This window comes from Pseudomonas aestuarii (genome assembly GCF_027988105.1).
In the GTDB taxonomy this organism is placed as follows: Bacteria; Pseudomonadota; Gammaproteobacteria; order Pseudomonadales; family Pseudomonadaceae; genus Aquipseudomonas; species Aquipseudomonas aestuarii.
Genome location: NZ_JAQJZJ010000011.1, coordinates 1 through 114,803 on the forward strand (window position 1 = coordinate 1; position 114,803 = coordinate 114,803).

Consider the following 114,803-nt stretch of genomic DNA (forward strand, 5'->3'; position numbering starts at 1 on the left):
ATTAGCGTTGTAGTCGTAATCGTAAATCGTGTCGTAGCCGGCGCCCTTGGTCAGCAGGTAGGTGTCGCTGCCGTAACCGCCATTTAGGTAATCGTTGCCAGTGCCGCCATCGAGCAGGTCGGCGCCGTCATTACCACTTAGGGTGTCGCTTCCGACACCGCCAAGAAATACATCACTACCACTAGTACCGTTAATAGTATCGTTGCCACTCTCACCCAATAGAAGATTGCTAATGAAGTTATTGTTTGAGCCATCGCCGAACGTAAACTTATTCCCACCACCAAGTTTTAGCCTTAATTCATCTATCTGCTCGGTAGTTAATTGCGGCATCCAGATACTCAAGTGCGCGGACGCAGCATCACTCCAGCCAGTCGGACCTGATATTGCCGCGCCGAACTCAAGCAGATCGATTGTCGCCCCAATTGGATCACTGCCATGTGCTTGTTCAAGCAAAGCGAACGTTTCGGCAAAATCCAGGCTTACACCTTCTTCGGCGAGAGTAAGGCCGATGCTATCAACATAAGGTTTCAAGCGTGTCTGTAGCAGCAGACCGTTATATACGGATTGGACCAGAGCATCGTACGCCTGGTTGAGCAACCCGGCCTGGCCAGCGTTGATCAGAATGTCTTCTTCAGTCAGTATCACTTCCCTTACGCCAAACCCCAATGATTTGGTGCCTGAGGTTGTTCCCGATGACAGGGTGAAGCTGCTAATGGCGTCGGCATCTGCGTCGGTTGACGTGGTATTTTGCGAAAAATTGAAGAAGTTCTGGCCGTTGAAAATCTCCAGGATCTTGATGCGTTCCAGTACCTGCTTCTGTGCGAGTTGCGCGGCGGTTGGTCCACTATCTTCGGCGGGCATGCCAAGCTCGCCGCTACTGCTGCCGGAGCCAAAGCCTATGCCATCTGTCGCCGGGAGTTCCCACGAGTAGGCGAAGCTGACCTCCATTGTGTCGCTGCCGAGGTTGCCGATGCGCTGATCCCAGGTCTGGTAACCTGAACTCGACGCCCACTCGACCAACAACTGATCGAGCAGTGCCATTTGCTGCTCGCGAGTTTGCGCCTGACTGTATTGGCTGAGCACGCTTTTCAGACCAGCGTCGAGCATGGCCGCCTCGCGCAGGTCACGCACGGCTCCGGACCCCTGCATGTCCGGCAAGGCCTTGGCCGCATCGTCCAGTTCGACGCTATCGGTATACTCGCGATAGAAAGGGTTGGCGGCCAGGTCGAGGTTGGCGGCCAGGCTCTGGTTGGCGTTGACCTCACCTTCAGTACCGTCATCACGGACGAAGCTGCCGACGGCACTGATCAGGTTGCCATTGGAGTTCTGGCTGGTCTGGGTCGAGCCCAGGTTGATGGCCGTGATGTTGTGCTCGGCCAGGCTCTTCAGCTCGCCTGCCTGGGCCACGCCGTCCTGATTCAGGTCTTGCCAGACGCGCACATTGGCGAACTGCGCATCCTGTGCATCGAATACGCCGTCGGCATTGCCATCCAGGTCACGCAGGGCATCGAAGCCGTCTGTGGCCAACTGGCCATTGGCCTTGACGGTATCGACCCCGAACAATTCGGCGCCGGTATCTATGCTGCCGTTGCCATTGCGATCCAGCACCAACAAGCCGTCGTCGCCCTTGACCCAGCCGGTGCCGGTTTTTAGGCCATCGCCATCAAAGTCGAAGGTGATTCCGGAATTGGCGGAAACGGTTTCGATACCGTCACCATCGAGGTCCAGAGCAAGGGGATCGCGGCGCTGGACGAAATTGAGAGCAGTTTTAAAATCCGAGTTGACGCGATTATTGATCCTATCGACTTCAGAATTTATGTATTCAGACCAATTGGGGGCACATATTTGCGCCAAGCTCGCATCCCCCTTTAGGGCATCATACACATCTCTAAGTTTATCTAGATATTCCCCCCCAAGGTCCATCTTTTCCCTAAGATCCGACTCCAACAAGTCCTCAGGCTTATAGTAATCACCATCCGGATAGGGAATGGGTTCTCTTTCTGGAACCGGATAGCCTTCAGGATAACCATCTGGGCGCTTATATTCTGGCAAAATATAATTATTCGCAGAGTTCGCCAAATCAATAGCATACCGAAGAAATGTATTCTGATATTTCTTTGCCTCGTCGCTATTACCAGCATACATTGTTGCAGTTAGCATAGCTTGAAGCACGCCCCCAGGAATCCCACCAACAGCATCAGCAATAAGCCCCATTGATTCTTGGATCTGCTGCTCTGCATCAGGTCCCGAGGCTGAGGTCATCGCATCAATTTGACTCTCAATATACCCAGCAGTGCTCTGCCCATTCTCAATGGCATCCCGTACATCCTTAATAGTACTTAGCACGTCACTCATAATCCCTCCCGACTATCTCTCCAAAGAATCTATATATGCAGCAGAATATGCATTCCGCCCACCGGAAAAAACCAGCAACTTTGCAATCAACAATGCATAGGTAGTGAAATATTCAGGACTTTTTGACACCAACTCCCGACAAGCATCTCCACGAATATCAGAAAGAACACCCCCACGAGCTTTTATTTTTCTCAATAGAGCACCAGCCCTACTCTCCACATTGATTGAACGCACTGAGGAAAGCTCTCTCAAATGATATGAAAGAATCGTGGTCTCCAAAATTATTGAGCACCCACCGCGGGTGCGCTCATATGCCTCAACGGCACCACGAAGCCCCACCTTAACTTGGCCATCATCCAGCATGAGATTAGACGCCGCCGTCATAATCACAGAGCAACGCCACGAAGAGTCGTAGCATTTATTGCCAACAACATAATCAATTAAACCTTGATCCTTGCTCGCCCCAGCACCCAAACTCCGATGATAAATAAACTCAAAGTCTTGATTAGACTCGGATCGCAGACCAAAATATCTTACGCCCCACATATCCAAAAGCCACGACGCGCCCTCAGAACCCGTCAAACGCACATAATTTCCATACCCCCAAAACGCGGCAACAGCAACAAAGAAAAAGACCAGAACCACAAGAGCTTTCTTCATATCGGGACTCTTTAAATATCCATTTAAAAGCCAGAACAAAAAGACACACTAGATCGCCAACTCAAAACACAATAAACAAAAGCGCTAAAGGAAATTCTGAAAACCCCCGATTTCTTGAGCCTACCGACCTACAGCCTGCGTAGTTGCCAGGCATCATCTTCCGAGATCAGTCTTTTCCCATTCCTAAAACTTATTAACGCTCCATTAGGCTCTCGCCTTTATACTCCTTGAGCGGACTCAAGAAGTAATCGATAACCTTCCTCTTATCCGTCTTCACTTCCGCCCTTACCGCCATACCCGGCGACAGAGCGATCTTATTGGCGCCTACCTGAATGCTGTCGGTCTTCAGATGAATCCGCGCGCTGTAGACCAATCCGAGTTTCTCGTCTTCGATGGCGTCGCTGGAGATGCTCACTACCGTGCCTTCGACCACACCGTATTTGGTGAAGGTGAAGGTCTCGACCTTGATCTCGACTTCCTGGCCTGGGCGGACGAAGCCGATGTCCTTGTTCTCCAGCATGGCCTCTACTTCCACCGGCTGGTCGCTGGGCACTATGACCATCAGCGGTTGCGCTTCGGTGACCACGCCGCCGTTGGTGTGGATGGCCAGCTGTTGCACGGTGCCGTCCACCGGGGCGGTGAGTTGCATCAGGTGGTTGCGTTGTTCGGCCTTGTTCAGTTCCTGGCTTAAGGCGGCGGCGCGCTGATCGGCTTCGTGTTGCAGATCGAGCATGGCCCGGCGGGTTTGTGCGAGCACGCTGTTTTGCTGGCTTTGTGCGGCGCGCTTGGCTGCGCGCAATTCGCTTAAGCGTGCTTGCTGCATGGCCAGCTCACGCTCTTGGGCGAGCAGGTTCTGCTGTTTTTCCAGGTAGGCGTGCTTGGCCACGAACTGCTTGTCGAGCAGGCGTTTGTAGTCGGCCGCCAGCTCTCGACTGATCGGCAGGGTTTTATTCAGCGCATCGATGCTGGTGTTGACCGATTGCAGCTCGGCGCTGCGCTGCTCGATTTCGGCGGCGGTTTGCTCAAGCGTGCTGCGCAGTTCCAGGTATTGGCCCTGCACCCAGTCTTGCGCGGCACGTTGCTCGGTGGCATCGGCCTGGGGGATAAGTGCCGCCAGACTGGGCGGCTCTTCGTCCTGGGCGATGGCCTGCAGCAGCACCTGGGCGCGGGCGCTGTCGACTTGGGCGGCGAGCAGGTCGCTGTGCAAACGCTCGACATCGGCGCTGGTAATCCGCGCATCCAGTTCCACCAGCACTTCGCCGGCTTTGACCCGCTGGCCGTCCTGCACGTGGATGGCCTTGACAACCGCCACTTCGCTGGGCTGGATGACCTTGCTCTTGCCGCTGGGGACTATCTTGCCGCTGGCCGTGGCGACCACGTCGATCTCACCGACGCAGGCCCAGAGCAGGGTCAGGGCAGCGAAGGCCATGATCAGCCACTGGATGTAGCGCGGGGCCGGGTGTACCGGTTGCTCCTGCAGGGCCAGGGCAGCGGGCAGGAATTGCAATTCATGGCTCAGCCGTGGCGGTGCGTCCATGGCCTGGCGGTTTTTCCAGGAATGACGCCAGGCTTGGCGGTAGCGGTTAAGGAGGTCGCGTTTGGCCGAAGGCGAAGTCATGACAAGAACCCGAGCGTCGAAACGCAGTAGAAGACGCGATGTGCCTGTGTCGTTGTTTCGCGGGCATGGCCCGCCCCTACAGGTCGGTGCGACTCACGCGATCCCTTCGGCTTTTCCCCTGCGGGGCGAGGGGACTGATCGTACGGACCTGATACTTTTTTGGGGCTCATGCCGCACCGCCATGCTGCAGGCGATGCAGGCGCGAGTAGTGGCCGGCCTGGTGGGCCAGCAGTTCGGCGTGGCTGCCCTGTTCGACGATCTGCCCGCGGTCCATCACCAGGATGCGGTTGGCGTCGCGCACGGCGGACAGGCGATGGGCGATGATGATCACGGTGCGGCCTTTGCAGATGGCCTGCATGTTCTGCTGGATGACCCGTTCGGACTCATAGTCTAGGGCGCTGGTGGCTTCGTCGAAGATCAGGATGCGTGGGTTGCCGATCAACGCGCGGGCGATGGCCACGCGTTGGCGCTGGCCACCGGACAACGAGGCGCCGTGTTCGCCGACCACGGTGTCGTAGCCTTCCGGCAGTTCCAGGATAAATTCATGGGCGCCGGCCAGCTTGGCCACCTGCATCACTCGCTCGATCGGCGTGCCAGGGTCGCTCAGGGCGATGTTCTCGCGGATGCTGCGAGCGAACAGCATGTTGTCCTGCAGTACCACGCCGATCTGCCGGCGCAAGGATGAGACATCGGCCAGGGCCAGGTCCATGCCATCGACCAGCACCCGGCCGCGTTCGGGGGTGTAGAGGCGTTGCAGCAGGCGGGTCAGGGTGCTCTTGCCGGAACCGGAGCGCCCGACCACGCCGATCACCTCGCCGGCCTGGATGCTCAGGCTGATGCCGCGCAGCACCTCGGAGCCATCCGGGCGGTAACGGAACTGCACCTGGTCGAACTCGATCGCCCCCTTGAGCGGTGGCAGCGCGCTGCGCGAGTCCTGCGACAGTTCGGTACGGCTGTTGAGGATGTCGCCAAGACGTTGCACCGACACGCCAGTCTGCTGGAAGTTGGTCCACAATTGGGCCAGGCGCATGATCGGCTGCGACACCCGGCCGGCGAGCATGTTGAAGGCGATCAACTGGCCTACGCTGAGGTCGCCGTCGATCACCAGCCGTGCGCCCATCCACAGGGTTGCCACGGTGACCAGCTTGCCGATCAGGCCGACGCTTTCGTTGGCAATGGCCGAGAGACTTTGGGTCTTGAAACCCGCAGCCACGTAGCCGGCCAGCTGGTTGTCCCATTTGCGAGTGATCTGCGGTTCCACTGCCATCGACTTGAGGGTGTCGATGCCGTTGATCGTCTCCACCAGAAAGGCCTGGTTCTCCGCGCCGCGGCTAAAGCTCTCGTTCAGCCGCGCGCGCAGCACCGGGGTGATCAGCAGGGAAACGACGAAATACAGTGGCAGGGACAGCAGCACGATCAGGGTCAGCCAGCCGCTGTAGACGAACATCACGGCGATAAACACCACCGAGAACAGCACGTCCAGCACCAGGGTGATGGAGTTGCCGGTGAGGAAGCTGCGGATGTTCTCCAGCTCGCGCACCCGCGCCACCGAGTCGCCGACCCGGCGGGCCTGGAAGTAGGCGAGCGGCAGGGTCACCAGATGACGGAACAGCCGCGAACCCAGCTCGACGTCGATGCGGCTAGCGGTGTGGGCGAACACATAGGTGCGCAGGCCGCTCAACGCGGTCTCGAACAGCATGATGCCGAGCAGGCCGACAGCGATCACATCCAGGGTGGACAGGCCACGGTGGACCAGCACCTTGTCCATCACCACCTGGAAGAACAGCGGCGTCAGCAGCGCGAAAACATTGAGTACGAAGGACACCAGCAACACTTCGCCGAGCAGCTTGCGGTACTTGACGATGGCCGGGATAAACCAGCTGAAGTCGAACTTGCTCAGCTCGCCCGCCAGCGATGCCTCGGAGCGGACCAGGATCAGCTCGCCGCTCCAGCGCGCCTGCAATTCCTCGAAGCTGAGCACCTCGGGGCGTTGCGTTTGCGGATCGTGGATCAGCGCCTTGCCTTCATCCAGGCGCGCGATTATAAAGAAGCGGCCGTCCTTGGCCACGGCTAACGCCGGCAGCGGTATGAGCGCCAGGCGCTCCAGCTTGCTGCGCGCCGCCTTGGCCTTGAGCCCGAGTTTCCTGGCGGCCATCAGCAGCTCGCCACGGCCGAACTGGCGGCCATCTTCGGCAAACTCATGGGCCAGTTGTTCGGGAGAAGCGGCGACGTTATGAAAGCGCGCGAGCATGACCAGGCAGGCCAACCCGGTATCGAGCGGCTGGTCGCCGGTATTGGGCGGTGTATCGGACATTAGCTTCCCTGCTGTACTGCTACTTCCCAGGCACTGTAGATCGTCTCCTGATACAGACAGGAAGCAGATAACGGTGCACAAGACATTGGGAGAATCGTTCAGGCAGGGACGAGCGCTAAATCCAGGCCATCCCTTGCCTATGAGTGTTGCTTACAAACTGGACGATCTTATATGTCATGGCACTATGCCATTTCAAGAGCAGGTTCACGAAAGGTGATGCACCTCGCACATTGCTGCGATCGGCAGCCGAGTGCAGGTGGCAGTACCTGATACGCCCCGCGCCATCAGACCGGCGAACGCTAGAGGACGATCTGCCCCTGAACCGTACGCATCAAGCCAAAGATCTGTTCCAGGCAGGCGCAGGCGCAGGCTCTGCAGGCGGCATTCTCTGCGCCGGGGTCGACGGCATCGGCGTGACCAAGGTACTGGCCTGGTGCGGAACATGTCGGGTCTCAATGAGGGCCGAGAGGTAGGGTGCCGGAGTGAAGCATCATCCATCCTGCGGCATGCGCAGACAGCAGACCGTGGTGCGCCCCGAGCCATGGGGCCGTCGATCTGGGTCGGCGTAGCTCTCGATCTCGACGAAACCGGCCTTGCGCATCATCCCTGCCGAGGCGGCGTTTTCCTCGTGACGCTCGATATAGATGTCGTGCAGGCCCTGCTCGGCCAGCAGGCTGACCACCTGGCGCAACAAGTGTGAGCCCAGCCCCTGCCCTGCCATGTCGCGATGAGTCACCGCCTCGCAGATATAGGCATGCACCTGAGCGCGACGTGGCGCGGGCTGGTATCGCGCGAAGTCGCGCGACTGCCGGTAGCTGACGAAACCCAGCAACTCTCCCTCACGCTCGGCCAGAAGCGCCTGCACCGCGCCAGCGGCGATGCCCTGCAGATGGGCAGCCACTTCGTCTTGAGGCAGGTGGTTCCAGGGGTTCGGCCCGTGCTCGAAAATCAGCGCACAGAGGTTATCGATATCCCGATCCTGTGCCTGGCGTATTTCGAAGTCGCTCATCCATCCTCCCTGTTTCATGAAGCCATAGATCCTATGGCGCGCTGCAAAGATTGCAAAAACGTGGCCCGGCGCGGTGCGCCATAATGGGTTACGCCGCATATAAAATGGGTGACTTGCCTGAACACCCCGCTAGCGGCTAACCCATCCACGGGACTGTGGGTACCGGCTAGAGGCCTGCCGTCGACAAATCACCCGGCAATGGCTCGCCGCGTTCGGCGCAGGCCGCCACCGCCTCGATCAGCGGCGCCAGCTGGAAACCCTGGGCCTGCAGCCAGTTCTCGTCGTAATAGGTGGTGGCATAGCGTTCGCCGCCATCGCAGAGAATCGCCACCAGCGAGCCCGACTCGCCGGCCGCGACCATGCGCTGGGCGACCAGCAGTGCGCCGACCAGGTTGGTGCCACTGGAGCCGCCGACATGCCGGCCCAGGCGCCGCGCCAGGTAGTGCATGGCCGCCAGCGACAGGGCGTCGGGCACCTTGCACATGGCGTCGATCACCGAGGGCAGGAAGGATGCCTCGACCCGCGGCCGGCCGATGCCTTCGATGCGCGAGCCGCAGTCCAGGGTCAGGCTGGCATCGCCGCTGCGGTAATAGTCGAAGAACACCGAGCGCTCGGCATCGGCGCACAGCACCCGAGTGGCGTGACGGCGGTAGCGCACATAACGGCCGAGGGTGGCCAGGGTGCCGCCGGTGCCGGGGCTGGACACCAGCCAGCTCGGCTCGGGAAAGCGTTCGCTGCGCAACTGCTGGAAAATCGATTCGGCGATGTTGTTGTTGGCGCGCCAGTCGGTGGCGCGCTCGGCGTAGGTGAACTGGTCCATGAAGTGACCGCCCGTCTCGCGGGCCAGGCGTTCGGACTCGGCGTAGATCTGCCGCGGATCCTCGACCAGATGACTCTGGCCACCATAGAAGGCGATCTGCGCGATCTTCTCCGGCGAGGTAGTCGCCGGCATCACGGCGATAAAGGGCAGGCCCAGCAGGCCAGCGAAATAGGCCTCGGAAACGGCCGTGGAACCGCTGGAGGCTTCGATCACCGGCGCGCCGGGCTTGAGCCAGCCATTGCACAGGGCATACAGGAACAGCGAACGGGCCAGGCGGTGCTTGAGGCTGCCGGTGGGATGGCTGGACTCGTCCTTGAAGTACAGCTCGATGCCCGGCAAGCCAGGCAGCGCCAGGGGGATCAGGTGGGTATCGGCGCTGCGCTGGAAATCCGCCTCGATGATGCGGATTGCCTCGCGCGCCCAGGGTCTGCAATCGCTCATCAGTATCTCCTCAATCCAGCACGCCAACCGGTACGGCTGGCGCATTGCGCCATTGGCTCAAAGCCACCCCGCCGAACACCAGCGCAGCGGCGAGCAGTTGCAGGGTATTCAGGCGTTCACCGAGCAGCAGCATGGCAAACACCAGGGTGAACAGCGGTATCAGGTTGGTAAAGCCCGACGCCTGACTGGCCGGCAACTGGCTGACACCATAGTTATACAAGCCATAGGCGCCAACCGTTACCACCACCCCCAGGTAGGCCACGGCCAGCATGCCCTGCGGCGAGATGCTCGCGGGCAGGGGCGCGCTGAGCAGCGCCAGCGGCAGGAAGAACAGGCTGCCGATAAACGCCTGCATGGCCGTCAGGATAAAGGCCGAATAGCGCGCGGACAGGTGCTTGAGCAGCAGGGTGTAGCCCATGGCGCAGAGCATGGCGAGCAGTTCGTAGAAGTTGCCGAGCAGTGGCTTCGGCGCATGGGCATCAGCCTGGCCGGCCAGACTCAGCCAAACCGCCCCCACCAGCGCCAGGAGAAAGCCGGCCAGGGTGGTGCGGCTGATACGTTCGTGCAGGAAGACAAAGGCGCCCATGGCCACCAGCAACGGCAACAGCGCGGTGATCATCCCCGCCTGCGCGGCACTGGTGTTCTGCAGCGCCAGGGCCTCGAAGATGAAGTACAGGCAGGGCTCGCACGCGGCCAGGCCGAGCAGGTAACGCCAGTCGCCGGCGCGGTAGCAGATGCACCCGCGCCAGCGCCAGGCGAGCAGAAAAACCAGGCTGCCGAGGGCCATGCGGGCGAAGATCACCCACAGCGGCGGCAGTTCGGCGAAGGCCCATTTCAGGGCGATGAAGGAGCTACCCCACAGCGCCATGGCCACAACCAGGCAGACCACTGCCACTCCCCTGCCCTGCCCGCTCATGTGCCACTCCCCGCAAAAGCCCGAGTGTAGCCAGGCCAGTGCGGTGCGAACAGATACAGTCAGGCGCACGAACTGTGCGCCTGGCGATGGTTGAGCGGGTGACGGGGGCGTGATTCGCAGGCCAGAGGCCGTGCAGGACCGCAAGCCCTACGATCTGGAGCAATCCGCGATCCGTAGGGCGCTACTCGCCGCAGGCAGTACGCCATGTATTCACCGGCGCGGCACAAAGCCGGCGGGTTGTCGCTACGCTCCGAAGCCGCCCTACCCGCAGGCAGTGCACATTGGATTCACCGGCGCAGCACAAAGCCGGCGGGTTGCCGCTACGCTGCGAAGCCGCCCTACCTCCCAACGGAACGCCGCCCCAATCGCCCTACTGCTCCCAGGGCCTACCGCGGGTCTTGTCGCTCAGGCGCAGTTTCTGCTGCAGGGCGGCCTTGGCCAGCATATGGGCGCTGACCGGTGCGGTGATGAACAGGAACAGGGTGATCAGCAGCTCGTGCAGGCTGATGCCGTCGCCCCGGCTGCCGAAGTAGATCAGCGAGGCGATGACCATGCCGCCCACGCCCAGGGTGGTCGACTTGGTCGGCCCGTGCAGGCGCATGAAGAAGTCCGGCAGGCGGTACAGGCCAATGGCGCCGACCAGGGCAAACAGGCTGCCAAGCAATAGAAACAGGGCGACCAGGGCTTCGATCCAGTTATGCATGACAACTCCTTACTCGATGATGTCGCCGCGCAGCAGGTATTTCGCAACCGCCACCGTGCCGATAAAGCCCATCACGGCGATCAGCAGCGCCGCTTCGAAATACAGATCAGAGCCCAGCCAGATGCCGAACAGCACCAGCAAGGCGATGGCATTGATGTACAGGGTGTCCAGGGCCAGGATCCGGTCCGGCATATCGGGTCCCTTGATCAGGCGCGCCAGGGTCAGCATCAGGGCCAGGCCCATGATCGCCAGGCATAGCGGAATCACGTAGGCGAGCATGCGAATACCTCCAGCAGCGGTGCTTCGTAGCGGCGCTTGATCTGATCGACCAAGGCGGCCTCGTCGTCCACATCCAGACCATGCACCAACAGGGTTTTGCGGTCGTCGCTCAAATCGGCGGACACCGTCCCCGGGGTCAGGGAAATGATGCTGGCGAGCATGGTCAGGGCCAGTTCGTCCTCCAGCAGCATGGGAATCTCGACAAAGGCCGGACGCAACCTGGCGCTCGGCCCCAGGATCAGCTTGGCCACCTGCAGGTTGGCGATGATGATATCGCCCAGCACCTGGAGGAAGAACAAGCACAGCTTCAGCGGTTTGCGAATGCGCGGCGGGTTGATCCAGAACACCTGGGTCACCAGCGGAATCAGCCAGCCAAGCAGCGTACCAAGCAACCAGTGGCCCACGCTCATCTCATTGACCAGCAGCAGCCAGACCAGCAGCAAGGTCAGGCTCAACAGCGGATGGGGCAGCCAGCGACGGGCTTTCATGACGCACCTCCCGGCAGGACGATCTGGCGATACAACTGCAGGTCCAGCAACTGCTTGGCCGTGGCGTCGACATAGGCCAACAGCGGCGCGGCCAGGCCCACCAGCAGCAGGCTGAGCAGCAGCAGTCCGATGCAGGCCAGTAAGCGTCCGGCGTCCAGTTCGGCACTGTCCAGCTGGCTCAGCCCGACCCGCCAGAACAAGGTACTGCCGGCGCGACTGAGCGCAACCAAGGTGGCCAGGCCTGCGCCCAGTAGCACCGGCCAGAGGAACAGCGCCTGCAGGCCCGGCTCGACCGCCTGTAACAGCAGCAGCTTGCCGATGAAGCCGGACAGCGGCGGCAAGCCGGCCACACTGATGGCGCCAGCGAAGAACAGGGTGCCCAGCAGATGCGGATGTTGCAATGCCGGCCCCTGGATCAGCTGGCCGGCTTTCACCCCGCGCTGGCGCGCGATCAGGTCGGCCAGGAGGAACAGGCCACCGGCAATCCAGGTGCTGTGCAGCAGGTAGAACAAGGCGGCAGCCAGGGCTTGCGGCGTACCCTGGGAAATCCCCGCCAGCACGGTGCCGACCGAGACTACCACCAGGTAGGCGAGCAAGCCGTGCAGGCTGCTGGCCGCCAACGCGCCGATGACGCCCAGGCCGATGGTCAGCAGCGCTGCTGGCCAGAGCCATTCCTGGGCCATGTTGGCCAGCATGCCGGCATCATCGCCGAAGATCAGCGTATACACGCGCAGGATCGAGTACAGGCCGACCTTGGTCATGATCGCGAACAGGGCCGCCACCGGCGCCGTGGCCGAGGCGTATGCCCTGGGCAGCCAGAAATACAGCGGCAGGAATGCCGCCTTCAAGCCGAAAACCACCAGCAGCAGCAAGCCGGCCGCCCCCAACAGAGGCGCCTGATCGGCTGTGGCGGCGGCGACCCGCATGGCCATGTCGGCCATGTTCAGGGTGCCGGTGATGCCATAGAGCACACCGACTGCCAGCAGGAACAAGGCCGAACCGACCAGATTGAGGATCACGTAGTGCAAGCCGGCGCGCACCCGCTCCGCGCCGCCGCCATGCAGCAACAGCGAATAGGAGGCGATCAAGAGGATCTCGAAGAACACGAACAGGTTGAACAGGTCGCCGGTGAGGAAGGCGCCGTTGATGCCCATCAACTGGAACTGGAACAGCGCATGGAAATTGCGCCCGCGCTCGTCATCGCCGCGCGTCGCATAGAGCAGGGCAAAGAAAGCCAGCACCGCGGTGGCGACCAGCAGCAGCGCACTCAGCCGATCGAGCAGCAGGATGATGCCGAACGGTGCTTGCCAGTTGCCCAGGGCATAGACCTGCAGTACACCCTGGTCGGCTTGCCACATAAGCCAGAAGCTCAGGGGCACCAGCACGGTGGCAGAGGTCAACGACAGGGTGCGCTTGACCGGCATGCTCAGCCGAGCACCGAACAGCAGCAGGCAACCGATGAACATCGGTAGCAATACCGGCAGGATCAACCCGTGATTCATCGGGTGGACTCCCGGCCATCGACGTGGTCGGTTTGCATTTCGCCGACACTGCGCAGCGCCAGCACCACCACGAAGGCGGTCATGGCGAAGCCAATCACGATGGCGGTCAGCACCAATGCCTGCGGCAGCGGATCGGCATAGTCGGCGTTGGCGCCGATCACGGTGGTCACCCCGGTCTGCAGGCGACCCATGGCGAACAGGAACAGGTTGACCGCATAGGAGATCAGCGTCAGGCCCATCACCACCGGAAAGGTGCGCGCCCGCAGCAGCAGGTAAACACCGCTGGCGGTGAGAATGCCGAGGGCTCCGGCAAACAAAGCTTCCATCTCAAAGTACCTCTTGTCCGGCCTGTTCCTGGGTCAGCTTGCCCAGGTTGGCGAGAATCAGCAGGGTCGCACCGACCACGGTCAGGTACACCCCCAGGTCAAACAGCATGGCAGTGGCCAGTTCGATCTCGCCGATCAACGGGATCTCGAAATGACCGAATGCCGAAGTCAGGAACGGCCGGTCGAACAGCCAACTGCCGAGCCCGGTAAGCCCGGCAATCAGTACCCCGGCCCCGGCCATGCGGTGATAGTTGAGCGGCAGCCGCGACTGGGTCCACTGCACGCCGCTGGCGACGTATTGCAGGATCAGCGCCACGGCGGTGACCAGACCGGCGATGAAACCACCACCCGGCAGGTTGTGACCACGCAGGAAGATGAACACCGAAATCAACAGGGCCATCGGCAACAACACCCGCGACAGAGTGACCAGGATCAACGGATGCCGATCACGCGCCCAGTTGCGGCCATGCGCATCGGCGCGGGGCTGGAACAGGCGCAGGCCATCGAGCATGGCGTAGATGCCGACACCGGCAATCGCCAGCACGCTGATTTCACCCAGGGTATCGAAGCCGCGGAAGTCCACCAGGATCACGTTGACCACATTGTGGCCACCGCCGCCGGCAAGGCTGTTCTCCAGGAAGAAACTGGAAATGCTGTCATAGGGCCGGGTCAGGACGGCAAACACCAGAATCGCCACCATCAGGCCGAAGCCCACCGCCAGAATGAAATCGCGCAGACCACGGATGCTGCTCGACTCGCTACGCGTCTGCGCCGGCAGGAAGAACAGCGCCAGCATCAGCAGGACGATAGTCACCACCTCCACCGAGAGCTGGGTCAGGGCCAGATCCGGCGCCGAATAGCGGGCAAAGGCCAGTGCCACCATCAGGCCGACCACGCTGAGCATCAGCAGCGACACCAGGCGTTGCCGATGAAATACCACCGTTGCCAGCGCGGCCAGCGCCAGGATGCCCAGCCCCAATGCGGTGATGCCATCGATCGGGGTCATTGCCAGCGGGCCGGTAACTTGCGGCAAGGTGCTGAGCGCGAAGGTCACCACCAGCAACGCAACGCCCAGCAGCAACCCCAGGTAATGCTGCAATGAACCGTTTTCCAGGCGTTTGGTGATCGCTACGCAAACCCGCACCAGCAGCAGCATGGCCTGCTCGAACAACAAGCGGGCATCCATGCTCGGCAGGCCGGCATACCAGCGAAATAGCGGTTGGCGAAATAGATACACGAGAATTCCGCCAAACAGGGCGATAAAGCTCATCAGCAGCGCCAGGTTGAAGCCATGCCAGATCGCCAGGCTGTATTCGGGCAGGTCCCCGCCCAGGGTCGAGGTCGCCGCCGCGGCGAGCAGCGGCGCAACCGTGTAGGCCGGCACTATGCCAACCAGCAGACAGAGAAATACCAGGACTTCCACCGGCAGCTTCATGTAGCGCGGCGGTTCATGGGGCGGGTATTTCGGCAGATTGATCGGCTCGCCGTTGAAGAACACGTCATGGATGAAGCGCAGTGAATAGGCCACCGAAAATACCCCGGCCAGGGTCGCCGTCGCCGGGATCACCCAGTTGAAGCTGCCGAGCAGGTGCTGATTGAGGGTCTCGCTGAAGAACATCTCCTTGCTCAGGAAGCCATTGAGCAAGGGCACCCCGGCCATCGCCGAGGCCGCGACCATCGCCAACATGGCGGTATGCGGCATGTATTTCCACATGCCGTTGATTCGGCGCATATCGCGACTGCCGGTCTCGTGGTCGATGATGCCCGCGGCCATGAACAGCGACGCCTTGAAGGTTGCGTGATTGATGATATGGAACACCGCAGCCACCGTCGCCAGGCGGGTATCCAGACCAAACAGCAGGGTAATCAGGCCCAGGTGGCTGATGGTCGAGTAGGCCAGCAAGCCCTTGAGGTCGTGCTGAAACAGGGCCATGCAGGCGCCGACCAACAACGTCACCAGGCCGGTAATGCTGACCAGGTAGAACCACCATTCGGTGCCGGCCAACGCCGGGTACAGCCGCGCGAGCAGAAACACCCCGGCCTTGACCATGGTCGCCGAGTGCAGATAGGCCGAAACCGGCGTCGGCGCGGCCATCGCATGGGGCAACCAGAAGTGAAAGGGAAATTGCGCCGACTTGGTGAAGACGCCGAGCAGCACCAGCACCAGGGCCAAGGGGTAGAGGTCATGGGCACGGATTGCATCACCGGCGCTGAGCACCTGCGACAGCTCGAAGCTGCCGACGATATGGCCTATCAGCAAAATCCCCGCGAGCAGGGCCAGGCCGCCGCCACCGGTAATCGCCAGAGCCATGCGCGCACCAGTGCGAGCATCCGAACGACCACTCCAGAAGCCGATCAAGAGGAACGACGAGAGGCTGGTCAGCTCCCAGAACATCAGCATCAGCAGCAGGTTTTCCGACAACACCACGCCGAGCATCGACCCCATGAACAGCAGCAGGAACGCGTAGAAACGCCCCATCGGTTCCTGTTTCGTCAGGTAGTAACGGGCGTAGAGAATCACCAGCAGGCCAATGCCGAGAATCAGCAGGGCGAACAGAAAGCCCAGGCCATCCAGACGCAGGCTCAGGCTCAGCCCCAGCGCCGGCAACCAGTTCAGCTGAACCTTGACCAACTCACCGGCAAACACCGACGATTGTTGCGACAGGAGCAGGAGCAAAGCCGCCAACGGCGCCAGTCCCGCCGCCACCGAGCAGGCTGAACGCCCCAATCGATCAGCCAACAGTGGCAGGATCATCCCCAAGAATGGCAAGGCGACAATTAGCGCAAGCGCCATACACAAAACCCCTTTTTTGCATGCCCGCCAGCCAGATCGTGGCCGACGGTTAGCGTCCAAACTGCTACGCCAGCCCCATAATGCGGATTCACCGTCATGGGGCTGGCGCGCCTTAATGTATCGGCAGGTCTACGCCTGCTGCATGACTTGAAAGGCCCGCGTTCATTCCCAGGAGCCCTTGAATGACTCAAGGGCCACTTGCCAACTCCCGTCAGAGCCAGCTAAGCCTTTGTCGGCGCAGGATTATTCCACGATTACCCACGCCTATCGATACAGCGTTATGAATAGAAGTATTACTAAAATCGCAACCCGCGGGATTGTCTGACTGTAGCGCTCGCCAGGCAACAGGATAAAAACCATTAAATGACGCGCACGAAAAAGCCGGATCAGCTGACGCCGATCCGGCTTGGACACGGGTTACGGGGCGACGCGGCTGGTGCCGTTGGCGGTCATGATCCGTACACGCTGACCAACCCGGAAGACCTGATTCTCTTCGACGGCCTGGACATAGGCACGCATGGTGCCGTCATCTTCTCGCACGGTGATTTCCACGCCCTGGGTACGGGTGAAGCCCTCTTCCGTGGCGGCACCGATCAAGCCGCCGGCGACCGCACCGATCACTGCCGCGACAGCACTGCCGCGACCGCCACCAACACCGCTACCAGCCACGCCCCCGACCACCGCACCGGCACCGGCACCGATCGGCGTCTTGGTGCCTTCGATCTTCACCGGCCGCAGCGATTCGATAGTCCCCATGCGCACGGTTTGCACCGTGCGGGCTTCATCGCGCGAATAGGTGTCGCCCGTGAGACTGGACGCACAGCCACCCAGGATCAGAGCCAATGCAGTAAAAACTGTAACCAACGCAACAGGCTTATGCATGAGAACCGCCTCCGTTTGCAATATTGGGCTCATTAGACCGGCAAAGTTCGCGGCTGTCATCCTGCCCTCGGAAAAACCCTGCGCGACAACCCGCCTGCTTCAGTCAGCTTAGGCTATCGGTTAGGCTTCGCCGCAGGAGGGAACATCCATGGATTATTTCATCATCGTCAGCCTGACCTGCGCCGGGCTCTACTTTCACTGGTGGCTGTATGTGCGCATCAAGCGCTGGGCCGACCGCGACCTGGCCTTATCGATGGCAGGCAAGGACGCCGCGAAGAAGAATTACATGCTCCAGCGCCTGGCCGAAGCCCAGGCCGGCAAGGTCAAACGTCGTGAACTGCACGCCTGGCTGGAACGCGCGGCCGCCGATTACCGCGCGCCCTGAGCGCTTGCGAGAACATCGAGTGCTGTAGTGAGGACGCCAGACGTCCGCGGCAGCGTGCCGCGTTCCGTTCGAAGCGCACCGCGCCGATGAACCCCTGGCGCACGGCCTGCGGCGAGTGATACCGATCGCGGCCTGCTCGAGGTAACTGCTCGGGGCAGCGTGATCGAGGCTTTTGTAGGGTTGGCGCCGTACAGTTTTTTGTAGGATGTGGCGGCCGGGCGGCCTCGGCGTAATCAGGGGGCCAGCCGCTCGCGGCTCCAGACATCGTTGTGCAGGCGATAGTCGAGGCGGTCATGCAGGCGACTGGAACGGCCCTGCCAGAACTCGACCCGCTCGGCCAACAGGCGATAACCGCCCCAATGTGGCGGACAGTGGGGCGCCTGGTCGAGAAAGCGTTCTTCGACTTGCGCCAGCAGGCGCTCAAGCTCGGCGCGATCCTTGATCACCTGACTCTGGGGCGAAGCCCAGGCGCCCAGGCGACTACCCAGCGGACGCACCTGAAAATAGGCATCGGACTCGGCCGCAGTGACGCGCTCGACCCGACCCTCGATGCGCACCTGACGCTCCAGGGTTGGCCAGAAAAAGGTCATGGCCGCATAGGGCCTGACGGCCATTTGCTCGCCTTTGGCACTGTCGTAGTTGCTGAAGAAGGTGAACCCGCGCTCGTCTAATCCCTTGAGCAGCAGCACCCGGCAATGCGGGCGACCCTCGGCATCTACGGTGGCCAGGGTCATGGTATTGGGCTCGACCGGCGGTTGCTCGGTCTTCAGCGCCTCGGCAAACCATTGCTTGAACAAGCTGTAGGGCTCGCCAGGCGCCTGCGTCTCGCACAAGCCATCACGGGTGTAGTCGCGGCGCATATCGGCCAGGGTCTGGGTCATGACAAAGCCCTCTAGAACGGAGGCTGCCTAGCTTACCCGGACACGCCGGACTTGGCTTGATCCAAAGCAAGTAACTACTTGCCGGTAACCGAGTTGGCACTGTCTTGCTGCTTGCTGCGGACTGCGACCAGCGCCGGCGCAGCCGGCTGACTGTACTTGGCGACCAGCCCCTTCATGGTGCCCTTCGAGGTCAGCATGATCTCCACCCGCCGATTCAGTGCGCGACCCTCGACACTGTCATTGGCTGCACGCGGCATGTCCGAGCCCATGCCTTTGACCATCAAGCGATTCTGCTTCAACCCGCTCAAGCGGAAAATCGCGGTAAAGGCCCGCGCCCGCTCGTGACTGAGTTCGCGGTTGGCCGTAGCGACGCCACTGCTGTCGGCATGGCCGAGCACGAGCACGGCAACGCTCTGGTCTTTTTCCGCAAGTTTGGCAACCCGACTGATCGGCCCAAGGGTCACCGGCAGCAGCATCATGGGACGGTCCGGGTTGAAGCTGCCCAGCACCGGAGCGGTTACCACCAGCAAGTTCTCGCGCCGTTCGAGCACGAAGTGGCTGCCCTTGATCGCCTCACGCACGCGCGGTTCGTAATCGTCCAGCCAGGCCTGGGTGACTTCCGGATCGGGCATGGCAACCGCCAGTGGCTGCTTGATCTTCTCAGAGCCGACACAACCGGCGAGGAGCAGACACAGGGCGAAGGCGAGAGATTTGTTGGTGAGCATGGGATATCCACATACGAAACAGTCAAGAGAAACCGACAACGAGCCGGCATGAACACTTAAAACAACCACACTGTGCCCGGAGTTTAGCCGAGCTTTCTACAAACAATCTGCCAATACACGCGCAAGTTTCTGCGCGCGAGGGTCCATCAAGACGAACGGTCCTAGATTGTTGACCACGAAGCCAAACGCCACATCACGCTCCGGATCGGCAAAGCCGCTGGAACCACCCGCACCCGGGTGCCCGAACGCTTGCGCGCCCATGCCATAGGTGGCATTGGCCACCTCGGGTTGATCGAGCATGCAGCCCAGACCGAAGCGCGTGCGGGTCAGCAGGGTCTTGTCATCACCGACAGCATGCTCACGGGTCAGCTCATCGAGCAACTCACCTTCCAGCAAGCGACCATCGAGCAAACCGCTGTAAAAACCGGCAAGACTGCGCGCATTACCGTGACCGTTGGCCGCTGGCTGCTGCATTCGACGCCACTGCGGCTTATTTGTGCTGGTCATGATCGACGGCGGGTTGCTGAAGGCCCGCGTAGTCATGGCGCTCGAGTCGCTCATCATGACCTTGAGCAGGCGCTGGGCGGCGGCATCCCCCATGCCGCCCTTGCCGCGGGAGATATGCGCCACGCGGTCGAATTCTTCATCGGCCAGACCGACATGAAAGTCCAGGCCAAGCGGCTTGGCAATGCGCGCGACTATCGACTCACCCGGGCCGCGGCCTTCGACGCGCCGCAACAGTTCGCCAACCAGCCAGCCATAGGTGATGGGCGCATAACCATGCCCCTCGCCGAGTGGCCACCAGGCTTCTTCGGCCGCCAGGGTGCTGGTCATCGCCGGCCAGTCGTACAAGGCCTCGGCCGGCAGCATCTGCCGCAACGCCGGCAACCCGGCCTGGTGACAGAGCAAATGACGCAGGGTGATCCTGGCTTTGCCAGCGGCGGCGAACTCTGGCCAATAACGGGAAACCGGGGCGTCCAGTTCGAGCTTGCCCTCGCCGACCAGTTGCAAGGCAGTCACGGCGGTAAAGGTCTTGGTGCAGGAAAACAGGTTGAGAATGGTGTCGCTGTGCCAGGCCTGCTGACCATCCTTATCGGCCACCCCGGCCCAGACATCCAGCACCGTTTCGCCGCCGATCTGCACGCAGAGTGCGGCACCACGCTCCTGTGGATCGTCGAACAGGGCGGCGAAGGCGTCCTTGAGCGCCTCGAACTTGAGGTCGAAATAGCCCTGTATCTGCACAAGCGGCTCCTTGGTTTGGGGAATGGATGATCAGCCGCGCATTGTTCCAGCCCGGCATGCACTTGGAAACCCAGGCAGCCGGCTAACTGATCTCCCGCCGAAAAGGCGGTAGTGCATTGAGAATTGCCTTGCCATAACGCTGGGTCACCACTCGCCGGTCGAGCAAGGTAATGGTGCCGCGGTCGGCTTCGGTACGCAGCAAGCGCCCGCAGGCCTGGACCAGGCGCAGCGAGGCATCGGGCACGGCGATTTCCATGAAGGGGTTGCCACCACGCGCTTCGATCCACTCGGCCAGCGCCGCCTCCACCGGGTCATCCGGTACCGCGAAGGGGATTTTGGCGATCACCACATGCTCGCAATAGGCGCCGGGCAGGTCGACGCCTTCGGCGAAACTGGCCAGGCCGAACAACACGCTGTCCTCGCCGCTGTCGACCCGCGCCTTGTGCTTGTTGAGGGTTTCCTGCTTGGACAGGTTGCCCTGGATAAATACCCGCTTGCGCCAATCGCGCTCCAGCCCCTCGAACACGTCCTGCATCTGCTTGCGCGAGGAGAACAACACCAGGGTGCCACGCGAGCCTTCCACCAACGCTGGCAAATCGCGAATGATCGCCGCCGTGTGCGCCACCGCATCACGCGGATCGGCATGCAGGTTCGGCACCCGCAGAACGCCGGCATCGGCATGATGGAAGGGACTCGGCACCACGGAGGTCACCGCCACCTTGGGCAGGCCGGCACGCATCCGATAGCGATCGAAGGTGCCCAGCGCGGTCAGGGTTGCCGAGGTCACCAGGGCGCCATAGGCCACATTCCACAGGTTGCGACGCAGGGTTTCGGCCGCCAGGATCGGGCTGGCGTTGACCTCGATGTCGAACAGCGCACCGCTGTCGGCCAGGGTCAGCCAGCGTGCCATCGGCGGACTGTCTTCGGGGTCTTCGGCGGTGAAGGCCAGCCACAGCTCCCAACTGCCATGGGCCCGCGCCAGCAGGCTGCCAAACAGCGGGTACCACTCTTCGGCCTGATGACTGGCAATGCCGATGGTGGCCTCGCCATCCATGGCTTCCTTGAGTTTTTCGGTCACCCCGGTGAACAGCTCGGACAGCTTGGAAAAGCCTTTCTTCAACTCCGTACCCAGCTCACGCAGGTGCTCCGGCACCTGGCCGCCAACGAAACGGTGACGCGGCCGTTCGCGGCCCTGCATGTCTTCGCCGGGCTTGAACTCGGCCACCTGCTCGCAGGCGCTGAACATGAACTGCTGCTGGGTCTTGATCTCCCGCGCCAGCTCCGGGACCTGCTCGATCAAGCGCCCCAGATCACCCGGCAACGGGTGCTGGGCCAGCAGCTTGCTGAGGTTCTTCGCGGTCTGTTCCAGCCAATCGGCGGTCGAGCGCAAGCGGGTGAAATGGGCGAAGTGACCGATGGCCTTGTCCGGCAGGTGGTGACCTTCGTCGAACACATAGAGGGTTTCACGCGGGTCGGGCAGCACCGCGCCACCGCCCAGCGCCAGGTCGGCCAGGACCATGTCGTGGTTGGTGACGATCACATCGACCTTGCCCATGCCCTCGCGGGCCTTGTAGAAGGCGCACTGCTGGAAGTTCGGGCAATGCCGGCTGGTGCACTGACTGTGGTCGGTGGTCAGCTGCGACCAGCGCGTGTCCTCCAGCTCCTCGGGCCAGTTGTCGCGATCTCCGTCCCATTTGTTGCCGGCGAGCTTTTCCATCATGACCACGAACAGTTTCTGGCTCTGCTCGTCGACGTCGATACGGAAGCCTTCTTCCTCGAACAACTGGGCCGTGGCGCTTTGCGCTTGGCCTTCCTGCAACAGCATGTCGAGCTTCGACAGGCACAGGTAGCGGCCCCGGCCCTTGGCCAGGGCGAAGCTGAAGCTCAGGCCGCTATTGCGCATCAGGTCGGGCAGATCCTTGTGCACGATCTGCTCCTGCAGGGCGACCGTCGCGGTGGCGATCACCAGACGCTTGCCGGCGGCCTTGGCCACGGGAATCGCCGCCAGGCAGTAGGCCACCGTCTTGCCGGTGCCAGTACCGGCCTCTACCGCCACCACGGCCGGCTCGCCCTCACGCCGACCCTCCCCGTCGACCTTGATCGCCCCCAGCACCTTGGCGATGTCGGCGATCATCAGCCGTTGGCCATAGCGAGGCTTGAGCGACTTGGCTTCGAGAAAACGCGTGTAGGCGCCCTGGATCTGGGACTTGAGTTCGGTACTGAGCATGGGATCTGGACGTGGGGTCTGGGCGCGAAAAGGCTGGATAAATTTTCAGTGTCTTGCAACGGCCGCTATCATAGCGCGCTAATCGATAATGCGCAGAACCCGGACTGGAGTTTTACATGACACCTTACGCTGTGACCTACGCCCTGCATCTGCTTGCCGCACTCGTATGGGTCGGTGGCATGTTCTTCGCCTGGATGATCCTGCGCCCCGCCGCGGTCAGCGCACTAGAGGCGCCGGCGCGCTTGAAACTGTGGCTCGAAGTATTTCAGCGCTTCTTCTACTGGGTCTGGGCGGCCGTGATAGTGCTGCCAATCACCGGCGTGGGCATGCTCAACCTGCGCTTTTCCGGTTTCGAGGTCGCGCCGCGCTATGTGCACATCATGATCGGCCTGTATATCGCCATGCTCGCGCTGTTTCTCCGTGTACAGGCGCTGCAACTGCCTGAACTGCGCCGCGCGGTGGCCGCCGAAGACTGGCCGAGCGGCGGTGCCGCGCTCGGGCGAATTCGCCGCCTGGTGGGAATCAACCTGATACTGGGTCTGGGCCTGATCAGCATCGCTGCCACCCGCCCAGGCTTTTGAGGACGAGCCAGGAGCGCATGGCGCTCCTGGCCTTGAGCCGCTGAGTTAGAAGCGCACTACATCCAGATTGCCTGCCGCCCCGGCACTGCCTGATTGGCCGGACTGACCGGAGCGCCCATCACGGGCATGCGACGTGCTGTACAGCCAGCAGCCCTTGCTCGCACCACCGGCCCCAGGATTTCCGCCATTGCCGGCAGAGCCACCGGCGCCGCCATCGAGACGCACCTGCAACCGTTCCAGAGGAAAGCCCAGCGGCACCTCCAGGCGCACCTGCCCGCCCCTGGCGCCGGCCTGGCCATCGCCGCCGCGCAAGCCATCATAGCCGCGACTGGCCTGGCCCCAGGTACAGCCGCCCGGCTTGCCATCCGCGCCATCCAGACCCGAGTAACCTGGCGCACCCATGCCACCTCGGGCATCGACCAGGAGGGCCTCGGTCGCCACAGCTACCAGACGAAGGCTCAGTGTACGACCCGGCAATGCCGGTTGCAGGAACGACCCCGGGGCACCACGCACGCTGATCTGCGCGCCAGCAGCGACCTCGCCGCTCTCCACGTCGAGACGAAACGGCTGCTCGCCAGGTGCAATGGCAATCCGTGCGTTACGCCCTAGGCGCAGCTCCGCGACATGCATGTCAGTCAGCCCGGATGGAATCAGCAAGGTGCCATGATCTGCAATGTGCAAGCGCTCCACCTGCAACACATGGGTTGTTGCGGGTAATCGCAGCATGGCATGCGGCTGCACCTCGATCAGGTTCTGCGCCAGTGCCAGCGGACTGCAGAGCGCGGCCAACAACAACGGGCTACGCATGCTCGACCTCCACCTGCGCCAGGGCCGCACTCACCGGCTGCGCCGGCGCCAACGACAAGCCCTGCAAGTGGAAAATGCCGAACAGCAATACCTGTACGCGCTCAAGCCCCAGCCGAGCACGCCCGTTCATGCGTTCATTGAATAGCCACAACTCCAACCCGTGGACCAATACAAGCAAAGCGCCCGCCATATTCAGCAACAGTGCAAAAGGTTGCGCGAACGGATTGATCAGATTGGCCAAGACCACGCCCCAGAATAATGCGGTCAGTACTTTTCCCAATCCCAACAAGATCTTCATGTTCGCCCCTGGCAGCTTTTTGTTCTGCGGCACCTTAACTGCTTTGCGCCAGGCTAGCAAAAAGTGCGGCGATCTCCCGCCGGGCCAGATGCATGGCCGATCAACGACCGGCCCACATCAGGCAAGATCGGCTACGGCAGCGCTTCGACCGCAGCTTCGACCCGTCGATTGATCGCACGTCCAGACTCGGTGTCGTTATCGGCAACCGGGCGTGACTCGCCGTAACCCACAGCCGAGACCCGGTCAGCTTCGATACCATTCTGCTCGACTAGCACGTCGCGCACGGCATTGGCACGCCGTTCGGACAAGCCTTGGTTATAGGCATCGGAGCCAATGGCATCGGTGTGCCCTTCGACAATCGTGGTGGTCTGCGGATACTGCTTCATGAAGTCAGCGAGACTTTTGATATCAGCGTAACTGCCTTCCTTGACGACCGACTTGTCGAAGTCGAACTTGACGTCCAGCTCGACGCGAATCGGCACTGCAGGCTCATCAGGCTCCATCGCTTGCGCTGTACTCGCATATTCGCTGTAAGGGCAGCCATTGTGGCGCACCGAAGTATTGGGCGGTGTACCGGGACAACGGTCGCGACGATCAAACACGCCGTCGCCGTCCTCATCACCGTCCTGGGCATAGCAAATAAGGCTGCCAATGACCGCTCCGGCCACGGCACCGCCTGCTGCCCAAGCCGAACTTTCGATTGCGCCTAGGCCGCCACCGGCCAGGCCTCCAATCGCAGTGCACAAGGGCCAGTTCCCTTGGTTGAGTACTGCGTCTCCCGTACTGGAAGTCGTGACGCAACCAGAAAGAATACTACTGGCCAAGAGAAGGGGAAAAGCAACTCTGCAGAGCCTGGTTCTCATGGTGAATCTCCTGTATTACCAGCAGCACGCCGGTAACACAGGAGTTAAGCGCACCCTCTGGATAGTACAAGTGCGCCCTCGGTGAGGGCGCACATGGCATAGTTAAGGCCGCGCCTCGACTTCAGCCTCAACTCGACGGTTGATTGCCCGACCTTCCGCTGTCGAATTGTCAGCGACCGGACGGGTTTCGCCATAGCCTACTGAGTTGACGCGACTACCTGACACACCATACTGGTTGACCAGCACGTCGCGAACAGCGTTGGCACGACGCTCGGACAGGCCCTGGTTGTAAGCGTCGGTACCGATGGAGTCGGTATGCCCTTCAACCACGGTTGTGGTTTGCGGGTATTGCGCCATGAAGTCTGCAAGGTTTTTGATGTCGGCAAAACTGTCTTCTTTCACTTGAGCCTTGTCGAAGTCGAACTTCACATCCAGTTCGACTCGAACAGCTTCTGCGACGGGCTCAGGCATGACAGGCTCCTCGACCATCACCTCCTCGACCATCGCCATTTCTTCCATCTCTCCGGCGCCATGGACCCAGCAATAAGCCGCCGCCATGCCGGCACCGACCAAGGCACCGCCACCCGCCCAAGTCGAACTTTCAATGGCGCCCAGTGCCGCGCCGCCCACACCACCAACCGCCGCACACATCGGCCAATCGGTTTTTTGCAAACCGGCGCAACCCGTCAAGAAACTTGTCGTCAATATCAGGGGTACCGCTTTCCTTATGATGCTCATATGCATATCTCCAGTAGGGATCGGACAAAAACCGACACTTAAGGATTAAAGACCTCTGCTTTAGAATTCGCCAGACATCATTTACATACTTCAAGAATCATCGGCTCTAGGCCTTCACGCAGCCGCGCGTTAGTCTTTTCAGAACCGATCGAGGATTATCGATGACCGCGAGCATTACTACCCGCACGCCACAACAAGCGCTAGCCGCTCTACTGGAGCGTTACGCACCCAGCCGCCTGCTCTTGATAGGTGCCAGCGAACTGCCGGCACTGGACGCTTTCAAGGCCGCACACGCCGATTGCCAAGTCGCCCATGCCGCCGCAGGCACCTTGCCGGCCGAACTGGCCGCTCAACGATTCGACCTGGCGCTGGTCGTCGACTGCCTCGAACACCTGCCCAAACGTACCGGGCTGGAGCTGCTCGGAGGCATCCGCAACCTGAATGCCAGTCGCCTGGCAGTGCTGGTCGACCTGCAGGCCTGCGCCTGGCAGGACACCGATTTCTTCGCCCTGGCCCTGCAGGCCAGCGAGCGCTTTCAGCGAGGTGAACAGACCCTGAGCCTGTTCACCTACGACCTGCTGGACTACAAACAGGTACCCGCCTGGCTGAATGCCAAGTTCTGGGCCAACCCGGAAAACTTTGGCAAATACTGGTGGTGAAGCACATGCAGACAGTCAACGCCGCTCCGCCAAGCTGCCCTTGCGGCAGTGGCGACTCACTCAGCGAGTGCTGTGGTCGCTACCATGCCGGGCTGCCGGCGCCGAGCGCCGAAATACTCATGCGCTCACGCTACAGTGCCTATGTACTGGGACTGGTTGATTACCTCCTGGCGACCACCCTGGCGACACAACAACCGGGCCTGGATCGCGCCGCTATCAGTGCCTGGAGCCTGCACAGCACCTGGCTTGGCCTCGACGTCGAAAGCACTGAAGTACTGGGCGGACAGCCGGAACATGCGTTCGTGACCTTTACCGCCCGCTGGCACGATGACAGCGGCGAACATGCCCACCGCGAACGCTCCGCCTTCGTCCAACACCAGGGCCACTGGTACTTTATCGACCCTACGGTCGCGCTACAGGTCGGCCGCAATGATCCCTGCCCTTGCGGCAGTGGGCAGAAATTCAAGAAATGCTGCGCCGGTTTTGTCTGAATCAAAACCCCGCGGGCCGATTCGCGCGGGCACAACAGCGATGCCGTTGCACTCAGTGATTGGCTCACTCGCTTGGCGCACACAAGGCGCTCGGCGCCTGGCGCGGAAACATAGCGATGGTGCTGCAGCAGGCTGCAGAGCCACGCGCCTTTCAACCGTGCGCAGCAACGCCGGTACTCGCTCTCGGTGAAACTGGGTGCCGCGACCAAGTCGGGAGCAATCCCGACTTCGAGCTATTCCTGTAATTTCAGATGGGAAATATCCGGGGGTGGCGCCGCCGGTGCGGGCTTTATCTCACCCATGTCGCTACCGGCAGGTGCCAGACTGAATTGCGACAGATCAACAGGCGGTGCTTGCGGCGCAGGCTTGTCATCCTGCAAGTCCTCACCCAGCGGAGCGATGCCAAAATCCGGCGCATCGACCTCGGAGAAGGCCGCCATGTACTCATCCCGCGGCAGCACTTTCAGCCGCTTGCCGGCAGGCGCATCCGCCGCTGCAGCAGGCACATCCCCAGGCGCGGCGGCTGGCGGCGCTGCCAACTCGATCTCCTCGACCTCCTCCGCCATGTCCCTCACTTCGACCAGAGCACCGGCGCGCAGTAAGGTGCTGCGATATTTTTCCGCGCCAGCCGCATCCAGGTTGTTCTTGATCACAATGCGCCGACCGGAAAATAACAAGGCGATACGCTGAGCATCGGCCTGGAACAACTTGGCCAGATTGGCTTGCACCGACTCCAGTTGCGCCCCCGGCACTAACTGGCCTGTGAAGGCGATCTCATAACGAACCATGGTCACTCTCCTGTCTTCATCGGCGCCCAGTATGGCGCAGGCTGGTACCCGCAAAGGTTGTAAATCCATTAAACGCCGTGGCGGGGCCGCCTTTAGGCGCCCTCGGCAACACGCTTGGGGATGGCACAGTAGGCGGGCGTTGTTTCACAATCGCTCACAACACGTTGCAGCCAGGCACGTGCTTGTTACACTGACGCGTCCTTTGGAGTATGAAATGTTTTCCCAGGCGCTAACTATAAGAATTCTCAGCCTATTGATTTTGTTCGGCCTGTTTTCCAGCATCGGTGGGTGTTCCACCTGGACCAGCGGGGGATTCAAGGATCCGGATGTCAGCTTGGTCAAAGTCGAAGTCATCAGGGCCAAGTTGTTGGAGCAGCGGTTCGTCCTGCGTTTCCGTATCGACAACCCCAACAGCATGAGCCTGCCGGTGCGCGGCCTGGATTATCGGGTGCACCTCAACGAGGTGAAACTGGCAGAAGGCGAAACCAATACCTGGTTCACGGTTCCAGCCCATGGCCACCATGTGTTCGATGTCCCCGTGCGCACCAATCTCTGGCGACACCTTCGACAAATCGTCAAATTGCTTGAGCGACCCGAAGAGCCTATCCGCTATCGCCTCGAAGGCCAGGTAAAAACTGGCCTGTTGTTCGGGCGCAGCGTGCACATGTCGCGTAATGGCGAGATAATCCCCGGCGATTTCATTCCTGAGTAAGTGCACATGAACCAACAAGCCCACGTACACGGTCCCGACTGCAACCACGCCGAACCTGATCATGACCACGGTCACGTGCATGGCCCGGACTGCAACCATGCTCACCAGGAGCCGGTGCGCAACACCCTGAAAGATGTCGGCCGCAACGACCCCTGCCCGTGCGGTAGCCAGAAGAAGTTCAAGAAATGTCACGGTGCTTGATGTACCCATGAGCACCTTGACTCTGCTGCTTCTGCTGGCCGGCACCCTGCTGGTGACGGCCCTTGCGCTGTATGCCTTGCTGCTGTGGCGCCGAGTCTGGGCGCAACGTCGCAACTTGGCGCAGGCAGAAAGCCAGCGCCGTGAACGTCTGGCTGGCGACTTGCAGGTGCTCGCCAGCAGCCTGCTCGATAGCCAGCTGCCATTGATCGAAGGCGCTATTCGGATCAAGGTGCTGCTGGACAACTACGACACGGCGCTGAGCCAGGACAGCCGCTGCCAGGTGTTTCATTTGCTGTTCGAAGCCACCGCCCAGGTGCCGACCCATGCGAACTGGAAGGCACTGGACCCCGGCGAGCGGCGCCAGCATGAAAAACGCTTCAATGAACTGGAACTGCAGCACAAGGCTGCCGCTCGCACAGCCGCGCGCTGGCTGCTCGACGAAGGCCTGAAGCACCCCGGCAACTGACCCTGGCCAGCTGCCAGGGCTGGCCGGCACTATCATCCACCGCTCTTTCCTGTCCTGCGTTCTGCAAGGAGCTCGTCGCATGCTATCGCGCGCATTCCGTCCCATGGCCCAGCTGGGCCTCGCCGCCACTCTTGCTAGCGGCGTGGCGTTAAGCGGCTGCCAGTCGATTCTCGACAGCCGTTACAGCGATAGCCTGCAGCCGGACCAGGGCAGCGTGCGCATTCAGGGCCTGGCACAAACCGTTGTGGTTCGACGCAATGCCCTGGGCATGCCGCTGATCGAAACCAACAGCTTCCACGACGCGCTGTTCGCCCTGGGCTATGTGCATGCCAGCGACCGCCTCAGCCAGATGGTCGGCCTGCGCCTGATGGCCGAAGGCCGATTGGCGGAGATGGCCGGGCCCGGCGTACTGGAAATCGATCGCCTGATGCGCGCGGTCAACCTGAAAAAAAGTGCCGCGGTGCTCTATGACAGCGCCTCGCCACGAATGAAGAAGTTCTTCGAAGTGTACGCCCGCGGCGTCAATGCCTATCTGTTCCGCTATCGCGACAAGCTGCCGATGGACCTGGCCCAATCCGGCTATCGGCCGCCCTACTGGAAAGCCGAAGATTCGGTGCTGGTGTTCTGCCTGCTGAATTTCGGTCTGGCGGTCAACCTGCAGGAAGAAATCGCCGCCCTGGTGCTGGCGCAGAAAGTCGGCAGCGACCAACTCGCCTGGCTGCTACCCACCTACCCGAACGAACCGCTACCGTTCGATGAGGCGGAAAAGCTCAAGGGTTTGACCCTGAGCGGACAAATACCCGGCCTGGCCGCCGTCAACAATGCCGCCAGCCAACTCGCCAGCGCTCACATGCTGGGCGTCGCCGCGTCGAACAACTGGGCCATCGCCCCACAGAACAGCCGTAGCGGCAAGAGCCTGCTGGCCAACGACACTCACCTGCCACTGTCGATGCCATCGGCGTGGAACTTCGTGCAGATCCGCTCACCGAAATTCCAGGCCGCCGGCGTGTCGATTGCCGGCGTGCCCGCCATCGTCGCCGGGTTCAACGGCAAGCTCGGCTGGGGCATGACCATGGTCATGGGCGACAACCAAGACCTGTTCCTGGAGAAAATCCGGCGCCAAGGCAACCGCCTCTATTATCAGGCCGAGGGCAAATGGCTGCCCGCCCGGGAGCGCCAGGAAACCTTCTTCATCAAGGGTCAGCGACCGATCCGCGAAACCATCTACGAGACCCGCCACGGCTCGCTGCTCAACTCGGTGCTGGGCGAACGCAAACACCCCTTGCAACCCCTGCAACTGGAAAGCGGCTATGGCCTGGCCCTGCAAACCACCCAATTCGAGGCGGACCAGAGCCTCGATGCCCTGTTCGACCTGTCCCGCGCGCAGTCGGTGGAGCAAGCCTTCGAAGCCACCCGCGAAGTGCGCGCCATGCCATTGAACATCGTCTTCGCCGACGCCCAGCACATCGGCTGGCAAGTCACCGGGCGCTTCCCCAATCGCCGCGAAGGCCTTGGCCTGATGCCCTCGCCTGGCTGGGACGGCCGCTACGACTGGGATGGCTTCGCCGACCCCATGCTGCATCCCTACGACCAGGATCCGCAGCAAGGCTGGCTGGGCACCGCCAACCAGCGCACCGTGCCACGCGGTTATGGCATGCAATTGTCCAGCTCCTGGTTTTACCCGGAGCGCTACGAGCGCCTTGCCCAACTGGCGGGCAGCGGCAAGCACGACACCCGCAGCATGATTGCCATGCAGTACGACCAGACCAGCCCCTTCGTCAGCAAGCTGCAGAGCATGTTCGCAGCACCCGGCATGGCCAAGCCGCTGCAAAAGGCCATCGATGCCCTGCCCGCGCAGGAACGCGGCAAAGCGCGCGAAGCATACCGCCGGCTGATGGCGTTCGACGGCAAACTCAGCGCAAGTTCGGCGGATGCCGCACTCTATGGCGCCTTCCTGCACGAAAGCGCGCGGCAGATCTTCCTCGATGAACTGGGCCCCGAGACCAGTGCGGCCTGGCTGGCCCTGGTGGAAACCGCCAAGCAATCCTATTCGGCGCAGGCCGACCACCTGCTGGGCCGCGACGACAGTCCATTCTGGAACGATATCGGCAGCGCCGAGCAAGAAGACAAGCCTGCCATTCTCGCCCGCAGCCTGGCCGCCGCCGTGACCTTCGCCGAAACCAAGCTCGGCAGTGAGCGCAGTACCTGGCAATGGGGCAAATTGCACAGCTACACCTGGACCAACGAAACCAGCAAACTGGCGCCCTACATGAACACCAGCCAGCGCGCCGCAATCAACGCACTGAAGGGCTATCTCGACCGCGGCCCCTACCCGGCCGGCGGCGATCACAGCACCCTCAATGTATCGGCCTACAGCTGGGGACAGGACTTCGACACCTGGCTGATTCCGGCCATGCGCATCGTGGTCGACTTCGGCCGCGAAGAGCCATTGATCGGCCTGAACAGTTCCGGCCAATCCGGCAACCCGGCGAGCGAGCATTACGCCGACGGCATCGAGGCCTGGCGCAAGGGCCAGTACATGAGCTTCCCGTTTCAGCCACAGAACCTCGAGAAGGTCTACGGCACTAAACGACTGATCCTGACACCCGGGAAATAGTTACCGCTGGTCGGCGACGACTGAACCAAGCGGGCAGGTCTGCACTCTGAATTGACGGACTTACTCCATAGATCATCATTTCAGGGCGCCTTTGGGCGCCCTTTTTTTGTGCATGATTTAGCCGCGCGCAGGCCCGCCCCGAGCCTGCCGGTCGACCCTGATCAGTCGCGAGTAATCCCGGTGATGGTGATGCCATAACGTTCAGCCAAACGCACGGCAGGAGTCTGGATTTCATTGGGCAGGTCTGTAGGCTCTTCGGGCTCGTAAACCTTTTCGGCCATCTTGAGCAACTGGATTGCCACCTGCTCCATGCTCGGCTTGCTGGCGGACTGAAGCTCGAACACCTCGGTGCGCTCATCTTTACTGTATGTGATCTTCCAGGTCGTCATACCCGATTCCTCCGACTCGATCTTCCGCATGCTGACGGACATCTGCTTAAAAGCACCTTATCAAAGCCGCCTGCTCACTGTGGTCGATAGCCCGCTAGACAGCTTTTCCAGATGTTTCAGCGCCGATAACTCGCCACGGCTGCAATGCTGTTAATTTAAGCCAAGTGAGCAGCATTTTTGTAGCCGGGTAAATGGATGCAAGCGCCGCACGTACAGCAGCAGGATTAGCGCCCCCTCAAGTGAACAGCACTACCGCCAAGCCTGCACCTCAGGTGCCGGCATGCCTCAACGCAGAGGCATCGATTGAGTCGCCGGGCGCCCATGGCGCCCATGGCGCCTATTGTTTGCCAGCATTTGCGCCTCATACGCGACCATTGACGATTAACGCAAGGCCACAGTTGGCTTATGATCCTGCTGCGCCTGCGCCACGCCATGCCAACTGGCCGCAATACCCAACGAGCAGGCCTCACTTTCCAACCACCATCACCTGCGCAACCGACTTGCACTAAGGAACCACCATGAGCAGCCGCCAAGCCGAGATCGCCACCGCCCTGAACGTGGTGCCCCCCTTTGCCGACGAAACCGCCCTGTTGGCAGAGATCGAGCGGCGCAAAACCTTTATCAAGAATTGCCTGCGTAACGCGGGCCTGAAAGTACTGGTACTGGGCATCAGCGGCGGGGTCGATTCGCTGACCGCTGGACGCCTCGCGCAACTGAGCGTGGAAGAACTGCGCAACGAGACGCACGACGCCGCATATCGCTTCATTGCCGTGCGCCTGCCCCACGGCACCCAGCACGACGAGCACGACGCCCAGGCATCGCTGCAATTCATCCGCGCGGACGAAGAAGACACGGTGAACATCGCCGACAGCGTGTATGCACTCGGCGAGCAGGTCAGCCACCTGCAGAAGCTCAGCGAGGCACGCCGCGACTTCGTCGTCGGCAACATCAAGGCGCGCATGCGCATGGTCGCCCAGTTCGCCATTGCCAACGCCAATAACGGTCTGGTCATCGGCACCGACCATGCTGCCGAGGCCGTAATGGGCTTTTTCACCAAGTTCGGGGACGGCGCTTGCGACCTGGCACCGCTCAGCGGCCTGGTCAAGGGCCAGGTGCGCGCCATCGCCAAGCAGCTTGGCGCACCGGAAGGCCTGGTGTTCAAGGTGCCCACCGCCGACCTGGAGGAGTTGCGTCCGGGCAAGCCGGACGAAGAAGCGCACGGCGTCAGTTACGCCGAGATCGATGCCTTCCTGCATGGCCAGCCGGTTCGCGACGAGGCTTACGCCATCATCACCCGCACCTACGACAACAGCCGGCACAAGCGCGAGCTGCCACTGGCGCCCTGATCACGAAATTGCAGGCAAGAAAAAGCCGGTTCCCACAGTGCGCGGAAACCGGCTTTTTCGTGGCCCAGCAGAACGGTCAGGCTTTCGGCAAGGTCACGCCGAGTTGCCCCTGGTACTTGCCGCCGCGATCCTTATAGGACACTTCGCACTCCTCGTCGGACTCGAAAAAGAGCATCTGGGCCACGCCTTCGTTGGCGTAGATCTTCGCCGGCAAGGTGGTGGTATTGGAGAACTCCAGCGTCACATGGCCCTCCCACTCGGGTTCCAGCGGGGTGACGTTGACGATGATGCCGCAGCGCGCGTAGGTGCTCTTGCCCAGGCAGATGGTTAGTACATTGCGCGGGATACGGAAGAATTCGACGGTACGGGCCAGGGCGAAGGAGTTCGGCGGAATGATGCAGACATCGCTTTTTACGTCGACGAAGCTCTTTTCATCGAAATTCTTCGGATCCACGGTGGCCGAGTTGATGTTGGTAAACACCTTGAACTCATCGGCGCAGCGCACATCGTAGCCATAGCTGGACACACCGTAGGAGATCAGCGCCTGACTGCCTTCGGTGCGCACCTGGCGCTCGACGAAAGGCTCGATCATGCCGTGTTCTTGCGCCATGCGGCGAATCCATTTATCCGATTTGATGCTCATGGCGGGCGTCCTGAATAAGCGGGTGATGAAAAAGTGAGCGCATCTTACCGGGGCCGGCGGCAGGGTTCAAAGGCTGTCGACCAACGTCATCACGCAAGCCTGCGCTGTGCTTCGTCCGTCGCCAAATAACAGAAAGGTGTACAGAGCGTTCGCGCTTAGCGTTAAAAACGCGTACAGTAGCGCCACTGTGCTGCATGTGTCACCGCGAATCGCTACTTGATGCCTAGATTTCGATCCAAACATCGTCCGACTCCTAGTACTCGTTGCACTCAGTCCCGGCCTGGGCTTTTCCAGGGCTGTTATTAAAAATTGTTAGGAGACATAACATGTCGAATCGTCAGAATGGTACCGTCAAGTGGTTTAACGATGAGAAAGGCTACGGCTTTATCACTCCGCAATCCGGTGACGACCTGTTCGTACACTTCAAAGCTATCCAGAGCGATGGCTTCAAGAGCCTGAAAGAAGGCCAAGCAGTGACTTTCGTGGCCACCCGTGGTCAGAAAGGCATGCAAGCTGAGGAAGTTCAGGTTGCATAACCTGATCTAACCTCGCTTGAGAAAAAGCCCCGCCATGTGCGGGGCTTTTTTGTGGCCGCTGATCCGTCGCCGACACCGCGCGCACTAGGCGCACGGCGCTGACTCACTCAGTCTTCGCTGACCACGATGCTCGGCATGGCTTGCGCCTGCCGCCCGCCCTGGGCGATACGCGCGCCGACATTGCGGGCGATCTCCTGATAGATCATGGCGATCTGGCTTTCCGGGTCCGCCACGGTGGTTGGCTTGCCGCCGTCGGACTGCATGCGGATGGCCATCGACAGCGGCAAGGACGCCAGCAGGTCGACACCGAACTGCGCCGCCAACTTCTCGCCACCGCCCTCACCGAACAGGTGCTCGGCGTGACCGCAGTTCGAGCAGATGTGCACCGCCATGTTTTCCACCACGCCGAGCACCGGAATATTCACCTTGCGGAACATCTCCACGCCCTTCTTGGCATCCAGCAGCGCCAGATCCTGCGGCGTGGTGACGATCACCGCACCGGACACCGGCACCTTCTGCGCCAGGGTCAGCTGGATGTCGCCGGTGCCTGGGGGCATGTCGACCACCAGATAGTCCAGATCGCCCCAGGCGGTTTGGCTGATCAACTGGATCAGCGCACCGGAGACCATTGGCCCGCGCCATACCACCGGGGTGTTTTCGTCGGTCAGGAAGGCCATCGACATGACCTCAACGCCATGGGCCTCAAGCGGCACGAACCATTTCTGCTCCTTGATCTCGGGTCGCGTGCCCTCTGGGAGGCCAAACATGATGCCCTGGCTCGGCCCATAGATATCCGCATCGAGAATGCCGACCTTGGCCCCTTCGCGCATCAGCGCCAACGCCAGATTGGCGGCGGTGGTCGATTTGCCCACCCCGCCCTTGCCCGAAGCCACCGCGATCACGTTCTTCACGTTGGCCAGGGCCGGTACTTGATCCTGCGCCTTGTGCGCCTCGATCACGCAGTCGACCTGGACCTGCGCACTGTCGACGCCCTCAAGGCTCTCCAGAGCCATCTGCAGCATCTGCGCCCAGCCGCTTTTGAACAGACCAGCGGCGTAACCCAACTGCAGACGCACGCTGACCTTGGCGCCCTGGATATCCACTTCACGCAGACAGCCGGCGCTGACAGGATCCTGCTCAAGGTGGGGATCGATGTATTGGGACAGTGCAGCTTCGATCGCTGCGCGGGTGACGGACATAGAAGACTCCCAGGGAAAGACCGAGTAAAACAGGCGGGCATATTACCCCGTAGGCTGCGCCGTGCGCACCGCCTCTGTGGGCCAGAGTTGCCCTGGCCGATGCAGCGCCACCTGCCCAGACGATCCAGCGGATGAAAAAAATCCGCGCCGGCTATATAGTTGCCGACTTCTTTCGTTATACCAGTGCAGCCGATTCCCATGAGCGAAGCCCGCAAGATTCTCGTTACCAGCGCCCTGCCCTATGCCAATGGCTCGATTCACCTTGGCCATATGCTCGAGTACATCCAGACCGATATGTGGGTGCGTTTCCAGAAGCTGCGCGGCAACCAGGCCATCTATGTGTGCGCCGACGACGCCCATGGCTCAGCGATCATGCTGCGTGCCGAGAAAGAAGGCATCACCCCGGAACAGCTGATTGCCAACGTCAAGGCCGAGCACAGCGCAGACTTTGCTGCTTTTCTGGTGAACTTCGACAACTACCATTCGACCCACTCCGAAGAGAACCGCGAGCTGTCGGCGGACATCTACCTGAAACTGCGCGAGGCCGGGCATATCGCCACCCGCTCGGTGACTCAGTACTTCGACCCGGAAAAGGGCATGTTCCTCGCCGACCGCTTTATCAAGGGCACCTGCCCAAAGTGCGCGGCCGAAGACCAGTACGGCGACAACTGCGAGAAATGTGGCGCCACCTACGAGCCGACCGAGCTGAAGAACCCGCGCTCGGCGATTTCCGGCGCCGTTCCGGAGCTCAGGGACTCCAAGCACTTCTTCTTCAAGCTGCCCGAATTCGAGGCCATGCTGAAACGCTGGACCCGTGGCGGCGCCCTGCAGGAAGCGGTGGCCAACAAGATCGCCGAATGGCTGGACTCCGGCCTGAAGGAATGGGACATCAGTCGCGATGCACCCTACTTCGGCTTCGAGATCCCCGACGAACCCGGCAAGTACTTCTATGTCTGGCTGGACGCTCCCGTTGGCTACATGGCCAGCTTCAAGAATCTCTGCGCGCGCACTCCCGAGCTGGATTTCGACGCGTTCTGGGGCAAGGACTCGACGGCCGAGCTATACCATTTCATCGGCAAGGACATCGTCAACTTCCACGCCCTGTTCTGGCCGGCCATGCTTGAAGGCGCCGGTTTCCGCACGCCGACTGCGGTCAACGTGCATGGCTACCTGACCGTCAACGGCCAGAAGATGTCCAAGTCGCGCGGCACCTTCATCAAGGCGCGCACCTACCTGGATCACCTCAACCCGGAATACCTGCGCTATTACTACGCGGCGAAACTTGGCCGCGGAATTGAAGACCTCGACCTCAACCTCGAAGACTTCGTGCAGAAGGTCAATTCGGACCTGGTCGGCAAGGTGGTCAACATCGCCAGCCGCTGCGCCGGCTTTATCCACAAGGGCAATGCTGGCGTGCTGGTCGCCGGCAACGCCGCACCCGAGCTGACCGAGGCCTTCCAGGCCGCCGCGCCGAGCATCGCCGAGGCCTACGAGGCGCGCGACTTTGCCCGCGCCATGCGCGAGATCATGGGCCTGGCCGACCGCGCCAATGCCTGGATCGCCGACAAGGCGCCCTGGTCCCTGGCCAAACAGGACGGCAAGCAGGACGAGGTGCAGGCCATCTGCGCCCTGGGCATCAACCTGTTCCGTCAGCTGCTGATCTTCCTCAAACCGGTACTGCCGAAACTGGCCGCCGATGCCGAAGCCTTCCTCAATGTTGCGCCGCTGACCTGGAACGACCACCAGAACCTGCTGGCCAACCACCAACTGAATCCGTTCAGCGCCCTGCTGACCCGTATCGAGCCTGCGAAAATCGACGCCATGATCGAAGCCTCCAAAGAAGACCTCGCCGCCAGCCAGACCGACAGCGCGCCACAAGGCAATGGCGAATTGACCAAGGAGCCGCTGGCTGCGGAAATCGCCTTCGACGCCTTTGCCGCGGTCGACCTGCGTATCGCCCTGATCGAGAAGGCCGAGTTTGTCGCAGGCGCCGACAAGCTGCTGCGCCTGAGCCTGGATATCGGCGATGGCAAGCGCAACGTGTTTTCCGGGATCAAGAGCGCCTACCCGGATCCGAGTCAGCTGGAGGGCCGCCTGACCCTCTACGTGGCCAACCTGGCCGCACGCAAGATGAAGTTCGGCGTGTCCGAAGGCATGGTCCTGGCCGCCGGCCCCGGTGGCGAGGAAATCTACCTGCTCAGCCCGGACAGCGGCGCCAAACCGGGCCAGCGGGTCAAGTAACGCCACTGCGGCGTATGGGCGCAGCGTGCCCCAAAACGCTGCGCCAGCCTTATGCAGGCCACTCAGGAACAGTGATCCGGCTTGTATGGCCGGGCAGGCTTCCCGATAATAGACACCCCTTTGCCTACGGCCTTGCCTGTCCACCAACGGAACCCGCAATGACCGAACTCGCCTTGATCATGGTCAGCGCCATACTGGTCAACAACTTCGTGCTGGTGCAATTCCTCGGCCTGTGCCCGTTCATGGGTGTGTCGAAGAAGATCGAGACGGCCATCGGCCTGTCCCTCGCCACCACCTTCGTCCTGACCCTGGCGGCCATGTGCAGCTACCTGATCCAGCATTATGTGCTCGAGCCGCTGGACATCGAATTCCTGCGCACCATCAGTTTCATCCTGGTGATCGCCGTGGTGGTGCAGTTCACCGAAATGGTGGTGAACAAGACCAGTCCGCTGCTGTACCGCGTGCTCGGTATCTTCCTGCCGCTGATCACCACCAACTGCATCGTCCTCGGCGTGGCCCTGCTCAATGCCAACAAGGCCGAGTTCACCTTTATCACCGCCACCGCCAATGGTTTCGCCGCCGGCCTCGGCTTTTCCCTGGTGCTGGTGCTGTTCGCCGCCATGCGTGAGCGCATCGCGATCGCCGACGTGCCGAAAACCTTCCAGGGTGCCGCCATCGGCATGGTCACGGCCGGCCTGATGTCGCTGGCGTTCATGGGCTTTACCGGGCTGATCAAGCTATGAGCCTGTTGCTCAGCGCGGTGCTTGCCCTGCTGGCGCTGTGCCTGGTGGCCGGCGCCATCCTCGGTTTCGCCGCGGTGCGGTTCAAGGTCGAAGGCAACCCGATCGCCGAACAGATCAACGGCCTGCTGCCGCAGACCCAGTGCGGCCAGTGCGGCTATCCAGGCTGCAAGCCCTATGCCGAGGCGATTGCCGGCGGCGACAAGATCAACAAATGCCCACCGGGCGGCGAAGCAACCATCCAGGCCCTGGCCGACCTGCTGGATGTCGAAGCCGAACCGCTGGACGCGGTGGAAGGCGAAAAACCGCAGATGGTCGCCTACATTCGCGAGGCCGAGTGCATCGGCTGCACCAAGTGCATCCAGGCCTGTCCGGTGGACGCCATTGTCGGTGCGGCCAAGCAGATGCACACGGTGATCGTCTCCGAATGCACCGGCTGCGACCTGTGCGTCGAACCCTGCCCGGTGGACTGCATCGACATGATCCAGTTGGGCAGCAGCGTGCAAAGCTGGAAGTGGAGCAAACCCCTGGCACCTGGCCTGTTGATCGCCACCGACCGGGAGCAGGCAGCATGACGGTGATACAACCCCTGGTTTGGGATATCCCCGGCGGCATCCATCCGCCGGAGCGCAAAGAACTCTCCAACCGCACGCCGATCCAGCCCGCGCCGCTGCCCAAGCGCCTGGTGTTGCCGCTCAACCAGCACATCGGCGCCGCCGCCGAGCCGGTGGTGAGCCTCGGCCAACGGGTACTCAAGGGTCAGTTGATCGCCGCCGCCAGCGGTTTCGTCAGCGTGCCGCTGCATGCACCGACCTCCGGCACTGTCAGTTTTATCGGCCCGCAGCCTTATCCACATGTTTCCGGCATGCTCGCCCCGGCCATCGTCATCGACAGCGACGGCCTCGATCAGTGGTGCCCACTGACGCCCTGCCCGGACTACCGCCACCTGGACAACAGCAGCCTGCTGGAGATGATTCGCCAGGCCGGGATCAGCGGCCTGGGCGGCGCCGGTTTCCCCACGGCGGTCAAGCTCAACGCGCGACCGACCCAGAAAATCCATACGCTGGTGATCAACGGCACCGAGTGCGAGCCCTACATCACGGCCGACGATCTGTTGATGCGCGAACGCACCCTGCAGCTGATCTCCGGCATCGACATCATCGCGCAACTGATCCAGCCCGATCAGGTGCTGATCGGCGTCGAAGACAACAAGCCTGAAGCCATCGCCGCACTGCGCGCGGCCTTGAGCGAGCGCAGTTATCAACTGCGGGTCTTCCCGACCAAATACCCCTCGGGCGGCGAGAAGCAACTGATCCAGATTCTCACCGGCGTCGAAGTGCCCAGCGGCGGCCTCCCGGCGGATATCGGCATCCTCTGCCAGAACGTCGGCACCTGCAAAGCCATCCACGATGCCGTGGTGCTCGGCCAACCGCTGATCTCGCGTATCACCACCCTGACCGGCGAGGCTCTGGCGCGCCCCATGAACGTCGAGGTGTTGCTCGGCACCCCGGTCGGCGAACTGCTGGAGTTTGCTGGCCTCGATCGCAGCAAGCTCAACCGCCTGATCATGGGCGGGCCGATGATGGGTTTTACCCTGCCCGACGTCGACGTGCCCCTGGTCAAAACCACCAACTGCCTGCTCGCTGCGACCAGCACCGAATTGCCAGCACCGCCACCGGCCCTGCCCTGCATTCGCTGTGGTGAATGTGCAGAGGTCTGTCCGGCCAGCCTGCTGCCGCAGCAGCTGCACTTCTTTGCCATCGGCCAGGAACACGAGCAGCTCAAGGCGCACAACCTGTTCGACTGCATCGAATGTGGCGCCTGCGCCTATGTCTGCCCGTCGAGCATTCCCTTGGTGCAGTACTACCGTGCGGCCAAGGGCGAAATCCGCGACCTCGAACAAAAGCAGCTCAAGGCCGAGCAGTCCAAGCAGCGCTTCGAGCTGCGTCAGGAGCGCCTGCGCCGCGCCGACGAACAGAAAGAAGCCGAGCGCAAGGCCCGCGCCGAGAAAGCCGCCCGCGCCAAAGCCGCCCAAGCCACAGCGCCAGCGGGCACTGACGATGGCGTGCACACAACCAAGCCGGCCGGCCTCAGCGACGAGCTGAAGAAACTCAAGATCGAAGCCAGCATGGCTCAGGTCGCACTGAAGAAGGCCGAGAAACAACTGGCGACCCACGCCACGCCCGAAATGCAGACCCAGGTCGACCAGCTGCGCCGTGCCGCAACCACCGCACAGCAGGCTCTGGATAACGCCATGGTGGCCAGCCCACCTGCCGCAGCAGCGCCGGCGGCGGACGACGGCGCCCTGAAGAAAGCCAAGATCGACGCGGCCATGCTCCGCGCCCAGCTACGCAAACTGGAAAAACTCGAAGCCCCGGATGACGACCAGCTGGCCGAACTGGCTCGCTTGCGCCAGCAGCTCGAAGAGGCCGAACAGGCCCTCAGCAGCCTGCACAGCCAGGCCGCCCCGCCCGCCCAGCCGGTCGACGACGGCGCCCTGAAGAAAGCCAAGATCGACGCGGCCATGCTCCGCGCCCAGCTACGCAAGCTGGAAAAACTCGAAGCCCCGGATGACGACCAGCTGGCCGAACTGGCTCGCTTGCGCCAGCAGCTCGAAGAGGCCGAACAGGCCCTCAGCAGCCTGCACAGCCAGGCCGCCCCGCCCATCCAGCCGGTCGACGACGGCGCCCTGAAGAAAGCCAAGATCGAACTGGCGATGAAACGCGCCGAGCTGAAAAAAGCCGAGAAAGCCGGCAGCGATGACGTCGAGCTGGGTAATCTGCGCGATGCACTGGCCCAGGCCGAACAGACTCTCCACGCTGCCGAAGCGACGGCCAGCAAGCCTGCGCCAACGCTGCTACGCACGGATAAACAACCGATCGATGAGACCACCCGCGCCCTGAAAACCGAAGTGGCCTTCGCTCGCGCCGACCTGCGCAAACTGGAACGTGACGAGAGCAGCGCTGCCGATGCCCTGATGTCAGCCCGTCAACGCCTGGTTGAAGCCGAACAGAAATTACAGGAACACGCAGGCTAACCGACCCCCGTGGCCCGGAATGCATCCGGGCTGCGATTCTGAACAGCTGTTAAGGCCGCGCACCGCGTGGCCTGCGCAAGACACTAACCGGAGTGCCAATGGCCCTGCCCCGCATCACATCGCCCCACGCCACGGGCAGCAACCGTACCCAGCAGGTGATGCTGCAGGTACTGCTGGCCACCGTGCCGGGGATCCTGGCACTGACCTGGCTGTTCGGCTTCGGCACCCTGACCAACCTGCTCTGGGCCAGCGCTTGCGCCCTGGGCTTCGAGGCAGCGATCCTGAGCCTGCGCCAACGCCCCCTGGGCTTCTTTCTCAAGGACTACAGCGCCCTGGTCACCGCGGTGCTGCTGGCCCTGGCCCTGCCGGCCTATTCACCCTGGTGGCTGACCCTGATCGCCACCGGCTTCGCCATCGTCTTCGGCAAGCAACTGTACGGCGGCCTCGGGCAGAACCCGTTCAACCCGGCGATGCTCGGTTATGTGGTGGTGCTGATCTCCTTCCCGGTGGAAATGACCAGCTGGCCGGCGCCGCACTCGGTCGGCCTGATCGAAGGCCTGCAGCACATTTTCGGCTGGGCCGCCCTGCCCGATGGCTGGACCCAGGCCACCGCGCTGGATGTCATTAAGATCAACAAGAGCCTGACCATGGACGAACTCTGGGCACAACACCCGGCGTTTGGGCACTTCGGCGGCGCCGCGGCTGAAGCGGTCAATCTGGCCTTTCTCGCTGGCGGCCTCTACCTGCTCTACAAGCGGCTGTTCACCTGGCATGCGCCCGTGGGCATGCTCGCCAGCCTGGCCCTCATGAGCCTGCTGTTCTGGCATGGCTCGGGCTCGGACTCCAATGGCTCGCCGCTGTTTCACCTGCTCACCGGCGCGACCATGCTCGGCGCCTTCTTCATTGTCACCGACCCGGTATCCGGCGCCACCAGCAATCGTGGTCGGCTGCTTTTCGGTGCCGGCGTCGGCGTGCTGGTCTACGTGATCCGCGCCTGGGGCGGCTATCCGGATGCCGTGGCCTTCGCCGTGCTGCTGATGAACCTGGCCGCGCCGACCATCGACTATTACACGCGACCGCGCACCTACGGTCACCGCAAGCCTACGCGCGGCTTCAATCTGGGAGAGTGACCATGAATTTCCCGGAAATCAGCCGCTCGATGCTGAAGAACAGCCTGGTCCTCGGATTGTTCGCCGTGGCCACGGTCGGCGGGGTGACGCTGGTGCAACTCGCCACCGCCAAGCAGATCGAAGTGGCCCAGCAACAGGCGCAGATGCGCACCCTGGCCGAAATCCTCCCGACGGACAGCTACGACAATAATCTGCTGGACAACCGCATCGAGGTACTCGACCCCTTGCTGCTCGGCAGCAAGCTGCCGCAATCCGCCTATATCGCCCTGAAGGACCACCAGGCCAGCGCGGTGATCCTTCAGACCACTGCCCCGGACGGTTACAGCGGCAAAATCCGCTTGCTGGTTGGCATTCGCGCCGATGGCCAGTTGGCCGGCGTACGCGCGCTCAGTCACCGCGAAACCCCGGGCCTGGGCGACCGGGTCGAGCTGACGAAAAGCAACTGGATCCTGGGTTTCAACGGCAAATCGCTGAGTGATCCAGGTGAGGCCGGCTGGGCGGTGAAGAAGGATCGCGGCGAATTCGATCAGTTCGCCGGCGCCACCATCACGCCGCGCGCAGTGGTCAAAGCGGTGCATAACGCACTGCTGTATTTCGATCGGCACCGCGCCGAACTGCTGGCCGCCAGCAATACGGACGCGGCCCGCGATACCGCCTTGCGGCACGAGACTGAAGCCAACCCCGAGGTCACCCATTCGCCCGCCGACAGTGCCGCTGGCAGCGCGGGCGACAGCAGCGCCCCTGTTGATCGAGGAACCGCGCCATGAGCAGCCCCAGCTACCGCGACATCACCCTTAACGGCCTGTGGAAGAACAACCCGGCACTGGTTCAGCTGCTCGGTCTCTGTCCGCTGCTCGGGGTCAGCAACTCCACGGTCAACGCCCTGGGCCTGGCCCTGGCCAGTGCGGTGGTACTGATCTGTTCCAACACCGCGGTGTCCCTGGTGCGCGGCGTGGTCAACACCGCCGTGCGTCTGCCGGCCTTCGTGATGATCATCGCCGCCCTGACCACCTGCATCGAGCTATTGATGCAGGCCTACACCTATGAGCTGTACCAGATCCTCGGCATCTTCATCCCGCTGATCACCACCAACTGCGTGATTCTCGGCCGCGCCGACGGTTTTGCGGCGAAGAACGATCCGGGGCGAGCGGCCTATGATGGCCTGGTAATGGGTATCGGTTTCGGTGGGGTGCTGGTCATGATCGGCGCCGTTCGCGAACTGCTCGGCACCGGCTCGCTGTTCGCCAATATGCACCTGCTGTTCGGCCCCGGCGCCGCCGATTGGCAACTGACCCTGATCGCCGACTACAAAGGCTTCCTCCTGGCGATTCTGCCACCAGGCGCCTTCATCGTTCTGGGCCTGCTGATCGCCGGAAAAAACCGCATCGATCAGGTGCTGGCCGAACGAGCCAAGGCACAACAGGTTGATGTGCCGGCGCCAAGCCGACGCGTGCGGGTCACCGGAGTGATCGAGTGAATGCCGCCAAGCGCTACGAAATCTTCCGCCGCCTGCACGAAGACAATCCAGAACCAAGAACCGAGCTGGCCTACAGCTCGCCTTTCGAACTGCTGATCGCCGTCATCCTCTCGGCCCAGGCCACCGACGTCGGGGTGAACAAGGCCACCGCCAAACTGTTTCCCGTCGCCAACACTCCAGAGGCGATCTATGCCCTGGGCGTGGACGGCCTGTCCGAGTACATCAAGACCATTGGTCTATACAACGGCAAGGCGAAGAACGTCATAGAGACCTGCCGCCTGCTGATCGAACGCCACGGCAGCCAAGTGCCGCAGACGCGCGAAGCCCTTGAAGCGCTGCCAGGGGTCGGCCGCAAGACCGCCAACGTGGTGCTCAACACGGCCTTTCGCCAGCTGACCATGGCGGTGGACACGCATATTTTCCGGGTCAGCAACCGCACCGGGATTGCCCCCGGCAAGAATGTGCTCGAGGTGGAAAAGAAGCTGATGAAGTTCGTGCCCAAGGAATTTCTCCTCGATTCGCACCACTGGCTGATCCTCCATGGTCGCTATGTTTGCCTGGCGCGCAAGCCGCGCTGCGGCAGTTGCCGCATCGAAGACCTGTGCGAATACAAGCACAAAACCTCGGACGATTGAGCTTTCAACAGTTCCACGCCTGACCGATAGAAAAAATCTTTTTTACCCGCCCCGCTTTTGCGGCTATAAGGTGCGCAAATGGCCCTTGTAGCCGGGAGTGAAAAACATGAGCACTGGTAAAGAAGACCTCGAGCTCGACGAAGATTTTGTCGCAGAAGATGCCGACGATGGCGATGCCGATGCCCCTGTTGAGGTTGCCAAAACCAACCTGACCAAACGGCGCGTCATCGACAATTTCCTCGAAGAGCGGCGCTTGCACAAACAACTGGCCGAATACGACTTCGACCTTTAGTTCTCACACTCATATGCAAAAGCCCCGCAACGATGCGGGGCTTTTTCGTGGTCGACCGGCCAACTACGCGGCCGGGGCGCGCCAGTAACCGTCAGTCCGCACGCGACGGCGACAGCAACTCGATCTTGTAGCCATCCGGGTCCTCGACGAAGGCCAGGATGCTGCTGCCGTGCTTCATCGGCCCCGGCTCGCGGGTGATCTTGCCGCCACGGGCACGGATGTCGTCACAGGCCTTGTACACGTCCGCCACTTCCAGGGCGATATGGCCGTAGCCTGTACCCTGTTCGTAGCTGTCGACGCCCCAGTTATAGGTCAGCTCGATCACGCTGTTATGCGCCTCGTCACCGTAGCCGACGAAGGCCAGGGTGAACTGGCCGTCCGGGTAATCCTTGCGCCGCAGCAGGGTCATGCCCAGGACGTCGGTGTAGAAGGCGATGGATTTATCCAGATCGCCAACGCGCAGCATGGTGTGCAGTAGCCTCATCGGGTTTCTCCTTGTCCGCGGCCCGCGCTCACGGGCCTGAAATGCAAACCCCGGCTCTAGGCCGGGGTTTGCGGGGGCTTAGGCGCTCAGTCTATCAGAGCAGCTTGCGACCCTTGTTAGCCGCGATGCGCATGCGCAGTGCATTGAGCTTGATGAAGCCGGCCGCATCCTGCTGATCATAGGCGCCGGCATCGTCCTCGAAGGTGGCGATATTGGCATCGAACAGCGAGTCATCGGACTTGCGCCCGGTGATGATCACGTTGCCCTTGTACAGCTTCATGCGCACCACGCCGTTCACGTTGGCCTGGGAAGCGTCGATCATCTGTTGCAGCATCAGACGCTCAGGGCTCCACCAGAAACCGTTGTAGATCAGGCTGGCGTACTTGGGCATCAACTCGTCTTTCAGGTGCGCGACTTCGCGGTCCAGGGTGATCGACTCGATGGCGCGGTGGCCCTTGAGCATGATGGTGCCGCCGGGGGTCTCGTAGCAGCCGCGCGACTTCATGCCGACGAAGCGGTTCTCGACGATATCCAGACGACCGATGCCGTTTTCGCCGCCGATGCGGTTCAGTTCGGCTAGCACGGTGGCCGGGGTCATGGCCTTGCCGTCGATGGCGACGATGTCGCCGGCGCGGTAGGTTAGCTCGATGTAGGTCGCCTTGTCCGGCGCCGCTTCAGGGGACACCGTCCACTTCCACATGTCTTCTTCATGCTCGGTCCAGGTGTCTTCCAGCACGCCGCCTTCATAGGAGATGTGCAGCAGGTTGGCATCCATGGAGTACGGCGACTTCTTCTTGCCGTGACGCTCGATCGGAATTTCGTGCTTGGCGGCATAATCCATCAGTTTTTCGCGCGACAGCAGGTCCCACTCGCGCCAAGGAGCAATCACCTTCACCCCAGGCTTGAGCGCATAGGCGCCCAGCTCGAAACGCACCTGATCGTTGCCCTTGCCGGTGGCGCCATGGGAGATGGCGTCGGCCCCGGTTTCGTTGGCGATTTCGATCAGGCGCTTGGCGATCAGCGGACGGGCGATGGAGGTACCCAGCAGGTACTCGCCTTCGTAGACGGTGTTGGCGCGGAACATCGGGTAGACGAAGTCGCGGACGAATTCTTCGCGCAGGTCGTCGATGTAGACTTCCTTGACGCCCATGGCCTTGGCCTTGGCGCGGGCCGGCTCGACTTCCTCGCCCTGGCCGAGGTCGGCGGTGAAGGTCACCACCTCGCAGTTATAGGTGTCTTGCAGCCACTTGAGGATCACGGAAGTGTCCAGGCCACCGGAATATGCCAGGACTACCTTGTTTACGTCGGCCATGCCAATCAACTCCACGGGGTTGTTCGGGAAAACCCGTGATTCTACTGGTCACGCAGGATGATTTACAGCACTGCGACAGTCTGTGACGACGAAGCGGCAAAGACGGGTATCGGCCCACCCCACTCGTAGCGATTCCGCCCTCCTCTGCAGGCAGCGCTACTGCGGGGTTTCAGACGTTTCATCCGCGCCGGCAACCCGGGCCAACGCGACGCTGACCCGGCGATTTTTCGCGCGATTGACTTCACTGTTATTCGGCACCAGCGGGTAACGCTCGCCATGAAAGCGCAAGGTGATCTGCTCGGCAGGCACGCCATTGGCTTGCAGGTACTCCATCACCGCCAGGGCACGGCGCCGCGACAGGTCACGGTTGGTCAGGCGATTACCGCTGTTATCGGCATGGCCATCGAGCTGGATACGATTGACGCTGGGGTCGGCCTTGAGATAGCTCAGAATGACGTCCAGCTCGGCCTTGGCCTGCGGCGCCAGGTCCACGCCGCCGCCCGGAAAACCGACACGGGATTGGCGGATCTGTTCGAAATTGACCGGCAACAGCTTGGCCGTACAGGCCAGGTAATCGTTGTAGGCCTTGCGAAACCTGACCGGCAGCAAGCGCACTTCAAGGCTATCGCCCGCATGCCGGCTGCGATGGCGGATCAATGGGCTACGCCCCTCCAGCAAACCGCTGAGCAGACGACCGGCCTGTTCCTGAGTACTACTGAAAGGCATCTCCCCGTCGCCAACCCTGACCGAACCCAGGTTGATATCGCCACGTCCCGGCTGCCAGGGGGCGGCGGCCGCCAGCAGCGTTGCCGAACCTGCGCCCAGCCAGCGCTCAGGCACCTGCAGATTGAAGGTCGCCTGCTCGCCGGCCCGGCGCACGAAGACTCCTGCACCGAAATCGGTGATCGGCTGACTCAGGCGGCACTCGAACTGGTCGCCGGCAACCGCCCACTCGACCTTTTCCAGGCGGGTCTGGAAGGTGATGGCTAGTGCTGGCTGACTGGCCAGCAGGCATAACAGGGCGAGGACGGACGATCGCACGGAAGACTCCAGGAAATACCACGTACCCCCTGACTATCGGTGCCATCGGGCAAAACTTGAGCAGCCGATTGCGCCGGCAGGCGCAAGCAAACAACTGCGCACGCCTCGATTCACGGTTGAGCGGTTACTGCGCCTGACTTTAACCCCCCACAGACCATTGCACAGGAACCGCTTTCGGCGTGCCCTGACAGGGCTTTTCCGGTAGCATTCCCTGCACGTTTTGCCCGCCTGGAAACATCCATGACCGACCGCCTCACTTTGCTGCGTCCCGACGACTGGCATATTCACCTGCGCGATGGCGCCGTGCTGGCGCACACTGTCGCCGACGCCGCCCGGACCTTCGCCCGCGCCATCATCATGCCTAATCTGGTGCCGCCGGTACGCAATGCCAGCGAGGCCGATGCCTACCGCCAGCGGATTCTTGCCGCACGCCCGGCAGGCAGTCGTTTCGAACCCCTGATGGTGCTCTATCTCACCGACCTGAGCAGCCCGGCCGATGTGCGCGCCGCCAAGGCCTCGGGCTTTGTGCATGCGGCCAAACTCTACCCGGCCGGTGCCACCACCAACTCCGATTCCGGCGTAACCAGTATCGACAAGATCTTCCCGACCCTCGAAGCCATGGCCGAAATCGGCCTGCCGCTGCTGGTACACGGTGAAGTGACGCGCAGCGAAATCGATGTCTTCGACCGCGAAAAGTTCTTTATCGACGAACAACTGAGCCGGGTGGTCGAGCGTTTCCCGACCCTCAAGGTGGTGTTCGAGCACATCACCACCCGCGATGCGGTCGAGTTCGTCAATGCGGCCTCGGCCAACGTCGGGGCCACCATCACCGCCCACCACCTGCTGTACAACCGCAACCACATGCTGGTTGGCGGAATCCGCCCGCACTTCTACTGCCTGCCGATCCTCAAGCGCAACGTGCACCAGGAAGCCCTCCTCGACGCCGCCACCAGCGGCAGCGCCAAGTTCTTCCTCGGCACCGACTCGGCGCCCCATGCCCGGCACGCCAAGGAAGCCGCCTGCGGTTGCGCCGGCTGCTACAGCGCCTATGCCGCCATCGAGCTGTATGCCGAAGCGTTCGAGCAGCGCAATGCCCTGGACAAGCTCGAAGCCTTCGCCAGCCAGCATGGCCCCGACTTCTACGGCCTGCCGCGCAACAGCGACAGCATCACCCTGGTTCGTCAGGACTGGGTCGTACCTGGCGAATTGCCGCTGGGCGAACAAACCGTAATCCCGCTGCGCGCTGGTGAAAAACTGCGCTGGCGCCTGCTGGAGGACAACGCGTGAACGGCGAACATTTCGACACCGAACTGGATCACCCGAATACAGGCAGCAGCTCACGTCATCCGATGGCGGAACGCTTTCGCGGCTATCTGCCGGTCGTGGTGGACGTGGAGACCGGCGGCTTCAATTGCGCCACCGATGCCCTGCTGGAAATCGCCGCCACCACCATTGGCATGGATGAAGGCGGCTTCCTCTACCCCGAGCACACCCTGTTTTTTCGCGTCGAACCCTTCGCCGGCGCCAATATCGAGCAGGCAGCCCTGGACTTCACCGGGATCAAGCTCGATCACCCGCTGCGCATGGCCGTCAGCGAAGAACACGCGCTGACCGAGATCTTCCGCAGCCTGCGCAAGTCGCTGAAAGCCAACGGCTGCAAACGAGCGATCCTGGTGGGGCATAACAGCAGCTTCGACCTCGGCTTCCTCAATGCTGCCGTCGCGCGCTGCGACATGAAGCGCAACCCCTTCCACCCCTTCTCCAGCTTCGACACCGCCACCCTCGCCGGCCTCGCCTACGGCCAGACCGTACTGGCCAAGGCCTGCCAGGCTGCCGATATCGACTTCGATGGCCGCGAAGCCCACTCGGCACGCTACGACACCGAAAAAACCGCCGAACTGTTCTGCGGCATCGTTAACCGCTGGAAGGAAATGGGCGGCTGGCACGACTTCGACAACTGACGCCTGCTTGCATCCGCGGGACCACCGCCAGCTGGTGCCTAAAGATTGCACCCACAAAAAAACCGGCGCGAGCCGGTTTTTTTGTGCGCCGCAGCATGCCTTACAGGCTGGCGGCGTTCTCGGTCAGGTACTTGGCCACGCCTTCCGGCGAGGCGACCATGCCTTTGTCGCCTTTGATCCAGTTGGCCGGGCACACTTCGCCATGCTCTTCGGTGAACTGCAGGGCATCGACCAGACGCAACAGCTCGTCCATGTTGCGGCCCAGCGGCAGGTCGTTGACGATCTGCGACCGCACAACGCCATTCAAGTCGATCAGGAACGCGCCCCGGAAGGCCACGCCGTCTTCGGACTCGACGTCGTAGGCCTTGCAGATGTCGTGATTGATGTCGGCCGCCAGGGTGTACTTGACCGGGCCAATGCCGCCTTTTTCTACCGGGGTGTTGCGCCAGGCATTGTGGGTGAAGTGCGAGTCGATCGACACGCCAATCACTTCGACGTTACGTTCCTGGAACTCGGGAATGCGGCGATCCAGAGCGATCAGCTCGGATGGGCAAACGAAGGTGAAATCCAGCGGATAGAAGAACACCAGGCCGTATTTACCCTTGATCGCCGAGGACAGGCTGAAACTATCGACGATTTCGCCATTGCCGAGTACAGCAGCAACATCAAAATCAGGGGCTTTCTTACCTACGAGTACGCTCATTGAATTTCTCCTTGAGTCATGGATCAGGTGCGAGCCGCTTTAACCTTGAGGCGGCCTGACGACCGTATGATGACAACGCCCGCACCCGCTGGGCCGGCCATCATACACGTCGATTTTCAGCCTCGCCCAGCGCTTTTCTGAGCGCAGGCCCAGGCCGTTTCCCAGCCCCACCACCACCGCGGGCCTGCTGCAGCCGGCATCGATCGCCAGCCTCGGGCAAGAGTTTTGACAAGCATTCTCATTAGCATTAGTATCGAGCGCAACCAACCACTGCCCTGCGACGAGTCTTATCCCATGTATGTCTGTCTCTGCGAAGGTGTCACCGACCATCAAATCCGCGATGCAATCTTTGAAGGTTGCTGCAGCTACCGTGATGTGCGCACGACCCTCGGCGTCGCCAGTCAATGCGGCAAATGTGCCTGCCTGGCCAAGCAAGTGGTTCGCGAAACCCTCAGCGAAGTGCAGAGCAGTCAGGCCGCCTTGGCCCGTCCAGCGAATTTCGTCGCGGCCTAGGCACTCGATGTAAAAAACCGGGCCACGCGCCCGGTTTTTTTATACTCGAAATTCAAGAGCTTAGGTCTTTGGCAGGGAGGGAATAGTTCTGATTGATAGTTATTTATGTCTAGATTTCAGACACTTAGATTTGACAGACGCTATTACCCGGCCCAAGATTTCCTATCAACTTTCCCAGCAAGGCAGCTCAGACCATGAAAGGCGACAAGAAAGTCATCCAGCATCTGAACAAGGTCCTCGGTAACGAGTTGGTCGCCATCAACCAATACTTCCTGCATGCGCGCATGTACGAAGACTGGGGCCTGAAGAAACTCGGCGAACACGAGTACCACGAGTCCATCGACGAGATGAAGCATGCGGACAAGCTGATCAAGCGCGTCCTCTTCCTCGAAGGCCTGCCGAACGTGCAGGATCTCGGCAAGCTGCTGATCGGTGAAAACACCAAGGAAATGCTCGAGTGCGACCTGAAGATCGAGCACAAGGCGCATATCGATCTGAAGGCGGCGATTGCCTATTGCGAAAGCATCGGCGACTACGCCAGTCGCGATCTGCTGAAAGAGATCCTCTGCTCGGAAGAAGAACACATCGACTGGCTGGAAACCCAACTGGGCCTTATCGACAAGGTGGGCATGGAAAACTACCTGCAGTCGCAGTTGGACGACTGAGCCTTAACCAGACACAAGAGAAACGGGAGCCTCTGGCTCCCGTTTTTTATGCACGCCGACAACCCGCCAGGCAGAAAAAACCCCGCCGTAGCGGGGTTTCTCGGGACACCGGCGACTCAGGCGTCGGTTTTTTGCATGGCGCTCTTGATCAGGGTCTGCAGTTCACCGTTCTCGAACATCTCGGCCACGATGTCGCTGCCACCAACCAGTTCACCGCCAACCCAGAGCTGCGGGAAGGTCGGCCAGTTGGCGTACTTCGGCAGATTGGCGCGGATTTCCGGGTTCTGCAGGATGTCGACATAGGCGAATTTCTCGCCACAAGCCATCACGGCTTGTGCAGCTTTGGAGGAAAAGCCGCACTGCGGGGCATTCGGCGAGCCTTTCATGTACAGCAGAACAGTGTTGTTGGCGATCTGCTCTTTGATGGTTTCGATGATATCCATGGGGCACCTCAGGTCTAAACTTCCCGACTCACGGGTCGGCACGTTGGCGGCATTGTAGCGAAAAGCCGAGCGCAATGCTCGGCCTTGGCTCGACCGACTCCGCCGAGTGGTTAGGGAGTCAGGCGGCACAGACCTCGACCGGCACGCCATTGAGCGCGGCATTGCCGGACAAGGCATCGAGCTGGCGCTCGTCGGTCAGGTCGTTGGCGCTGGCGCCGGGTTGAGCGCTGGCTATGGCCAATTGTACGCCGGGGCGTGCATGCCCCCAACCGTGGGGCAGACTGACCACACCGGGCATCATCTCGTCGCTGGCGGCGACTTCCACTTCGATGCTGCCGACCCGCGAACGCACGCTGACCAACTGGCCGTCGGCCAAGCCGCGCTGGTGCAGATCCGCCGGATTCATCAACAGTTGATGGCGCGGCTTGCCCTTCACCAGGCGATGGTAATTGTGCATCCAGGAGTTATTGCTGCGCACATGGCGACGACCGATCAGCAGCAACTGGTCGGCCTCGGGCAGCGGCTGCGCAGTGAAGCGCGGCAGGTCGCTCAAGAGCAAGGCCGGTGCGGCCTGGACATGCTGATCCGGGGTGCGCAAGCGTGCCACCAGGTTGGGCTTGAGCGCACCCAGGTCGATACCGTGAGGATAGTCCAGCAGGGTGGCCAGGGACAGCTGCTGCTCGGACTTGTCGCCATAGCGGCCCGCACGCAGCCCCATGTCGATAATTTTCGCCGGTTCCATTGTCGGCTTCAGCTCGACACCGAGCTTGCCGGCAAAGGCCTTGGCCAGGCCAACGAAGATTTCCCAGTCGTGCAACGTACCGGCCGGCTTGTCCAGCACCGGCAGGTTGAAGCGGGCGACGTTGCGCACAGCGAAGCTGTTGAAGGTCATGTCGTAGTGATCATGCTCCAGCGGCCCGGTGGGCGGCAGGATCAGGTCGGCGTAGCGGGTGGTTTCGTTGATATAGGTGTCGATGCTGAGCATGAACTCCAGGCCGTCCAGTGCCTGTTCCAGCTGGACGCCGTTGGGGGTCGAGAGCACCGGGTTGCCGGCGACCGTGACCAGGGCACGAATCTGCCCCTCGCCCGGCGTCAGCATTTCTTCGGCCAGGGCCGCCACCGGCAGTTCGCCGCTATATTCCGGCAGGCCGGAAACACGGCTGCGCCAGCGGTCGAAGTGGGTACCGGAACTGCCGGTGGTCAGGTCGATGGCGGCTTCGGTGCACAGCACCCCGCCCTCGCGGTCGAGGTTGCCGGTGACCAGGTTGATCAACTGGATCAGCCAATGGCACAGCGTGCCAAAGGCCTGGGTGGAAACGCCCATGCGGCCATAGCACACCGCCTTGTCCGCCGCGGCGAAGTCGCGGGCCAACTGGCGAATGCTGTCGGCCGGTACACCGCAACGCGCGCTCATGGCCTCGGCGGTAAAGCCGGCGATGGCTGCACGGGCCTCGTCCAAGCCGGCGACCGGCAGATGGCTGGTGCGCGTCAGGCCTTCCTCGAACAGGGTATTGAGCAGGCCGAACAGCAGCGCGGCATCCTCGCCCGGACGCACGAACACATGCTGATCGGCAATCGCCGCGGTTTCGCTGCGGCGCGGGTCGACCACCACCACTTTGCCGCCGCGCGTCTTGATCGCCTTCAGGCGTTTCTCCACATCCGGCACGGTCATGATGCTGCCATTGGAGGCCAGCGGGTTGCCGCCGAGAATCAGCATGAAGTCGGTGTGGTCGATGTCCGGAATCGGCAACAGGAAACCGTGGCCGTACATCTGCAGGCTGACCAGGTGATGGGGCAATTGGTCCACCGAGGTGGCGGAGAAGCGGCTGCGCGTTTTCAGCAGGCCGAGAAAGTAGTTACTGTGGGTCAACAACCCGTAGTTATGCACACTGGGGTTACCCTGATAGCAGGCCACGGCATTGGCACCATGTCGCGCCTGGATAGCACTGAGACGCTCGGCAACCAGGGCAAAGGCCTCGTCCCATTCGATCGCCTGCCATTCGCTGCCGACCCGGCGCATGGGCTGGCGCAAACGGTCGGGATCGTTCTGAATGTCCTGCAGGGCCACGGCCTTAGGGCAGATATGACCGCGACTGAAGCTGTCCTGGGCATCACCCTTGATCGAACGGATCTGCGTTGAGCCGTCAGCCAGGGTTTCGGTTTCGATGGTCAAGCCGCAGATGGCTTCGCACAGATGGCACGCACGGTGATGGAGGGTCTTGGTCATGGCCTAGCCTCATATTCTTGTTCAATACGACCGCAATGGTCGGCACGAACATGACTATGGAGACTGGAAAGGAACTGCGCCAGCAGCGTTCGTTTCATGAATCGACCGGCATCAGGCCGACCGATTCATAGGTGCAAACAACTGGTCCTTAGCGGATAGCGATCACGGTGCCTTTCTTACCGGTCACTTTTACGTTAACGGTTTTGTAGACCAGGTAATCCTCAACGCTCACTTCGTAACGCGGTGCAACGATCAGATCGGCACCCGAAGACATGACGGCCTTGTAAGCAGCTGCGGACTTGGCGGAAGCAACCGGGTCGATACCCAGTGCGAAACCACCTTCGCCACCACCATAGGTCACGCCATCGGCGAACTGAGTGTCGCCACCCAGCTTGATCACATTGAACAAGATGTTCACCGAGGATTGACCCGTGATGGTCTCGCCTACTTTCACATCGGCCTTCAGGTTGGTAGTCACTTCACCATTGAGCGGCGCAGTCGGTTGACTAACGTTCTGGCTGGCACAGCCAGTCAACAGGGCGAGGGCAGAGAGCGTGGCGATAGTTGCGATGCGTTTCATGCAAAACTCCTTTGCATTACATTCCATGGATACCCCATTGCGGGGGCACTGCATTGCCTCGAAAAGGCGCGGGCATCCTAGAAGCCATGCATCGCCTGGACAAGCACAGATGTCAGAAATATGACATCTCGCACAGCGAAAGAGGTAAATGCTTACACGGCACCGACTTATCCATGGCCGACAGGACAATTTGCGCCTGCTCGTCATTTGCTTATAAGATCGCGCCTTCCCCGTTTCGTCGCACTGTGCGGCTCCCAGCCGCAGGTTCTGCCGTTTCCACTGTTAAATCCGGCCCTTGAACCTGCGCCCAGCTGTCAAAAAGGTAGTTAACCATGAGCGCAAGACACTTTCTCTCGCTGAAGGACTGCACACCGCAAGAACTGGTGAGCCTGATCCGCCGCGGCATAGAGCTTAAGGACTTGCGCAACCGTGGCGTGCTGTTCGAGCCGCTGAAGAACCGCGTACTGGGGATGATCTTCGAGAAGGCCTCGACCCGCACGCGCCTGTCCTTTGAAGCCGGCATGATCCAGCTCGGTGGCCAAGCGATCTTCCTCTCGCCCCGCGACACACAGCTGGGGCGCGGCGAACCCATCGCCGATGCCGCCAAGGTCATGTCGCGCATGCTCGATGCGGTGATGATCCGCACCTTCGCCCACAGCAACCTGATCGAATTCGCCTCCAACTCGCTGGTGCCGGTGATCAATGGCCTGTCCGACGACTTGCACCCCTGCCAGCTGCTGGCCGATATGCAGACGTTCCTCGAGCACCGCGGCAATATCGCCGGCAAGACGGTGACCTGGATCGGCGACGGCAACAACATGTGCAATTCCTATATAGAAGCCGCGCAGCAATTCGACTTCCAACTGCGCATAGCCTGCCCCGAAGGCTATGAGCCGCCCCCCGAGTTCCTGGCTCAAGCCGCGGATCGGGTACAGATCTTCCGCGACCCGCGCGAGGCGGTAGCCGGTGCGCACCTGGTGAGCACCGATGTCTGGGCCTCGATGGGCCAGGAAGAAGAAATCGCCGAGCGCCTCAAGCTGTTCGCCCCCTATCAGGTCAACCGCGCCCTGCTCGATACCGCCGCCGAAGACGTGCTGTTCCTGCATTGCCTGCCTGCCCATCGCGGCGAGGAGATCAGCGAAGACCTGCTCGACGACCCGCGCTCGGCAGCCTGGGATCAGGCCGAGAACCGCCTGCATGCGCAGAAGGCCCTGCTCGAATTTCTGGTCGAGCCGGCGTACCACCACGCATGAGCCACCCCCTGCTGCTGAATTTGCGCGACTTAAGCTGCGGCTACCCCGGACACAAGGTGGTGCAGAATCTCCACCTGCACCTCAACGCCGGCGACATCGGTTGCCTGCTCGGCCCCTCAGGCTGCGGCAAGACCACCACCCTGCGCGCCATCGCCGGCTTCGAACCGGTACTCGAGGGCGAGATTCAACTGGCCGACGAGGTGATCTCGCGCGCCGGTTTCACCCTGGCGCCGGAGAAGCGCCGGATCGGCATGGTGTTCCAGGACTACGCGCTGTTCCCGCACCTGAGCGTGGCGGAAAACATTGCCTTCGGCATCCGCCAGCAGACCAACTGCGAACGCACCACCGGCGAGCTGCTGGAGCTGGTCAAGCTCAGCCATCTGAGCAAGCGCTATCCCCACGAGTTGTCCGGCGGCCAGCAACAGCGTGTGGCCCTGGCCCGCGCATTGGCTCCGGAGCCACGCCTGCTGCTGCTCGACGAACCATTTTCCAACCTCGATGGCGAGTTGCGCCGACGCTTGAGCCATGAGGTTCGCGATATCCTCAAAGCCCGCGGCACCAGTGCGATTCTGGTGACCCATGACCAGGAAGAAGCCTTCGCCGTCAGCGATCATGTCGGCGTCTTTCATGAGGGCCGGCTGCAGCAGTGGGACACCCCGTACAACCTGTACCACGAACCCCTGACCCCCTTCGTCGCCAGCTTTATCGGTCAGGGCTACTTCATTCGCGGCCAGTTGCTCAGCCCGGACACGGTGCAGACCGAGCTGGGCCTGATTCGCGGCAATCGCGCCTATACCTGGGCGAGCGGCAGCGCAGTGGATGTGCTGCTGCGCCCGGACGACATCGTCTACGCCCCGGACAGCGAGCTGAAAGCACTGATCGTCGGCAAGACCTTCCTCGGCGCCGCCACCCTGTATCGCCTGCAACTGGCCACCGGCAGCCTGCTCGAATCGCTGTTCCCCAGCCATGCCGACCACCGCCCTGGCGAACAGGTCGGCATTCGTGTGGCGGCCGATCACCTGGTGGTGTTCCCCGCCCCCGGCAGCATCGCCGCCCACGTCAACCTCGGCGATTCCAGCGTGCGCCGCTTCAGCAGCGCCAGCTGAGTCCGGGCGCAGGATGAGTGCCGGCGCTCAACGCGGCACGGCCTGCGGGTAGGGCGGTCCGGGCGGCGTTCCAATAAGCGCGCAGCGACAACCCGCCAGCTTTGCCCCGCGCCTATCAACCCTGGCGCGCTGCCTGCGGCGAATGACACCTGCGGCGGGTTCGGGCCGCTAATCCTCGCTCAAGTACAAGCGGCCGCTGGCCACCAACAGCGCCTGACCGGCGATCTTGACGCGCTCGCCTTCCAGCCGGCAGTGCAACTCGCCGCCCCGGGCCGAACACTGGTAGGCACTCAGCTCGATCTTGCCCAAGCGCTCGGCCCAATAGGGCGTGAGCATGCAATGGGTCGAGCCGGTGACCGGGTCTTCATTGATGCCGATTGCCGGGGCAAAGTAGCGCGAGACGAAATCATGCCGTTCGCCTGGCGCCGAGATCAGCACACCCAAGCCCGGCAACTCGGCCAGGGCTGGCAAGTTCGGCCTGAACGCACGCACCTCGGCTTCCGACGCCAGGATCACCAGCAGTTCCTGGATGCCCTGCTGGCCTTGCAGTGCCAATAATCCGTGCACCGGCATGCCCATGGCCTGCTCGACCTGCGCGGTCAACTCACAGGGCTCGGCCCTGCGCAGCGGGAAATCCAGCACCAGCCGGCCCGCCTCGCGACTCACCCGCAGGGCGCCGGACAGACACGTAAAGTCGATGTACTCACCCGGCTCGGCATAGCATTCGAACAGCACCTGGGCACTCGCCAGGGTGGCGTGCCCGCACAAGGGCACCTCGGCGAGCGGGGTAAACCAGCGGATATGCCAGACGGCGCCCTCCTTCACCAGAAACGCGGTTTCCGCCAGGTTGTGCTCCGCGGCGATCTGCTGCATCAGCGTGTCGCTGAGCCAGCTGTCCAGGCGATAGACCATGGCCGGGTTACCGGCGAAAGGGCGATTGGTGAAGGCGTCGACCTGATGGAATTCGAGTTGCATGGGTGAAACTCCTGGCATGTGTAAGGCCTAGCATGCCGTGAGCGCCGGCATGGCGCCCGCTACAGTCGCCCCGGATAACGCCATTACAGCTGCACTGTATCAATGCGCAACGAACGCGGACGGTGCGTGAGTTGATCGTCAAACGCCATAAAAGAATAACTAAACCAATAGAAATCAATCACTTGTAAATTATGGCACGCCACCTGCTAAGACCAGCCTCGGTCAGCACAACGGCGTGTCTGCCACACATCCGACAACGACGTCACGGCGCCCCGCTCATCTTTGAGCCGCGGGCACTGTGGCGTTTTTTTTTTGCGATTTTGGCCCATATAGGAAGCATGCCATGCGCCCGATAACCCTCTCCCTCTTGTCCCTGGCCATCGCCAGCAGCACCTTCAGCCACGCCGCTTTTGCTAGCCAACCGTTGAGCACGCTGATCACCGAAGGCAAGCCGATCCTCGACCTGCGCTACCGTTACGAGCACGTCGACCAGGACAACGCGCTGAACAACGCCAACGCCCAGACCCTGCGCACCCGCGTAGGCTTCCAGAGCGGCAAGTGGTACGGCCTCTCCGCCCTGATCGAGGCCGACAACGTCAGCCGCATCGGCGATGCCAGCTACAACAGCACGCGCAACGGCCAGGGCGACTACTCGGTGGTCGCCGATCCGGACGGCAGCGAGGTCAACCAGGCCCTGCTGCGCTATGACCATGCCCTGGGCAGCGCGGTCGTCGGCCGTCAGCGCATCAACCTGGACAACCAGCGCTTCGTCGGCGGCGTCGGCTGGCGGCAGAACGAGCAGACCTATGACGGCGCGCTCGGCCAGCTCAAGCCGCTGGACGGCCTGACCCTGACCTACGCCTACATCGACAACATCAACAGCATCTTCGGCCCTGGCAACGGCCGCTTCGACACGGCGGGCAACCCGGCCAATATCGAAGGCCACAGCCACCTGCTCAATGCCCAGTATGTGGCCATGCCCGAGCTGACCGTCACCGCCTACCAGTACCGCCTAGGCCTGGATAACCTGGCGCTGGGCAATCAATCGAGCCAGACCAGCGGGGTACGCCTCAATGGCGCCCTCTCGGGGGTCAGCTATGCCCTGGAATACGCCCAGCAGCAGGATTACGCCGACAACCCGCGGGACCTGGACAGTGACTACTACCTGGGCGAACTGGGCTACACGTTCAAGGGTGTGGCGCTGAAGGCCGGTTATGAAGTGCTCGGTGGCGACGCAGGGCCGGGCAACCGCGCCTTCCAGACCCCGCTCGCGACCAAGCACGCCTTCCAGGGCTGGGCCGACATCTTCCTGCTGACCCCGGCCGATGGCCTCGAAGACGCTTACATCGGCTTTGCTACCCCCCTGCTCGGTGGCAACCTGGCGGCCTGGTACCACGACTTCAGCGCCGAACAGGGTAGCAGCCAGTACGGCAATGAAATTGATGTTTCCTACGCCCACCCGATTCCCGGCGTGAAGGGGCTGGTCGGCCTGGTCAAATACGCCAGCTACGATGCCGACGAGTTCTCCGTGGATACCGACAAGTTCTGGGCGCAACTGCAATACAGCTACTGACGGCCAGGCCCCGCTGTGCGGGGCCTTTCCCGTGGATCTGCTGCAGCAATGCGTTGCCTGGATGACCCTAGCGTCCTGCAGGAGCGGCTTGAGCCGCGAACTTGGCGAACAAAGATAGGCGTGCACCACGACGCTGCAGGCCACGGCCTTTCGCTTGCGCCCGCGGCGCCAGTCGGCGCCAGCCTCAAGGAGACTTACCCATGCTCAAACCCACTATCGCCGGCCTGCTGTTCGGTCTCGCCCTGCTCAGCCCGCCGAGCTGGGCGGCCATCAACGCCGCCGAAGCGATGAATCTGTCCGGCATGCAGCGCATGCTCAGCCAGCGTATCGCCAAGACTTACCTGATGATCGGCGCCGAGGTGCGCCCGGACCTGGCCGAACAGCAACTCGACCAGAGCATCGCCAAGTTCGAAAGCAACTACCTGGCCCTCGGCGAATACGCCCCCACCGCGCAGATTCGCAGCGCCCTGGAAGACGCCGGCAACACCTGGCAGCGCTACCGCGAACTGGCCCTGTCACACCCGGACAAACAGCAGGCGCTGGTCATCCTGGAACTCAGCGACCAGCTGCTGGCGCAGAGCGAGCAGCTGGTGCAACTGCTCGAGCGCCACAGCGGCGGGCAAAGCGCCCGCCTGGTCAACCGCAGCGGCCGCCAGCGCATGCTCAGCCAGCGCATCGCCAAACTCTACCTGGCCATGAGCTGGCGCCTGCCGGTCGCCGGCCTGGAACAGTCGTTCAATCAGGCGGTGGAGGAATTCGACCAGGCCCTGCAGGAACTGCAACAGGCCCGGCAGAACACCCCGGCCATCGCCAAGGGCCTGCAGCGGGCCGAAGCCCAGTGGCGCTTCACCCGCGCCGGTTTCAATCTGTCCGCCGACTCGCGCTTCGTACCGACGGTAATCGCCACCACCAGCGAAACCCTGCTGTGGCAGATGAATGAGCTGACCAGCCAGTATGAAGGGGTAATGCTGGCGGGCTCCTGAACGGGCCAAAGGCACCCGGGGAAACGGAGGCGCGGGCCATGCCCGCGATGCATCAGACCGCGGTTTGCGCAGGCATGGCAGCCGTCGCCAGCCCCGCTCCTACCGCTCAGCCCTCGCTGCGTACCCGCTGCACGGCATCCAGCCAGCCGTGATACAGCTTGCTGCGGTGCTCGGGGTCCATCCTTGGTTCGAAGCGCTGCTGGCGCTGCCAATGCCCGGCGATCTCATCGAGGTCGCGGTAGACGCCGGCCTTGAGCCCGGCCAGATAGGCCACCCCAAGCGCGGTGGTTTCGGTGACCTCGGGGCGTTCGACCGGTACCCCGAGAATGTCGGCGAGAAACTGCATGACCCAGTTGTTTTCCACCATGCCGCCATCGACCCGTAGCGCGCTGGGCTCGGCGGCGCCGTCCTGGCGCATGGCCTCGAGCAGGTCGCGGGTCTGGTAGCAGACCGATTGCAGGCCGGCGGTGACGATCTCCTTGATCCCGGTATCGCGGGTCAGGCCGAAGATCGCGCCGCGCGCCTTGGGGTCCCAGTAAGGCGCGCCCAGGCCGGTAAACGCCGGCACCAGGTAGACCCCGCAGGCATCGCCGGTCTGTTCGGCCAGGGCCTCGCTGTCACGCGCATGGCTGATCAGCTTGATGCCGTCGCGCAGCCACTGCACCGCCGCACCGGCGACGAAGATGCTGCCCTCCACCGCGTAGGTGACCTTGCCATCCAGGCGGTAGCCGACAGTGGTGAGCAAGCGGTTTTTCGAGGTAACCGGGGTCTCGCCGGTGTTCTGGATCATGAAACAGCCAGTGCCGTAGGTGCTCTTGACCATCCCCGGCTGGAAACAGGCCTGACCGATCAGCGCGGCCTGCTGGTCGCCGGCCATGCCCAGCACCGGAATCGGCGCGCCGAGCAAGTCGGCCTCGAGGGTGCCGAAGTCGGCGGCGCAGTCCAGCACCTCGGGCAGCAGGCTGGGCGGAATCTCCAGCAACGCCAGCATCTGTGCATCCCACTGCTGGGTGTGGATGTTGAACAGCAGGGTGCGCGAGGCATTGGTGGCGTCGGTCTTGTGCGACTTGCCGCCGGTCAGGCGCCACAACAGGAAGCTGTCCACCGTGCCGAAGCGCAGTTCGCCGCGCTCGGCCCGCTCACGCGCGCCGGCCACATTATTGAGGATCCAGCGCAGCTTGGTGCCGGAAAAATAGGGGTCGATCAGCAGGCCGGTATTGGCCGCCACCGTCGCCTCATGGCCGGCCGCCTTGAGTTCGGCGCAATAATCGGCGGTGCGCCGGTCCTGCCAGACGATGGCCGGATAGATAGGGATGCCGGTTGTGGCGTCCCACACCAGGGTGGTCTCACGCTGATTGGTGATGCCGATGGCGGCAATCTGGCTGGCCTGGAAGCCGCCCTGCTCGAGTGCCGCACGGCATACCTGCAGGGTGCTCTGCCAGAGCTCCTCGCCGTCGTGCTCGACCCAGCCGTCCTGCGGGAAGTACTGCTTGAACTCCTGCTGCGCCCGCGCCACCGGCAGGCCCTGGGCATTGAACACGATGGCGCGGCTGCTGGTGGTGCCTTGGTCGATGGCGAGCAGGTAATCGGACATGCGGATTTCCTTGTTGTTATGCGGATGGATCAAGCAACGGCATAGTGGGCCGGGGCACGCGACTCACTGCCGGCCGATGGCCGCGAATTGCGCCTGGGTCAGTTGCGCCAGCACCTCGGCCGCCAACTCCACCTCCAGCCCGCGCCGCCCGGCACTGACGAAGATGCTCGGATACTGCTGCGCCGAGGCGTCGATAAAGGTGCGCAGACGCTTCTTCTGCCCCAGCGGGCTGATCCCGCCGAGCAGATAGCCGGTGGCGCGTTGCGCCGCCGCGGGGTCGGCCATGTCGGCCTTCTTCACCGCGGCGGCCTGGGCCAGGGCTTTCAGGTCGAGGCTGCCGGCCACCGGTACCACTGCCACCAGCAACTCGCCTTTTTCAGTGGCCGCGAGCAGGGTCTTGAACACCCGGGCCGGCTCGAGATCGAGTTTTTCCACCGCCTCCAGGCCATAGGACGCGGCCTTGGGATCATGGCTGTAACTGTGCACCCGGTGCGCAGCCTGGGCTTTTTTCAGCAGGTCGATGGCAGGAGTCATGTTCGAATGTGAAAACAATCTGATGAAGTCTGCGTACCTTAGCCGAAAATTTGTCGAACGACAGCCTATAATGCCGTGCACAACAAGGATCGCTCCCATGACCCTGGCACCGCGCCAACACGACATTCTCAACCTCGCCCGCGAACGCGGCTACGTCAGTATCGACGAACTGGCCCAGGCGTTTGCCGTCACCCCGCAGACCATCCGTCGCGACATCAATCAACTGGCCGAACAGGGCCTGCTGCGACGCACCCATGGCGGCGCCGCCAGCGAAGCCTCGAGCACCCAGAACACCGCGTACGCCATGCGCGCCGGGCAGATGCGCGAGGAAAAGCAGCGCATTGCCGAGGCCATCGCCGCGCATATCCCCGACCATGCCTCGGTGTTCATCAACATCGGCACCACCACCGAGGCGATTGCCCGCGAGCTGCTCAAACGCAAGGGCTTGAAGATCATCACCAATAATCTGCACGTCGCCGCCCAGCTCAGTAGCCGGGCGGACTTCGAGGTTCTGCTGGCAGGCGGCACGGTGCGCAGCGACGGCGGCGTGGTCGGCCAGTCGACGGTGGATTTCATCCAGCAGTTCAAGGTCGACTTCGCCCTGGTCGGTATCAGCGGCATCGATGAGGACGGCAGCCTGCTCGACTTCGACTACCAGGAAGTGCGGGTCTCCCAGGCCATCATCGACAACGCGCGGCAAGTCTTTCTCGCCGCCGACTCGAGCAAGTTCGGGCGCAATGCCGTGGTCCGCCTGGGCTCGATCACCCTGGTCGACCGGGTATTCACCGACGCCGCACCTTCTGCGGCGATCAGCCGCCTGCTGGCCGAGCACAAGGTGCACCTGGACCTGGTCTGAGCAGCCCTGAAGACGCTCGCCGACTGCGGCTCGACATCTTCACAGCCCCGAGCACGGCAACCCATCCCGCAAATACTTGATGACCACTCGGCACGAAAGCGCGCTTGGGGCTGGCGTGGCTGCGGATATTCGACTAGCATATTTTCGAAACTGAACATCGAAACGTTCACTTTCGACTTTACGGTGCTGCCATGCCTACGCTCTCCAACCACACCGCCCCTCTCGCCGAAGTCTATGATCTGGTGGTCGTGGGCGGCGGCATCAATGGTGTCGGCATCGCCGCCGATGCGGCTGGTCGCGGCCTGTCGGTGTTCCTTTGCGAAAAGGACGACCTGGCCGAACACACCTCCTCGGCCAGCAGCAAGCTGATCCACGGCGGCCTGCGCTACCTCGAACATTACGAGTTCCGCCTGGTGCGTGAAGCCCTGGCCGAACGCGAAGTGCTGCTGGCCAAAGCACCGCATATCGTCAAGCCGCTGCGTTTCATCCTGCCGCACCGTCCGCACCTGCGCCCGGCCTGGATGATTCGCGCCGGCCTGTTCCTCTACGACCACCTGGGCAAGCGGGAAAAGCTGCCGGGCTCGCGCAGCCTGAGCTTCGGCGCGGGCAGCCCGCTGAAGGCCGAGATCACCCGCGGGTTCGAATACTCCGACTGCTGGGTCGACGACGCCCGTCTGGTGGTACTCAACGCCATGGCCGCTCGCGAACAGGGCGCCCATGTGCACACCCGCACCCGTTGCGTGAGCGCACGGCGCAGCAAGGGCCTGTGGCATATCCACCTAGAGCGCGCCGATGGCAGCCTGCTCTCGATTCGCGCCCGCGCCCTGGTCAACGCCGCCGGCCCCTGGGTGGCACGCTTTATCCGCGAGGATCTCAAGCAGGAGTCGCCCTATGGCATTCGCCTGATTCAGGGCAGCCATATCATCGTGCCCAAGTTGTTCGATGGCGACCGGGCCTACATCCTGCAAAACGAAGACCGCCGCATCGTCTTCGCCATCCCCTACCTCGACCGCTTCACCATGATCGGCACCACCGACCGCGAATACACCGGCGACCCGGCCAAGGTGGCGATCAGCGATGAGGAAACCGCTTATCTGCTGCAGGTGGTCAACGCCCACTTCAAACGGCAACTGAGCCGCGACGACATCCTGCACAGTTTCGCCGGGGTGCGGCCACTGTGCGACGACGAGTCCGATGAGCCTTCCGCGGTCACCCGCGACTACACCCTGGCCCTGTCCGGCCAACCGGGCGAGGCGCCGTTGCTCTCGGTGTTCGGCGGCAAGCTGACCACCTACCGCAAACTGGCGGAGTCGGCCCTGGCGCAACTGGCGCCGCACTTCCCGGCGATGAAACCGCGCTGGACCGCCACCGCCCTGCTCCCCGGCGCGGAAAACCTGGAGAGCCAAAGCGCCATGGTCGAAGCCCTGTGCGCGGCCTATGGCTGGCTGCCGACCACCCTCGCCAGGCGCTGGGCCAGTTGTTATGGCAGCCGCAGCTGGCTGTTGCTCGACGGCGTGCACCAGCAGCGCGACCTCGGCGAGCACCTGGGGGGCGGCCTGTATGCGCGCGAAGTGGATTACCTGTGCCAGTACGAGTGGGCCATGCAACCGGCTGATATCCTCTGGCGACGAACCAAGCTGGGCTTGTTCATGACACCTTCACAGCAGGCGCGCTTGACTCGCTACCTGAGCGTGCATGCGCCGCACAGCCCGGAAGATGCCCACGCCAGCTGATTTCCCGGACTTCTCAGAATTGCACTTCCCTTCGCCCCGCCGATCGCCCGAGACGCGGGGCTTTTTTCGAGGTTGATGAGTGGCGGACCGAGACGCCGGTCACTCAACTGCGCCGCGCACAGTCCGTCTTTGCCGAGATAGGCAGGCTTTGCGCTTGTCCTCTGCCCCAGGGAGCAGATGGCCGGCCCAACCGTCCCTCGCCCAGCCCCGCGCTACAACTGTGCCCAATGCCCATCCTGGCGATGCGCGCGCAAATACGGCAACACCGCTGCCAGCAGCGGCTCCTTGAACGCCTCCTGGAACCGATGGGCCAGGCCGGGAATCAGCTTCAGCTCGCTGCCCTGGATATGTGCGGCCACATGCACGCCGTGCATCGCCGGCAGCAGCGGGTCGGCGGTGCCATGCACCACCAGGGTCGGCACGCGCAGCCGGTTGAGCAGCTCGACGCGGCTCGGCTCGGCGAGGATCGCCAGCAACTGGCGCTCGACGCCCTCGGGATTGAAGGCGCGCTCGTAGGCGATCTCGGCCTGTTGCAGCAGCGCCCGGCGATCGTCGTTGACCAATGGGCTGCCCAGGGCGGCGAGCAGGTCGGCTTGCTGTTCCAGCGCCACTTCGCGGCTCGGTGCCTCGCGCTTGCTGAGCAAGGCCAGCAGCGCCGGGCTGGGTGCCGGCAGGCCCTGGGCACCGGAGCTTGTCATGATCAGGGTCAGGCTCTGCACCCGCGCGGGTGCCAGGTCGGCCAGGTGCTGGGCGATCATTCCGCCCATGCTGGCGCCGAGCACATGGAAGCGACGCACGCCGAGGGCATCCATCAGGCCGAGGGCATCGCCGGCCATGTCGCGCAGCCGGTACGGCGCCGACACCGACAGACCGACGCGGTAGCGCAGCGCCTGGTAGACGAGATTGGCCGACGGCGGCGTCTGAACCCAGGTGCTCAGGCCGGCATCGCGGTTATCGAAGCGGATCACCCGGAAGCCTTGCTCGCACAGGCGCGCGACCACCTCGTCCGGCCAGTGGATCAACTGCCCACCGAGGCCCATGACCATCAGTAACGCCGGATCGCTGGCGCGGCCGATGCTTTGATAGGCCAGGCGCACCTCGCCCAGCTCGACCTTCAGGGTCGGCACCTGCAGATTGCAGCGCTCGCTGGCAAGCACAGGCAAACCGCAAAGCAGCACGGCAAGAACAATTAATACACGCATGCAAACACCAGAACGCAGAACCCCATTGAGACGCGAGTTTGCTGACATTCAGGCGAGCGCGCTGCCACACAAGCATGACAATTTGATGAATCCTGCCCGGCGGTGCCGCGCCGAGTGATGCGGAAACGCTCAGCAGCTCTCCCCGCCCCTTCTGCGCGGGGAGAGTGGCAGCCTCAGGCCAGCTCGCCACGCAGTTGGCGCGCCGCGGCGACCATATTCACCAGCGCCGCTTCGGTTTCCGCCCAGCCACGGGTTTTCAGGCCGCAGTCCGGGTTGACCCACAGGCGTTCGGCGGGGATGCGCTGCACCGCCTTGCGCAGCAGCTTGACCATCTCGCCGGTGTCCGGCACCCGCGGCGAGTGGATGTCGTAGACCCCCGGGCCGATGTCGTTGGGGTAATCGAAGGCCTCGAAAGCCTGCAGCAACTGCATGTCCGAGCGCGAGGTTTCGATGGTGATCACATCGGCGTCCATCGCCGCGATGGACTCGATCACGTCGTTGAACTCGCTGTAGCACATGTGGGTGTGGATCTGGGTTGCGTCGCGCACCCCCGAGGCGCACAGGCGGAAGGCCTCGGTCGCCCAGTCCAGGTAGTCCTGCCATTGCGCCCGGCGTAGCGGCAGGCCCTCGCGGAACGCCGCCTCGTCGATCTGAATGATCTTGATCCCGGCGGCTTCCAGGTCCTGCACCTCGTCGCGGAGCGCCAGCGCCAATTGCCGCGCCTGCTGCTTGCGGCTGACATCCTCACGCGGGAACGACCACATCAGCATGGTCACCGGGCCGGTGAGCATGCCCTTCATCACCTTGCTGGTGAGGCCCTGAGCGTAGCGGATCCACTCCACCGTCATCGCTTGCGGGCGACTCAGGTCGCCATAGATCAGCGCCGGTTTGACGCAACGCGAGCCGTAGCTCTGCACCCAGCCGAAGCGGCTGAAGGCGTAGCCGTCGAGCTGCTCGGCGAAGTACTCGACCATGTCGTTGCGTTCGGCCTCGCCGTGCACCAGCACGTCCAGGCCGAGGTTTTCCTGCACGTCGACGGCATGGCGGATTTCGCTGTGCATGGCCTCGGTGTAGTCGGCCGCCGACAGCTTGCCCTGCTTGAATGCCTGGCGCGCCAGACGGATCGCCGGCGTCTGCGGAAAGGAGCCGATGGTGGTGGTCGGCAGTGCCGGCAGCTGCAGGCGTGCGCGCTGCTGCTCGATGCGCGCGGCGAAGGGTGCAGCACGCTGGCTGTCGGCCGCCGTGATGGCGGCCAGGCGCGCCTGCACCGCCGGCTTGTGGATACGCGGCGACTGCGCACGGCTGGCCTGCACCGCCTCGCTCTGCGCCAACGCAGCCTGCACCTGGGCGTTGTGCGGGTCATTCAGGGCAGTCGTCAGCAGGGCGACTTCCTCGCACTTCTGCACGGCAAAGGCCAGCCAGCTTTTCAGCTCGTCGTCCAGCTGGTCCTCACGGTTCAGGTTCATCGGACTGTGCAACAGCGAGCAGCTTGGCGCCACCCACAGGCGCTCGCCCAGACGTTCCTGGGCCTGCTGGAGGATGGCCAGGGTCTGTTGCAGATCGTTGCGCCAGACGTTGCGGCCGTTGACCACGCCCAGCGACAGCACCTTGTAGGCCGGCAGGCGATCGAGAATGCTCGGAAACTGCTCGGGGGCGCGCACCAGGTCGATATGCAGGCCATCCACCGGCAGGCTGGCGGCCAGGCCGAGGTTGTCTTCCAGGCCGGCAAAATAGGTGGCGATCAGCTTCTTGCCCGGCTCGCGCTGCAGCAGGTTATAGGCCCGTTCGAAGGCGTTCTTCCAGTCTTGCGGCAGGTCCAGCACCAGGATCGGTTCGTCGATCTGCACCCACTCCACGCCCTGGGCCGCCAGGCGCTGGAGGATTTCACCGTAGACCGGCAGCAGACGCTCGAGCAGGTCCAGACGATCGAAGCTATCGGTCTCAGCAGCAGCGCCTTTGACCTTGCCCAGCCACAGGTAGGTCAGCGGGCCGATCAGCACCGGCTTGACGCTGTGCCCCAGCGCGTGGGCTTCGTCGACTTCCTCGAACAGCTGTTCCCAGCTCAGCTGGAACTGCTGGTCGGCACTGAATTCGGGGACCAGGTAGTGGTAGTTGGTGTCGAACCACTTGGTAAGCTCCTGGGCATGGGCGCCGCCACCGCAGCAACCCTGGCCGGCCCCACGCGCCATGGCGAACAGGGTTTCCAGACTCGGCGTACCACTGTGCGGGCGAAAGCGCTCGGGGACCACGCCGAAGGTCAGCGAGTGGGTCAATACCTGGTCGTACCAGGCAAAATCGCCGACCGGCAGCAACTCGATCCCGGCGTCTTTCTGTAGCTGCCAATGGTCGGCGCGCAGCTGGCGACCGACCGCACGCAGGCCGGCTTCGTCCAGCGCGCCCTGCCAGTGGGCCTCCAGGGCTTTTTTCAGTTCACGGTCGCCGCCGATACGCGGAAAACCCAGGGAATGGGACAGGGCCATGACAAAACTCTCCATACAAATGATGCTGAGTATTGTCGGCAGCCCGTCATCGTGAGGCAAACTCAACATATTCGTATTGAACTGTAGTTTTACTCATGTAGGATGCCGTCATCCAGCCGACTCTCCCAGCGAGGCCGCCATGCTCGAATTGCGCCACCTGAAAACCCTGCACGCCCTGCGCGAAAGCGAAAGCCTGGTCGACGCCGCCGAACGCCTGCACCTGACCCAGTCGGCGCTGTCGCACCAGTTCAAGGAGCTGGAGGAGCGCCTGGGCATGCCGCTGTTCGTGCGCAAGACCAAGCCGGTGCGCTTCACCAGCGCCGGCCTGCGTCTGCTGCAATTGACCGATGCGGTGTTGCCGCTGCTGCGCGGCGCCGAACGCGACCTGGCGCGCCTGGCCGGCGGCACGGCGGGCCGGCTGCATATGGCCATCGAATGCCACAGCTGCTTCCAGTGGCTGATGCCGACCATCGACCAGTTCCGCGACGCCTGGCCGGAGGTGGAGCTGGACCTGGCCTCGGGCTTCTCCTTCGCCCCGCTGCCGGCCCTGGCCCGTGGCGACCTCGACCTGGTGGTGACCAGCGACCCGCTGGAACTGGCCGGGATCACCTATGTGCCGCTGTTCACCTACGAGGCCATGCTCGCGGTGGCCAACCAGCATCCACTGGCCGGCAAGTCGTGTATCCAACCCGAAGACCTGGCCACCGAGACCCTGATTACCTACCCGGTGGAGCGCGATCGCCTGGACATCTTCACCCGCTTCCTCGAACCGGCCGACGTCGAACCCGCCCAGGTGCGCACCTCGGAACTGACGGTGATGATGATGCAACTGGTCGCCAGCGGCCGCGGCGTCTGCGGCCTGCCCAACTGGGCGCTGCACGAATACAGCTCGCGCGGTTACGTCACGGCCAAGCGCCTGGGCGAAAAAGGCCTGTTCGCCACCCTGTATGCCGGCATCCGCACCGACATGCTCGATTCGCCCTTTATGCGCGACTTCCTGCTCACCGCCAAGGACACCTCCTTCGCCAACCTCGAAGGGGTCAGCGTGGCGCGCTGAGGTACGCCGACTGTCGCGCAGCGAGCCCGGCAGCCGCAAACCGGCAAGATGCGCCGCGCGGGCCACTGGTTGCAGCCGCGCCAGCACCTCGCCTCGCCTGTACTCCGTTCGCCCGACCGCCCTTGTGTGCCCGGCGCCCCCAGGGTTTGCCATCCCGCGCGCATGACCTGGATCAATAGCACCTGATCACCCCCTGAGCTTTAATCACAACAGCAGCGCGAACAGGCGCTGACTGCACCAGCACGTTCCAGGCACTCACTCGCCTGGGCGTGAAAATCCAGCCGATTGACCCTCGCCGGCCATTCCAGTTGAAGCCGGGAATGCGAGGTCGGCACCGCCGGCCTGTCCGGCCAGCTGATCGCACTGGAGGACCCGGGCAAGACCGCAGGCAATGGTGCTGCGCAACGTGCAAGCGATCGACGTGAACGCCGGCTCGCTGGCGGTGTTCGCTGACGCTATGCCGCTCAACCGAGCCGCCTTGAGCAGCATCCGCGAGACTTATTGAAACCGAGCCGGAGTACCCCGATGAATACTTGTAGCTACAAGACCCTGACCGCCCTCGCCCTGACCAGCGCATTGCTGACCAGCCCGGCCTTTGCCAAGGATGCAGACCACTCCGAGATGCTGGCACACACTGAGCAAAGCATGCCCATGGACCAAGGCATGGGCATGGGCATGGGCATGGGACAAGGCATGGGCATGATGGGCGGCATGGGCATATCCGACATGGAGGAAATGATGGAGCAGATGCACGCCGCCAAGACCCCGCAGGAACGTCAGAAGATTCGTAACGAACACCGCGAGGCCATGCAGTCGCAGATGGGCATAATGCAAAAACGCCTGCAGCAGAGCCAGTGCCCCATGGCCAAGGATGAGGCCAGCCAGCAGCAGTGCATGAAGGACATGCAGGAGAACATGCAGCACATGCTGGAGATAATGCAGCAGATGCTGAAAAGCCAGTCCGTGCCAGACGAGCAATAAGCCTGGTGAAGCGAGCCCACTGCCAGGTTCACGCGAGCGTCGCGCGGCCTAGCCGGATAAGCGCGGCGCAAGCCGCGATCATCGTCGCGGCTTGCGCCAAGGCTTAAGCAGGCTGGATTTGCTTCAGGTTATGGCTCCCAAAGGGATGGTTGCAGAAACGCCAAGACGCCGCCGACGCATCAGCCTATAGGCCGCCGGCAACACCAACAGCGACAGCAATGGCGCGCTGAGCATGCCGCCGACCATGGGCGCGGCGATGCGGCTCATCACCTCGCTGCCGGTACCGCCGCCGAGGAGGATCGGCAACAGGCCGGCGATGATCACCGCCACGGTCATGGCCTTGGGCCGCACCCGCTGCACCGCGCCTTCGCGAATCGCCTCGATCAGTGCCAGCTCGCTGCTGTCGCCGGCAGCCTCGCGTTCGGCCCAGGCGTTCTTCAGGTACAGCAGCATGATCACGCCGAACTCCGCCGCCACCCCGGCCAGGGCGATAAAACCGACGCCGGTGGCCACCGACAGGTGATAGCCGAGCAGGTAGAGGAACCAGACCCCGCCGGTCAGGGCGAACGGCAGCGTGGCCATGATCAGCGCCGCCTCGCTGAAGCGGCCGAAGCACAGGTAGAGCAGCACGAAGATGATCAGCAGGGTGGCCGGCACCACCAGCTTGAGCCGCGCGTTGGCCCGCTGGAGAAATTCGAACTGCCCCGAATAGCTCAGGCTGATGCCTGGCTGCAGGGTGACCTGCGCATCGATCGCCGTGCGCAGATCGGCCACCACCGAGGCCAGATCGCGGCCACGCACATCGACATAGACCCAGCCCGTGGGCCGCGCATTCTCGCTCTTGAGCATCGGCGGGCCGTCGCTGACCTTTATTTGTGCCACCGTACCCAGGGTGATCTGGCTACCCTGAGGGGTATAGATCGGCAACTGCGCCAGCCCGCCCAACGAGTCGCGCCACTCGCGCGGGTAACGCACGCTGATGGGGAAGCGCGCCAAGCCTTCGATGGTCTCGCCGACATTCTCACCGCCGATGGCGCTGGAGACGATCGATTGCACATCGGCGATATTCAGGCCGTAGCGCGCGGCCGCCGCGCGGTCGATATCGACATCGATATAGCGCCCGCCAGTCAGCCGCTCGGCCAGGGCCGAACTCACCCCGGGCACGGTTTTCGCGACCTTTTCGATGGCCTGGGTGGTGGCGTCGATCTGCGCCAGATCACTGCCGGCGACCTTGACCCCGATCGGGCTCTTGATCCCGGTGGCGAGCATGTCGATGCGGTTGCGGATCGGCGGAATCCAGATATTGGTCAGCCCCGGCACCTGCACCACCCGGTCCAGTTCCTCGACCAATTTTTCCGCGGTCATGCCGGCGCGCCACTGCTCGCGCGGCTTGAACGCGATGGTGGTCTCGAACATCTCCAGCGGTGCGGGGTCGGTGGCGGTCTCGGCGCGGCCGGCCTTGCCGAACACATGGGCGACTTCCGGCACCGTCTTGATCAGCCGGTCGGTCTGCTGCAGCAGCTGCGCGGCCTTCTGCGCCGACAAGCCGGGCAGCGCCGAAGGCATGTAGAGCAGATCGCCCTCGTCCAGCGGCGGCAGGAACTCACCGCCCAGTTGCGCCAGCGGCCACAGGGTGCTGAGCGACACCAGCAGGGCAACGGCCAGGGTGGTCTTCGGCCAGGCCAATACCGCGTCCAGCGCCGGCTGGTAGATCCGGATCAACCAGCGGTTCAGCGGGTTGCGCGCCTCATCGGGAATCCGCCCGCGAATCCAGTAGCCCATCAGCACCGGCACCAGGGTCACCGACAGCCCTGCGGCAGCGGCCATGGCATAGGTCTTGGTGAAGGCCAGCGGGCCGAACAGCCGGCCCTCCTGGGCCTGCAGGGTGAACACTGGAATGAACGACAGGGTGATGATCAGCAGGCAGAAGAACAGCGCCGGACCGACCTCCACCGCCGCATCGGTGATCACCCGCCAATGCTGTTCGCCCTTGAGTTCCTCACCGGGATGCTTCTGGCGCCAGGCCTCGATCTTCTTGTGCGCGTTTTCGATCATCACCACCGCGGCATCGACCATGGCGCCGATGGCAATGGCGATGCCGCCGAGCGACATGATGTTGGCGTTGATGCCCTGCTGCTGCATCACGGCGAAGGCGATCAGCACCCCGACCGGCAAGGACACGATGGCCACCAAGGAGGAACGCAGGTGCCAGAGGAAGGCCGCGCAGACCAGCGCGACGACGATGAACTCCTCCACCAGTTTCTCGCCCAGGTTGCGCACCGCACGGTCGATCAGTTGGCTGCGGTCGTAGGTGGTGACGATCTCCACCCCGTCCGGCAGGCTGCTTTTCAGCGTCTCCAGCTTGGCCTTGACCGCGTCTATGGTGCTGCGCGCGTTCTTGCCGCTGCGCAGGATCACCACGCCGCCAACCACCTCGCCCTCGCCATCGAGTTCGGCGATGCCACGGCGCATCTCCGGCCCCAGCTGGATATGCGCGACCTCGCCGAGGGTCACCGGCACGCCGCCGGCATCCAGACGCAACGGGATGGCGCGAAAGTCGTTGAGGCTTTGCAGATAGCCCGAGGCGCGCACCATGAACTCGGTTTCCGCCAGCTCCAGCACCGCGCCGCCGGTTTCCTGGTTGGCCCGGCCGATGGCCGCCGTGACCTCGGCCTGGGTGATGCCCAGGCTGGCCAGCTTGATCGGGTCGAGTTGCACCTGGTACTGCTTGACCATGCCGCCGATGGTCGCCACCTCGGCGACATTGGCCAGGGTCTTCAGCTCGAACTTGAGGAACCAGTCCTGCAGCGCGCGCAGCTGCGCCAGGTCATGGGTGCCCGTGCGGTCGACCAGGGCGTACTGGTAGATCCAGCCGACCCCGGTGGCGTCCGGCCCCAGCGCCGGTTTGGCGCTGACCGGCAGGCGACTCTGGATCTGGCTGAGGTATTCCAGCACCCGCGAGCGCGCCCAATAGAGGTCGGTGTCATCCTCGAACAGCACATAGACGAAGCTGTCGCCGAAGAACGAGTAACCGCGCACGGTCTTCGCCCCCGGCACCGAGAGCATGGTGGTGGCCAGCGGATAGGTCACCTGGTTCTCGACGATCTGCGGCGCCTGGCCCGGATAGGGCGTGCGGATGATCACCTGCACATCGGACAGGTCCGGCAGCGCATCGATCGGCGTGTTCTGCAACGACCAGACGCCCCAGGCGGTGGCGAACAGGGTCGCCAGCAGCACCAGGAAACGGTTGGCCACCGACCAGCGGATCAACGCGGCGATCATGGCTGCGCCTCCTGATGGCCTTTGTGCGTGGTCGGTAAGTGCTCGATGCGTTCGATCTGCATGCCGTTATCATCGGCGCGTACCCCGACTCGCACCCGGTCGCCGGCCGCGAAGCCCTCCAGCAACGCCAGATCGGCGACCGGAAACAGCATGCTCATGCCCGGCATGCCAAGGGTCTTGAACGGGCCATGGGTGAGCATCACGCCATCGGTTTCGATGGCATCGATCCGCCCTTCGGCTTCATGCAGCGCCGGCTGCAGCTGTACCTCGGCCGCCGGCGCGCCCAGTTCCTCGGCCGTGATGCCGCGCAGACTGGCCTCGGAATCGAGCAGGAACTGCCCGGAGGCGACCACCTGCTGGCCTTCCTCCAGCCCCTGGAGGATCTGCGCCTTGCCCTCGGCCTCGCGACCCAGACGGACTTCCAGCGGGCGGAAACGCCCCTCGCCCTCGGCCAGCATCACCAGGGCACGGCGGCCGCTGCGGATCACCGCCTCGCTCGGCACCCACAACGTATCGCGTTCGGCCGGGCGGGCCAGGCGCACCTGGGCGGTCAGACCCGGACGCAGGCGGCCAGCGGGATTATCCAGCGCGACCCGCACGCGCAGGGTGCGGCTGTCCAGGTTGGCCTGGGGCAAAATCGCCTCGATGCTGCCGCCGAGCACTTCGCCGGGAAACGCCGGCAGCCGCGCCTCGACCGCCTGACCGCTGCGCAAGCCCTGAGCTTCGGCCTCGGGCACCGCGACATCGAGCCAGACGCTGCGCAAGCCATTGATGGTCGCCAGCGGCGCACCCGCCGCCAGGGTCATGCCTTCGCGCACCTCGAGTTGTTGCAGCACCCCGGCGATCGGGCTGGTCACCGTCCACAACGCCTGCACCTTGCCGTTGCGCTCGAAGCGGGCGATCAGTTCAGCCGGCATGCCGGCAAGGCGCAAGCGCTGGCGCGCCGCGGCCAGCAGCGCTGGATCGCCGGCATCGCGCAGGGCCAGGTACTCCTCCTGGGCAGCGACCCATGCCGGCACCAGCAGATCGGCCAGCGGCGCGCCGGCCTCGAGCAGGTCGTCGGGGGCGCGGGCGTAAACCCGCTCGACGAAACCGCCGCTGCGCGCCTGGACCACGGCGATATCGCGGTTGTTGAAGGTCAGGTTGCCGACCACTTCCAGGCTGTTGGCCAATGCCCCGCGGGTCACCGGGGCCAGGCGCATGCCGAGGTTCTGGGTGATGCTCGCATCGATGCTGATGGCGGCGCTGTCGCCGCCCTCGTCGGCATAGCGCGGCACCAGTTGCATGTCCATGAAGGGCGACTTGCCCGGCTGGTCGAACTGTTGCTGCGGCACCATGGGGTCGTACCAGTAGAGCACCTTGCGCTCATCTGCGCCGCCGGGTTGCTCCGCGGCCATGGCCATCTCAGCTCCCAGGTTCACCGATTGCTGGGCGAACCAGTAGCCGCCCGCCGCGCCTATGCCCAGTACCAGGGTGGCCAACAGCGTAGTTTTTACCAGTCGAGCACTCATTGGCTCACCTCTTCATAAGCGAAATGCAGGCGGGCGCTGGTCAGCGCACGCTGTTGGGCGAAGTCGATGTGTTGCAGACGGGTCTCGATCAGTTCGCGGCGGGCGGCGATCACGCTGGCCAGCTCATTGGCGCCAGCTCGATAACCGGCCAGGGTCAGCGCGACCTTTTCCTCGGCCAGCGGCACCAGGCTGTCCCGGCTGCGCCGCAGGGCGCGGTCGAGGCGCTGGTACTCGGCCAGGTCATCGCTCAGCTGCTGCGCATGCTCGCGCTCGGCCGCTTCACGCTCGGCTTCCAGCTGACTCAACCGGGCCTGTTTGGCGGCGATTCTGGGGTTCTGCCGCGAGCCCGGGAACAGCGGCAGATCAAAGCTGAGCTGCACACTCAGCATGTCGCCGAACGCGTCATCACGCTTCTGATAGGCCAGTTGCCAGCTCCAGTCGGCTTGCTTGTCCGCCTCGGCCTGGCGCACCTCGGCTTGCGCTTCATCGGCCATCGGCTCGAATAGCGCCAGTTCGGGATGGCGTTGCAGAGCGTGCCGATAATGCTCGGCATCCACCGGCCAGTTCGGCAGGCGACCGGCCAGGGGTTCATCGGCGCGCGGGCCGACCCAGCGGCGCAGGGCCGCGCGTTGTTGCGCCCGACTTTGCTGCAGCTGGTCCTCCTGCTCGGCCAGCAGCGCCGCCTCCTGTTTGGGGCCAACGCTGTCGGCAGGCTGGCCGCGGCCACCGGCCAGGCGCGCGCGCACCGCTTTGACCAGCAGAGCGTTTTCGCCATAAAGGGTCTGGAACAGCGCCAGCTTCTCCTCGACGGCGCGGGCCGAAATCCAGGCCAGCGCGGTTTGCCGGCGAACCTTGAGCAGTTCAACCCGTTGCTCCAGCGTCGCGCGCTCGATGCCGGCCTCCGCCGCCGCCACCCGGGCCTGACGCTTGGCGCGATTGGGCACCTCCTGCATGACCCCGACCATCTGCATGGTCATGGGCTCACGGTCGAGGCGACCACGGTTGTCACCCTCGATCGGCACGTTCTGCAGCCCCAGCAACAGTTTGGGGTCGGGCAACGCGCCGGCGGGTATCGCCGAACTGCGCGCCGCCTCGACTTGCGCGGCTTGCGCCGTCAGCGAGGGTGCTTCACGTTCAGCCTGGCGCAGGGCTTCGTCGAGGGTCAGGGCAGCAGCCGGCTGGCCGAGCAAGGCAGCCGCCAGTACCCCGGCCGCCAGGCGCCCAGGGTGGGGAAAACAGTTGGACATGCACGTGATTCCTGTCGATATCCCGCACCCCATGCCGGGGCGCGCAATGGCCAGCGGGCAGCCGGGGCCGCACGCGGGGGTTCACAACGGAGCAGGAATCAGGCGCGAGGGGGGCGCCAGGGGGCGGCTAGCGGCCGCGACGGAAGTACTACCTGACCACGCAGCAGGGTATGGGAGGAGACCGGCAGCAGTTTCAGCGTCAGCCGCGAACTGTCAGCCAACGGCAGGCCGGCAGTCGGGCATTTGGCCATATCCGGGCACAATTGGCCGGCTGCCTGCATCGTCGCCTCGTCACAGCAGTCAGTCAGCTGTGCAGCCTTCTGGCTCATCGGGCAGGGCGCACCGACCAGCAGCGAACCCGCAAGGCTCTGCAAGGGCAGAACCAAGGCCAGGAACAACACCAGATAGAGACGACGCAAGGCATTCATGCCGCGCAGTCTAGCCCCGCGCCGGGCCGCGGACAATTGATAAGGATCAAATGGCCAGACGCTGCTGACCTGCATTGACCGGCATAAGGGGGCGTGCAAGCCAACAGGATGCGCCGCGCAACCTTACGTCCACATAAACGGGTCGATGGTTACGGCGGGCCTATACTTTTTTCTCCAGCAACCCGGTCTCGCGCGCTGCAGTGCTGGCAAGTCGGCCGCGCAACCGCAAGAGGAACAGACCATGACCATCCGCATTGGCGACGAAGCCCCCGACTTCAGCGCCGACACCACCGAAGGCCCCCTGCACTTCCATGAATGGATAGGCGACGGCTGGGCCATCCTGTTTTCCCATCCCAAGGACTTCACCCCGGTGTGCACCACTGAACTGGGCTACATGGCCAGGCTCAAACCCGAGTTCGACAAACGCAACACCAAGATCGTCGGCCTCAGCATCGACCCGGTCAGCGACCACCGGGCCTGGGTCGGCGACATCGAGGAAACCCAGGGCCATGCGGTCAACTACCCGATGATCGGCGACCCCGACCTCAAGGTGGCCAAGCTATACGACATGATCCACCCCAACGCCAGCGGCGGCCCGCGCACTGCGGTGGACAATGCCACGGTGCGCTCGGTATTCATCGTCGGCCCGGACAAGAAGGTCAAAGCCATGCTGGTCTACCCGATGAGCGCTGGCCGTAATTTCGACGAGGTGCTGCGCCTGCTCGATGCGCTGCAACTCAACGCCAGGCACACGGTGGCCACGCCGGTGAACTGGAAACCCGGCGACGACGTGATCATCCCCACCTCGGTGTCCGACGAAGAGGCCAGACAGAAGTACCCGCAGGGCTTCAAGACCCTCAAGCCCTACCTGCGCGTGGTGGCGCAACCCAAGTAAGGGTGCCTGCCAGGCACAACACGTAGGAGCCAGTGACCGTAGGATGTGCGGGCGGCGATCCGTCGGGCCGCGCAGGATGAGCACAGCGATAACCATCGGGCGGTTTATGCCTGTACCCGCTCGAAGGTCGATGATCGGTTTAGGCGCCTTTGTCCTGCTGGCAGCAGGTCAATTTGCCGGAGCCTAACCTGCTCGGGTCGACCTAGGCCCCCACCTAGGCGGCCCCACCCATTCTAGGGTGTTGATCCTTGAGCATCCCAGTTGGCTGTGCGACAGCGCTCCGGCGCAGCCGGCGAGCGAACGGCACCTGCAGACCTCGCAGATAAACCCAGGCGTCGCCAAGCGCTGTTACAACTGCTCGCTTGCTCGTCGTGACCGGCAGTCATAGCATGACCGTCAGTCACAGCCAGATAAGTTGCTGCCCATGCGCCTTCAAGATCGACTCTTCCTGCAGCGCGAAAGCGCCCTCCTCGACGCCGCACGCCTGCTGTTCCGCCAGCAGCCCTGGGATCGGGTGACCATCGCCGAGGTGGCCACCCAGGCCGGCATCGGCAAGGGCACGGTGTACAAGCACTTTCCCAGCAAGGAGGCGCTGTTCGCCCGCCTGACGCTGGACATGAGCCGGGCGAATCTCGACGAACTGCGTGCCCTGCATGCCGCGCAGCCGCCGCACCTGGCCATGCGCCAGGTGATCCGCCGCGCCTTCGAGCAGATGCTCGCCGACCCGATCCTGACCCAACTGTGCCAGCACTGCGACCGCCCGGCCTTCCAGGAGCGCCTGGAGGCGCCCTACCGCGAACAGTTCCTGCAGCTGGAACGTGACTACGTTGCCTTCTTCGGCCAGCTGCTGCAGAGCACCTTTGGCGAGCCGGCCCTCTGCCCCAGCGATTGCCAGTACCTGTTGTGGGGCGTGGAGGCCTGCGTCAACGGGGTGATGGCACGCATCGCCTCCGGCGGCTTCGCGCACTGGGCCGAGCCGATTGCCCTGGACGACTACTTCGACCGCGTCACCGATTTCATCATCGCCGGCCTGCGTGGTCAGGCCGCCAGCCTTTGTGCCCCATCCGCCAGCCACGAGTGACCGCTCATGTTCAGTCAAGTGTCCAAACGTCCGTGGTTGATCGCCGTCGCCATCAGCGTCTTGCTGCTGCTGTGGCTGCTCAGCGGCTCGCTGTTCAAGGCGCAGAAAGTCGCCAGCGCCGACCAACCTGCCGTGGAGCAGGGTCTGGCGAAAGTCGAGATCCAGTGGCTGAAGGCCCAGCCGATGCAGCGCCAGCATGTGGTCCAGGGCCAGGTCGAAGCCTGGCGCCGGGTCGAGTTGCGCGCGCAGATCAGCGCCAGCGTGCTGCGCCTGGACCGGGACAAGGGCCAGCCGGTCGAACAGGGCGAATTGCTCCTCAGCCTGTCGCCGGATGACCGCAGCGCCCAGGTGGCACGCAGCCAAGCCGAGGTGCACCAGCGCGAGACCGACGTCAGCTCAGCCAAACGCCTGCGCGAACGCAACCTGTTTTCCGCCAACGAGCTGCTGCGTCTGGACAGCGAGCTGGCCAAGGCCCGGGCCGAACTGGCCACCGCCCGCCTGCACCTGCGCAACACCCGGATCGAGGCACCCTTCGCCGGGGTCTATGACGCGCGCCAGGTCGAACTGGGCGACTTCGTCCAGCCCGGTCAGAGCCTGCTGACCCTGGTGGATATCAGCCAGCTCAAGGTCAGCGCACAGATCGCCCAGCAGGAGGTGGTGCGGCTGCGTCTCGGTCAGCCGGTACGCGTGCAACTGCTCGATGGCCGCGAACTGAACGGTGAGCTGCACTTCATCGCCGCCGCCGCCGACCCCGACTCGCGCAGTTTTCGCATCGAGGTACGGGTCGACAACCCCGAGCGGCTGCGCCTGGCCGGCGCCAGCGCCACCCTGCACATCCAGACCGGCGAGGCCATGGCCCATCGTCTTTCCCCGGCATTGCTCAGTCTCGATGAGGACGGCCGCCAAGGGGTGAAGTGGGTCAATGAGCAGCAACGGGTCGAGTTCTCCCGGGTCGCGCTGATCAGCGTCGACAACCAGGGCGCCTGGGTCAGTGGCCTGCCGCCGCGGGTCGCGCTGATCACCCTCGGCCAGGGTTTTGTCGAACCCGGCCAGCAGGTGCTCACTCAACTCGCCAGCGAGGGCAGCTGAAATGCACACCCTGATCGCCGCGGCGCTGGACCGCAGCCGCACCAGCCTGCTGCTGCTGGCCTTCCTGATCATCGGCGGCCTGGCCGCCTATGTCGCCATCCCCAAGGAAGCCAACCCGGACGTCAGCATCCCGATCATCTACGTCTCGGTGAACCTCGAAGGCATCAGCCCGGAAGACGCCGAACGCCTGCTGGTGCGTCCGCTGGAGCAGGAGTTGCGCAGTCTCGAGGCGGTCAAGGAAATGCGCTCGATAGCCAACGAAGGCCGGGCCTCGGTGACCCTGGAGTTCGATGCCGGCTTCGACGCCAAGGCGGCCCTGGTCGATGTGCGCGAAAAAGTCGACAGCGCACGCAGCAAATTGCCGGAAGAAGCCGATGAACCCATAGTCAACGAAGTCAACGTGGCGCTGTTTCCGGTACTGTCGATCGGCCTGTCCGGGCCGATCGCCGAAGCGCAGCTGGTGTATGTCGCCCGCCAGTTGCAGGAGAACATCGAAGGCATCGCCGAGGTGCTCTCGGTGAAGATCGGCGGCGACCGCGAAGACCTGCTGGAAATCGTCGTCGATCCGCAGGTGCTCGACAGCTACGGCATCGACTACGCCGAGCTGTTCAACCTGGTCAGCCGCAACAACCGCCTGGTCGCCGCCGGTAGCCTGGACACCGGTGCCGGGCGCATGAGCCTGAAAGTGCCCGGGGTCATCGAGAACCTGCAGGACGTGTTGTCCATGCCGATCAAGGTGGTCGGCGACAGTGTGGTGACCTTTGGCGATGTCGCGACCATCCAGCGCACTTTCAAGGATCCGAGCGGTTTCGCCCGGATCAACGGTCAGCCGGCCATCGTCCTGGAAGTGGCCAAGCGCAGCGGTGCCAACATCATCGCCACCATCGAGCAGGTCAAGGCGCTGCTGGCCCAGGCCCAGCCGCTGCTGCCCGAAGGCCTGCACGTCAGCTACATCATGGATCAGTCGCAACAAGTCGAGAGCCTGCTCGGCGACCTGCTCAACAACGTGATGACCGCCATCGTCCTGGTGCTGATCCTGGTGATCGCCAGCATGGGCCTGCGCTCGGCGCTGCTGGTCGGCCTGACCATTCCCGGCGCCTTCCTGACCGGCATCCTGCTGATCTGGACACTCGGTTTCACCCTCAATATCGTCGTGCTGTTCAGTCTGATCCTGGTCGCCGGGATGCTGGTGGATGGCGCCATCGTGGTCTCCGAACTGGCCGACCGTAACCTGCACCAGGGCCAGAGCCCGCGCCAGGCCTGGGCCAATGCGGCGACGCGAATGGCCTGGCCGGTGATTGCCTCCACCGCCACCACCCTGGTGGTGTTCCTGCCGCTGTTGTTCTGGCCCGGGGTGGTCGGCCAGTTCATGAAATACCTGCCGGCCACGGTGATCGTCTGCCTGCTCGCCTCCCTGGCCATGGCCCTGGTGTTCCTGCCGGTGCTGGGCGCGGTGACCGGCGGGCGCCCGCAACCGCTGCCGAGCACGCCCAGCCGTGGCGCCCAGGCCTACCGCAAGCTGCTCGACAAACTGCTGCACCGGCCAGGCCTGACCCTGCTCGGCATACTGGCGCTGGTGGCCCTGATCTATGTCGGCTACGGCCGTTTCAACCATGGGGTGGAGTTCTTCCCCGAGGTCGAGCCGGAAAATGCGCAGATCTGGCTGCGCGCCCGCGGCGACCTGTCGGTGCAGGAAAAGGACGCCCTGCTGCAACAGGTGGAAAAACGCCTGCTGGGCATGAGCGAGGTCAAGGCGCTGTACGCCCGTTCCCTGGCCCAGCCGGATGGCCAGCTCGGGGTCGACGTGATCGGTACCCTGCAGTTCCAGTTCGTCGATTGGCATGAGCGGCGGCCGGCCCGGCAGATTCTCGCCGACATGCGCGAGCGCAGCGCCGACATTCCCGGCGTGGTCCTGGAGTTCCGCGAGCAGGACCAGGGCCCCAGTGGCGGCAAGCCGGTCAAGCTGCAGATCAGCGCCCTCGACCCGGCCAAGGCCGAGCGTTTTGTCGAGCAACTGCGCGCCAGCATGCTCAGCGTCGGCGGCTTCAAGGACATCGAGGACGACCGCGCCCTGCCCGGCATCGAGTGGCGGGTCAAGGTCGATCGCGAGGCCGCCGCGCGCTTCGGTGCCGACGTGCTGAGCGTCGGCAACGCCGTGCAGATGGTCAGCAATGGCCTGAAACTGGCGACCTACCGGCCGGAAGACGCCACCGACGAGGTCGACATCCGCGTGCGCCTGCCCGGCAACTGGCGCTCCCTCGACCAGCTGGGCCGCCTGACCCTGAACACGCCGAGTGGCCAGGTCGCGCTGGCAAACTTCGTCTCACTCGAACCCGCGCCCAAGGTCGGCACCCTGCACCGGGTCGACGGCAGCCGCACCATTACCCTGCAGGCCGATCTGGCCGACGACGCACGCCTGGATGAACGCCTGCAAGCCTTGCGCGAAGCCATGGGCGAACTGCCGGCGGACATCCAGCTGAAGTTCGCCGGCGAGGATGCCGACCAGCGCGAGGCCGCGATCTTCCTGGCCACCGCCTTCGGCGTGGCGATCTTCCTCATGGCCCTGATCCTGGTGACCCAGTTCAACAGCCTGTACCAGGCCCTGCTGGTGCTGTCTGCCATCGTCCTGTCCACCGCCGGGGTACTGATGGGCCTGCTGGTCAACGGCCAGTCGTTCGGTATCGTCATGGTCGGCATGGGCCTGATCGCCCTCGCCGGCATCGTGGTCAACAACAACATCATCCTCATCGACACCTATAACCAGCTGCGCCGCCAGGGTCTGGCGCCACGCGAGGCGGCGCTGGAAACCGGCAGCCTGCGCCTGCGTCCGGTGTTGCTGACCGCGGTGACCACCATTCTCGGCCTGATGCCAATGGTCCTGAGCGTCAACGTCGACCTGCTGACCCCGAGCCTGGGCGTGGGCGCGCCCTCGACCCAGTGGTGGACCCAGCTGTCCAGTGCGATTGCCGGCGGCCTGAGCTTCGCCACCGTGCTGACCCTGCTGCTGACCCCCTGCCTGCTGGTGCTGGGCGCGCGCTTCGAACGCCGCCCGCCGCCGCTGGAAACCTACGACGACGACCTGCTCGACCTGCCGGAACACCTGCTCGCGCCGTTGCAGGGCAAAGCCCGTGTGAGTAGCAGCTAGAGTAACTACAGATACCCAGGGCACACCCACGGACTGGTGCCTACACCATTTGCAGCGACTGCCTGCTGGTCGGCCCTGGGTAAGCGGCATCGATCAGCGCCAGGTCGGCGCCATTCAGTTGCAGGGACGCCGCGGCGGCGTTCAACCGCAGATGCGCGGCATCGACCGCCTTGGGGGTGGCAATCACCCCCGGCTGGCGCAACAGCCAGGCCAGCGCGACCTGCGCCGGGGTGGCGCCATGCGTCTCGGCCACCTGGCGCAACAGCGGATGGCGCAGCAGGCGCCCGGCCTGACCGAGCGGGCAGTAGGCCATCAGTGGCATGCCCTGGCCCTGCTGCCAGGGCAGCAGGTCGAACTCGATGCCGCGCGCCTCGGGGTTGTACAACACCTGATTGGTGGCACAGCCAGCCACGCCCAGATCATGCAATTCCTGCAAATCCTCCAGGTCGAAGTTGGACACGCCCCAGCGGCCGATCTTGCCCTGTTCGCGCAGACGCTCGAAGGCCTCGACGGTTTCCGCCAGTGGATACTGACCACGCCAGTGCAACAGGTAGAGGTCGATCCGCTCGGTTCTCAGCCTTTGCAGGCTGCGCTCGCAGGCCGCCACCACACCTTGGCGGCTGGCGTTGTGCGGATATACCTTGCTGACCAGGAATACCTGCTCGCGCAAGCCGGCAAGCGCCTCGCCCACCACCCGCTCGGCGCCGCCTTCGCCGTACATCTCGGCCGTGTCGATCAGGCGCAGGCCCAGTTCGATGCCCTGGCGCAGCGCCGCCACTTCCGCGCGCCGCTGGCTGGCCACCTCGCCCATGCGCCAGGTGCCCTGGCCGATCACCGGCACCGACACACCGGCCAGTTCAAGCGTACCCATCGTTTCACCTCCTCGTTGAATCCGCTCGCCAGCGCTCATAGCGGCCGCACGTCCCTCCCGCGGCCTTGGCCCTGGCATACAACAGCATCGGCATTGACCTGCCAACCGAGGGCAGGCGGCTCACGGCGATTGCGCGGCATAAGTCACTCGGCGATTAAAAAAGATTGTCGTAGCCGTGCCAGTGCCCTTGTGGCACCGTCTCGTCCGGCGTCGCTCTGCCCGCCAACCTCGCCTGGGCATGCAGGCCCTGCTTAAATCTTTGCGACCTGGTCAAGGCCACTAGCGTCTAACCCTTCAAGCAGCGACTAAGCTGTTCGGAAGCGCTACCTGAGGTCGTACCAAGCAATTATGGGCGTATTACGCAAATCCGACGCGCCAGAAAAGGCGCCTTCGAACAACACAAAACCGGCGTTCCAACTGAAGCCGGTCAAGCACACCAGCAAGCTGCGCATCGCCATCTGGCTGATGCTGACACTGCTGGTGGTGGCAGCTGCGCTGCTGGTCGTTTTCGAGATGCGTACCGCGTATTTCCAGGCCTACTACCTCAGCCGCTACAGCGATAGCCTGAGCTACCGCGTGCAACCAGGCCCCAGCCCGGCGATCGTCTATCCGCAGGACGGCCCCTTCGATAAACGCCTGGGTTACAGCTACCTGCCGCAGATGCTGGAGCGCCTGCAACAGCGCGACTTCCAGATTACCCAACAGGCACAGTTCTCCCCACCATTGCTCGACTACACGCAGCGCGGCTTTTTTACCCCCTATCCGGAAAAAATCCAGGCCGGCCTGAGCATCAGCGACTGTCGCGGCACACCCTTCTACCAGTTCCGCCACCCGCAGCAGTTCTACCCGAGCTTCAGCGCCATCCCGCCGCTGGTGGCGGGCAGCCTGCTGTTCATCGAGAACCGTCACCTGCTCGACCGGGAACAGCCCCAGGCCAACCCGGCGGTGGATTGGCCGCGCTTCGCCATGGCGGCCATCTCTCAGGTCGGCAAGGTGCTGGATGTGCAGGATCAATCCGCAGGCGGCAGCACCCTGGCCACCCAACTGGAAAAATACCGTCACTCGCCGGACGGCCTGACCCACTCGGCCAGGGAAAAGCTGCGGCAGATGGTCTCGGCCAGCGTGCGTGCCTACCAGAACGGCCCGCAGACCCAGGAAGCACGGGAAAACATCGTGCGTGACTACCTCAACAGCGTGCCGCTGTCCGCCGCGCCCGGGCACGGTGAGGTGCACGGCCTGGCCGATGGCTTGCGCATCTGGTTCGGTGCCGACTTCGCCCAGGTCAATCGCCTGCTCGACCCCGAGCGCTCGCCCGAGGCGAGCAATGCCGAACGCGGCCTGGCCCTGCGCCAGGTGCTGGCGATGATCATTGCCCAGCGGCGACCCTCGTATTACCTGGCCCAGGGCCGCAGTGAGCTGGATCAGCTGATCGACAGCCATATCCGCGTGCTCGCGGTTGGCGGCCTGATCGAACCGGCATTACGCGATGCGGCCCTGGCCCAACAGTTGCGCTACCGCAACTGGGTGCTGGAGCCAAACCTGCAAATGGTCGACGGCAACAAGGGCATCAGCGTGGCCCGCACGCGCCTCTCCAACCTGCTCAACATGCCGCTGTATGACCTCGACCGCCTGGACCTCGCCGCCAGCACCACCCTCAACAACGAACTGCAACAAGCGGTCAGCGTCTACCTGGAACGACTCGCCGAGCCCGCCTTTGCCGAGCAGATCGGCCTGTTCGGTGAGCGCCTGCTGTCTGCCGAAAAAACCGGCGAAGTGCGCTACAGCTTCACCCTGTTCGAACGCACCGCCAATGGCAGCCGGGTGCGCGTGCAGACCGACAACACCGACCAACCCTTCGACATCAACGAAGGCAGCAAGCTGGAGCTCGGTTCCACCGCCAAACTGCGGGTGATGGCCACCTACCTGGAAATCATCGCCGAATTGCACCAGCGCCATGCTGGCCAAAGCCCCAGCGAACTGCGTGCGGTGGCAGTCGCCGACCAGGACCACCTGACCCGCTGGGCCCTCGACTACCTGCGGCAAAATCCCGCTGCCGAGTTGCCGGCCATGCTCGACGCCGCCCTGGAGCGCAAGTATTCCGCCAGCCCCTTTGAGCGCTTCTTCACCGGTGGTGGCCTGCACACCTTCAACAACTTCCGCCGCGAAGACAACGGACGCAACCCGACCCTGCGCGACGCGCTACGCGAGTCGATCAACCTGCCATTCATCCGCCTGATGCGCGATCTGGTGCGCTACAGCACCTACCAGGCACCGGGCAACAGCGCCGAGTTGCTGAAGAACGACAAGAATCCGCGCCGTCAGGCCTACCTCAGCCGCTTCGCCGACCGTGAAGGCAAGACCTTCCTCCTGCGCTTCTGGCGCAAATACCAGGGCCAGCCGGCGCAGCAACGCCTCGAGACCTTCCTCAGCGGCCTGCGCCACACCTCGGTACGCCTGGCCGCCGTGCACCGTTACCTGATGCCGGAAGTCGACGAAACCACCTTCGCCGCCTTCCTGCGTGCCCATGTGCCCAACGAGAAACTCAGCGACAAGCGCATCCGCGAGCTGTACCTGAACTACGGCCCCGGCGCCTACAGCCTGCCCGATCAGGGCTATATCGCCCGCGTCCACCCGTTGGAGTTGTGGCTGCTCGGCTACCTACTGGAAAAACCCGAGGCCAGCTTCAGCGACGCCGTGGTCGCCAGCCGCGACCAGCGTCAGGAAGTCTACGGCTGGCTGTTCCGCAGCCGCCACAAGAGCGCCCGCGACAGCCGTATCCGCATCATGCTGGAGGTCGAAGCCTTCCTCGACATCCACAGCCGCTGGCAGAAGCACGGCTACCCCTTCGAATACCTGGTGCCGTCGTTGGCCACCGCCATCGGCAGTTCCGGCGACCGTCCGGCGGCACTGGCGGAGCTGATGGGCATCATCCAGAACGATGGCATCCGCCAACCCACGGTGCGCATCGACAGCCTGCATTTCGCCGCCGACACGCCCTACGACACCCAGGTCGAGCGCAACGCCCTGAACGCCAAACGGGTGATGCCCAGCGCAGTGGCCGCGGCCCTGCGCGGCGCCCTCTCGCAAGTGGTCGAAGGCGGTACCGCACGGCGTCTGCAGGGCAGCTTCAGCCTGGCAGACGGCCGTCTGCTGACCCTCGGCGGCAAGACCGGCACCGGCGACAACCGGGTCGAAACCGTCGGCCGCGGCGGACGCGTACTCAGTTCACGGGCGATGAACCGCACCGCCACCTTCGTCTTCTTCATCGGCGCGCGCCATTACGGCACCCTCACCGCCTTTGTGCCCGGGCGCGCCGCGGAGAAATTCACCTTCACCTCGGCACTGCCGGTGCAGGTGCTCAAAGGCATGGCACCGATCCTCGCGCCCTATCTGGAGCCGGGTAGCTACAGCCAATGCCTCCCCCCGCTGACAGCACTGCAGGCCAGTTGGAAGTAGGCATCAGGCGTAGACTCGATGCTTCATCTGCAAGGGCGGCAAGAGCCTGGAGTTGTGGGCGGGGCCGCTCCTGCGGGTACGGCGGTGGTCTTGTGGGAGGGGCTTTAACCGCGAACATTGCGATGGGCTTGCGGCCTTCGCGGCCATGGAACTGGGCGTCCCGCCGCGCCTACGGGAGGGGAACTGTTCAGCCCTTCTTCTGCAGGCGGATATACAGCGCCTCGACCTTCTCCCGCGCCCAGGGGGTTTTGCGCAGGAAGGTCAGGCTGGACTTGATGCTCGGGTCGCTCTTGAAGCAGCGGATATCGATACGCGCCGCCAAGCCATCCCAGCCCAGCTTCGCCACCAGGTCGTTGAGGATGGTTTGCAGGGTGACACCATGCAGCGGGTCTTTCGGCGTTTGAGTCATGCGGAACCTGTGTCGACAGCGTGGCGAGGCGCACCGGCTGACAGACTTGTGGCACGCGTAGGGGGATATTCTGACCTGACTCGGCAGCCAGCTCCAGCCCAAAAGCACCGCCCCTGGCGCAGCGCCCCCTACCAACCTCAACGAGCGTCGATGATGAACGGCAGCTCGCGGTTGTGGGCCGGGTCGAACTGGCGGCGGGCGGTATGGTTGAGGTGACGGCCGTAGACATGAAACGACAGGCTGGTGTGCGACGTTTCATTGATCACGCTATGGATGCTGCCGCTGGGTAGCGTCAGCACCTGCCCGGCGGCAATGCACTGCTCGTCCAGGCGTTGCAGCTCGGCATAACCGGGGCGCGTGCCATCGTCCAGGCGTTGCCAGAAAATATTGCGTTCACTGCCCTCGACCCCCACCACCACCGCCCAGGTGTCGTGGTCATGGGGCGGCACGCCGCGTCCGGGCAGCCAGCTGTCGACCACCACGAACAGCGACTGGTCGGCCTCGACGTGCAGCAGACTGGTGCCGAACCCCAGCTGCGAATCGGCCTGGTACATGTCCGCCCGCAGCCAGCCGCGTTCGGCGACGACCCGCTGGGCCAGCGGTGCGACTTGCGCCAGCAGGCTGGCCTCATCGGCGGCGCTCGCGACGAGGCGCCGCAGATCGCCGATAAACTGCTCCAGGTTGTAACTATCGTTGCTCATCCACAATGCTCCAGCCCAGTCACTGCCTGGGCAGCCGTGATAAAAAAGGCCCGCCTCCGAGAAAGAGGCAGGCCCTGGTTTCATCCCACTCGCAAGGCTCAGCTGGCCGAGGCGCGCGGGTCGTCAACGCTGGAGAAGTGCAGGCTGGCTGCAGGTTCGCTCAGCAGGGCCCGATGCAGGGCCATGGCCATCAGCACCAGGATCACCGCGATCGGCAAGGCGGCACAGATACTCGCGGTCTGCACGCTCTTGAGTCCGCCCGACCACAGCAGGGCCGCGGCGATGGCACCCACCATCAACCCCCAGGCCACGCGACTCCAGGCCGGCGGATGGATGTTGCCGCGGGCGGCCAGGGTGCTCACCACCAGGGTTCCGGAGTCGGCCGAGGTGACGAAGTAGGTCACGATCAGCAGCGAAGCCAGGGCGCCCAGCAGGCCACCGATGTTCAGGCCCGAGGACTGCTCGATCTTGTCGAACAGGGTGAACAGCGAGGCGGTGGCATCGGCCTTGGTCGCGAGCAGAATGGCACCGCCCTCGAACTTGGCTTCATCACCCGTCAGGCCCTGGCTCTGCACCTGCTCCTGATGGGCGAGGCGATCGGCTTTCTCGTAGTTGAGCGCGGCGCCACCGAAGGTACCGATCCAGACGAAGCTGAACAGCACCGGAATGATCAGCGACCCCATCACCAGCTGGCGAATGGTGCGGCCACGGGAAATCCGCGCGATGAAGGTGCCGACGAAGGGTGCCCAGGTCAGCCACCAGGCCCAGTAGAAGGCGGTCCACCAGTTCTGCCAGCCGGCGTCGTTCTGGGTGTCGCTCCATAGGCTCATGCCGATCACGCTCTGGGCGTAACCGGAGGTGCCTTCGAGAATGGTGTTGAGGATGTAGCGGGTCGGCCCGAACGCCATCACCGCAACCAGGATGACCAGCGACAACAGCATGTTCCACAGCGACAGCAGTTTGATGCCGCGGTCGACGCCGGATACGACCGACATGATCGCCACCAGGGAAATGGCCAGGATCAGGCCCATCTTCAGGCCGATGCCCAGCTCGAAGCCGCTCAGGGTCTTGATCCCGGTCGCCAGCTGTTCGACGCCGAGGCCGAAGGAGGTGGCGATACCGAAGGCGGTGACTACCACGATCAGGATGTCGAACAGGCTACCCAGCCAGCCGTTCATCCGCGCCTCGCCGAACAGCGGGGTCAGGGTCGAGCGGATCGACAGCGGCTTGCCCTTGCGGAAGGAGAAGTAGGCCAGGCACAGCGCCGGCAGCAGGTACAGGGCCCAGGCATGCATGCCCCAGTGGAAGAAGGTCACGCGCATCGCCGACTCGGCCGACTCGGCACTCAGGCTGGTGACGCTGAAGGGGTTGCCGGCATAGTGCCACATGGGTTCGGCCACCGACCAGAACAACAGGCCAATGCCCATGCCGGCACTGAACAACATGGACAACCAGGAAATCGTGCTGAACTCGGGTTTTTCGCCGTCCTTGCCGAGGGTGACATTGCCGTAACGGCTAGTCATCAGATACAACAGGTACACCAGCACGGCCGAGGCCATCGCCAAATAGAACCACTTGAAATTCTGCAGGATAGTCGTGGACAGTTCGCCGAATAGTGCCCCGGCTTGCTCACCCATCACCGCGCAAAAGCCGACGAAGGCCGCAATTATCAGGATCGAAATCAAGGTTATTCCGGCATCGACGCCGCGAAAAACCCCGCTGGAATTACTCATAGCATGTGCTCCATTGTTATTGTCTGTATGCCTCTGCGCACGCCGGGCTCAGGGCCAACTGATGAATCTTTGCGGTTACCTCCAGGCTGTTTTATCAGCCTCGATAATTCGATAAAGCCAACTTCCGACACATGTTTTTATATGGGCAATCAATGAGTTTTAATCATTAATAGACTCGCAACAGCGTTTGTTTCCGCCGTCACTAAACAGCACTCGGGCTTGCACACGGAAACCACCCCGACCGGGGCAACATCTATGTTTATAAGTTTGCCAAGTGCATCCGCACGCCACGCTACGACATGGCGGACGGATCATTATTTCGCGGCTGACTATAGGGTCACGGGGCAACCCAAAAGCATTCCATTCACGTCATCGGCCGATCCATTCGCGCCAGATCTGGCGCAAGTAGCTCAGCAGACGATAGAGGCAGGCGATCGCGCGGCCTTGTCGGTGAGGTTAAGGATCAGCCGCGCGGTTCCTGGCTCAGTGCCTTGAGCAAGCCGATCATCAGGAACAGCATCAGCACCATGAACGGCAGGCCCATGGCCACGGCTCCGGCCTGAATGCCTTTGAGCGCCGTATCGCCGCCAATCACGAACAGGGTGATGGTCACCAGGGCAATCATCACCAGCCAGAGCACGCGCTGCACCGGGGAGGTACCCGGATCGCCGCCCGCCGCCAGGTTGTCGACCACCAGGGCACCGGAGTCCATGGAGGTGACCATGAAGATGACCAGCAGCACCACCACCAGCACCGAGGTGACGGCCGCCAACGGCAGCATTTCGAGGAACTGGAAGATCGCCATGTTGACGTCCGTCAGACCGGCCGCCAGTGCGCCACTGCCGTCAATCACCTGGGCAATCGCGCCGCCACCGAAGGCGCTGAACCAGAAGATCGCCACGATGGTCGGCACCACCATGACCACGCCGACCATCTGCCGCAGCGTGCGGCCCCGGGAGACGCGGGCGACGAACACCCCGACCAGCGGACCCCAGGTGCACCACCAGGCCCAATAGAACACGGTCCAGCCCTGGAACCAGTCCTGATCTGGACGATCGACCCAGTTGGCCAACGGCAGGAAGAACTCGGCAAAGTCGACAGTCGTGTCCAGCACGCCCGAGAAGAAGCTCAGCACGCCAATGCCCGCGACCACCAGCAGGAACAGGCCCAGCGCCAGCAGCATGTTGATGTTGCTCAGCAGCTTGACCCCGGCATCCATGCCGCGCCACAGCGAGAATCCTGCCACGCCAGTCACCACCAGGATGAACAGCAGCTGCAGGCCGAAGGAGTTGGGAATACCCAGCACATGCGAGATCCCGGCAGTCGCCTGCATGGCGCCGAGGCCCAGGGAGGTGGCCAGGCCAAACACCGTCAGCACCACGGTAAAGGTATCCACCAGTTGCCCGGGCAGGCCCTTGTGCGCCTTGCCGATCAGCGGCTGCAGGCCGGAACTGAGGGAAAACGGCAGGCCCTTGTTATAGGCAAAGAAACCCACCACCAGGGCGCTGGTCAGGTAGATCGCCCAGGGATGCAAGCCCCAGTGGAAGATCGTTGAGCCCATGGCCGCGTGCAGCGCTTCGGGGGTCTGTTTGGCGACGTTGAGCGGGGTCTTCCACCACTCGGTGTATTGCGCCACGGGCTCCGCCACGCCCCAATACAGCAGGCCGACACCCATTCCGGCGGCGAACAGCATGGAAAACCAGGACAGGGTGCTGAACTCAGGCTGGGCGTGCTGACCGCCCAGGCGGATCTTGCCGAATGGCGACAGCGCCAGGCCGGCGCAGAATAGAACGGCCAGATTGCCCATGATCATGATGAACCAGTCACAGTTCTTCAGGATCCAGCCCTTGACCCCTTCCAGGGCCTGGCCGAAGGCCGCGGGGTCATTCAGGGCCAGTAGAACCAAGGCCAGAACAATAGAGAATGAAGCGGGGAAAATAACCCTGTGAAAGTTCAAACCCAGTAATTGGATATTGAAATTCCGGGGCACTGAAGCATCGGCGGCAATGTCTTTCACGCAAGGATCCTCACTGTATTATTTTTGTAGTCATGCCAATACCGAACAGCGCTTTAATGGCGTTAACCACCACTAAAAACAGCCTCATCGAATTGAACAGATGCGTGATGGTCGGGTAGCCAAGCACTTGCCACAAATCATTTAATCTGCGCCATTAATGACTTTTGATCATCCATGCGCGCCACTCACAACAGCATTAACAGCAGGCGCTGGCGCAGCGCAGACCTGCCGCCATTAACGCCTCGTTGCAGCTGTTGTTTAACGGCCCACAGGCCCTCTTCGATCGAGTACCTGGTGCACCCCGTTCATAACCAGTCGTCCTGCCAGGGGTAGTGCGACAGCGCCTGGCAGCCGTCGCGGGTAATCAGCACCTGCTGTTCCAGCTTGATACCCTCGGCGCCGCCCTGCTCGCCGATATAGCTCTCGACGCAGAGCACCATGTTTTCCTCGAACACCCCGTCGTAACCGCTGCTGGCCCAGTCGGCGCCCTTGTGCGCCAGGGCCGGGTACTCGTCGGCCAGGCCGACGCCGTGTACCACGCAGCAATAACGGTTGTGCAGGTAGGCGGCGGGAATATCCCAGGAACGCTCGACGAACTCGCGGTGGCTCAGGCCCGGACGCAGCAGGTCCATGTTGTGCTGGATCTGCTCATGGGCCAGGCGATAGAGCTTGCGCTGCTCGGCCGTGGGTGGCACATGGCCAACCGTCCAGGCCCGGGAAATATCGGCGCAGTAGCCATAGGGGCCGATCAGGTCGGTGTCGAAGCAGAGGATCTCGCCCTCTTGCATGATCCTGTCGCTGGACTCCTGCATCCAGGGGTTGGTGCGCGGCCCGGAGGCCAGCAGACGGGTCTCGATCCATTCGCCGCCGTGGCGGATGTTCTCGTAGTGCAACCAGGCCCACAGCTGGTTTTCGCTCATGCCCGGGCGCAACTCGTCGTGCATGCGCTGGATGCCGCGCTCGCAGACGGCGATGGTCCAGCGCATCAGCTCCAGTTCCGCGGCGGATTTAATTTTGCGCGCCTCCTCCATCAGGCTGTGACCCTCGACCAGGCACAGGCCGCGCTGCTGCAGCAGCTCCAGCCCCTCGAAGTCGGCCTTGTCCACCGCCAACCGAGCCTTGCCGCCGGCATGCTGGTGCAGCACCGCGAGGATGTCATCGGCCCAGACCACGGCCTTCTCGGAGATCCGCGAACCGGCGCCGAAATAGCTCCAGTTGATCGCCGGGCGGATTTCGTCGAGCAGTTCGTTGCCCTCATGCAGGTGCTCGCAGTTGTGGAACTCGAACAGCACCACCGGCCCGCTGGCGAACACCAGGGCGTAACGGGCGAAGTTGTGCAGGGTCCACACCTGCATGTTCGAGGTGTCGGTGGCGTAGCGGATGTTCACCGGATCGTAGAGCAGGATGGCCGCGCAATCGGCGGCCAGCAGTTGCTGGCGCACCCGCTGCAGGCGATAGCCGCGCGCGTCCTGGTGGGTCTCGACGCTGACCGGGTTACGCAAGGGCTGGCCAGCGGACTCGCCGCTCGGGTACTTATTCTTGTTGTCGAACATGGTTGGATTCCAGGCAATGGGGTCAGGCTGAAGCAAGGCTGTCAGGTCAAGCGCCCGATCACTCGGGCTGTGCAGTAATCGTCGGGGCCTCGGTGGTTTGCGGCTCGACTGCGTGCGGGCTGGCCGGCTCGATCGCAGCGGCCAGGGTGGCGCTGGCCAAGCCGACCGGGGTGGCCTGGTGATGCAGCGGCGCATCCTCCTGCAGGTGCGCACCGCTGACCTTGCCCTGGCCGACCGATAGGGCCAGCAGCGCAGCACAGGCGGCGGAAAAGTAGTACAGGCTGGAGGCGCCGAAGCGCTCCATCAGCGCGCCGGCCAGCAACGGGCCGATAGCGGCGCCGACGCCGTAGGTCACCAGCAACAGCCCGGCCAGGGACACGCGCAGTTCGGCCTCGATATTGTCGTTGGCCAGGGCCACGCCCAGCGGATACAGGCAGAACTGCAGAAAGCCGATGCAGGCGCCGACCAGCAGCAGGACGCCGAAGGACGGTTGCTGAGAGAAACCCAACGGCAGGCAGGCGAGGACCAGCAGCACCGCCACGCCACGGATCAGGCTGGCCCGCGGCAAGCGATCGGACAGCCAGCCCAGGGGCAGTTGGGCGAGCAGGCCGGCGCCGATGATCATCGCCATGAACTGACCGACCTCGGTGGTATCCAGGCCCTGGCGACTGGCATAGATGGCCGCCAGGCCGAAGAAGGCGCTGTAGATCATCCCGGCCATCAGCACGGTGACCAGCGACTGTGGCACCCGCTGGATAAACAGCTTGATATCGACCGGCGCCGGCTGCAGCGCGGCCGGGTGCATGCTGCGAGTCAGGGCCACCGGCACCAGGCACAGAGCAAAGGCCATGGCCACGCCAAGCAACGCGTGGATGCCCAAATCGCCCTTCCAGCTCAGGGCCAGCTGGCCGAGCACCATGCCGACGTAGATCGCCACCATGTAGATGCCCAGCACCTTGCCACGCTGGTCGCTGCGGGCTTGGTCGTTGAGCCAGCTTTCCAGCACCATCAGCTGGCACATCATCGCCAGACCGACCAACGCGCGCAGGAATAGCCAGAACGGCAAGGCACTGCTGAATTCGTGGGCCAATACGGCCGCGGCAATCACCCCGCCACAGGCGACATAGGTGCGGATATGCCCGACCCGCTGGATCAGCACGCGCCCGACCTTGCCGCCGGCCACCATGCCCAGGGCGTTGGCGGCCATCAGCGCACCGCCCCAGAATTCGGCCACGCCGTCGGCACTCAGGCGCAGCGCCAGGTAGGTCATCAGCAGGGTCGAGCCCAGCTGCATCAACAGGCTGGCCAGGTACAGGGCGCCAAAGGTCTTAGTCAGTCCGAGCATGCGTGGCTCCTTGGCCAGAACGAAGAAAACCGCCGCTCCCGGCTGGGGGATGCGGCGGCAGAACGACCAGGGCGAAGGCTCAGGCCAGACCGTGACGCTGTTTCCAGTCGCCCGGATGGACCACGTAACCGAACAGCGCATGGCCGCCATAGACCAGCTCGGTGCCTTCCGGTATCCACAGCAGCTGGCCCGGCTTGACCCGGTACAGCTCGCCGTTGGCCTGCAGTTCGAAACAGCCTTCGATGACGAAGATCACCTCGTCATACAGCAGGGTCCAGTGGACCTCGGCGCCCTCCCAGCGGGCAAAGCCGATACCGATATTCGGCGACACTTCATTGCTGATGGCGCGGGCGACAAAGGCCGCGCCGGGCGGCCCGCCACGGGGGATGAACTCCAGGTCATGGTGATCGACCAGCAGCACCGGGCCTTTCCCGGAAACGACCGGAGTCATAGCTCGCTCCGACTGTTCCAGGCCGCCAGGCGAATGCGCGAGCGCACGCCGAGGCCGAGGAAGGGCTCCGGCGGGTTCAGCGACGGCATGCCGGTGACCGCCTGGATATCGCGCAACTGCGCCGAATCGGCACCCACCGCCAGATCGGCCAGCAGGGTGCCGGAGATGGTGCCCCAGGCCGCGCCGACGCCGTTGTCGCAGGCCGAGGCGTAGACGCCCTGCGCCAGCTCGCCGAAGAAGTTGGTGAAGTTGCGTGAGATGGCGTAGACGCCGCCCCAGGTGTGGCTGAACGGCACGTTGGCCAGCTGCGGGAAGCGCGCCAGGAAGGCCTTGCGGTGATCTTCGCGCACGCTGGCGCGCATGGCATCGCTGGTGCTCTGGCCGTATTTGGGCACGTGCTTGTAGGTGTTGCGGATCATCAGGCGACGATCCTGAGTCATGCGCACCGTGGTGCCGGCGTGGTCGGCCGGGGTCAGGCCCCAGTCCAGCTCGCCGCCATAAACGGCCAACTCGGCGTCGCTCAGCGGCCGGGTCCAGCTGGCGAAGGTCATCACCGGCAGCAGGCGGTTGCGCAGGTAGCCAAACTCCTGGGTGAAGATGCTGGTGCCGAGCAACAGCTGCGACGTGCGGATGCGGCCATTATTGCCGTGCAGGATCCAGCCGCCCTGGCCGTCGCGCTCCAGGCGCTGGATCGGCGACTCCTCGAGCAGCTCGACGTTGCCCGGCAGCGAACCACCCAGGCCAGTGACCAGCGCCGCCGGCTGCATCAGGTAGCAGCCCGGGGTGTAGATCGCCCCGCTGTAGTGCTGGCTGCCCACCACCTTGGCCAGTTCCGCGCGCTCGACCCGGCGGAAAGGCTCGCCGAGGTCGCGCATCAACTTCTCGAAGTGATCGAGGTAGGCCAGGCCGCGCGGGCCGACCGCGCCTTGGTACTTGCCGGCATGCGACCACTGGCAATCGATGCCGTGGCGCTCGATCAGCCCCTGCAGCTGGGCGATGGCGGCCCGATTGAGGCCGAGCAGGCGTTGCTTGTGCGCCGGGTCCGGATGCTCGAGGGCGAACTTGTGCGGCAGGTCGATGACGAAGCCGGAGTTACGCCCCGAGGCGCCGTAGCCAACGCGCTGGGCGTCGACCAGCAGGATACGCGCCTCGGGATGATGCTCGGCCAGCCGGCGAGCGGCGGCCAGGCCGACAAAACCGGCGCCGATCACCGTGTAATCGGCGCGCTGCTCGCCCTGCAGGCGGGTGGCCGGCGCAGCGGCGGGCAGTGCGGCATACCAGCCGCAGCTGGCATCGTCGTAGGGCAGATTGATGGTCTTTTTCATGGTACAGCCCTCAGGCCACGGCCCGTTGAGCGTTCTGACAGGATTGCAGCCAACTGTTGCGCTGCACTTGTGCTTGGCGACCGAGCAGGACGAAGCCATGCAGCGCCCCCTCGGCATCGTAGTAACCGGCGCTCAGGCCATCGGCGGTAGCCGTGCAGCGCCACTCGCCAGCGACTCCGACGGCCGGTGGCAGCAGGCACAGCGGCGCGGCCGGGGTTTTCACCGTCACCGGCATCAGCGGGTAGCTGACCGCTGTCGGCTGGCCGAGCAGGGTCTTGCTCAGGGCCTGGATGCCCTGGTTGATGGGCGCCAGGTAGGGCAGCAGCTGACCGTTGATCTCGATGCAATCACCCAGGGCGTAAATGCCAGGCTGCGAGCACTGCAACCGGGCGTCTACCTGGATACCGCGGCCCACGGCGACGCCGGCCGTCTCGGCCAGTGCCATGTTGGGACGCAGGCCGACGGCGGACAGCACCAGGTCGGCTTCCAGTTGCTGACCATCGGCCAGACTCAGGCGATAGCCCTGGCCCAGCGGCTCGATGCGCTTGAGGGTGTTCTGCAGGTGCCAGCTGACGCCCAGCTCGCCCAGGGCCGTCTGCAACTGCTGGCCGGCCTCGCGTGGCAACAGGCGCTCCATCGGCCACTGGCCGAGGCCGATGACGCTGACCGCGCAGCCGCTGGCGGCCAGGTCATTGGCGAACTCGCAGCCGATCAGGCCGTCACCGAGGATCGCCACCCGCTGCACACCGACCAGGCGCTCGCGGAAGCTGCGGTAGTCGTGCAGGTTGTTGACGCTGATCAGCGCCTGGCTGTCGCCCTCGATCGGCAGACGAATCGGCGCCGCACCACTGGCCAGGACCAGCTGGCCATACTCCATCTCGCCGATGTTGGTGTGCAGGCGCCGCGCCTCGGCGTCGATGCGCTCGACCCGGCAATAGGGATAGACGCGAATCTTCAGGCGCTTCTCGATCGCCAGCGCCGACTCGCCGGCCAGGGCGTCGGCACTCTTGCCCTGAGCCAGGCCGATCGACAGCGCCGGTTTGGAATAGAGGTGACCGGACTCCTGGGTCAGCACGCGGATCTCGACCTGCGGGTCGGCGCGGCGCAGGGCCTGGGCCAGGCCGTAGCCGGCATAGCCGCTGCCGATGATAACGATCGGCTGGCGCACCTCGGCGACTGCCGGCTGTGCGGCTTTCGGCAGCGGCAGCGGCAGCGGCAGCGGCGTGCTGGCCACCGCGGCGGCGACCACCGGGCTGATGTCGAGCATCTCGAAATCTTCCTTGCCGACCTTGCACTCGGGGCACTTCCAGTCCGTCGGCACATCGTCCCAACGGGTGCCGGCGACGATGCCGTCGTCCGGCCAGCCGAGGGCCTCGTCATAGATCAAACCGCAGACCACACAGAGCCAGGTCTTGAACATGTCGCTTACTCCCCCGCTACGCGGATCGCTACGTTCTTGGTGCGCACATAGCTGTACAGGGCTTCCTGGCCCTTCTCGCGGCCGAAACCGGACAGGCCGACGCCGCCGAACGGCGTCTCGATACCACCGGCATACCACTCGTTGACGAACACCTGGCCGGCCTTGAGGCGCCGGGCGCAGCGCATGGCGCGGCTGATATCCTGGGTAAATACGCCGGCGACCAGGCCGAATTCGGTGCCGTTGGCGATGGCGATGGCCTGTTCCTCGCTGTCGAAGGGGATGATCGCCAGCACCGGGCCGAAGACTTCTTCCTGGGCAATGCACATCTCGGGGCTTACATCGCGGAACACGGTCGGGCGCATGAAATGCCCGGCCCTGTCGCTGAAAGCCTCACCACCGGTGGCCGCCACCGCGCCCTCATCGATTGCGCGCCGACACAGGGTTTCGATGCTGGCCAGTTGCCCGGCACTGACCACCGGAGTCAGGTCTGGGTTGTCGTGACCGACGCCGACGCTGAGGCCTTCGGCCAGGGCGACGACGGACTCGACGATTTCTTCATAGATCTCGCGCTGCACCAGCAGGCGCGACATGGCCGAACAGACCTGGCCGGCATTGAAGAAGATGCCGCCCTTGACGCTGGCCAGCAGCTGCTGGCGGTCGGCATCGGCGAAAGCGATCGCCGCCGACTTGCCACCCAACTCCATGACGCTGGGGATAGCGTGCTCGGCGGCGTCACGCAGGATGGTCTGGCCTGTCGGTACCGAGCCGGTGAAGACGATCTGATCGACCTTGGCGCTCTGCACCAGATGGCTGCCGACCTCACGGCCACGACCGCAGATCAGGTTGACCGCGCCATTTGGCAGGCCGGCCTTGGCGATGGCGCGAATCAGCACGCACATGCCCAGCGGCGACAGCTCCGGCGACTTGATCACCACCGCATTGCCGGCGGCCAGGGCCGGCGCCAGCGAGCGGGCGCAGATCGACACCGGGAAGTTCCACGGCACGATCTGCGCCGACACACCCATGGGGTCGTAGAGGGTGAAATCCATGTAACCGTTGCCCAGCGGGATCGAGGTGCCCTCGATCTTGTCGGCCATGCCGGCGTAGTACTCGAAGTAGCGCGCCGCTTCGGTGAACTCATCGCGGGCATCGTTGAGGCTCTTGCCGTTTTCCTGGCACAGCACCCAGGCGCCTTCGTCGGCGACCGCACGAATCTCTGCGGCGATACGCAGCAGCCAGGTGACCCGCTGCGCCGGACGCACGCTGCTCAGCGCGCCGCTGTCGGCGCAACGCCGCGCGGCCGCCAAGGCGCGCTCGGCATCGGCGACCGTGGCCTGGGCGATGGTCGCCACAGGCTCTGCGCTGCCGGGGTTGTTGACCGTAAGGCGCGACTCGCTATCGAGCCACTCACCGTCGATGTAGTTGAGCCAGTGGGATGCAATCGGATACATGGCGGCCTCCTCAGGCGGACGGTACGGTGGCCAGCAGCTGACGCGCAGCCCACTGATGGAAGAAGTGGGTCGGGATATCCATCTCGGGAGAGAAGGCGCCGCCGCCGTAGCCGGGCGAGTGACGGCCCTTCTGCATGCCTTCGACCGAGGCGATGTCCTCGGCGAAGACCACCTTCCAGGATTCCAGGATGGCGTTGCGGCACGCGGCGTACTCATCGCCCAGGGCCTCGTCACCGACATAGAACAACCGCAGGTGCTCGATGGTGCGCCCCGGCGCGACCGGCTCCAGCTGCATGGCGAAGGCGTGGTCGGCCTGGATGCCGAGCAGCACGTTGGGGAAGAAGGCCACGTACTCGGCGTTGCGCAGGCGGTCCTGCGGCCAGCTGGGGAACTTCGGCAGGTGGGTACCGGCGACATCCGACAGGTTGTAGGCGTAGCTGCCCTGACCGGCAAAACGCTCATCAAACAGAATGTTGTAGTGGTCTTCCAGGCGCGAATAGGTGTTCAGGCTCGGGTGCACCCACGGCAGGTGATAGGCCTCGCAGTAGTTCTCCACCGCCAGCTTCCAGTTGCAGTTGATGTCCAGGGTGGTGGCATCAAACCCCGGACGGCGGCGCAGCAGGTCCATGCCATCGTCACCGAGGAACTGACTCCAGCGCGCGGTCAGCGGCGCGAGCATCTCTTCCAGGGTCTGGGCATCGCCAGACAGGTTGACGAACACCATGTCCATCCAGATGGCGCTGCGGATCGCCTTCAAGCCATGCTTTTCGCAGGCGAAGCGCTCGTCTTTGTGCACATCGATACCGCCGACGTGCGGGGTGCCCTTGAGGCCGCCGTTGAGGTCATAGGTCCAGGAGTGGTAGGGGCAGCGGATCACGCCCTGCACGGTGCCTTCTTCCTGCACCAGCTTCATGCCGCGGTGGCTGCAGACGTTGTGGAAGACCTGCACCAGGCCCTCGCGGTTGCGCATCAGCAACAGCGGCAGGCCCATGAAGTCGACCGGCTTGACCGAGCCGTTCTGGGTCAGGTCGCTGGCGAAGCCGACGCAGGCCCAGGTCTTGCCCATCACCTGATCGCGCTCCAACTCGAAATGACGTTGCTCGATGTAGAACTCGTTGCTCAGGCCGGTGGCTTGGTGAATCGGGTTGAGGACGCTTTCCAGATGATGCACAGGAATGTGTTGAGAAGTGGTCGAAGTCATTGTTGTTGTTCTCCCCTGCTGGGCATGGTGGCTAATGATCGGCAGGCTCGCTGGCCAGGCTCCGTTGGCAGCGAGTTTCGAGAATCAGGGGATTGTTCGACAAACGATTTTTACAGCTGCATTTATGACTTTTAATCATCCATCCGCAACTACAGGCCATGCGCCTCGTGTGAGTACCGGCAGGCTTATGGCAGCGCGCTCTTATGCATAAAGATCATCAATCCATGACAAAAAATGGCTTGCTGCAGGCACAGGGAAACGCCACTTTAGCCACCTTCATAGCAACCACCCGGAATCAACAGCAGGCCAGCATCAGTGGCCGTTGCAGCATTCGGCGGCGCGCGGTAGATATCGCCCGGGCTTCCCGGCCCTGACGCGGGTCGAACATTGTTAAGCGGATTTATTGGGCGCTGTTGCGGATGGCGACAGGCTGGCAAGCTTCCAAGACCCATCGATCAGCGAATTCATCCTGCACCTGAGCCCTGTCACGACGCGTCGCTTGCGTCGGGCGGCTCCGCTGGGTTCCCCACGCCATCACCGGGATACCAGTCGCTAACGCAGGAACACTCCCAGCATGACCCGGGCATTGCGCCTAGGTCGCGCTGGGCGGGGCCAACTCACCTCGCGCTACCCGCGCCAAAGGCCTGCTGAGGAATAGCCGCGCATAGCCCAACGACTAGCGCCGCGACTGCTCCATGCAACGCTGCCGCAGGCCACAAGCCTGCGGCAGCGTTCGTTTCGGCCCGCTGGTTATGCGTCGCCAGCGAGCGTGGCGTCGCCCAGCGCAGGGGGCAGCTGGTCGAGCAGCCAGGCGCGGAAGCATTTAACGCTCTGGCGCATCACCCCTCGACCAAGCGGCTCCAGCAGGCAGAATTGCGCATCCGACTGCAACACGGTGTCGATCGGCCGCACCAGGGCGCCGGTCTGCAGGTGGTTGTCGATCAGGTTCGACCAGGCCAGCGCGATGCCCTGGCCACTGAGCGCCGACTGAATCAGCATCGAGTAACTGTTGATGTTGATCCGCCGCTTGGGCTCGATGCCTTTATAGCCCAGGCGCTGAAACCATTCGGACCAGCCGATCCAGTCGCGCTGCGGATCTTCCAGCCACAGCCAGGTGCAGTCGGCCAACTGCTCCGGGGTGCTCAGCGTCGGGTTCTTGGCCAGATAGCCCGGGCTGCACACCGGGAACACTTCCTCGGCGAACAGCGGGGTTACCTGCATATCCTTCGGTGGGGTGCGGCAGTAGTACAACGCCAGGTCGCAATCCAGGCGGGAGAAGTCCTTGACCTGGTCATAGGCGATGATGCGCAGGTCGACCTCTTCGTTATCGCGCTGAAACTCGGCCACCTTGGGCAGCAGCCACAACGAGGCCATCGCCGTACTGGTGACCACGGTCACCTGTTGCGCGCCCTGCCAGTGGCGAATTTCACCGGTGGCATGGGCCAGCTGCAGCAACGCGGTCCGCACAGTCTCATAGTACTGGCTGCCGGTCGGGCTCAGGTTGATCGCCCTTGTGGTGCGCTCGAACAGGGTTTTGCCCAGGTAGTCCTCGAGCAGGCGCACCTGGCGGCTGATCGCGCCCTGGGTGACGTTCAGTTCGTGCGCCGCCAGGGTAAAGCTCAGGTGGCGCGCGGCCGCTTCGAACGCCACCAGGCTGTTGAGTGGAGGCAGTGGATGGATTTTCATGCAGGCAAGATCACGCAGTGTTTTAGTTATGTCCCGCAGTTTAGAACCATGCTTGCAGTAAACACAGCGCGCCGACACGCAATCGTGCCGGACAGGCGTCATCAGCGCCGTGGACCGAGCGGCCGCGTGCCGCAAGCCGCAGGACCAACTTCACCGCTGCATGGCGCCGCTAGGCGTGGGCGAAGAGCAGCCATGAAGCACTGCGGCCATCGGGTCCTCACAAAGAAACGGCCCACCTCTCCGAGCATGGGCCGATGCAACACCCGCGAAGCGCCTGCAGCTACGGCAAACCCTGCAGGCAGGATCAGGGGCTAAGGCATGTTGCCGATGATCTTGCGCATTTCCTGCTCCGAGAAGCCGCGCAGGGTCTGCGTGCGTATATTGCCGAGCGAGCCGACTTTCAACAGCAGGGCGGTGGCGGTCTCCTCGTCCCCCTCGACAATCAGCACCAGGTCGTAACTGCCGACGGTCCAATAGACCGCATGGATCGCGATGCCCGCCTTTTCGGCCAGCGCCTTGAATGCCTGAAAACGATCCGGGGAGTCTTTGACCGCTCGAATGCCCTGATCGGTGAAGTTAACCAGCGAGATGAAGGTTGCCATGATTACACCCCTTGTCAGGGTTGCTGAATGGCGGTCACAGAGTCGACTGCGATTACCTGGAAGAGGGCCGCCATTCCTCCACATCCGCGAGTCCGACCATCGCTTACTTGCGCCTGCTGCCGGTGCAGCACAGGACGGACCTAGGTCGCCGCCCCGCTCCACCGGTGTGTCTTGTCAGGCATAGCAGGCTCCAGCCACCCACGCATGACCGCTGATCCGCGCAGGCAAAAAAAACCGGCCCTACACAACACGGTGTGGGCCGGCAAAGCACTATCGGGTCGTCGTGGGGCCCGAGTCGGGCATCAGCATTGCAATCCTGACTCGGGTGCCCCGCCAGCAGACGACCGGCTGCAGGCGGGGATGACACTCATCAGGCCAGCTCGCGCTCGACCTCGTCGAACTGGGCTTGCACGGCGGCTTCCGGCTCTTTGGTCAGCAGGCTGACAACGATGATGGCAAGGGTTGCCAGGATAAAGCCGGGAATGATCTCGTACAGATCGAAGATCCCGCCGGACAGCTGCTTCCAGATCAGCACGGTCAGGCCACCGAGGATGATGCCCGCCAGAGCGCCATTGCGGTTCATGCGCTTCCAGTACAGCGACAGCAGGATGGCCGGGCCGAAGGCGGCGCCGAAGCCAGCCCAGGCGTAGGACACCAGGCCCAGCACGGTATTGTCCGGGTTCAGGGCCAGCACCAGGGCGATGACTGCAATCAGGACCACGGCGCCACGGCCGATCCAAACCAGTTCGAAGTCGCTGGCGTGCTTCTTCAGGATCGCCTTGTAGAAGTCTTCCGCCAGGGCCGAGGAGCTGACCAGCAGTTGCGAGTCGGCGGTGGACATGATCGCGGCCAGCACGGCGGCCATCAGGATACCGGCCACTACCGGGTGGAACAGGCTGTTGACCAGGACCATGAACACGGTTTCGGCGTCGCCCAGGTCGGTTTCCAGGTAACCCAAGGCCACCCAGCCGATGGACAAGGCAGCGACCAGGGTCAGGGCAGTCCAGCTCACCGCAATGCGACGGGCAGTCGGAATGTCCTTGTTATCGGAAATCGCCTTGAAGCGCGCGAGGATATGCGGCTGGCCAAAGTAGCCCAGGCCCCAACCGACCAGCGAGAGGATCGCGATAATGCCCAGCGGTTGGCCTTTGGCATCGTTGAAGAAGGTCAGCAGCTCGGGATTTTTCGCGGCGATCGCCAGGTGGGCGGCTTCGACACCACCCACTACGTTAAGGGCGAATATCGGCACCAATACCAGTGCGGCAGCCATCAGCAGGCCTTGCACCACGTCGGTCCAGGCCACGGCGAGGAAGCCGCCGAACAGGGTGTAGGAAACCACCGCCAGGGTGCCGACGATCACGGCGATCTGGTAGTCGAAGCCGAACACGGTTTCGAACAGCTTGCCGGAAGCCACCAGGCCAGAGCTGGTGTAGAACAGGAAGAAGGTCAGGATGATCAGCGCCGACACCACCCGCAGGGCGCGGGATTTGTCGTTGAAGCGATTTTCGAAGTAGGACGGCATGGTCACCGAGTCATTCGCCGTGTGCGAGTAAACGCGCAGGCGCTGGGCGACGAACAGCCAGTTCAGCCAGGTACCCGCCAACAGGCCACCCGCGATCCAGGTGGCTTCGAAACCAGCTGCCAGGGCATAGCCCGGCAGACCCAGCATCAGCCAGCCACTCATATCGGAAGCGCCAGCCGACAGCGCCGCGGTGGTCGGGCCGATGGAACGGCCGCCGAGGATGTAATCGGACAGGTTACTGGTCCGTTTGTAGGCCACCAGGCCCAACCACAACATCATCACCAGGTAGACCACGAAGGTCACCCCTACAACAAAAACGTTCTGCTCGTTCATCTTGTTGTTCTCTTGTTGGCACGGCTCTGGCCGTGGTTCTAGTTTTTAAGCGACTGCCGTATGCGGTCACTGCCTTGAAACCACCGACCCGGTGCACGCCTGAAATCCGGTCGGGGGCGGGACAAGCCTTGTGAGCCTGCCCCTGAAATGCCTCAGTCTTCGTCGCCCAACGACAGCAGCGAAGCGTTGCCGCCCACCGCGGTGGTGTTGACCGACGTGGTGCGTTCATTGACGAAGCGCAACAGGTAGCTCGGACCGCCGGCTTTTGGCCCGGTGCCCGACAGACCGCAGCCGCCGAACGGCTGCACCCCGACCACGGCGCCAATCTGGTTGCGATTGACGTAGAGGTTGCCGACCCGCGCCAGCGCCTCGATGCGATCTGCGGTTTCCTCGTTGCGGGTGTGCACGCCGAGGGTCAGGCCATAACCTGTGCCATTGATCGCGGCGACCACCTTTTCAAGCTCGGCCGCCTGGAAACGCACGACGTGCAGGATGGGGCCGAAGTTCTCTTTCTTCAGCTCGGCGATGCCGCCGATCTCGAACGCCACCGGGGCGACGAAATGACCGTGCAAGCTGGCCGGCAGCGGGGTTTCAGCAATCAGCTTGCCCTCGCCCTTGAGCTGGGCGATATGCGCGTCCAGGCCGGCCTTGGCTTCGGCGTCGATCACCGGGCCCACGTCGCTCTCGCGCAGGTGAGTCGGCCCGACTTTCAGCTCGGCCATGGCGCCCTTGAGCAGATCCAGCACGCGCTCGGCGATATCGGCCTGCACATAGAGCACGCGCAGGGCCGAGCAACGCTGGCCGGCGCTGGTGAAGGCCGACTGCACGGCATCCTTGACCACCTGCTCGGGCAGCGCGGTGGAGTCGACGATCATCGCGTTCTGGCCGCCGGTCTCGGCGATCAGGGCGGCGATCGGCCCCGCCTTCTCGGCCAGCTGACGGTTGATGATCCGTGCGGTGTCGGTGGAGCCGGTGAAGCACACGCCAGCGACGCGGGCATCGCGGCAGAACACGCCGCCGAGGGTGGCGCCATCGCCCGGCAGGAAAGCGATGACATCCTTCGGCAGGCCGGCCTCGAACATCAGCTCCAGGGCACGCGCGGCGATCAGGCTGGTCTGCTCGGCCGGCTTGGCCAGCACGCAGTTACCGGCGACCAGGGCGGCGGCGATCTGGCCGAGGTAGATGGCCAGCGGGAAGTTCCACGGGCTGACGCAGACGAAGATGCCACGGCCTTCGTGGAACAGCTCGTTGCGCTCGCCGGTCGGGCCTTTCAGCTCTTCGCGGCCCAGACGCAGACGCGCCTGCTGGGCGTAGTAACGGCAGAAATCCACCGCCTCGCGCACTTCGTCGATGCCGTCCTGCATGGACTTGCCGGCTTCCACGGTGCACAGCGCCATCAACTCGGCACGGTTGCTCTCGAGCAGATCGGCCAGACGCTCGAAGATGCTCGCGCGGCTGTCGATGGCGGTGGCATTCCAGCGCGGCCAGGCTGCGCTCAAGCCGTCCAGCGCCTGAGCCGCCTGGGCGGCGCTGGCGAACTGGGCGGTGCCGACGACCTTGCTCAACTCATAGGGACAGTGCACGTCCTGCGCGGTGCCGGCGAGCTTCTCGCCGTTGATTACCGGTGCGGCCTGCCATTGACGGTTGAGGTGCGGCTTATAGGCGAGCTCAAGCTCAGCGAGAGAGTGCTGGATGTTCATGTTGAGGCCTTGGGAGTTTTTCCGCGCGGCACCGAACAGCGCGGGCGGAAGGGGGATTTTGTCATTGCCGAGGGTTTTGAACTGGCGCAGTTGCGTCACCGGATGATCGAGCAGTGACTCGATCGGCGTGCTCGGGTCAACCAGCTGGTGGACGAACGAGGAGTTCGCGCCGTTTTCCAGCAAGCGGCGGACCAGATAGGGCAACAGGTCCTTGTGCGCACCGACCGGGGCATAGATGCGCACGGTCTTGCCATGCTTTTCCAGCACGGTGTCATAGAGCGCATCGCCCATGCCATGCAGGCGCTGGAACTCGAACTCGCGCGGCTGCGGGTGCTCGGCGGCCATCGACAGGATGCAGCTGACGGTATGCGCGTTGTGGCTGGCGAACTGCGGGTAGATCACATCGCGGGTGAACTCCGACAGCAGGAAGCGCGCACAAGCCAGGTAGGAGGTGTCGGTGCCTTCCTTGCGGGTGAACACCGGGTAGCCGTCCAGGCCCAGGACCTGGCACTGCTTGATCTCGGTGTCCCAGTAGGCACCCTTGACCAGGCGCAGCGGCATCTTGGCGCCGAGTTCCTTGCCCAACAGGGTCAACCACACCAGCACCGGCAGGCAACGCTTGGAGTAGGCCTGCACCACCAGGCCGAATTCGCCCCAGCCGGCAATCGCCGGGTCGCGCATCAGCTTCTCATAGAGTTCCAGCGACAGTTCCAGGCGGTCGGCTTCCTCGGCGTCCACCGAGATACCCACGCCCAGCTTGCGCGCCCGCACGGCCAGCTCCAGCACGTTGGCGAACAGCTCGCTGAGCACGCGCTCGCGCTGGGCCACTTCGTAACGCGGATGCAGGGCGGACAGTTTGATCGAGATGGAGGGCTTGGGGCCGGGGCCGACCTGCGGCTCGGCACCGACGGTGTCGATCGCCTTGCGATAGTCAGCCATGTACTTCTCGGCGTCGTCGGCAGTCAGTGCCGCCTCGCCGAGCATGTCGAAGGAGTAGCTGTAGCCTTTTTCGCGTTCTCCACGACCGTTCTTCAACGCCTCGGCGATGTTGCGGCCCAGCACGAACTGCTTGCCCATCAGCTTCATCGCCTGGTTCATCGCCGCGCGGATGACCGGCTCGCCGGAGCGCTTGACCAGACGCCCGATGACGTTCTTCGGCCGGCCATCGGCAGCGGACGGATCGACCACCTTACCGGTCATGACCAGGCCCCAGGCGGCGAAGTTGACCAGTACATTGTCGCTCTGACCGAGGTGGCGTTCCCACTCGGCGGCGCTCAGCTTGTCGCGGATCAGCGCATCCGCGGTGGCGGCGTCAGGGACGCGCAGCAGAGCCTCGGCCAGGCACATGAGCATCAGCCCTTCCTGGGTGTCGAGGCTGTACTGACGAAGCAGTGCGTCGAGGGTATCGACGGCATTGTCCCGGCTACGTACATCCTGAATCAGGGTACGGGCACCATGGCGGATAGCCTCGATGCCATTTTCACCGGGATCGGCGAGCTGCAAGAGCTCAGTGAGATAGGCTGCCTCGTCAACGCTGTAGTTGGCGCTGATGACAGGAAAAAAATCGGCGGCCTTGGCGGCCGAGATCCGGTTAAGGAACTCGTCCTGCAAGACGTGACTGGCTTTAAACATCACGCCCATCCTCTTAAGGAAACTGTTGTTGTAGGAACCACTGTTACTGGGTTTGGCGCAAATGCACTGGTCTGACCATTGCGCTCGGCCAATCCACACGGCAAACAGTGGATAATTGAATTTAGTTGCATAGCCATGACCGCTTCTTGCAGAAAGCTCTGAAGTTTTTGCAAAAACCTATGAGCTGGGGAACTAACGGCGAACCCAGGTTCGGGAACTGGCGCCATCCAGGCGAGACTCCGCCGGGGAGCAAGTGGCCCAGCCACATGGCCGTGCCTGCCCGCAGCACGCGGCGGGATAGGCGTGGCTCGCCAGCGACAGGGTGGATGCTGCCTAGCGCGGCAACCATGCCCATTGCCGGTCAGGGCCACCGAGGAATTGCCGGGGCAGGCCCCTGCCCCGGCGCCCCTGAGCCGAGGGTTCGCAGCGGCCGCTATGCTCTATGGCATGGAGCCATCAATGCTCTGACTACGGCGCTCGGGTTGTGTGCTACCCGGGCGGAGGGAGGACTGCCATGAAGGCTGGTGCCTTACTAAGCCTGCTGATCGCCGCCCTGCTTGGCCTACTGACGACCGTCAGCCATGCCGACTGGACAGGGCCTCTGGAGGGGCCGGTGGCGCTGCCGGACAAGCGGGTGATGTTCCTTGCCTCCGACTTTCGCAACGGCGGGGTGGTCGCGGTGTATCGCAGCGTCGAGCAGGCGGCGAGACTGATCGGTTGGCGGGTGCAGGCGCTGGATGGGCATGGCGATGCCGCCGAGTGGCGGCGTATGGCCGAGCAGGCGCTGCAGCAGGCACCGGACGGCGTGGTGCTCGGCGGCTTCGGCGTAGAAGCGCTTGGGGAACTGCCCGCGCGGTTCAAGCAGCGCAAGATACCCCTGGTCGGTTGGCACGCAGGGGATACACCGGGGCCGAGCGAGTGGCTGTTCAGCAACGTCACCACCGACCCGCAGGTGGTCGCGGACATGGCCGCAGACCTGATCATCGGCGAGGGGGCAGTCGGCGTGGTGATCTTCACCGACAGCCAGTTCGCCATTGCCAGGGCCAAGACCAAGCGCATGGCCCAGCGCATCCGCGAGTGCCCGGACTGTCGCCTGCTGAGTATCGAGGACCTGCCGATTGCCAGGGTATCGGAGGAGATTGCCGGCCGAGTCAGGCAACTGCAGCAGCACTTTGGTTCGGCCTGGACCCACAGCCTGGCGATCAATGATGTGTATTTCGACCATATCCATGTGCCCCTGGCGCGGCTCGGACGCCAGGATATCCGCCATGTGTCGGCCGGCGACGGTTCGGCCAGAGCGCTGGCGCGGATCCATTCCGGGCTGTCCCAGCAGATCGCCACCGTTGCCGAACCGCTCGGCGCCCATGGCTGGCAAGTGGTCGACGAATTGAACCGCGCCTTCTCCGGCGAGCCACCCAGCGGCTATGTTGCCCGGCCGCTGCTGGTCACCACCGAGGTATTGCGCGAGAGCGAGGCCGTCAGCATCGAACTGGATAGCAGTTACGAGGCCGGCTATCTGCAACTGTGGCGGCCGGACTGATGCGCTCAGGCGATACCGCCGCTAGCGCCGGAACAGGTTGACCAGCAACGTCAGGACGATGCTGACCAGCAGCATCGACGTCAGCGGAATGAATACCCGGCCGCGTGGCGATTCGAGGCGGATGTCGCCCGGCAAGCGGCCGAACCAGTGCAGCAGCCAGGGCGCGAAGTGCAGTACGGCGCCGAGCAGCAACAGTGCTGCACCAATCATCATCAACCAACGCGCCATGCTGCCTTCCCGCCTCCATCACCCAACTCGGCTCTCAGCCAAACTTCTCGTCATAGTCCGCCGGGGTCATGCCGGCGCTGGCCAGGCATTCACGCAGGTGCTTGATGTCCTGCTTGCTGCACACATTGCCGTGGTGCGGGTGGTGCAGCAAGAACTCGTGCTGGTTCAACAGCACCCGAAAGCGCGCACCGAGAATGGGCTCGATGGTTGCACCGAGGTGATGCAGCAAAGACTCGACCTCGCGCCAATGGACGTTGCCGGGCAACGGCCCCTGGAAAATCGAGTGCAGGAGAACCTGGTATTTGTTGCTCATGGCTCGACCTCAAATCGGCTGCTCGGCTATTGCTAGGATAGTCGAGTGTGCGCTTGTGCCTCATGGCCCAAGGGCCGATGGGCGCTGCAGGCGATGATCCAGGCCGGGCATTAGCGGCGCGGTCGCAGGCGGGTGAATTGGCGACCACCCTCGCCCGCCGCGACGACGCCGATCGGCAACGGGCGCAGAGCGCCGAATACCTGGCCGAACCGATCAGCGCCGCCCGGCCCCGAACTGATCAACCGCGCCGTCGCCTGCAGGTGGAACCGTTACGTAACCAGCCGACCAGGCCGATCAACACTGCCCCCCCTAATTACCGCGACAATGAACCTTGCCAAGCGTACGGCCGAAGAGCCCGGAGGGTGGTCTTGGCGCGCCACCGCAGCTCGGACCGAGGCGGCAGAGCATGAATGACTGCAGCCGCCCCCTCCGTGGCAAGTCATCCCAGCCCTTAGGTGACCCGCCATAACTGCTCGATCCGCGTCGTATAGCTTGGGCTCATCATCTCCCGCCGCATCCCCCAGTCAGGTTGCGCCGGCACCCCTGCCGGGTGCATGGTCCCCCGCCCCCAGCGCGCATTGATCGCATCCATCACGCCCATCACCCGCTCGGCAGCCTCCGGCGGTGTCGCGACGAACAGGTCGTCGGTGAACTCGCCACGCTGACGCAGATCGAGCAACAGGATCTCGGCCTTGCTGAAGGCAAAGCCGGCCCGGTAGATCAGCTCCAGCCCCTCGGCGGCGGCCTTGGTTATCAGCCGGGTATCGTCGGTCGGATAGGGCAACTCACAGATAATGCCCTTGGCGAACTTCGGCTCGTCCGGGTTGAACATGCCGGTGCGGATACTGACCCGCACCTTCTTGCACAGGGAGTGCTGCGTACGGAGCTTTTCACAGGCCCGGGCGGCGTAGGTGGCCACCGCTTCGCGGATCGGCGCCAGCTCATGCAGGCGTTTGCCGAACATCCGGCTGCAGCAGATTTCTTGCCGCGGCGGTACTTGCTCCTCAAGCGCCAGGCAAGGTGTGCCGCGCAGCTCACGGGCCGTCTTCTCCACCACCACCGAGAACTTGCTGCGCAGTGTCCAGGCGTCTGACTGGGCAAGCTCCCAGGCCGTACGAATGTTCATGTCAGCCAGGTGGGCGGTCATCTGCCGGCCGATCCCCCAGACCTCGCTGACATCCATCGCCCTCAGCAGCTTGTCGCGCTTTGCGGGCTGGCGGATGTCCACCACCCCACCAGTCTGCCGCTGCCATTGCTTGGCCGCACGGTTGGCCAGCTTGGCCAGGGTCTTGGTCTGGGCAATGCCGACCCCTACCGGAATGCCCGTGCAGCGCAGCACCCGTGCCCGCATCTCGCGCCCCAGTGCCTCCAGGCTGCCGGGCATGCCGGTCAGGTCGGCGAACGCCTCATCGATGCTGTACACCTCCAGCACCGGAGCCATCCCCTCGAGGATGGTCATCACCCGCTGACTCATATCGCCGTAGAGCGCGTAGTTGCTGGAGAACGCCAGAATGCCGTGCTGGCGCAGCTTTTGTCTGATCTGAAAATACGGCTCGCCCATCTTGATACCCAGCACCTTGGCCTCAGCCGAGCGGGCGATCACGCAACCGTCGTTGTTCGACAGCACGACGATAGGCGTACGCAGCAGATCCGGGCGGAACACCCGCTCGCAACTGGCGTAGAACGAGTTGCAGTCGACCAGGGCAATTGCCGACTCAGCCTGGGACATGGCAGTGCACGCTGTGGGTGACCACGCCCCAGATCAGCAGCTCGTCCCCCTCGAGTACATAGCGCGGCGCGTAGGCCTTGTTCTCGGCCCGCAGCACGAGCTGCTCGCCCTCCTTGGCCAGGCGCTTGACCAGGGCATCGCCGTTGAGCGCGGCGATGACGATCAAGCCGGGCCGCCCCTGCATCGCTCGATTGACGATCGCCAGGTCGCCATCGAACAGCCCCGCGTCGATCATGCTGTCGCCACTGATGCGCACCAGGTACATATGCGGCGCGCGCAGGTCGAGCAGCTCGTCGAGGGATATCTCGGCTTCGATGTGATCCTGCGCTGGCGAGGGAAACCCGGCCGGGACGCGGAAGGAATAGAACGGCAGGCTCACGGAGCTGCTGCTCAGTGGCCCGAGAATCGTGCAGGACATGGTGCACCTGTCATAGTACTGTATCCATATACAGTACAGAACAAACCCGCCAGCCTACAATCAGAATGAACAAGGCGATGACGAGCGGACGACCATGTGCGGACGATTTGCCCAGTACCAGGGGATGGCGGATTACCTGCGCGAGCTGAACAGCGAGCAGGAGGTGATCGGCGGCTGCGACAACCTGCCGCTCGAGCGCTACAACGTGGCGCCCAATACCACCGTGCAGCTGCTGCACGCGGAAGGCGGCGGCCTGACGATTGCCGCGGTGCGGTGGGGCTGGGCACCGCACTGGGCGAAGAAGGGCAAGAAGCCGGCTCCGATCAACGCCCGGGTCGAGACGGTGGCGAGCGGCAAGTTCTTCAGGCAGATATGGCAACACCGCGCGCTGGTCGCCGCCGACGGCTGGTATGAGTGGGTGAAGGACGCGAGCGATCCACAGCACAAGCAGCCCTACTTCATTCGCCTGCGCGACGGCGGGCCGATGTTCTTCGCCGCCATCGGCCAGCTTCCCCACGCCGACAGCGAGGTCAGCGAGGACTACGGGTTCGTGATCCTCACCACCGACGCCCAGGGCGCCATACGGGATATCCATGATCGCCGCCCCGTGGTGCTACCCGCGGACTTGGCCCGCGAGTGGATAGACCCGAATACAACTGCGCAGCGGGCCGAACAGATCGTGCGGGAACTGGGCCTGCAGTCCGAGGCGTTCGAGTGGTATCAGGTCGGCAAGGCGGTGGGTAACGTGAAAAACACCGGGCCAGCGCTGATAGCTCCGCT

General features: G+C 63.4%; 99 protein-coding genes and 1 pseudogene (1 of these 100 running past the window's edge). 38 read left to right on the top strand and 62 right to left on the bottom strand.

The features are described from left to right. The 14 genes from PH586_RS19835 to PH586_RS19900 form a co-directional block, all read right to left on the bottom strand. A partial coding sequence (locus tag PH586_RS19835) for a calcium-binding protein (RefSeq protein WP_271349530.1) occupies positions 1-2,355 on the bottom strand: 2,355 nt, incomplete at its 3' end. A 12-nt stretch (positions 2,356-2,367) separates the two neighbouring features. Next, positions 2,368-3,015, bottom strand: coding sequence for a hypothetical protein (locus tag PH586_RS19840; protein WP_271349531.1), 648 nt, complete (start codon positions 3,013-3,015; stop codon positions 2,368-2,370). 193 nt (positions 3,016-3,208) lie between these two features. After that, positions 3,209-4,633: an HlyD family type I secretion periplasmic adaptor subunit gene (locus tag PH586_RS19845; RefSeq protein WP_271349532.1), complete on the bottom strand. Its 1,425-nt coding sequence runs from the start codon at positions 4,631-4,633 to the stop codon at positions 3,209-3,211. 166 nt (positions 4,634-4,799) lie between these two features. Beyond that, a complete protein-coding gene (locus tag PH586_RS19850) occupies positions 4,800-6,947 on the bottom strand; it encodes a type I secretion system permease/ATPase (protein WP_271349533.1) in 2,148 nt (715 codons plus the stop codon). A gap of 490 nt (positions 6,948-7,437) precedes the next feature. Beyond that, the gene (locus PH586_RS19855) at positions 7,438-7,956 is read right to left on the bottom strand and encodes a GNAT family N-acetyltransferase (RefSeq protein WP_271349534.1); all 519 of its coding nucleotides are present in this window, start codon (positions 7,954-7,956) and stop codon (positions 7,438-7,440) included. Positions 7,957-8,122: 166 nt separating this feature from the next. Then, on the bottom strand, positions 8,123-9,217 hold the full coding sequence (locus PH586_RS19860; RefSeq protein WP_271349535.1) for a PLP-dependent cysteine synthase family protein: 1,095 nt from the start codon (positions 9,215-9,217) through the stop codon (positions 8,123-8,125). Between the two features lie 10 nt (positions 9,218-9,227). Next, positions 9,228-10,133, bottom strand: a complete 906-nt coding sequence (locus tag PH586_RS19865) for a DMT family transporter (protein WP_271349536.1) — start codon at positions 10,131-10,133, stop codon at positions 9,228-9,230. Positions 10,134-10,503: 370 nt separating this feature from the next. Further along, entirely contained in the window at positions 10,504-10,836 is a 333-nt protein-coding gene (locus PH586_RS19870) for a Na+/H+ antiporter subunit G (protein WP_271349537.1), read from the bottom strand. A gap of 9 nt (positions 10,837-10,845) precedes the next feature. After that, positions 10,846-11,115 (bottom strand): K+/H+ antiporter subunit F, encoded by a 270-nt coding sequence (locus tag PH586_RS19875; RefSeq protein WP_238042997.1) that lies wholly within the window; start codon positions 11,113-11,115, stop codon positions 10,846-10,848. Beyond that, on the bottom strand, positions 11,100-11,603 hold the full coding sequence (locus tag PH586_RS19880; RefSeq protein ID WP_271349538.1) for a Na+/H+ antiporter subunit E: 504 nt from the start codon (positions 11,601-11,603) through the stop codon (positions 11,100-11,102). The genes PH586_RS19875 and PH586_RS19880 overlap by 16 nt, the downstream gene beginning before the upstream one ends. Continuing rightward, complete coding sequence (locus tag PH586_RS19885; protein ID WP_271349539.1) at positions 11,600-13,105, bottom strand: monovalent cation/H+ antiporter subunit D; 1,506 nt, start codon at positions 13,103-13,105, stop codon at positions 11,600-11,602. Before PH586_RS19885 ends, PH586_RS19880 begins: the two co-directional genes overlap by 4 nt. Continuing rightward, positions 13,102-13,431 (bottom strand): Na+/H+ antiporter subunit C, encoded by a 330-nt coding sequence (locus tag PH586_RS19890; RefSeq protein ID WP_238043000.1) that lies wholly within the window; start codon positions 13,429-13,431, stop codon positions 13,102-13,104. The genes PH586_RS19885 and PH586_RS19890 overlap by 4 nt, the downstream gene beginning before the upstream one ends. Before the next feature lies 1 nt (position 13,432). After that, positions 13,433-16,225 (bottom strand): monovalent cation/H+ antiporter subunit A, encoded by a 2,793-nt coding sequence (locus PH586_RS19895; protein ID WP_271349540.1) that lies wholly within the window; start codon positions 16,223-16,225, stop codon positions 13,433-13,435. Positions 16,226-16,642: 417 nt separating this feature from the next. Next, positions 16,643-17,107, bottom strand: a complete 465-nt coding sequence (locus PH586_RS19900) for an outer membrane lipoprotein (RefSeq protein ID WP_271349541.1) — start codon at positions 17,105-17,107, stop codon at positions 16,643-16,645. A 148-nt stretch (positions 17,108-17,255) separates the two neighbouring features. On the opposite strand from PH586_RS19900, the gene PH586_RS19905 reads away from it, so the two are divergent. Continuing rightward, positions 17,256-17,492 carry a hypothetical protein gene (locus PH586_RS19905; RefSeq protein WP_271349542.1) on the top strand — a complete coding sequence of 79 codons (237 nt, stop codon included), beginning with the start codon at positions 17,256-17,258 and terminating at the stop codon, positions 17,490-17,492. A gap of 233 nt (positions 17,493-17,725) precedes the next feature. Here the strand turns inward: PH586_RS19905 and pdxH are convergent, their stop codons facing one another. From pdxH to dinG, 4 genes are all read right to left on the bottom strand, one after another. Then, entirely contained in the window at positions 17,726-18,373 is a 648-nt protein-coding gene (pdxH, locus tag PH586_RS19910; protein ID WP_271349543.1) for a pyridoxamine 5'-phosphate oxidase, read from the bottom strand. 74 nt (positions 18,374-18,447) lie between these two features. After that, positions 18,448-19,098, bottom strand: a complete 651-nt coding sequence (locus PH586_RS19915) for an OmpA family protein (protein WP_271349544.1) — start codon at positions 19,096-19,098, stop codon at positions 18,448-18,450. A gap of 96 nt (positions 19,099-19,194) precedes the next feature. Further along, positions 19,195-20,340: a serine hydrolase domain-containing protein gene (locus tag PH586_RS19920; protein WP_271349545.1), complete on the bottom strand. Its 1,146-nt coding sequence runs from the start codon at positions 20,338-20,340 to the stop codon at positions 19,195-19,197. Positions 20,341-20,422: 82 nt separating this feature from the next. Beyond that, positions 20,423-22,567, bottom strand: a complete 2,145-nt coding sequence (gene dinG, locus PH586_RS19925) for an ATP-dependent DNA helicase DinG (protein ID WP_271349546.1) — start codon at positions 22,565-22,567, stop codon at positions 20,423-20,425. A gap of 116 nt (positions 22,568-22,683) precedes the next feature. Here dinG and PH586_RS19930 point away from each other — a divergent pair, with 116 nt between their 5' ends. Beyond that, positions 22,684-23,148: a CopD family protein gene (locus PH586_RS19930; RefSeq protein WP_271349547.1), complete on the top strand. Its 465-nt coding sequence runs from the start codon at positions 22,684-22,686 to the stop codon at positions 23,146-23,148. Positions 23,149-23,193: 45 nt separating this feature from the next. Here the strand turns inward: PH586_RS19930 and PH586_RS19935 are convergent, their stop codons facing one another. The 4 genes and pseudogenes from PH586_RS19935 to PH586_RS19950 all read right to left on the bottom strand — a co-directional run. Next, positions 23,194-23,955 (bottom strand): collagen-like protein, encoded by a 762-nt coding sequence (locus PH586_RS19935; RefSeq protein ID WP_271349548.1) that lies wholly within the window; start codon positions 23,953-23,955, stop codon positions 23,194-23,196. After that, entirely contained in the window at positions 23,948-24,253 is a 306-nt protein-coding gene (locus PH586_RS19940) for a DUF1145 domain-containing protein (protein ID WP_271349549.1), read from the bottom strand. Before PH586_RS19940 ends, PH586_RS19935 begins: the two co-directional genes overlap by 8 nt. Before the next feature lie 131 nt (positions 24,254-24,384). Next, positions 24,385-25,116 carry an OmpA family protein gene (locus tag PH586_RS19945; protein ID WP_271349550.1) on the bottom strand — a complete coding sequence of 244 codons (732 nt, stop codon included), beginning with the start codon at positions 25,114-25,116 and terminating at the stop codon, positions 24,385-24,387. Positions 25,117-25,218: 102 nt separating this feature from the next. Beyond that, a pseudogene (locus tag PH586_RS19950) lies at positions 25,219-25,575 on the bottom strand (OmpA family protein); the annotation flags it as partial. A 440-nt stretch (positions 25,576-26,015) separates the two neighbouring features. Between PH586_RS19950 and PH586_RS19955 the strand changes: the two are divergent. Both PH586_RS19955 and PH586_RS19960 read left to right on the top strand, forming a co-directional pair. Next, positions 26,016-26,513, top strand: coding sequence for a DUF6231 family protein (locus tag PH586_RS19955; RefSeq protein ID WP_271349551.1), 498 nt, complete (start codon positions 26,016-26,018; stop codon positions 26,511-26,513). Positions 26,514-26,518: 5 nt separating this feature from the next. Further along, positions 26,519-27,004, top strand: a complete 486-nt coding sequence (locus tag PH586_RS19960; protein WP_271349552.1) for a YchJ family protein — start codon at positions 26,519-26,521, stop codon at positions 27,002-27,004. Between the two features lie 233 nt (positions 27,005-27,237). Here the strand turns inward: PH586_RS19960 and PH586_RS19965 are convergent, their stop codons facing one another. Beyond that, positions 27,238-27,792, bottom strand: coding sequence for a hypothetical protein (locus tag PH586_RS19965; RefSeq protein ID WP_271349553.1), 555 nt, complete (start codon positions 27,790-27,792; stop codon positions 27,238-27,240). Positions 27,793-28,006: 214 nt separating this feature from the next. Here PH586_RS19965 and PH586_RS19970 point away from each other — a divergent pair, with 214 nt between their 5' ends. The 4 genes from PH586_RS19970 to PH586_RS19985 all read left to right on the top strand — a co-directional run bounded on the left by PH586_RS19970 (position 28,007) and on the right by PH586_RS19985 (position 31,788). Beyond that, complete coding sequence (locus PH586_RS19970; protein WP_271349554.1) at positions 28,007-28,504, top strand: LEA type 2 family protein; 498 nt, start codon at positions 28,007-28,009, stop codon at positions 28,502-28,504. 6 nt (positions 28,505-28,510) lie between these two features. After that, positions 28,511-28,705 (top strand): SEC-C metal-binding domain-containing protein, encoded by a 195-nt coding sequence (locus PH586_RS19975; RefSeq protein ID WP_271349555.1) that lies wholly within the window; start codon positions 28,511-28,513, stop codon positions 28,703-28,705. Positions 28,706-28,712: 7 nt separating this feature from the next. Continuing rightward, on the top strand, positions 28,713-29,171 hold the full coding sequence (locus tag PH586_RS19980) for a DUF2489 domain-containing protein (protein WP_271349556.1): 459 nt from the start codon (positions 28,713-28,715) through the stop codon (positions 29,169-29,171). 79 nt (positions 29,172-29,250) lie between these two features. Continuing rightward, a complete protein-coding gene (locus tag PH586_RS19985; RefSeq protein WP_271349557.1) occupies positions 29,251-31,788 on the top strand; it encodes a penicillin acylase family protein in 2,538 nt (845 codons plus the stop codon). A gap of 161 nt (positions 31,789-31,949) precedes the next feature. Here PH586_RS19985 and PH586_RS19990 read toward each other — a convergent pair whose 3' ends face one another. Then, positions 31,950-32,177, bottom strand: coding sequence for a hypothetical protein (locus PH586_RS19990; protein WP_271349558.1), 228 nt, complete (start codon positions 32,175-32,177; stop codon positions 31,950-31,952). Positions 32,178-32,695: 518 nt separating this feature from the next. Here PH586_RS19990 and nadE point away from each other — a divergent pair. Further along, a complete protein-coding gene (gene nadE / locus PH586_RS19995) occupies positions 32,696-33,523 on the top strand; it encodes an ammonia-dependent NAD(+) synthetase (RefSeq protein ID WP_271349559.1) in 828 nt (275 codons plus the stop codon). Between the two features lie 76 nt (positions 33,524-33,599). Here the strand turns inward: nadE and dcd are convergent, their stop codons facing one another. Further along, positions 33,600-34,166, bottom strand: coding sequence for a dCTP deaminase (dcd, locus tag PH586_RS20000; protein WP_238043021.1), 567 nt, complete (start codon positions 34,164-34,166; stop codon positions 33,600-33,602). Positions 34,167-34,492: 326 nt separating this feature from the next. On the opposite strand from dcd, the gene PH586_RS20005 reads away from it, so the two are divergent. Further along, positions 34,493-34,702, top strand: a complete 210-nt coding sequence (locus PH586_RS20005) for a cold-shock protein (RefSeq protein ID WP_079202733.1) — start codon at positions 34,493-34,495, stop codon at positions 34,700-34,702. Positions 34,703-34,809: 107 nt separating this feature from the next. Here PH586_RS20005 and apbC read toward each other — a convergent pair whose 3' ends face one another. Further along, positions 34,810-35,901: an iron-sulfur cluster carrier protein ApbC gene (gene apbC, locus PH586_RS20010; RefSeq protein WP_271349560.1), complete on the bottom strand. Its 1,092-nt coding sequence runs from the start codon at positions 35,899-35,901 to the stop codon at positions 34,810-34,812. 198 nt (positions 35,902-36,099) lie between these two features. Here apbC and metG point away from each other — a divergent pair, with 198 nt between their 5' ends. The 9 genes from metG to PH586_RS20055 all read left to right on the top strand — a co-directional run bounded on the left by metG (position 36,100) and on the right by PH586_RS20055 (position 45,453). Continuing rightward, positions 36,100-38,142 (top strand): methionine--tRNA ligase, encoded by a 2,043-nt coding sequence (gene metG, locus PH586_RS20015; RefSeq protein WP_271349561.1) that lies wholly within the window; start codon positions 36,100-36,102, stop codon positions 38,140-38,142. 158 nt (positions 38,143-38,300) lie between these two features. After that, positions 38,301-38,885 (top strand): electron transport complex subunit RsxA, encoded by a 585-nt coding sequence (rsxA, locus tag PH586_RS20020; RefSeq protein ID WP_271349562.1) that lies wholly within the window; start codon positions 38,301-38,303, stop codon positions 38,883-38,885. Further along, positions 38,882-39,457 carry an electron transport complex subunit RsxB gene (rsxB, locus tag PH586_RS20025; protein WP_271349563.1) on the top strand — a complete coding sequence of 192 codons (576 nt, stop codon included), beginning with the start codon at positions 38,882-38,884 and terminating at the stop codon, positions 39,455-39,457. Before rsxA ends, rsxB begins: the two co-directional genes overlap by 4 nt. Next, on the top strand, positions 39,454-41,919 hold the full coding sequence (gene rsxC / locus PH586_RS20030; RefSeq protein WP_271349564.1) for an electron transport complex subunit RsxC: 2,466 nt from the start codon (positions 39,454-39,456) through the stop codon (positions 41,917-41,919). Before rsxB ends, rsxC begins: the two co-directional genes overlap by 4 nt. A gap of 98 nt (positions 41,920-42,017) precedes the next feature. Then, positions 42,018-43,049, top strand: coding sequence for an RnfABCDGE type electron transport complex subunit D (locus PH586_RS20035; protein ID WP_271349565.1), 1,032 nt, complete (start codon positions 42,018-42,020; stop codon positions 43,047-43,049). A 2-nt stretch (positions 43,050-43,051) separates the two neighbouring features. Continuing rightward, a complete protein-coding gene (gene rsxG / locus PH586_RS20040) occupies positions 43,052-43,816 on the top strand; it encodes an electron transport complex subunit RsxG (protein WP_271349566.1) in 765 nt (254 codons plus the stop codon). Next, on the top strand, positions 43,813-44,526 hold the full coding sequence (locus tag PH586_RS20045) for an electron transport complex subunit E (RefSeq protein WP_271349567.1): 714 nt from the start codon (positions 43,813-43,815) through the stop codon (positions 44,524-44,526). Before rsxG ends, PH586_RS20045 begins: the two co-directional genes overlap by 4 nt. Next, positions 44,523-45,161 carry an endonuclease III gene (nth, locus tag PH586_RS20050; RefSeq protein WP_271349568.1) on the top strand — a complete coding sequence of 213 codons (639 nt, stop codon included), beginning with the start codon at positions 44,523-44,525 and terminating at the stop codon, positions 45,159-45,161. Before PH586_RS20045 ends, nth begins: the two co-directional genes overlap by 4 nt. A gap of 106 nt (positions 45,162-45,267) precedes the next feature. After that, positions 45,268-45,453: a PA3496 family putative envelope integrity protein gene (locus PH586_RS20055; protein WP_238043031.1), complete on the top strand. Its 186-nt coding sequence runs from the start codon at positions 45,268-45,270 to the stop codon at positions 45,451-45,453. Positions 45,454-45,544: 91 nt separating this feature from the next. Here PH586_RS20055 and gloA read toward each other — a convergent pair whose 3' ends face one another. From gloA to PH586_RS20070, 3 genes are all read right to left on the bottom strand, one after another. Continuing rightward, positions 45,545-45,937 (bottom strand): lactoylglutathione lyase, encoded by a 393-nt coding sequence (gene gloA / locus PH586_RS20060; protein ID WP_271349569.1) that lies wholly within the window; start codon positions 45,935-45,937, stop codon positions 45,545-45,547. A gap of 94 nt (positions 45,938-46,031) precedes the next feature. Further along, positions 46,032-47,249, bottom strand: coding sequence for an argininosuccinate synthase (locus tag PH586_RS20065; RefSeq protein ID WP_271349570.1), 1,218 nt, complete (start codon positions 47,247-47,249; stop codon positions 46,032-46,034). A 156-nt stretch (positions 47,250-47,405) separates the two neighbouring features. Further along, the gene (locus tag PH586_RS20070; RefSeq protein ID WP_271349571.1) at positions 47,406-48,290 is read right to left on the bottom strand and encodes a flagellar protein MotY; all 885 of its coding nucleotides are present in this window, start codon (positions 48,288-48,290) and stop codon (positions 47,406-47,408) included. A 240-nt stretch (positions 48,291-48,530) separates the two neighbouring features. Between PH586_RS20070 and pyrC the strand changes: the two genes are divergently transcribed. Continuing rightward, positions 48,531-49,577 carry a dihydroorotase gene (gene pyrC / locus PH586_RS20075; protein WP_271349572.1) on the top strand — a complete coding sequence of 349 codons (1,047 nt, stop codon included), beginning with the start codon at positions 48,531-48,533 and terminating at the stop codon, positions 49,575-49,577. A 62-nt stretch (positions 49,578-49,639) separates the two neighbouring features. Then, positions 49,640-50,251, top strand: a complete 612-nt coding sequence (rnt, locus tag PH586_RS20080) for a ribonuclease T (RefSeq protein ID WP_408637013.1) — start codon at positions 49,640-49,642, stop codon at positions 50,249-50,251. Positions 50,252-50,351: 100 nt separating this feature from the next. On the opposite strand, the gene PH586_RS20085 is transcribed toward rnt, so the two are convergent. After that, positions 50,352-50,954 carry a peroxiredoxin gene (locus tag PH586_RS20085; protein ID WP_271349574.1) on the bottom strand — a complete coding sequence of 201 codons (603 nt, stop codon included), beginning with the start codon at positions 50,952-50,954 and terminating at the stop codon, positions 50,352-50,354. A 294-nt stretch (positions 50,955-51,248) separates the two neighbouring features. Here PH586_RS20085 and PH586_RS20090 point away from each other — a divergent pair, with 294 nt between their 5' ends. Together PH586_RS20090 and bfr are read left to right on the top strand one after the other, a co-directional pair. After that, on the top strand, positions 51,249-51,467 hold the full coding sequence (locus PH586_RS20090; RefSeq protein WP_271349575.1) for a bacterioferritin-associated ferredoxin: 219 nt from the start codon (positions 51,249-51,251) through the stop codon (positions 51,465-51,467). A gap of 194 nt (positions 51,468-51,661) precedes the next feature. Beyond that, on the top strand, positions 51,662-52,132 hold the full coding sequence (bfr, locus tag PH586_RS20095) for a bacterioferritin (RefSeq protein WP_271349576.1): 471 nt from the start codon (positions 51,662-51,664) through the stop codon (positions 52,130-52,132). Between the two features lie 116 nt (positions 52,133-52,248). On the opposite strand, the gene grxD is transcribed toward bfr, so the two are convergent. The 3 genes from grxD to PH586_RS20110 all read right to left on the bottom strand — a co-directional run bounded on the left by grxD (position 52,249) and on the right by PH586_RS20110 (position 55,382). Continuing rightward, positions 52,249-52,575: a Grx4 family monothiol glutaredoxin gene (gene grxD, locus PH586_RS20100; protein WP_271349577.1), complete on the bottom strand. Its 327-nt coding sequence runs from the start codon at positions 52,573-52,575 to the stop codon at positions 52,249-52,251. 118 nt (positions 52,576-52,693) lie between these two features. Further along, positions 52,694-54,802: a molybdopterin oxidoreductase family protein gene (locus PH586_RS20105; protein ID WP_271349578.1), complete on the bottom strand. Its 2,109-nt coding sequence runs from the start codon at positions 54,800-54,802 to the stop codon at positions 52,694-52,696. Positions 54,803-54,950: 148 nt separating this feature from the next. After that, the gene (locus tag PH586_RS20110) at positions 54,951-55,382 is read right to left on the bottom strand and encodes a hypothetical protein (protein WP_271349579.1); all 432 of its coding nucleotides are present in this window, start codon (positions 55,380-55,382) and stop codon (positions 54,951-54,953) included. A gap of 332 nt (positions 55,383-55,714) precedes the next feature. On the opposite strand from PH586_RS20110, the gene argF reads away from it, so the two are divergent. After that, complete coding sequence (gene argF / locus PH586_RS20115; protein ID WP_271349580.1) at positions 55,715-56,635, top strand: ornithine carbamoyltransferase; 921 nt, start codon at positions 55,715-55,717, stop codon at positions 56,633-56,635. Beyond that, entirely contained in the window at positions 56,632-57,741 is a 1,110-nt protein-coding gene (locus tag PH586_RS20120) for an ABC transporter ATP-binding protein (RefSeq protein WP_271349581.1), read from the top strand. Before argF ends, PH586_RS20120 begins: the two co-directional genes overlap by 4 nt. A gap of 168 nt (positions 57,742-57,909) precedes the next feature. Here the strand turns inward: PH586_RS20120 and PH586_RS20125 are convergent, their stop codons facing one another. Further along, on the bottom strand, positions 57,910-58,716 hold the full coding sequence (locus PH586_RS20125; protein WP_271349582.1) for a PhzF family phenazine biosynthesis protein: 807 nt from the start codon (positions 58,714-58,716) through the stop codon (positions 57,910-57,912). Between the two features lie 343 nt (positions 58,717-59,059). On the opposite strand from PH586_RS20125, the gene PH586_RS20130 reads away from it, so the two are divergent. Beyond that, complete coding sequence (locus PH586_RS20130) at positions 59,060-60,289, top strand: alginate export family protein (RefSeq protein ID WP_271349583.1); 1,230 nt, start codon at positions 59,060-59,062, stop codon at positions 60,287-60,289. Between the two features lie 200 nt (positions 60,290-60,489). Then, positions 60,490-61,272 carry a type IV pili methyl-accepting chemotaxis transducer N-terminal domain-containing protein gene (locus PH586_RS20135; RefSeq protein WP_271349584.1) on the top strand — a complete coding sequence of 261 codons (783 nt, stop codon included), beginning with the start codon at positions 60,490-60,492 and terminating at the stop codon, positions 61,270-61,272. Between the two features lie 106 nt (positions 61,273-61,378). Here PH586_RS20135 and glpK read toward each other — a convergent pair whose 3' ends face one another. Then, entirely contained in the window at positions 61,379-62,866 is a 1,488-nt protein-coding gene (gene glpK, locus PH586_RS20140; RefSeq protein ID WP_271349586.1) for a glycerol kinase GlpK, read from the bottom strand. 63 nt (positions 62,867-62,929) lie between these two features. Beyond that, complete coding sequence (gene ybaK, locus PH586_RS20145) at positions 62,930-63,400, bottom strand: Cys-tRNA(Pro) deacylase (RefSeq protein ID WP_271349587.1); 471 nt, start codon at positions 63,398-63,400, stop codon at positions 62,930-62,932. Between the two features lie 97 nt (positions 63,401-63,497). Between ybaK and PH586_RS20150 the strand changes: the two genes are divergently transcribed. Both PH586_RS20150 and glpD read left to right on the top strand, forming a co-directional pair. After that, on the top strand, positions 63,498-64,256 hold the full coding sequence (locus PH586_RS20150) for a DeoR/GlpR family DNA-binding transcription regulator (RefSeq protein ID WP_271349588.1): 759 nt from the start codon (positions 63,498-63,500) through the stop codon (positions 64,254-64,256). 191 nt (positions 64,257-64,447) lie between these two features. Beyond that, complete coding sequence (gene glpD / locus PH586_RS20155) at positions 64,448-65,989, top strand: glycerol-3-phosphate dehydrogenase (RefSeq protein ID WP_271349589.1); 1,542 nt, start codon at positions 64,448-64,450, stop codon at positions 65,987-65,989. A 212-nt stretch (positions 65,990-66,201) separates the two neighbouring features. On the opposite strand, the gene PH586_RS20160 is transcribed toward glpD, so the two are convergent. Further along, positions 66,202-67,191 (bottom strand): alpha/beta fold hydrolase, encoded by a 990-nt coding sequence (locus PH586_RS20160; protein WP_271349590.1) that lies wholly within the window; start codon positions 67,189-67,191, stop codon positions 66,202-66,204. Between the two features lie 173 nt (positions 67,192-67,364). Next, positions 67,365-69,671: a 5-methyltetrahydropteroyltriglutamate--homocysteine S-methyltransferase gene (metE, locus tag PH586_RS20165; RefSeq protein ID WP_271349591.1), complete on the bottom strand. Its 2,307-nt coding sequence runs from the start codon at positions 69,669-69,671 to the stop codon at positions 67,365-67,367. A 139-nt stretch (positions 69,672-69,810) separates the two neighbouring features. Here metE and metR point away from each other — a divergent pair, with 139 nt between their 5' ends. Both metR and PH586_RS20175 read left to right on the top strand, forming a co-directional pair. Continuing rightward, positions 69,811-70,728, top strand: a complete 918-nt coding sequence (metR, locus tag PH586_RS20170) for a transcriptional regulator MetR (protein WP_271349592.1) — start codon at positions 69,811-69,813, stop codon at positions 70,726-70,728. A 525-nt stretch (positions 70,729-71,253) separates the two neighbouring features. Beyond that, positions 71,254-71,709 (top strand): hypothetical protein, encoded by a 456-nt coding sequence (locus PH586_RS20175; RefSeq protein ID WP_271349593.1) that lies wholly within the window; start codon positions 71,254-71,256, stop codon positions 71,707-71,709. Positions 71,710-71,832: 123 nt separating this feature from the next. On the opposite strand, the gene PH586_RS20180 is transcribed toward PH586_RS20175, so the two are convergent. From PH586_RS20180 to PH586_RS20195, 4 genes are all read right to left on the bottom strand, one after another. Then, positions 71,833-74,991 carry an efflux RND transporter permease subunit gene (locus PH586_RS20180; protein ID WP_271349594.1) on the bottom strand — a complete coding sequence of 1,053 codons (3,159 nt, stop codon included), beginning with the start codon at positions 74,989-74,991 and terminating at the stop codon, positions 71,833-71,835. Next, complete coding sequence (locus tag PH586_RS20185; RefSeq protein ID WP_271349595.1) at positions 74,988-76,502, bottom strand: efflux RND transporter periplasmic adaptor subunit; 1,515 nt, start codon at positions 76,500-76,502, stop codon at positions 74,988-74,990. The genes PH586_RS20180 and PH586_RS20185 overlap by 4 nt, the downstream gene beginning before the upstream one ends. After that, a complete protein-coding gene (locus tag PH586_RS20190; RefSeq protein WP_271349596.1) occupies positions 76,499-77,749 on the bottom strand; it encodes a TolC family protein in 1,251 nt (416 codons plus the stop codon). The genes PH586_RS20185 and PH586_RS20190 overlap by 4 nt, the downstream gene beginning before the upstream one ends. A gap of 98 nt (positions 77,750-77,847) precedes the next feature. After that, the gene (locus tag PH586_RS20195) at positions 77,848-78,177 is read right to left on the bottom strand and encodes a hypothetical protein (protein WP_271349597.1); all 330 of its coding nucleotides are present in this window, start codon (positions 78,175-78,177) and stop codon (positions 77,848-77,850) included. A gap of 241 nt (positions 78,178-78,418) precedes the next feature. On the opposite strand from PH586_RS20195, the gene PH586_RS20200 reads away from it, so the two are divergent. The 4 genes from PH586_RS20200 to PH586_RS20215 all read left to right on the top strand — a co-directional run bounded on the left by PH586_RS20200 (position 78,419) and on the right by PH586_RS20215 (position 84,387). Continuing rightward, on the top strand, positions 78,419-79,072 hold the full coding sequence (locus tag PH586_RS20200) for a peroxiredoxin (protein WP_271349598.1): 654 nt from the start codon (positions 78,419-78,421) through the stop codon (positions 79,070-79,072). Positions 79,073-79,496: 424 nt separating this feature from the next. Further along, positions 79,497-80,153 carry a TetR/AcrR family transcriptional regulator gene (locus PH586_RS20205; RefSeq protein ID WP_271349599.1) on the top strand — a complete coding sequence of 219 codons (657 nt, stop codon included), beginning with the start codon at positions 79,497-79,499 and terminating at the stop codon, positions 80,151-80,153. A 6-nt stretch (positions 80,154-80,159) separates the two neighbouring features. Then, positions 80,160-81,242, top strand: coding sequence for an efflux RND transporter periplasmic adaptor subunit (locus PH586_RS20210; protein WP_271349600.1), 1,083 nt, complete (start codon positions 80,160-80,162; stop codon positions 81,240-81,242). A gap of 1 nt (position 81,243) precedes the next feature. Next, a complete protein-coding gene (locus tag PH586_RS20215; RefSeq protein WP_271349601.1) occupies positions 81,244-84,387 on the top strand; it encodes an efflux RND transporter permease subunit in 3,144 nt (1,047 codons plus the stop codon). A gap of 40 nt (positions 84,388-84,427) precedes the next feature. Here the strand turns inward: PH586_RS20215 and PH586_RS20220 are convergent, their stop codons facing one another. Further along, entirely contained in the window at positions 84,428-85,258 is an 831-nt protein-coding gene (locus tag PH586_RS20220) for an aldo/keto reductase (RefSeq protein WP_271349602.1), read from the bottom strand. 348 nt (positions 85,259-85,606) lie between these two features. On the opposite strand from PH586_RS20220, the gene PH586_RS20225 reads away from it, so the two are divergent. Continuing rightward, the gene (locus PH586_RS20225) at positions 85,607-88,714 is read left to right on the top strand and encodes a transglycosylase domain-containing protein (RefSeq protein WP_271349603.1); all 3,108 of its coding nucleotides are present in this window, start codon (positions 85,607-85,609) and stop codon (positions 88,712-88,714) included. Between the two features lie 187 nt (positions 88,715-88,901). Here PH586_RS20225 and PH586_RS20230 read toward each other — a convergent pair whose 3' ends face one another. The 15 genes from PH586_RS20230 to putA all read right to left on the bottom strand — a co-directional run bounded on the left by PH586_RS20230 (position 88,902) and on the right by putA (position 109,795). After that, the gene (locus PH586_RS20230) at positions 88,902-89,123 is read right to left on the bottom strand and encodes a VF530 family protein (RefSeq protein WP_271349604.1); all 222 of its coding nucleotides are present in this window, start codon (positions 89,121-89,123) and stop codon (positions 88,902-88,904) included. 137 nt (positions 89,124-89,260) lie between these two features. After that, entirely contained in the window at positions 89,261-89,824 is a 564-nt protein-coding gene (locus PH586_RS20235) for a cysteine dioxygenase family protein (RefSeq protein WP_271349605.1), read from the bottom strand. A gap of 98 nt (positions 89,825-89,922) precedes the next feature. Further along, complete coding sequence (locus tag PH586_RS20240) at positions 89,923-91,557, bottom strand: BCCT family transporter (RefSeq protein ID WP_271349606.1); 1,635 nt, start codon at positions 91,555-91,557, stop codon at positions 89,923-89,925. A 463-nt stretch (positions 91,558-92,020) separates the two neighbouring features. After that, positions 92,021-93,574 carry a BCCT family transporter gene (locus PH586_RS20245; RefSeq protein WP_271349607.1) on the bottom strand — a complete coding sequence of 518 codons (1,554 nt, stop codon included), beginning with the start codon at positions 93,572-93,574 and terminating at the stop codon, positions 92,021-92,023. Positions 93,575-93,879: 305 nt separating this feature from the next. After that, positions 93,880-95,127, bottom strand: a complete 1,248-nt coding sequence (locus PH586_RS20250) for a M24 family metallopeptidase (RefSeq protein WP_271349608.1) — start codon at positions 95,125-95,127, stop codon at positions 93,880-93,882. A gap of 58 nt (positions 95,128-95,185) precedes the next feature. Next, positions 95,186-96,472 (bottom strand): MFS transporter, encoded by a 1,287-nt coding sequence (locus PH586_RS20255; RefSeq protein WP_271349609.1) that lies wholly within the window; start codon positions 96,470-96,472, stop codon positions 95,186-95,188. A gap of 79 nt (positions 96,473-96,551) precedes the next feature. Then, positions 96,552-96,923: an ethanolamine utilization protein EutQ gene (locus PH586_RS20260; protein ID WP_271349610.1), complete on the bottom strand. Its 372-nt coding sequence runs from the start codon at positions 96,921-96,923 to the stop codon at positions 96,552-96,554. Next, positions 96,920-98,248 carry an NAD(P)/FAD-dependent oxidoreductase gene (locus PH586_RS20265; protein WP_271349611.1) on the bottom strand — a complete coding sequence of 443 codons (1,329 nt, stop codon included), beginning with the start codon at positions 98,246-98,248 and terminating at the stop codon, positions 96,920-96,922. Before PH586_RS20265 ends, PH586_RS20260 begins: the two co-directional genes overlap by 4 nt. Before the next feature lie 10 nt (positions 98,249-98,258). Then, positions 98,259-99,668 carry an FAD-dependent oxidoreductase gene (locus tag PH586_RS20270; protein ID WP_271349612.1) on the bottom strand — a complete coding sequence of 470 codons (1,410 nt, stop codon included), beginning with the start codon at positions 99,666-99,668 and terminating at the stop codon, positions 98,259-98,261. Positions 99,669-99,673: 5 nt separating this feature from the next. Then, positions 99,674-101,119, bottom strand: a complete 1,446-nt coding sequence (locus tag PH586_RS20275; RefSeq protein ID WP_271349613.1) for an aldehyde dehydrogenase family protein — start codon at positions 101,117-101,119, stop codon at positions 99,674-99,676. Positions 101,120-101,129: 10 nt separating this feature from the next. Beyond that, positions 101,130-102,320: an aromatic ring-hydroxylating oxygenase subunit alpha gene (locus PH586_RS20280; RefSeq protein WP_271349614.1), complete on the bottom strand. Its 1,191-nt coding sequence runs from the start codon at positions 102,318-102,320 to the stop codon at positions 101,130-101,132. 750 nt (positions 102,321-103,070) lie between these two features. Continuing rightward, complete coding sequence (locus PH586_RS20285; protein ID WP_271349615.1) at positions 103,071-104,006, bottom strand: LysR substrate-binding domain-containing protein; 936 nt, start codon at positions 104,004-104,006, stop codon at positions 103,071-103,073. 311 nt (positions 104,007-104,317) lie between these two features. Next, the gene (locus PH586_RS20290) at positions 104,318-104,608 is read right to left on the bottom strand and encodes a GYD domain-containing protein (RefSeq protein WP_271349616.1); all 291 of its coding nucleotides are present in this window, start codon (positions 104,606-104,608) and stop codon (positions 104,318-104,320) included. Positions 104,609-104,978: 370 nt separating this feature from the next. Next, complete coding sequence (gene putP / locus PH586_RS20295; RefSeq protein WP_271349617.1) at positions 104,979-106,463, bottom strand: sodium/proline symporter PutP; 1,485 nt, start codon at positions 106,461-106,463, stop codon at positions 104,979-104,981. 152 nt (positions 106,464-106,615) lie between these two features. After that, on the bottom strand, positions 106,616-109,795 hold the full coding sequence (putA, locus tag PH586_RS20300) for a bifunctional proline dehydrogenase/L-glutamate gamma-semialdehyde dehydrogenase PutA (protein ID WP_271349618.1): 3,180 nt from the start codon (positions 109,793-109,795) through the stop codon (positions 106,616-106,618). Positions 109,796-110,309: 514 nt separating this feature from the next. Between putA and PH586_RS20305 the strand changes: the two genes are divergently transcribed. Next, complete coding sequence (locus PH586_RS20305; RefSeq protein ID WP_271349619.1) at positions 110,310-111,335, top strand: substrate-binding domain-containing protein; 1,026 nt, start codon at positions 110,310-110,312, stop codon at positions 111,333-111,335. A gap of 21 nt (positions 111,336-111,356) precedes the next feature. On the opposite strand, the gene PH586_RS20310 is transcribed toward PH586_RS20305, so the two are convergent. The 4 genes from PH586_RS20310 to PH586_RS20325 form a co-directional block, all read right to left on the bottom strand. Then, positions 111,357-111,563 (bottom strand): DUF2905 domain-containing protein, encoded by a 207-nt coding sequence (locus tag PH586_RS20310; RefSeq protein ID WP_271349620.1) that lies wholly within the window; start codon positions 111,561-111,563, stop codon positions 111,357-111,359. 34 nt (positions 111,564-111,597) lie between these two features. After that, the gene (locus PH586_RS20315; RefSeq protein WP_271349621.1) at positions 111,598-111,876 is read right to left on the bottom strand and encodes a hypothetical protein; all 279 of its coding nucleotides are present in this window, start codon (positions 111,874-111,876) and stop codon (positions 111,598-111,600) included. A 451-nt stretch (positions 111,877-112,327) separates the two neighbouring features. Beyond that, the gene (locus PH586_RS20320) at positions 112,328-113,605 is read right to left on the bottom strand and encodes a Y-family DNA polymerase (protein ID WP_271349622.1); all 1,278 of its coding nucleotides are present in this window, start codon (positions 113,603-113,605) and stop codon (positions 112,328-112,330) included. Further along, positions 113,592-114,023: a LexA family protein gene (locus tag PH586_RS20325; protein WP_271349623.1), complete on the bottom strand. Its 432-nt coding sequence runs from the start codon at positions 114,021-114,023 to the stop codon at positions 113,592-113,594. Before PH586_RS20325 ends, PH586_RS20320 begins: the two co-directional genes overlap by 14 nt. Before the next feature lie 94 nt (positions 114,024-114,117). On the opposite strand from PH586_RS20325, the gene PH586_RS20330 reads away from it, so the two are divergent. Continuing rightward, positions 114,118-114,803, top strand: partial view of an SOS response-associated peptidase gene (locus tag PH586_RS20330; protein ID WP_271349624.1) — the 5' portion only. Its footprint extends 31 nt past the window's final position; the window shows 686 of its 717 coding nt (coding positions 1-686); it begins with the start codon at positions 114,118-114,120; the stop codon falls past the right edge of the window.

Excerpts from the sequence above, each read along its gene's own strand:
- PH586_RS19840 (WP_271349531.1), bottom strand. The coding sequence starts at position 3,015 with ATGAAGAAAGCTCTTGTGGTTCTGGTCTTTTTCTTTGTTGCTGTTGCC.
- PH586_RS19845 (WP_271349532.1), bottom strand. The coding sequence starts at position 4,633 with ATGACTTCGCCTTCGGCCAAACGCGACCTCCTTAACCGCTACCGCCAA.
- PH586_RS19850 (WP_271349533.1), bottom strand. The coding sequence starts at position 6,947 with ATGTCCGATACACCGCCCAATACCGGCGACCAGCCGCTCGATACCGGG.
- PH586_RS19855 (WP_271349534.1), bottom strand. The coding sequence starts at position 7,956 with ATGAGCGACTTCGAAATACGCCAGGCACAGGATCGGGATATCGATAAC.
- PH586_RS19860 (WP_271349535.1), bottom strand. The coding sequence starts at position 9,217 with ATGAGCGATTGCAGACCCTGGGCGCGCGAGGCAATCCGCATCATCGAG.
- PH586_RS19865 (WP_271349536.1), bottom strand. The coding sequence starts at position 10,133 with ATGAGCGGGCAGGGCAGGGGAGTGGCAGTGGTCTGCCTGGTTGTGGCC.
- PH586_RS19870 (WP_271349537.1), bottom strand. The coding sequence starts at position 10,836 with ATGCATAACTGGATCGAAGCCCTGGTCGCCCTGTTTCTATTGCTTGGC.
- PH586_RS19875 (WP_238042997.1), bottom strand. The coding sequence starts at position 11,115 with ATGCTCGCCTACGTGATTCCGCTATGCCTGGCGATCATGGGCCTGGCC.
- PH586_RS19880 (WP_271349538.1), bottom strand. The coding sequence starts at position 11,603 with ATGAAAGCCCGTCGCTGGCTGCCCCATCCGCTGTTGAGCCTGACCTTG.
- PH586_RS19885 (WP_271349539.1), bottom strand. The coding sequence starts at position 13,105 with ATGAATCACGGGTTGATCCTGCCGGTATTGCTACCGATGTTCATCGGT.
- PH586_RS19890 (WP_238043000.1), bottom strand. The coding sequence starts at position 13,431 with ATGGAAGCTTTGTTTGCCGGAGCCCTCGGCATTCTCACCGCCAGCGGT.
- PH586_RS19895 (WP_271349540.1), bottom strand. The coding sequence starts at position 16,225 with ATGGCGCTTGCGCTAATTGTCGCCTTGCCATTCTTGGGGATGATCCTG.
- PH586_RS19900 (WP_271349541.1), bottom strand. The coding sequence starts at position 17,107 with ATGCATAAGCCTGTTGCGTTGGTTACAGTTTTTACTGCATTGGCTCTG.
- PH586_RS19905 (WP_271349542.1), top strand. The coding sequence starts at position 17,256 with ATGGATTATTTCATCATCGTCAGCCTGACCTGCGCCGGGCTCTACTTT.
- pdxH (WP_271349543.1), bottom strand. The coding sequence starts at position 18,373 with ATGACCCAGACCCTGGCCGATATGCGCCGCGACTACACCCGTGATGGC.
- PH586_RS19915 (WP_271349544.1), bottom strand. The coding sequence starts at position 19,098 with ATGCTCACCAACAAATCTCTCGCCTTCGCCCTGTGTCTGCTCCTCGCC.
- dinG (WP_271349546.1), bottom strand. The coding sequence starts at position 22,567 with ATGCTCAGTACCGAACTCAAGTCCCAGATCCAGGGCGCCTACACGCGT.
- PH586_RS19930 (WP_271349547.1), top strand. The coding sequence starts at position 22,684 with ATGACACCTTACGCTGTGACCTACGCCCTGCATCTGCTTGCCGCACTC.
- PH586_RS19935 (WP_271349548.1), bottom strand. The coding sequence starts at position 23,955 with ATGCGTAGCCCGTTGTTGTTGGCCGCGCTCTGCAGTCCGCTGGCACTG.
- PH586_RS19940 (WP_271349549.1), bottom strand. The coding sequence starts at position 24,253 with ATGAAGATCTTGTTGGGATTGGGAAAAGTACTGACCGCATTATTCTGG.
- PH586_RS19945 (WP_271349550.1), bottom strand. The coding sequence starts at position 25,116 with ATGAGAACCAGGCTCTGCAGAGTTGCTTTTCCCCTTCTCTTGGCCAGT.
- PH586_RS19955 (WP_271349551.1), top strand. The coding sequence starts at position 26,016 with ATGACCGCGAGCATTACTACCCGCACGCCACAACAAGCGCTAGCCGCT.
- PH586_RS19960 (WP_271349552.1), top strand. The coding sequence starts at position 26,519 with ATGCAGACAGTCAACGCCGCTCCGCCAAGCTGCCCTTGCGGCAGTGGC.
- PH586_RS19965 (WP_271349553.1), bottom strand. The coding sequence starts at position 27,792 with ATGGTTCGTTATGAGATCGCCTTCACAGGCCAGTTAGTGCCGGGGGCG.
- PH586_RS19970 (WP_271349554.1), top strand. The coding sequence starts at position 28,007 with ATGTTTTCCCAGGCGCTAACTATAAGAATTCTCAGCCTATTGATTTTG.
- PH586_RS19975 (WP_271349555.1), top strand. The coding sequence starts at position 28,511 with ATGAACCAACAAGCCCACGTACACGGTCCCGACTGCAACCACGCCGAA.
- PH586_RS19980 (WP_271349556.1), top strand. The coding sequence starts at position 28,713 with ATGAGCACCTTGACTCTGCTGCTTCTGCTGGCCGGCACCCTGCTGGTG.
- PH586_RS19985 (WP_271349557.1), top strand. The coding sequence starts at position 29,251 with ATGCTATCGCGCGCATTCCGTCCCATGGCCCAGCTGGGCCTCGCCGCC.
- PH586_RS19990 (WP_271349558.1), bottom strand. The coding sequence starts at position 32,177 with ATGACGACCTGGAAGATCACATACAGTAAAGATGAGCGCACCGAGGTG.
- nadE (WP_271349559.1), top strand. The coding sequence starts at position 32,696 with ATGAGCAGCCGCCAAGCCGAGATCGCCACCGCCCTGAACGTGGTGCCC.
- dcd (WP_238043021.1), bottom strand. The coding sequence starts at position 34,166 with ATGAGCATCAAATCGGATAAATGGATTCGCCGCATGGCGCAAGAACAC.
- PH586_RS20005 (WP_079202733.1), top strand. The coding sequence starts at position 34,493 with ATGTCGAATCGTCAGAATGGTACCGTCAAGTGGTTTAACGATGAGAAA.
- apbC (WP_271349560.1), bottom strand. The coding sequence starts at position 35,901 with ATGTCCGTCACCCGCGCAGCGATCGAAGCTGCACTGTCCCAATACATC.
- metG (WP_271349561.1), top strand. The coding sequence starts at position 36,100 with ATGAGCGAAGCCCGCAAGATTCTCGTTACCAGCGCCCTGCCCTATGCC.
- rsxA (WP_271349562.1), top strand. The coding sequence starts at position 38,301 with ATGACCGAACTCGCCTTGATCATGGTCAGCGCCATACTGGTCAACAAC.
- rsxB (WP_271349563.1), top strand. The coding sequence starts at position 38,882 with ATGAGCCTGTTGCTCAGCGCGGTGCTTGCCCTGCTGGCGCTGTGCCTG.
- rsxC (WP_271349564.1), top strand. The coding sequence starts at position 39,454 with ATGACGGTGATACAACCCCTGGTTTGGGATATCCCCGGCGGCATCCAT.
- PH586_RS20035 (WP_271349565.1), top strand. The coding sequence starts at position 42,018 with ATGGCCCTGCCCCGCATCACATCGCCCCACGCCACGGGCAGCAACCGT.
- rsxG (WP_271349566.1), top strand. The coding sequence starts at position 43,052 with ATGAATTTCCCGGAAATCAGCCGCTCGATGCTGAAGAACAGCCTGGTC.
- PH586_RS20045 (WP_271349567.1), top strand. The coding sequence starts at position 43,813 with ATGAGCAGCCCCAGCTACCGCGACATCACCCTTAACGGCCTGTGGAAG.
- PH586_RS20055 (WP_238043031.1), top strand. The coding sequence starts at position 45,268 with ATGAGCACTGGTAAAGAAGACCTCGAGCTCGACGAAGATTTTGTCGCA.
- gloA (WP_271349569.1), bottom strand. The coding sequence starts at position 45,937 with ATGAGGCTACTGCACACCATGCTGCGCGTTGGCGATCTGGATAAATCC.
- PH586_RS20065 (WP_271349570.1), bottom strand. The coding sequence starts at position 47,249 with ATGGCCGACGTAAACAAGGTAGTCCTGGCATATTCCGGTGGCCTGGAC.
- pyrC (WP_271349572.1), top strand. The coding sequence starts at position 48,531 with ATGACCGACCGCCTCACTTTGCTGCGTCCCGACGACTGGCATATTCAC.
- rnt (WP_408637013.1), top strand. The coding sequence starts at position 49,640 with ATGGCGGAACGCTTTCGCGGCTATCTGCCGGTCGTGGTGGACGTGGAG.
- PH586_RS20085 (WP_271349574.1), bottom strand. The coding sequence starts at position 50,954 with ATGAGCGTACTCGTAGGTAAGAAAGCCCCTGATTTTGATGTTGCTGCT.
- PH586_RS20090 (WP_271349575.1), top strand. The coding sequence starts at position 51,249 with ATGTATGTCTGTCTCTGCGAAGGTGTCACCGACCATCAAATCCGCGAT.
- bfr (WP_271349576.1), top strand. The coding sequence starts at position 51,662 with ATGAAAGGCGACAAGAAAGTCATCCAGCATCTGAACAAGGTCCTCGGT.
- grxD (WP_271349577.1), bottom strand. The coding sequence starts at position 52,575 with ATGGATATCATCGAAACCATCAAAGAGCAGATCGCCAACAACACTGTT.
- PH586_RS20105 (WP_271349578.1), bottom strand. The coding sequence starts at position 54,802 with ATGACCAAGACCCTCCATCACCGTGCGTGCCATCTGTGCGAAGCCATC.
- PH586_RS20110 (WP_271349579.1), bottom strand. The coding sequence starts at position 55,382 with ATGAAACGCATCGCAACTATCGCCACGCTCTCTGCCCTCGCCCTGTTG.
- argF (WP_271349580.1), top strand. The coding sequence starts at position 55,715 with ATGAGCGCAAGACACTTTCTCTCGCTGAAGGACTGCACACCGCAAGAA.
- PH586_RS20120 (WP_271349581.1), top strand. The coding sequence starts at position 56,632 with ATGAGCCACCCCCTGCTGCTGAATTTGCGCGACTTAAGCTGCGGCTAC.
- PH586_RS20125 (WP_271349582.1), bottom strand. The coding sequence starts at position 58,716 with ATGCAACTCGAATTCCATCAGGTCGACGCCTTCACCAATCGCCCTTTC.
- PH586_RS20130 (WP_271349583.1), top strand. The coding sequence starts at position 59,060 with ATGCGCCCGATAACCCTCTCCCTCTTGTCCCTGGCCATCGCCAGCAGC.
- PH586_RS20135 (WP_271349584.1), top strand. The coding sequence starts at position 60,490 with ATGCTCAAACCCACTATCGCCGGCCTGCTGTTCGGTCTCGCCCTGCTC.
- glpK (WP_271349586.1), bottom strand. The coding sequence starts at position 62,866 with ATGTCCGATTACCTGCTCGCCATCGACCAAGGCACCACCAGCAGCCGC.
- ybaK (WP_271349587.1), bottom strand. The coding sequence starts at position 63,400 with ATGACTCCTGCCATCGACCTGCTGAAAAAAGCCCAGGCTGCGCACCGG.
- PH586_RS20150 (WP_271349588.1), top strand. The coding sequence starts at position 63,498 with ATGACCCTGGCACCGCGCCAACACGACATTCTCAACCTCGCCCGCGAA.
- glpD (WP_271349589.1), top strand. The coding sequence starts at position 64,448 with ATGCCTACGCTCTCCAACCACACCGCCCCTCTCGCCGAAGTCTATGAT.
- PH586_RS20160 (WP_271349590.1), bottom strand. The coding sequence starts at position 67,191 with ATGCGTGTATTAATTGTTCTTGCCGTGCTGCTTTGCGGTTTGCCTGTG.
- metE (WP_271349591.1), bottom strand. The coding sequence starts at position 69,671 with ATGGCCCTGTCCCATTCCCTGGGTTTTCCGCGTATCGGCGGCGACCGT.
- metR (WP_271349592.1), top strand. The coding sequence starts at position 69,811 with ATGCTCGAATTGCGCCACCTGAAAACCCTGCACGCCCTGCGCGAAAGC.
- PH586_RS20175 (WP_271349593.1), top strand. The coding sequence starts at position 71,254 with ATGAATACTTGTAGCTACAAGACCCTGACCGCCCTCGCCCTGACCAGC.
- PH586_RS20180 (WP_271349594.1), bottom strand. The coding sequence starts at position 74,991 with ATGATCGCCGCGTTGATCCGCTGGTCGGTGGCCAACCGTTTCCTGGTG.
- PH586_RS20185 (WP_271349595.1), bottom strand. The coding sequence starts at position 76,502 with ATGAGTGCTCGACTGGTAAAAACTACGCTGTTGGCCACCCTGGTACTG.
- PH586_RS20190 (WP_271349596.1), bottom strand. The coding sequence starts at position 77,749 with ATGTCCAACTGTTTTCCCCACCCTGGGCGCCTGGCGGCCGGGGTACTG.
- PH586_RS20195 (WP_271349597.1), bottom strand. The coding sequence starts at position 78,177 with ATGAATGCCTTGCGTCGTCTCTATCTGGTGTTGTTCCTGGCCTTGGTT.
- PH586_RS20200 (WP_271349598.1), top strand. The coding sequence starts at position 78,419 with ATGACCATCCGCATTGGCGACGAAGCCCCCGACTTCAGCGCCGACACC.
- PH586_RS20205 (WP_271349599.1), top strand. The coding sequence starts at position 79,497 with ATGCGCCTTCAAGATCGACTCTTCCTGCAGCGCGAAAGCGCCCTCCTC.
- PH586_RS20210 (WP_271349600.1), top strand. The coding sequence starts at position 80,160 with ATGTTCAGTCAAGTGTCCAAACGTCCGTGGTTGATCGCCGTCGCCATC.
- PH586_RS20215 (WP_271349601.1), top strand. The coding sequence starts at position 81,244 with ATGCACACCCTGATCGCCGCGGCGCTGGACCGCAGCCGCACCAGCCTG.
- PH586_RS20220 (WP_271349602.1), bottom strand. The coding sequence starts at position 85,258 with ATGGGTACGCTTGAACTGGCCGGTGTGTCGGTGCCGGTGATCGGCCAG.
- PH586_RS20225 (WP_271349603.1), top strand. The coding sequence starts at position 85,607 with ATGGGCGTATTACGCAAATCCGACGCGCCAGAAAAGGCGCCTTCGAAC.
- PH586_RS20230 (WP_271349604.1), bottom strand. The coding sequence starts at position 89,123 with ATGACTCAAACGCCGAAAGACCCGCTGCATGGTGTCACCCTGCAAACC.
- PH586_RS20235 (WP_271349605.1), bottom strand. The coding sequence starts at position 89,824 with ATGAGCAACGATAGTTACAACCTGGAGCAGTTTATCGGCGATCTGCGG.
- PH586_RS20240 (WP_271349606.1), bottom strand. The coding sequence starts at position 91,557 with ATGAGTAATTCCAGCGGGGTTTTTCGCGGCGTCGATGCCGGAATAACC.
- PH586_RS20250 (WP_271349608.1), bottom strand. The coding sequence starts at position 95,127 with ATGTTCGACAACAAGAATAAGTACCCGAGCGGCGAGTCCGCTGGCCAG.
- PH586_RS20255 (WP_271349609.1), bottom strand. The coding sequence starts at position 96,472 with ATGCTCGGACTGACTAAGACCTTTGGCGCCCTGTACCTGGCCAGCCTG.
- PH586_RS20260 (WP_271349610.1), bottom strand. The coding sequence starts at position 96,923 with ATGACTCCGGTCGTTTCCGGGAAAGGCCCGGTGCTGCTGGTCGATCAC.
- PH586_RS20265 (WP_271349611.1), bottom strand. The coding sequence starts at position 98,248 with ATGAAAAAGACCATCAATCTGCCCTACGACGATGCCAGCTGCGGCTGG.
- PH586_RS20270 (WP_271349612.1), bottom strand. The coding sequence starts at position 99,668 with ATGTTCAAGACCTGGCTCTGTGTGGTCTGCGGTTTGATCTATGACGAG.
- PH586_RS20275 (WP_271349613.1), bottom strand. The coding sequence starts at position 101,119 with ATGTATCCGATTGCATCCCACTGGCTCAACTACATCGACGGTGAGTGG.
- PH586_RS20280 (WP_271349614.1), bottom strand. The coding sequence starts at position 102,320 with ATGACTTCGACCACTTCTCAACACATTCCTGTGCATCATCTGGAAAGC.
- PH586_RS20285 (WP_271349615.1), bottom strand. The coding sequence starts at position 104,006 with ATGAAAATCCATCCACTGCCTCCACTCAACAGCCTGGTGGCGTTCGAA.
- PH586_RS20290 (WP_271349616.1), bottom strand. The coding sequence starts at position 104,608 with ATGGCAACCTTCATCTCGCTGGTTAACTTCACCGATCAGGGCATTCGA.
- putP (WP_271349617.1), bottom strand. The coding sequence starts at position 106,463 with ATGAACGAGCAGAACGTTTTTGTTGTAGGGGTGACCTTCGTGGTCTAC.
- putA (WP_271349618.1), bottom strand. The coding sequence starts at position 109,795 with ATGTTTAAAGCCAGTCACGTCTTGCAGGACGAGTTCCTTAACCGGATC.
- PH586_RS20305 (WP_271349619.1), top strand. The coding sequence starts at position 110,310 with ATGAAGGCTGGTGCCTTACTAAGCCTGCTGATCGCCGCCCTGCTTGGC.
- PH586_RS20310 (WP_271349620.1), bottom strand. The coding sequence starts at position 111,563 with ATGGCGCGTTGGTTGATGATGATTGGTGCAGCACTGTTGCTGCTCGGC.
- PH586_RS20315 (WP_271349621.1), bottom strand. The coding sequence starts at position 111,876 with ATGAGCAACAAATACCAGGTTCTCCTGCACTCGATTTTCCAGGGGCCG.
- PH586_RS20320 (WP_271349622.1), bottom strand. The coding sequence starts at position 113,605 with ATGTCCCAGGCTGAGTCGGCAATTGCCCTGGTCGACTGCAACTCGTTC.
- PH586_RS20325 (WP_271349623.1), bottom strand. The coding sequence starts at position 114,023 with ATGTCCTGCACGATTCTCGGGCCACTGAGCAGCAGCTCCGTGAGCCTG.